Annotated in this window: 112 protein-coding genes (1 of these 112 only partly in view); 29 read left to right on the top strand and 83 right to left on the bottom strand. The window is 72.1% G+C overall.

All coding sequences use genetic code 11. The annotated features are described in order from the left end of the window. The 4 genes from AOM01_RS00005 to rimP form a co-directional block, all read right to left on the bottom strand. Positions 1-247, bottom strand: a 247-nt coding sequence (locus AOM01_RS00005; RefSeq protein WP_156155755.1) for a translation initiation factor IF-2 N-terminal domain-containing protein, incomplete at its 3' end; no start/stop codon positions are given. 128 nt (positions 248-375) lie between these two features. Next, positions 376-537 (bottom strand): DUF448 domain-containing protein, encoded by a 162-nt coding sequence (locus AOM01_RS14045; protein WP_267127722.1) that lies wholly within the window; start codon positions 535-537, stop codon positions 376-378. A 141-nt stretch (positions 538-678) separates the two neighbouring features. Continuing rightward, positions 679-1,686 (bottom strand): transcription termination factor NusA, encoded by a 1,008-nt coding sequence (nusA, locus tag AOM01_RS00010; RefSeq protein WP_062287183.1) that lies wholly within the window; start codon positions 1,684-1,686, stop codon positions 679-681. 6 nt (positions 1,687-1,692) lie between these two features. Continuing rightward, positions 1,693-2,157: a ribosome maturation factor RimP gene (gene rimP / locus AOM01_RS14530; RefSeq protein WP_062288502.1), complete on the bottom strand. Its 465-nt coding sequence runs from the start codon at positions 2,155-2,157 to the stop codon at positions 1,693-1,695. A gap of 94 nt (positions 2,158-2,251) precedes the next feature. Between rimP and AOM01_RS14280 the strand changes: the two genes are divergently transcribed. Then, on the top strand, positions 2,252-3,208 hold the full coding sequence (locus AOM01_RS14280) for a DUF4439 domain-containing protein (RefSeq protein WP_062287186.1): 957 nt from the start codon (positions 2,252-2,254) through the stop codon (positions 3,206-3,208). A 133-nt stretch (positions 3,209-3,341) separates the two neighbouring features. Here the strand turns inward: AOM01_RS14280 and AOM01_RS00025 are convergent, their stop codons facing one another. The 14 genes from AOM01_RS00025 to rpsB all read right to left on the bottom strand — a co-directional run bounded on the left by AOM01_RS00025 (position 3,342) and on the right by rpsB (position 22,717). Beyond that, positions 3,342-5,135, bottom strand: coding sequence for a proline--tRNA ligase (locus AOM01_RS00025; RefSeq protein WP_062288510.1), 1,794 nt, complete (start codon positions 5,133-5,135; stop codon positions 3,342-3,344). A gap of 130 nt (positions 5,136-5,265) precedes the next feature. Beyond that, positions 5,266-9,705: a carboxypeptidase regulatory-like domain-containing protein gene (locus AOM01_RS00030; protein ID WP_062287189.1), complete on the bottom strand. Its 4,440-nt coding sequence runs from the start codon at positions 9,703-9,705 to the stop codon at positions 5,266-5,268. 209 nt (positions 9,706-9,914) lie between these two features. Then, entirely contained in the window at positions 9,915-11,999 is a 2,085-nt protein-coding gene (locus AOM01_RS00035) for a hypothetical protein (RefSeq protein ID WP_062287192.1), read from the bottom strand. Between the two features lie 180 nt (positions 12,000-12,179). Beyond that, complete coding sequence (locus AOM01_RS00040; RefSeq protein WP_062287195.1) at positions 12,180-13,097, bottom strand: GNAT family N-acetyltransferase; 918 nt, start codon at positions 13,095-13,097, stop codon at positions 12,180-12,182. Next, positions 13,094-14,248, bottom strand: a complete 1,155-nt coding sequence (gene ispG / locus AOM01_RS00045; protein ID WP_228374160.1) for a flavodoxin-dependent (E)-4-hydroxy-3-methylbut-2-enyl-diphosphate synthase — start codon at positions 14,246-14,248, stop codon at positions 13,094-13,096. The genes AOM01_RS00040 and ispG overlap by 4 nt, the downstream gene beginning before the upstream one ends. Before the next feature lie 37 nt (positions 14,249-14,285). Further along, the gene (locus AOM01_RS00050; protein ID WP_062287202.1) at positions 14,286-15,599 is read right to left on the bottom strand and encodes a M50 family metallopeptidase; all 1,314 of its coding nucleotides are present in this window, start codon (positions 15,597-15,599) and stop codon (positions 14,286-14,288) included. A 5-nt stretch (positions 15,600-15,604) separates the two neighbouring features. After that, complete coding sequence (gene dxr, locus AOM01_RS00055) at positions 15,605-16,759, bottom strand: 1-deoxy-D-xylulose-5-phosphate reductoisomerase (protein ID WP_062287208.1); 1,155 nt, start codon at positions 16,757-16,759, stop codon at positions 15,605-15,607. Next, positions 16,756-17,319, bottom strand: coding sequence for a DivIVA domain-containing protein (locus AOM01_RS00060; RefSeq protein WP_062287211.1), 564 nt, complete (start codon positions 17,317-17,319; stop codon positions 16,756-16,758). Before AOM01_RS00060 ends, dxr begins: the two co-directional genes overlap by 4 nt. Continuing rightward, positions 17,319-18,428, bottom strand: coding sequence for a dual-specificity RNA methyltransferase RlmN (rlmN, locus tag AOM01_RS00065; protein WP_062287214.1), 1,110 nt, complete (start codon positions 18,426-18,428; stop codon positions 17,319-17,321). The genes AOM01_RS00060 and rlmN overlap by 1 nt, the downstream gene beginning before the upstream one ends. Continuing rightward, complete coding sequence (locus AOM01_RS00070; RefSeq protein WP_062287217.1) at positions 18,425-19,585, bottom strand: phosphatidate cytidylyltransferase; 1,161 nt, start codon at positions 19,583-19,585, stop codon at positions 18,425-18,427. The genes rlmN and AOM01_RS00070 overlap by 4 nt, the downstream gene beginning before the upstream one ends. Positions 19,586-19,616: 31 nt before the next feature. Next, on the bottom strand, positions 19,617-20,165 hold the full coding sequence (frr, locus tag AOM01_RS00075) for a ribosome recycling factor (RefSeq protein WP_439645088.1): 549 nt from the start codon (positions 20,163-20,165) through the stop codon (positions 19,617-19,619). Positions 20,166-20,197: 32 nt separating this feature from the next. Then, on the bottom strand, positions 20,198-20,944 hold the full coding sequence (gene pyrH / locus AOM01_RS00080) for a UMP kinase (RefSeq protein WP_062287223.1): 747 nt from the start codon (positions 20,942-20,944) through the stop codon (positions 20,198-20,200). A 64-nt stretch (positions 20,945-21,008) separates the two neighbouring features. Continuing rightward, on the bottom strand, positions 21,009-21,848 hold the full coding sequence (gene tsf, locus AOM01_RS00085) for a translation elongation factor Ts (protein ID WP_062287226.1): 840 nt from the start codon (positions 21,846-21,848) through the stop codon (positions 21,009-21,011). Between the two features lie 11 nt (positions 21,849-21,859). Next, a complete protein-coding gene (rpsB, locus tag AOM01_RS00090; RefSeq protein ID WP_062287229.1) occupies positions 21,860-22,717 on the bottom strand; it encodes a 30S ribosomal protein S2 in 858 nt (285 codons plus the stop codon). Positions 22,718-23,053: 336 nt separating this feature from the next. On the opposite strand from rpsB, the gene AOM01_RS14285 reads away from it, so the two are divergent. Beyond that, positions 23,054-23,557, top strand: coding sequence for a M23 family metallopeptidase (locus tag AOM01_RS14285; RefSeq protein WP_169746480.1), 504 nt, complete (start codon positions 23,054-23,056; stop codon positions 23,555-23,557). A gap of 18 nt (positions 23,558-23,575) precedes the next feature. Here the strand turns inward: AOM01_RS14285 and AOM01_RS00100 are convergent, their stop codons facing one another. The 13 genes from AOM01_RS00100 to rimM all read right to left on the bottom strand — a co-directional run bounded on the left by AOM01_RS00100 (position 23,576) and on the right by rimM (position 34,790). Further along, the gene (locus AOM01_RS00100) at positions 23,576-24,400 is read right to left on the bottom strand and encodes a FliA/WhiG family RNA polymerase sigma factor (protein WP_062287232.1); all 825 of its coding nucleotides are present in this window, start codon (positions 24,398-24,400) and stop codon (positions 23,576-23,578) included. A gap of 14 nt (positions 24,401-24,414) precedes the next feature. After that, complete coding sequence (locus AOM01_RS00105; RefSeq protein WP_062287235.1) at positions 24,415-25,344, bottom strand: tyrosine recombinase XerC; 930 nt, start codon at positions 25,342-25,344, stop codon at positions 24,415-24,417. Between the two features lie 105 nt (positions 25,345-25,449). Then, entirely contained in the window at positions 25,450-26,598 is a 1,149-nt protein-coding gene (dprA, locus tag AOM01_RS00110) for a DNA-processing protein DprA (protein ID WP_062287238.1), read from the bottom strand. Continuing rightward, complete coding sequence (locus AOM01_RS00115) at positions 26,595-28,103, bottom strand: YifB family Mg chelatase-like AAA ATPase (protein ID WP_062287241.1); 1,509 nt, start codon at positions 28,101-28,103, stop codon at positions 26,595-26,597. Before AOM01_RS00115 ends, dprA begins: the two co-directional genes overlap by 4 nt. After that, complete coding sequence (locus AOM01_RS00120; RefSeq protein ID WP_062287244.1) at positions 28,100-28,456, bottom strand: YraN family protein; 357 nt, start codon at positions 28,454-28,456, stop codon at positions 28,100-28,102. Before AOM01_RS00120 ends, AOM01_RS00115 begins: the two co-directional genes overlap by 4 nt. A 181-nt stretch (positions 28,457-28,637) precedes the next feature. Then, the gene (locus AOM01_RS00125; RefSeq protein WP_082109850.1) at positions 28,638-30,281 is read right to left on the bottom strand and encodes an MDR family MFS transporter; all 1,644 of its coding nucleotides are present in this window, start codon (positions 30,279-30,281) and stop codon (positions 28,638-28,640) included. Between the two features lie 38 nt (positions 30,282-30,319). Beyond that, a complete protein-coding gene (locus tag AOM01_RS00130) occupies positions 30,320-30,943 on the bottom strand; it encodes a TetR/AcrR family transcriptional regulator (protein ID WP_062287247.1) in 624 nt (207 codons plus the stop codon). A gap of 293 nt (positions 30,944-31,236) precedes the next feature. After that, positions 31,237-31,560, bottom strand: a complete 324-nt coding sequence (locus AOM01_RS00135; protein WP_042215380.1) for a DUF2469 domain-containing protein — start codon at positions 31,558-31,560, stop codon at positions 31,237-31,239. A gap of 49 nt (positions 31,561-31,609) precedes the next feature. Further along, on the bottom strand, positions 31,610-32,269 hold the full coding sequence (gene rnhB, locus AOM01_RS00140; RefSeq protein ID WP_228374161.1) for a ribonuclease HII: 660 nt from the start codon (positions 32,267-32,269) through the stop codon (positions 31,610-31,612). 1 nt (position 32,270) lies between these two features. Further along, entirely contained in the window at positions 32,271-32,963 is a 693-nt protein-coding gene (lepB, locus tag AOM01_RS00145; protein ID WP_169746481.1) for a signal peptidase I, read from the bottom strand. Between the two features lie 20 nt (positions 32,964-32,983). Next, positions 32,984-33,331, bottom strand: coding sequence for a 50S ribosomal protein L19 (gene rplS / locus AOM01_RS00150; RefSeq protein WP_062287256.1), 348 nt, complete (start codon positions 33,329-33,331; stop codon positions 32,984-32,986). Positions 33,332-33,531: 200 nt separating this feature from the next. Continuing rightward, complete coding sequence (gene trmD / locus AOM01_RS00155) at positions 33,532-34,254, bottom strand: tRNA (guanosine(37)-N1)-methyltransferase TrmD (RefSeq protein WP_062287258.1); 723 nt, start codon at positions 34,252-34,254, stop codon at positions 33,532-33,534. Positions 34,255-34,256: 2 nt separating this feature from the next. Beyond that, positions 34,257-34,790 (bottom strand): ribosome maturation factor RimM, encoded by a 534-nt coding sequence (gene rimM, locus AOM01_RS00160; protein WP_062287261.1) that lies wholly within the window; start codon positions 34,788-34,790, stop codon positions 34,257-34,259. An 86-nt stretch (positions 34,791-34,876) separates the two neighbouring features. Between rimM and AOM01_RS00165 the strand changes: the two genes are divergently transcribed. Together AOM01_RS00165 and AOM01_RS00170 are read left to right on the top strand one after the other, a co-directional pair. Further along, on the top strand, positions 34,877-35,284 hold the full coding sequence (locus AOM01_RS00165) for a hypothetical protein (protein WP_062287264.1): 408 nt from the start codon (positions 34,877-34,879) through the stop codon (positions 35,282-35,284). 37 nt (positions 35,285-35,321) lie between these two features. Next, entirely contained in the window at positions 35,322-35,729 is a 408-nt protein-coding gene (locus AOM01_RS00170) for a hypothetical protein (protein WP_062287267.1), read from the top strand. Between the two features lie 98 nt (positions 35,730-35,827). On the opposite strand, the gene AOM01_RS00175 is transcribed toward AOM01_RS00170, so the two are convergent. From AOM01_RS00175 to ndk, 17 genes are all read right to left on the bottom strand, one after another. Next, positions 35,828-36,058 carry a KH domain-containing protein gene (locus AOM01_RS00175; protein ID WP_062287270.1) on the bottom strand — a complete coding sequence of 77 codons (231 nt, stop codon included), beginning with the start codon at positions 36,056-36,058 and terminating at the stop codon, positions 35,828-35,830. Between the two features lie 2 nt (positions 36,059-36,060). Next, positions 36,061-36,516: a 30S ribosomal protein S16 gene (gene rpsP / locus AOM01_RS00180; RefSeq protein ID WP_062287274.1), complete on the bottom strand. Its 456-nt coding sequence runs from the start codon at positions 36,514-36,516 to the stop codon at positions 36,061-36,063. Between the two features lie 163 nt (positions 36,517-36,679). Beyond that, the gene (locus AOM01_RS00185) at positions 36,680-37,456 is read right to left on the bottom strand and encodes an FAD:protein FMN transferase (RefSeq protein WP_062287276.1); all 777 of its coding nucleotides are present in this window, start codon (positions 37,454-37,456) and stop codon (positions 36,680-36,682) included. Then, positions 37,453-38,097, bottom strand: a complete 645-nt coding sequence (locus AOM01_RS00190) for an FMN-binding protein (protein WP_062287278.1) — start codon at positions 38,095-38,097, stop codon at positions 37,453-37,455. Before AOM01_RS00190 ends, AOM01_RS00185 begins: the two co-directional genes overlap by 4 nt. A gap of 3 nt (positions 38,098-38,100) precedes the next feature. Beyond that, complete coding sequence (locus AOM01_RS00195; RefSeq protein WP_169746482.1) at positions 38,101-38,517, bottom strand: FMN-binding protein; 417 nt, start codon at positions 38,515-38,517, stop codon at positions 38,101-38,103. 10 nt (positions 38,518-38,527) lie between these two features. Beyond that, positions 38,528-39,871 (bottom strand): ferredoxin reductase family protein, encoded by a 1,344-nt coding sequence (locus AOM01_RS00200; RefSeq protein WP_062287282.1) that lies wholly within the window; start codon positions 39,869-39,871, stop codon positions 38,528-38,530. An 89-nt stretch (positions 39,872-39,960) separates the two neighbouring features. Next, entirely contained in the window at positions 39,961-41,370 is a 1,410-nt protein-coding gene (locus AOM01_RS00205) for a ferredoxin reductase family protein (RefSeq protein WP_062287284.1), read from the bottom strand. Continuing rightward, positions 41,367-41,927, bottom strand: coding sequence for an FMN-binding protein (locus tag AOM01_RS00210; protein ID WP_062287286.1), 561 nt, complete (start codon positions 41,925-41,927; stop codon positions 41,367-41,369). Before AOM01_RS00210 ends, AOM01_RS00205 begins: the two co-directional genes overlap by 4 nt. A 70-nt stretch (positions 41,928-41,997) precedes the next feature. After that, positions 41,998-43,071, bottom strand: a complete 1,074-nt coding sequence (locus AOM01_RS00215) for an amidohydrolase family protein (protein ID WP_062287290.1) — start codon at positions 43,069-43,071, stop codon at positions 41,998-42,000. Position 43,072: 1 nt separating this feature from the next. Beyond that, positions 43,073-44,668 carry a signal recognition particle protein gene (gene ffh / locus AOM01_RS00220; RefSeq protein WP_062287292.1) on the bottom strand — a complete coding sequence of 532 codons (1,596 nt, stop codon included), beginning with the start codon at positions 44,666-44,668 and terminating at the stop codon, positions 43,073-43,075. 29 nt (positions 44,669-44,697) lie between these two features. After that, positions 44,698-46,344 carry a [protein-PII] uridylyltransferase family protein gene (locus AOM01_RS00225; protein WP_228374162.1) on the bottom strand — a complete coding sequence of 549 codons (1,647 nt, stop codon included), beginning with the start codon at positions 46,342-46,344 and terminating at the stop codon, positions 44,698-44,700. Between the two features lie 152 nt (positions 46,345-46,496). Continuing rightward, on the bottom strand, positions 46,497-46,835 hold the full coding sequence (locus tag AOM01_RS00230; protein WP_042215355.1) for a P-II family nitrogen regulator: 339 nt from the start codon (positions 46,833-46,835) through the stop codon (positions 46,497-46,499). A 2-nt stretch (positions 46,836-46,837) separates the two neighbouring features. Further along, positions 46,838-48,118 carry an ammonium transporter gene (locus AOM01_RS00235; protein ID WP_062287298.1) on the bottom strand — a complete coding sequence of 427 codons (1,281 nt, stop codon included), beginning with the start codon at positions 48,116-48,118 and terminating at the stop codon, positions 46,838-46,840. 205 nt (positions 48,119-48,323) lie between these two features. Next, positions 48,324-49,490 carry a signal recognition particle-docking protein FtsY gene (gene ftsY / locus AOM01_RS00240; protein ID WP_228374163.1) on the bottom strand — a complete coding sequence of 389 codons (1,167 nt, stop codon included), beginning with the start codon at positions 49,488-49,490 and terminating at the stop codon, positions 48,324-48,326. 44 nt (positions 49,491-49,534) lie between these two features. Next, positions 49,535-49,807 carry a hypothetical protein gene (locus AOM01_RS00245; RefSeq protein ID WP_062287302.1) on the bottom strand — a complete coding sequence of 91 codons (273 nt, stop codon included), beginning with the start codon at positions 49,805-49,807 and terminating at the stop codon, positions 49,535-49,537. Between the two features lie 161 nt (positions 49,808-49,968). Further along, positions 49,969-53,559, bottom strand: coding sequence for a chromosome segregation protein SMC (gene smc, locus AOM01_RS00250; RefSeq protein WP_062287304.1), 3,591 nt, complete (start codon positions 53,557-53,559; stop codon positions 49,969-49,971). Positions 53,560-53,644: 85 nt separating this feature from the next. After that, entirely contained in the window at positions 53,645-54,064 is a 420-nt protein-coding gene (gene ndk, locus AOM01_RS00255) for a nucleoside-diphosphate kinase (protein WP_062287307.1), read from the bottom strand. A gap of 62 nt (positions 54,065-54,126) precedes the next feature. Here ndk and AOM01_RS00260 point away from each other — a divergent pair, with 62 nt between their 5' ends. Next, entirely contained in the window at positions 54,127-54,636 is a 510-nt protein-coding gene (locus AOM01_RS00260) for an adenine phosphoribosyltransferase (protein ID WP_062287310.1), read from the top strand. A gap of 28 nt (positions 54,637-54,664) precedes the next feature. Here the strand turns inward: AOM01_RS00260 and AOM01_RS00265 are convergent, their stop codons facing one another. The 4 genes from AOM01_RS00265 to AOM01_RS00280 form a co-directional block, all read right to left on the bottom strand. Next, on the bottom strand, positions 54,665-55,114 hold the full coding sequence (locus AOM01_RS00265) for a hypothetical protein (protein ID WP_062287313.1): 450 nt from the start codon (positions 55,112-55,114) through the stop codon (positions 54,665-54,667). Further along, on the bottom strand, positions 55,111-55,533 hold the full coding sequence (locus AOM01_RS00270; protein WP_062287316.1) for a DUF4233 domain-containing protein: 423 nt from the start codon (positions 55,531-55,533) through the stop codon (positions 55,111-55,113). Before AOM01_RS00270 ends, AOM01_RS00265 begins: the two co-directional genes overlap by 4 nt. Further along, positions 55,530-56,945, bottom strand: coding sequence for a bifunctional folylpolyglutamate synthase/dihydrofolate synthase (locus AOM01_RS00275; protein ID WP_062287320.1), 1,416 nt, complete (start codon positions 56,943-56,945; stop codon positions 55,530-55,532). Before AOM01_RS00275 ends, AOM01_RS00270 begins: the two co-directional genes overlap by 4 nt. A 70-nt stretch (positions 56,946-57,015) precedes the next feature. Then, positions 57,016-58,479, bottom strand: a complete 1,464-nt coding sequence (locus AOM01_RS00280; RefSeq protein ID WP_228374164.1) for a bifunctional folylpolyglutamate synthase/dihydrofolate synthase — start codon at positions 58,477-58,479, stop codon at positions 57,016-57,018. Positions 58,480-58,845: 366 nt separating this feature from the next. On the opposite strand from AOM01_RS00280, the gene AOM01_RS14535 reads away from it, so the two are divergent. After that, the gene (locus AOM01_RS14535; protein WP_062287323.1) at positions 58,846-59,508 is read left to right on the top strand and encodes a DUF2510 domain-containing protein; all 663 of its coding nucleotides are present in this window, start codon (positions 58,846-58,848) and stop codon (positions 59,506-59,508) included. On the opposite strand, the gene cysM is transcribed toward AOM01_RS14535, so the two are convergent. Further along, entirely contained in the window at positions 59,498-60,439 is a 942-nt protein-coding gene (gene cysM, locus AOM01_RS00290) for a cysteine synthase CysM (protein WP_062287325.1), read from the bottom strand. The genes AOM01_RS14535 and cysM overlap by 11 nt on opposite strands. A 68-nt stretch (positions 60,440-60,507) precedes the next feature. Between cysM and AOM01_RS00295 the strand changes: the two genes are divergently transcribed. Beyond that, a complete protein-coding gene (locus AOM01_RS00295) occupies positions 60,508-61,398 on the top strand; it encodes an aminotransferase class IV (protein ID WP_062287328.1) in 891 nt (296 codons plus the stop codon). 131 nt (positions 61,399-61,529) lie between these two features. Here the strand turns inward: AOM01_RS00295 and AOM01_RS00300 are convergent, their stop codons facing one another. Together AOM01_RS00300 and ileS are read right to left on the bottom strand one after the other, a co-directional pair. Then, positions 61,530-62,354, bottom strand: coding sequence for a sulfurtransferase (locus tag AOM01_RS00300; protein ID WP_062287331.1), 825 nt, complete (start codon positions 62,352-62,354; stop codon positions 61,530-61,532). Positions 62,355-62,478: 124 nt separating this feature from the next. Next, complete coding sequence (gene ileS / locus AOM01_RS00305; RefSeq protein ID WP_062287334.1) at positions 62,479-65,706, bottom strand: isoleucine--tRNA ligase; 3,228 nt, start codon at positions 65,704-65,706, stop codon at positions 62,479-62,481. Between the two features lie 353 nt (positions 65,707-66,059). On the opposite strand from ileS, the gene AOM01_RS00310 reads away from it, so the two are divergent. From AOM01_RS00310 to AOM01_RS00330, 5 genes are all read left to right on the top strand, one after another. Beyond that, positions 66,060-66,395, top strand: a complete 336-nt coding sequence (locus AOM01_RS00310) for a YciI family protein (RefSeq protein WP_062287337.1) — start codon at positions 66,060-66,062, stop codon at positions 66,393-66,395. A gap of 115 nt (positions 66,396-66,510) precedes the next feature. Next, complete coding sequence (locus tag AOM01_RS00315; RefSeq protein ID WP_062287342.1) at positions 66,511-66,885, top strand: VOC family protein; 375 nt, start codon at positions 66,511-66,513, stop codon at positions 66,883-66,885. Between the two features lie 18 nt (positions 66,886-66,903). Further along, a complete protein-coding gene (locus tag AOM01_RS00320; protein ID WP_062287346.1) occupies positions 66,904-67,305 on the top strand; it encodes a VOC family protein in 402 nt (133 codons plus the stop codon). 37 nt (positions 67,306-67,342) lie between these two features. Further along, positions 67,343-68,980 (top strand): DUF885 domain-containing protein, encoded by a 1,638-nt coding sequence (locus AOM01_RS00325; RefSeq protein WP_062287348.1) that lies wholly within the window; start codon positions 67,343-67,345, stop codon positions 68,978-68,980. Between the two features lie 106 nt (positions 68,981-69,086). Further along, positions 69,087-70,256 carry a PQQ-dependent sugar dehydrogenase gene (locus tag AOM01_RS00330; RefSeq protein WP_062287349.1) on the top strand — a complete coding sequence of 390 codons (1,170 nt, stop codon included), beginning with the start codon at positions 69,087-69,089 and terminating at the stop codon, positions 70,254-70,256. A gap of 383 nt (positions 70,257-70,639) precedes the next feature. On the opposite strand, the gene AOM01_RS00335 is transcribed toward AOM01_RS00330, so the two are convergent. The 6 genes from AOM01_RS00335 to AOM01_RS00360 all read right to left on the bottom strand — a co-directional run bounded on the left by AOM01_RS00335 (position 70,640) and on the right by AOM01_RS00360 (position 75,105). Then, positions 70,640-71,008 (bottom strand): DUF952 domain-containing protein, encoded by a 369-nt coding sequence (locus AOM01_RS00335; protein WP_062287350.1) that lies wholly within the window; start codon positions 71,006-71,008, stop codon positions 70,640-70,642. Between the two features lie 52 nt (positions 71,009-71,060). After that, positions 71,061-71,888 carry a hypothetical protein gene (locus tag AOM01_RS00340; RefSeq protein ID WP_156155759.1) on the bottom strand — a complete coding sequence of 276 codons (828 nt, stop codon included), beginning with the start codon at positions 71,886-71,888 and terminating at the stop codon, positions 71,061-71,063. After that, positions 71,885-72,517, bottom strand: a complete 633-nt coding sequence (locus tag AOM01_RS00345; protein WP_062287352.1) for a DUF6318 family protein — start codon at positions 72,515-72,517, stop codon at positions 71,885-71,887. Before AOM01_RS00345 ends, AOM01_RS00340 begins: the two co-directional genes overlap by 4 nt. A 102-nt stretch (positions 72,518-72,619) precedes the next feature. Continuing rightward, the gene (locus AOM01_RS00350) at positions 72,620-73,096 is read right to left on the bottom strand and encodes a methyltransferase family protein (protein ID WP_062287353.1); all 477 of its coding nucleotides are present in this window, start codon (positions 73,094-73,096) and stop codon (positions 72,620-72,622) included. A gap of 9 nt (positions 73,097-73,105) precedes the next feature. Further along, a complete protein-coding gene (locus AOM01_RS00355; protein WP_228374165.1) occupies positions 73,106-74,278 on the bottom strand; it encodes a 1-acyl-sn-glycerol-3-phosphate acyltransferase in 1,173 nt (390 codons plus the stop codon). After that, positions 74,275-75,105, bottom strand: coding sequence for a patatin-like phospholipase family protein (locus AOM01_RS00360; protein WP_062287354.1), 831 nt, complete (start codon positions 75,103-75,105; stop codon positions 74,275-74,277). Before AOM01_RS00360 ends, AOM01_RS00355 begins: the two co-directional genes overlap by 4 nt. Positions 75,106-75,186: 81 nt before the next feature. Here AOM01_RS00360 and AOM01_RS00365 point away from each other — a divergent pair, with 81 nt between their 5' ends. From AOM01_RS00365 to AOM01_RS00380, 4 genes are all read left to right on the top strand, one after another. Next, on the top strand, positions 75,187-76,887 hold the full coding sequence (locus AOM01_RS00365; RefSeq protein ID WP_062287356.1) for a cytochrome c biogenesis protein DipZ: 1,701 nt from the start codon (positions 75,187-75,189) through the stop codon (positions 76,885-76,887). 84 nt (positions 76,888-76,971) lie between these two features. Then, complete coding sequence (locus tag AOM01_RS00370; protein ID WP_156155760.1) at positions 76,972-77,253, top strand: hypothetical protein; 282 nt, start codon at positions 76,972-76,974, stop codon at positions 77,251-77,253. 7 nt (positions 77,254-77,260) lie between these two features. Next, entirely contained in the window at positions 77,261-77,920 is a 660-nt protein-coding gene (locus AOM01_RS00375; RefSeq protein ID WP_228374166.1) for a sigma-70 family RNA polymerase sigma factor, read from the top strand. Then, the gene (locus AOM01_RS00380; RefSeq protein ID WP_062287361.1) at positions 77,917-78,675 is read left to right on the top strand and encodes an anti-sigma factor; all 759 of its coding nucleotides are present in this window, start codon (positions 77,917-77,919) and stop codon (positions 78,673-78,675) included. The genes AOM01_RS00375 and AOM01_RS00380 overlap by 4 nt, the downstream gene beginning before the upstream one ends. Positions 78,676-78,679: 4 nt before the next feature. Here AOM01_RS00380 and AOM01_RS00385 read toward each other — a convergent pair whose 3' ends face one another. Continuing rightward, positions 78,680-80,374 carry a cation:proton antiporter gene (locus AOM01_RS00385; RefSeq protein ID WP_062287364.1) on the bottom strand — a complete coding sequence of 565 codons (1,695 nt, stop codon included), beginning with the start codon at positions 80,372-80,374 and terminating at the stop codon, positions 78,680-78,682. A gap of 122 nt (positions 80,375-80,496) precedes the next feature. Here AOM01_RS00385 and AOM01_RS00390 point away from each other — a divergent pair, with 122 nt between their 5' ends. Next, complete coding sequence (locus AOM01_RS00390; RefSeq protein WP_062287367.1) at positions 80,497-81,090, top strand: dienelactone hydrolase family protein; 594 nt, start codon at positions 80,497-80,499, stop codon at positions 81,088-81,090. A gap of 12 nt (positions 81,091-81,102) precedes the next feature. Here AOM01_RS00390 and AOM01_RS00395 read toward each other — a convergent pair whose 3' ends face one another. From AOM01_RS00395 to AOM01_RS00410, 4 genes are all read right to left on the bottom strand, one after another. Continuing rightward, complete coding sequence (locus AOM01_RS00395) at positions 81,103-81,876, bottom strand: DUF6226 family protein (protein WP_062287370.1); 774 nt, start codon at positions 81,874-81,876, stop codon at positions 81,103-81,105. A gap of 22 nt (positions 81,877-81,898) precedes the next feature. Continuing rightward, positions 81,899-82,414, bottom strand: a complete 516-nt coding sequence (locus tag AOM01_RS00400; protein WP_062287373.1) for an aminoacyl-tRNA deacylase — start codon at positions 82,412-82,414, stop codon at positions 81,899-81,901. After that, a complete protein-coding gene (locus tag AOM01_RS00405; RefSeq protein ID WP_062287376.1) occupies positions 82,414-82,875 on the bottom strand; it encodes a hypothetical protein in 462 nt (153 codons plus the stop codon). Before AOM01_RS00405 ends, AOM01_RS00400 begins: the two co-directional genes overlap by 1 nt. A gap of 64 nt (positions 82,876-82,939) precedes the next feature. Next, a complete protein-coding gene (locus tag AOM01_RS00410; protein WP_156155761.1) occupies positions 82,940-83,347 on the bottom strand; it encodes a hypothetical protein in 408 nt (135 codons plus the stop codon). Positions 83,348-83,581: 234 nt separating this feature from the next. On the opposite strand from AOM01_RS00410, the gene AOM01_RS00415 reads away from it, so the two are divergent. Beyond that, positions 83,582-84,166, top strand: coding sequence for an LbetaH domain-containing protein (locus AOM01_RS00415; RefSeq protein ID WP_062288526.1), 585 nt, complete (start codon positions 83,582-83,584; stop codon positions 84,164-84,166). A 4-nt stretch (positions 84,167-84,170) separates the two neighbouring features. Here the strand turns inward: AOM01_RS00415 and glpK are convergent, their stop codons facing one another. Beyond that, on the bottom strand, positions 84,171-85,688 hold the full coding sequence (gene glpK / locus AOM01_RS00420) for a glycerol kinase GlpK (protein ID WP_062287382.1): 1,518 nt from the start codon (positions 85,686-85,688) through the stop codon (positions 84,171-84,173). Positions 85,689-85,806: 118 nt separating this feature from the next. Between glpK and AOM01_RS00425 the strand changes: the two genes are divergently transcribed. Then, the gene (locus tag AOM01_RS00425) at positions 85,807-86,178 is read left to right on the top strand and encodes a VOC family protein (protein ID WP_062287384.1); all 372 of its coding nucleotides are present in this window, start codon (positions 85,807-85,809) and stop codon (positions 86,176-86,178) included. On the opposite strand, the gene AOM01_RS00430 is transcribed toward AOM01_RS00425, so the two are convergent. Both AOM01_RS00430 and AOM01_RS00435 read right to left on the bottom strand, forming a co-directional pair. Next, positions 86,145-87,935 (bottom strand): glycerol-3-phosphate dehydrogenase/oxidase, encoded by a 1,791-nt coding sequence (locus tag AOM01_RS00430; protein WP_062287388.1) that lies wholly within the window; start codon positions 87,933-87,935, stop codon positions 86,145-86,147. The two genes, AOM01_RS00425 and AOM01_RS00430, sit on opposite strands and share 34 nt — an antisense overlap. A 106-nt stretch (positions 87,936-88,041) precedes the next feature. After that, positions 88,042-88,251, bottom strand: a complete 210-nt coding sequence (locus AOM01_RS00435; protein WP_062287391.1) for a hypothetical protein — start codon at positions 88,249-88,251, stop codon at positions 88,042-88,044. A 154-nt stretch (positions 88,252-88,405) separates the two neighbouring features. Here AOM01_RS00435 and AOM01_RS00440 point away from each other — a divergent pair, with 154 nt between their 5' ends. From AOM01_RS00440 to AOM01_RS00450, 3 genes are all read left to right on the top strand, one after another. Continuing rightward, positions 88,406-88,882 (top strand): CoA-binding protein, encoded by a 477-nt coding sequence (locus AOM01_RS00440; RefSeq protein WP_062287393.1) that lies wholly within the window; start codon positions 88,406-88,408, stop codon positions 88,880-88,882. Then, on the top strand, positions 88,879-89,757 hold the full coding sequence (locus AOM01_RS00445) for an alpha/beta fold hydrolase (RefSeq protein ID WP_062287397.1): 879 nt from the start codon (positions 88,879-88,881) through the stop codon (positions 89,755-89,757). The genes AOM01_RS00440 and AOM01_RS00445 overlap by 4 nt, the downstream gene beginning before the upstream one ends. Before the next feature lie 77 nt (positions 89,758-89,834). Continuing rightward, the gene (locus AOM01_RS00450; RefSeq protein ID WP_062287401.1) at positions 89,835-90,119 is read left to right on the top strand and encodes a hypothetical protein; all 285 of its coding nucleotides are present in this window, start codon (positions 89,835-89,837) and stop codon (positions 90,117-90,119) included. 11 nt (positions 90,120-90,130) lie between these two features. Here the strand turns inward: AOM01_RS00450 and AOM01_RS00455 are convergent, their stop codons facing one another. After that, on the bottom strand, positions 90,131-90,325 hold the full coding sequence (locus AOM01_RS00455; RefSeq protein WP_062287404.1) for a hypothetical protein: 195 nt from the start codon (positions 90,323-90,325) through the stop codon (positions 90,131-90,133). A gap of 142 nt (positions 90,326-90,467) precedes the next feature. Between AOM01_RS00455 and AOM01_RS00460 the strand changes: the two genes are divergently transcribed. Beyond that, complete coding sequence (locus AOM01_RS00460) at positions 90,468-91,661, top strand: exonuclease SbcCD subunit D (protein ID WP_062287407.1); 1,194 nt, start codon at positions 90,468-90,470, stop codon at positions 91,659-91,661. After that, positions 91,658-94,609, top strand: a complete 2,952-nt coding sequence (locus AOM01_RS00465; protein ID WP_062287410.1) for an AAA family ATPase — start codon at positions 91,658-91,660, stop codon at positions 94,607-94,609. Before AOM01_RS00460 ends, AOM01_RS00465 begins: the two co-directional genes overlap by 4 nt. On the opposite strand, the gene AOM01_RS00470 is transcribed toward AOM01_RS00465, so the two are convergent. Beyond that, the gene (locus AOM01_RS00470) at positions 94,606-95,082 is read right to left on the bottom strand and encodes a GNAT family N-acetyltransferase (protein WP_062287413.1); all 477 of its coding nucleotides are present in this window, start codon (positions 95,080-95,082) and stop codon (positions 94,606-94,608) included. The two genes, AOM01_RS00465 and AOM01_RS00470, sit on opposite strands and share 4 nt — an antisense overlap. Before the next feature lie 105 nt (positions 95,083-95,187). Between AOM01_RS00470 and AOM01_RS00475 the strand changes: the two genes are divergently transcribed. Next, the gene (locus AOM01_RS00475) at positions 95,188-95,745 is read left to right on the top strand and encodes a hypothetical protein (RefSeq protein WP_062287416.1); all 558 of its coding nucleotides are present in this window, start codon (positions 95,188-95,190) and stop codon (positions 95,743-95,745) included. A 346-nt stretch (positions 95,746-96,091) separates the two neighbouring features. Here AOM01_RS00475 and AOM01_RS00480 read toward each other — a convergent pair whose 3' ends face one another. Genes AOM01_RS00480 through AOM01_RS00515 form a run of 8 tightly spaced genes read right to left on the bottom strand, consistent with a single transcriptional unit; the run spans position 96,092 to position 102,198 of the window. Continuing rightward, the gene (locus AOM01_RS00480) at positions 96,092-96,730 is read right to left on the bottom strand and encodes an energy-coupling factor ABC transporter permease (protein ID WP_062287418.1); all 639 of its coding nucleotides are present in this window, start codon (positions 96,728-96,730) and stop codon (positions 96,092-96,094) included. A gap of 12 nt (positions 96,731-96,742) precedes the next feature. Beyond that, positions 96,743-97,555 (bottom strand): DUF6390 family protein, encoded by an 813-nt coding sequence (locus AOM01_RS00485; RefSeq protein ID WP_062287421.1) that lies wholly within the window; start codon positions 97,553-97,555, stop codon positions 96,743-96,745. Further along, the gene (locus AOM01_RS00490; protein ID WP_062287424.1) at positions 97,552-98,463 is read right to left on the bottom strand and encodes a DMT family transporter; all 912 of its coding nucleotides are present in this window, start codon (positions 98,461-98,463) and stop codon (positions 97,552-97,554) included. Before AOM01_RS00490 ends, AOM01_RS00485 begins: the two co-directional genes overlap by 4 nt. After that, complete coding sequence (locus AOM01_RS00495) at positions 98,460-98,690, bottom strand: HypC/HybG/HupF family hydrogenase formation chaperone (protein ID WP_062287426.1); 231 nt, start codon at positions 98,688-98,690, stop codon at positions 98,460-98,462. The genes AOM01_RS00490 and AOM01_RS00495 overlap by 4 nt, the downstream gene beginning before the upstream one ends. After that, entirely contained in the window at positions 98,681-99,178 is a 498-nt protein-coding gene (locus AOM01_RS00500) for a hydrogenase maturation protease (RefSeq protein ID WP_062287430.1), read from the bottom strand. The genes AOM01_RS00495 and AOM01_RS00500 overlap by 10 nt, the downstream gene beginning before the upstream one ends. Next, positions 99,175-100,479: a Ni/Fe hydrogenase subunit alpha gene (locus tag AOM01_RS00505; RefSeq protein ID WP_062287432.1), complete on the bottom strand. Its 1,305-nt coding sequence runs from the start codon at positions 100,477-100,479 to the stop codon at positions 99,175-99,177. The genes AOM01_RS00500 and AOM01_RS00505 overlap by 4 nt, the downstream gene beginning before the upstream one ends. Continuing rightward, positions 100,476-101,279: an NADH-quinone oxidoreductase subunit B family protein gene (locus AOM01_RS00510; RefSeq protein ID WP_062287435.1), complete on the bottom strand. Its 804-nt coding sequence runs from the start codon at positions 101,277-101,279 to the stop codon at positions 100,476-100,478. The genes AOM01_RS00505 and AOM01_RS00510 overlap by 4 nt, the downstream gene beginning before the upstream one ends. 1 nt (position 101,280) lies before the next feature. Further along, positions 101,281-102,198: an FAD/NAD(P)-binding protein gene (locus tag AOM01_RS00515; protein WP_228374167.1), complete on the bottom strand. Its 918-nt coding sequence runs from the start codon at positions 102,196-102,198 to the stop codon at positions 101,281-101,283. Positions 102,199-102,367: 169 nt separating this feature from the next. Between AOM01_RS00515 and AOM01_RS00520 the strand changes: the two genes are divergently transcribed. After that, positions 102,368-103,621, top strand: coding sequence for a sensor histidine kinase (locus AOM01_RS00520; RefSeq protein WP_062287438.1), 1,254 nt, complete (start codon positions 102,368-102,370; stop codon positions 103,619-103,621). Beyond that, entirely contained in the window at positions 103,618-104,649 is a 1,032-nt protein-coding gene (locus AOM01_RS00525) for a DUF8320 family protein (protein WP_062287441.1), read from the top strand. Before AOM01_RS00520 ends, AOM01_RS00525 begins: the two co-directional genes overlap by 4 nt. 32 nt (positions 104,650-104,681) lie before the next feature. On the opposite strand, the gene AOM01_RS00530 is transcribed toward AOM01_RS00525, so the two are convergent. The 4 genes from AOM01_RS00530 to AOM01_RS00545 form a co-directional block, all read right to left on the bottom strand. Beyond that, complete coding sequence (locus AOM01_RS00530) at positions 104,682-105,803, bottom strand: hypothetical protein (RefSeq protein WP_156155762.1); 1,122 nt, start codon at positions 105,801-105,803, stop codon at positions 104,682-104,684. Positions 105,804-105,956: 153 nt separating this feature from the next. After that, a complete protein-coding gene (locus tag AOM01_RS00535; RefSeq protein ID WP_062287447.1) occupies positions 105,957-107,102 on the bottom strand; it encodes a 4Fe-4S dicluster domain-containing protein in 1,146 nt (381 codons plus the stop codon). 368 nt (positions 107,103-107,470) lie between these two features. Next, positions 107,471-108,577, bottom strand: coding sequence for a type II toxin-antitoxin system antitoxin DNA ADP-ribosyl glycohydrolase DarG (gene darG, locus AOM01_RS00540; RefSeq protein WP_062287450.1), 1,107 nt, complete (start codon positions 108,575-108,577; stop codon positions 107,471-107,473). Next, positions 108,570-109,208: a DUF4433 domain-containing protein gene (locus AOM01_RS00545; RefSeq protein WP_082109856.1), complete on the bottom strand. Its 639-nt coding sequence runs from the start codon at positions 109,206-109,208 to the stop codon at positions 108,570-108,572. Before AOM01_RS00545 ends, darG begins: the two co-directional genes overlap by 8 nt. A gap of 165 nt (positions 109,209-109,373) precedes the next feature. Between AOM01_RS00545 and AOM01_RS00550 the strand changes: the two genes are divergently transcribed. Next, positions 109,374-111,323, top strand: coding sequence for a type I restriction-modification system subunit M (locus tag AOM01_RS00550; RefSeq protein ID WP_369401479.1), 1,950 nt, complete (start codon positions 109,374-109,376; stop codon positions 111,321-111,323). Next, a protein-coding gene (locus AOM01_RS00555) for a restriction endonuclease subunit S (protein WP_062287459.1) crosses the window boundary here: on the top strand, positions 111,320-111,528 show its start. It continues 1,036 nt past the right edge of the window; 209 of the gene's 1,245 nt are visible here — the first part of the coding sequence; it begins with the start codon at positions 111,320-111,322; the stop codon falls past the right edge of the window. The genes AOM01_RS00550 and AOM01_RS00555 overlap by 4 nt, the downstream gene beginning before the upstream one ends.

The following is a 111,528-nucleotide window of genomic DNA, read 5'->3' on the forward strand; positions in this document are numbered from 1 at the left end:
GCTTGGGGCCGGGCTTGGGTGCGCCGGGCTTCGCCGCCGGCTTGGCGGCGGGCTTGCTCGGCGCCGCCGCGGCGGGGGCGCCGGAGGTCGCCGCGGGGAAGGCCTCACGGGCCTTCCGCACCACGGGGGCCTCCAGGGTGGAGGACGGACCCTTGACGTATTCGCCGAGCTCGTTGAGCTTGGTGATCAGGTCCTTGCTCGAGACTCCGAGCTCCTTCGCGATCTCGTGAACGCGGGGCTTTGCCACTTCTCTCCTGTCTCGGCTCGCCCAAGACAGGGTCGAGCCATCGTTACGGCTGGGTGCTCATCGTGAGATGCTCATCGCTGGGCCATGGGCTTTCATCCCGTCTGATTCGATGGTGGGCACGGTCCACGCTAGCCGACCGCGAGGCCGGAGACGTCCAGCTCCGCCACGCGCAGCGCGCGGGGCAGGGCCCTCCGTCTCAGCGCCTGCGCGAGGCACTCCGGACCGGGGTGCAACCAGGCTCCCCGTCCCGGCAGGCTGCGACGCTCGTCGACGACCGCACGGCCATCCACGCACGCCACCCGCACAAGGACCGACCGAGACGCCCGACCCCTGCATCCGACGCACGTCCGCACCGGTTCCTGAGGAGCGGTGGCGGGGGCGCCGACGTCACGAGACGGGTCTCTCGGCTCCACTAGTCTAGCGGATCCCCGTCAGCGCCCGGATCCGGCTCGCCCGGGCACGTCGGGCTGCTCGTCCGATCGGATGTCGATGCGCCACCCCGTGAGGCGGGCGGCGAGGCGGGCGTTCTGGCCCTCCTTGCCGATCGCGAGCGACAGGTGGAAGTCGGGCACGACGACGCGCGCGGCGCGCGCCTCCTCGTCGACGACGGCCACCGACACGACGCGCGAGGGCGACAGCGCGTTGCCCACGAACGTCGCCGGGTCGTCGTCCCAGTCGATGATGTCGATCTTCTCGCCGCGCAGTTCGCTCATGACGGCGCGCACGCGGGAGCCCATCGGGCCGATGCACGCGCCCTTGGCGTTCACGCCGGGCACGGTCGCGCGCACCGCGATCTTGGTGCGGTGGCCGGCCTCGCGCGCCAGGCTCATGATCTCGACGGTGCCGTCGGCGATCTCGGGCACCTCGAGCTCGAACAGCTTGCGGACCAGGCCGGGGTGGGTGCGCGACAGCGTGATGGACGGACCCTTCGCGCCGCGCGAGATGTCCAGCACGAAGCCCTTGAGGCGCTCCCCATGCACGTACACCTCGGTGGGGACCTGCTCGTGCGGCGGCAGGATCGCCTCGACGTCGCCGAGGTCGACATGCACGTTCTTAGGGTCGGAGGACTGCTGGATCACGCCCGACACCAGGTGGCCCTCGCGGCCGGCGTACTCGCCGAGCACGGCATCGTCCCCCGCCTGTCGCAGGCGCTGGAAGATCACCTGACGCGCGGTGGACGTCGCGATGCGACCGAAGTCCGCCGGGGTGTGGTCGAACTCGGGCAGGTCCGCGGGGTCCTGGCCCTCCTCGCCGTCCTCGCGGGCGAGGATGGTCACCTTGCCGGTGACCCGGTCGAGGTGGGCGCGGGCGTGACGGTACGCGCCCGGGGTCTTGTGATACGCCGAGACGAGCGCCTGCTCGATCGCGTCGACCAGCACGTCCAGACGGATGTCCTTCTCGCGCTCGAGGCCCCGCAGGGCCTGCATGTCGATGTCCATGTCCTACTACTCTCCCAGCCTCTTGAGCTCCACGACGATGCGACCGTCCGTCACCTGCGCGAGCGGGAGCCGGCGCTCCTCGCCGTCGACGTCGAGCACGAGCTCATCGTCGTCGAGGGCCGTGAGGCGTCCCGTGAGGGAGCCGTCCGCGAGCCGCAGGTCGACCAGCCTCGTGCGGGCGCGCATGAAGTGGCGGCGCTCCGTGAGGACACGGTCGGTTCCGGGGGTCGAGACCTCGAGGACGTACGGCGTGGAGGGCACGTTCGCCTCGTCGAGCGCGGCGCCGATCAGGCGGGAGGCCTCTGCGACGCGGTCGAGGTCGGCGCTGCCCACCTCGTCCTCGGGCAGGTCGACGGTGACGAGCACCCGCGAGCGCTTGCCCGCGGCCGTGACGTCCACCCCGTCGAGGACCAGCCCCGCGGCCTCCGCCGCCGGCGCGGCAAGCTCGATGATGCGGCTCGAGATGTCCATGGCATCGCCTCCCACGCGCGGCACGCGCTCCGTTTCTGAAGTTCGGTCGACCCATATTCTAGGACCCTCGCAGGGGCATGTCATGATGGCGCCCATGCCGTCCCGTCCCTCCCGCGCGCTCGGCCTCGCCATCACCGCAGGCATCCTGGCGGTCGCGGTCTCCGGATGCTCATGGAGGCTCGAGACGCCGCCGATCGAGCGGCGCACGCCCACGCCCACCGTGGTGCTGCGGGACGAGGCCGCGATCCGCGAGCAGACCGTCATCGACGTGGCCGACGCGTCGGAGTCTGGCGCGGTCGAGGCCGTGCTCGCCCCGGAGCGGCTCGAGGCGCTCGGCGGGGTGTACGTCGCGACCCCGTCCCCGACGCCCTCCGCCACCGTGTCCGTCGCCCCCGCGCCGACATTCGATGCCGCCGTCGCGGACGCGATCGACGGCGCGCTCGAGGCCGCCGACGCGGCCGCCGAGGACGACCCCTCCCTCGCCGCGCTCCTGCGGTCGATCGCGCTGTCGCACGCGCTCGTGTCCGACGCGCCCGCCGTCGCGGGCGAGGCCCCGGCCGAGCGCGCGATGCCCGCCGTACCCGCGAGCGGGGACGACGATGCGGGCACCTGGACGCCGGCGGAGTCGAGCGCGGTCGACCCCGCCGTGCTCGCCGCGCTCGCGGTCACGCATGACCGCGCCTCCTTCGCGTACGAGGTCGCCGCGGCGCGAGCGACCGGCGGCGAGCGGGAGCGCGCGCTGACCCGCTCGCGGTTGCATGAGGCGCGCGCGGCCGCGCTGGTCGCGCTGCCCGGAGTCGAGGACGACCGTGACGGCCTCTACGACGTGCCGCCGTCCGGCACGGCCACGCGGAACGCCCGCGCCGCGACCGAACGCGCCGTCGAGACCGAGATCGCGGAGACCTACGCCGCGCTGATCGACGGCGCGGACGCCGTCGACGTGCCGTGGATCCTCGACGGCGCGTACGACGCGTGGATGCAGGCGGCGTCGCTGCGAGGCTTCGACCTCGCGTCGCTCCCGGCACTGCCGGGCGTCACCGCCGCCTCCTGACCCACCGGCGGTCGCTGATCCACACGGGTCTGCCGCTCCTCCACACGAACCCTCCGATGTGACCGCAAACATGCACGGAGCCGGCCCCCGGGGGACCGGCTCCGTGTGGATCAGCGCTCGCGGCGTGGGGTGCTCAGCCGGCCAGCGCCTGCCGGACGCGGGCGATCACGGCGGCCGCCGCATCGTCCACCGGCAGCGCCTCGCTGGTGCCCGCCGCGCGGACCTTCAGCTCGACGGTGCCCTCGGCGAGGCCGCGCCCCACCACCAGGATGAACGGCGCGCCCAGCAGCTCGGCGTCCTTGAACTTGACGCCGGGCGAGACCTTGAAGCGGTCGTCGTAGCAGACCTCGATGCCGGCGGCCTCGAGCTCCCCCGCGAGCCTCGCGGACGCCTCGAACACCGCGTCGTCCTTGCCGGTCGCGACCACGTGCACGTGGTACGGCGCGACCTGGACGGGCCAGGACAGGCCCAGCTCGTCGTGGTTGTTCTCGGCGAGCAGCGCGACGGCGCGCGTGACGCCGATGCCGTAGGAGCCCATCGTGACCACCTGCTGCTTGCCGTTCTCGTCGAGCACGCGCAGGTCGAGCGCCTCGGCGTACTTGCGACCCAGCTGGAAGATGTGGCCGATCTCGACGCCGCGCGCGAGCTCGAGCGGGCCCGAGCCGTCGGGGGCGGGGTCGCCGGCGCGCACGCTCGCGGCCTCGATGGTGCCGTCGGCCGTGAAGTCGCGGCCCATGGTGAGCTCGAAGACGTGCTTGCCGTGGACGTCCGCGCCGGTGATCCAGCGGGTGCCGGGGACGATGCGCGGGTCGACCAGGTACGGGATCGCGGCGTCCTGCTCGTCGCCGCGGGCGACGCCCTCGGGGCGGGCCTGCGGGCCGAGCGCGCCGGGGCCGATGTATCCCTTGGTCAGCTGCGGGTGCTTGGCGAAGTCCTCCTCGTTGGCGGCCTCGACGCCGAACGGCGAGAGGGCGGCCTCGAGGCGCGTCATGTCCGCGTCGCGGTCGCCGGGCACGCCGACGACGAGCAGCGAGCGCTCCCCGGTGGGCGACGTGAGCGCGAGCACCACGTTCTTGAGGGTGTCCGCTGCGGTCCACTCGCGGTCGGCGCGCGGGTGCGCGGCGTTCGCGGCGGCCACCAGCGTGTCGATGGTCGGGGTGTCGGGGGTGTCCTCGACGTGGGCTGCGGGGGCCTCGTCCCAGGGCAGGGCGTCGGGCACGGGCGTGGTGACGGCCTCCACGTTGGCCGCGTAGCCGCCGGGCGACCGCACGAACGTGTCCTCCCCCACCTCGGTGGGCGAGAGGAACTCCTCGGACCGCGAGCCGCCCATGGCGCCGGACTGCGCCTGCACGATCACGTACTCGATCCCGAGCCGTTCGAAGATCCGCACGTAGGCCGCGCGCTGCGCCGCGTAGGACGCGTCGAGACCCTCGTCGGTGACGTCGAAGCTGTACGAGTCCTTCATGATGAACTCGCGGCCGCGCAGCAGGCCCGCACGGGGACGCGCCTCGTCGCGGTACTTGGTCTGGATCTGGTAGATGGTGAGCGGCAGGTCCTTGTAGCTGCTGTACAGGTCCTTCACCAGCAGCGTGAACATCTCCTCGTGCGTGGGCGCGAGCAGGTAGTCGCCGCCCTTGCGGTCCTGGAGGCGGAACAGGTTGGGGCCGTACTCGGTCCACCGGTGGGTGGCCTCGTAGGGCTCGCGCGGCAGCAGCGCCGGGAAGTGGACCTCCTGGCCGCCGGCGGCGTCCATCTCCTCGCGCACGATCGCCTCGACCTTCGCGAGCACCTTCAGCCCCAGCGGAAGCCAGGTGTAGATGCCGGGCGCGGCGCGCCGGATGTAGCCGGCACGGACGAGCAGCTTGTGCGACGCGACCTCGGCGTCGGCGGGGTCCTCGCGCAGGGTGCGCAGGAAGAGAGTGGACATGCGAAGCATGGGACCAAGGGTATCGGCCACGGACGGCGGACGATGCGCGGGTCGCCGGGCGCACGACCGGGCGGCCGCACGGGACGCGAGACTCGGCCGGGCATCGCCGGTGCCAGGGGCGCTCGGCGCGTCAGCCCCCGTACTCCCCCGCCCACTGCAGCAGGCACTGCGCCATGGTCGCGCGCGTGAGCGCGGCGCGCGGCTTGAAGGCGCTGCCCGCGGGTGCCGTGAGGATCCTCCTCGCCCTCGCCCAGGTGATCGCCGTGTACGCGCCGTGGATCGTGGAGACGTCGCTGTAGGGCGAGCGCGCGGGCGGGGCGAACCCCGGGGAGCCGGCGAGCCGATAGAGGAACGTGAGCGTGTCCGCCCGCGTCATCACGTCGTCTGCGCGGTACCGGCGGCCGCCGACGACGCCGGCCTGCCGCATCCACACGATCGCGCGGTAGCGCCGGTCCGTGACGCTCACGTCCGAGTACGGCGAGGCGGTCGGGAGGACCACGTCCGGGCTGCCTGCGAGGCGGTAGAGGTACTGCGCCATCGCGCCCCGGTTCACGGTGGCGGACGGTCGGAACGACCCGTCCCCGAACGGAGTGGCGATTCCCGCATCGGCGACCCACGAGATCGCCGACCACGCGGGATCGTGGAACGTCACGTCCGTGAAGAAGTAGACAGGAACGTAGAACGCCTTGCGCGAGGACGCCTCGAACACCGGGCTCGTCGCGTAGCTGGTCGCTCCACCGACCCACGCGGTGCGTCCCTTGAAGGCCTGCCACGCCGCGGACGTGGTGACGTAGCCGTCCGTCAGGACCATGCGCACGTCCACGAAGGCGTGGGTGGTCTCGAGGTCGAACGGCGAGCCGTGGGGGCCGCAGAAGGCGGACTCGACCGTCGAGGCCGACCTCAGCGCCACCGCGCACACCGTCGACCCCCGGAAGCTCTTCGGGACGTTCAGCGTGCCGCGGAACGCCGAGCCGTACTTCACCTGCGAGGAGGTGAATGCGCGGTTCGCGTCGGTCACCGCGCGCGAGCCGGTCGCGGTGGGCACCGTGATGACCCGAGGCGTGACCGCATCGCTCGGACGTACCCACCCGCCGAGCGCCGCGCCGAGCGCGATGCGGACGCGATAGGCACCGGACGCGACATGCGAGAACGCGTACCTGCCTGTCGAACCGACCGCTGTCTCAGCGACGAGATCCCCGGCGCGCGTGTAGAGCGAAGCCACGGCACCCTCGAGCTGGTAGCTCCCCGCTCCCGTGACGCGCCCCGCGATGGTCGACTCAGGTGTGAGGACGATGCGTGGTGCGGCGGTCGCGCCGGCCACCACCACGATCGGCGTCGCCGACGACACACCCGCCTCTCCAGGCGCCCAGCCATCCCCGAGCCCGTCGAAGCCCGTCGCGAGGATCAGGTACCTGCCCGGCGCCAGATCGTCGAAGGAGTACGCACCGTCGGTCGTCGCGCAGGATGCTGCGACGCGCTCGACCCGGGTGGTGTAGATCTCGACGCAGCCGCCTTCCCCTGGACCTCCACCTCCCTCCACGGTGACGCGCAACGCTCCGGCGGCGCGCATCCGCACGTCGGCGCGAGCCGTGCCGCCCGTGGCAACCGTGATCGGTGTCGCCCGTTCACGGGTCGGCGAGCCGGCGAACCATTCCGACGCCTGCGCCGTCACGCCGGTCACCAGCATCGTGTAGGTGCCCGCGGGCAGGCTGTCGATCGTGTAGGAGCCGTCGTCGCCCGCGTCGGTCGCCTGCGCGGCACGGCCATCGGCGTCGTACGCGATGACCCGCGCGCCAGCCGCGGGATCGCCGGACGACGCGGTGACCCGTCCCCTGATCGTCGCTTCGGGCTTCAGGGTCGCGTCCAGCTCGAAGGTTCCCCGGGTCGCCTGGATCGTGACCGCCTTCGACCTCAGGCCGGTGGTCTTCCCCCGGCCCGCGTACCACTGGTAGGCGGCGCCAGGTCCCTCGGAGTAGAACTGGACGCGATAGTGACCAGGGTCGACGCTGAGCTCGTACGACGAGCGTCCAGGTTCCACGCACTGGTGTGCCGCGGTCGTGCCGCCCTCGACCGCCATGGCGCAGACGGTGAGGTCATCCCTCCCGGCGGGCCTGGTGATCGTCCCGGTGATCGTGGGCCACGGGTCGACCAGGAACACCCCGACGTTCGCCGAGCCCGCCAGCACGTCCTGCGTCGCCGTCGTGCCATCGAGCACGCCAGGCGCGTCCCGAAGCGTGAGCCAGAGGCCGCGCGGCAGGTCGTGTCCGAACCGGAACCAGAAGACACCGTCCACGCTGGTGCACGTGGTCGCGAGGACCTCGTCCGACGCCGTCAGGTCGATGCAGCCCTCGGTCACTTGAATCCGGTCGAGCGTGCTCCGGGTGAACGCGGTGACCGCGATGGTCCCGCCGAACGCGAGGGGGGCGACCACCACGGCGTCGATGACCTGGACGCTCACAGGCGCCGGCCCGCCGAAGATCACCCCCGGCGAGTCGGGGTCGAAGCACCCGCCCGGCGCCGGCTCGGCCGCCACGCAGAGGCGGTAGGAGCCGGCGGCGAGCCCGGAGAGGTCGAAGGCGTCTCCGACGCCGCCGCAGTCGCGCGCGAGCTCGATCGGTGCCGTCTGGTCGAGCGCCATCACGCACGCCTCGTCGACGGGTAGCGTGTCGGGCACCGCGATGGTTCCCGTGATGCCGTACGCAGGCGCGACGACGATGTCGGCGCCGTCGATGACCTCGCCGTTGCCCGGTCCGAGCACGACCGTGCCGCGGCTGTACAGCGACCGCGCCTCCGGTGCGAGGCCAGGTGACGTGATCCACTGCGCTCCGTAGCCGGCGGCTCCGAGCACCCCGACCTTCGCGGCCGCCACCGGCGCGACGAACCGGTAGGTTCCGTCGGCTCCCGTCGTGGTCGACGACAGGATTCCGGACGAGTTCGCGCGCACCACGGTCGCGCCCTCGACGGGCGTCCCCCCGGCGTCGGTCACCGTGCCGGTCAGCGCCTGCGTCGTGGGGACCACCATCGCCAACTCATGGTGATCGCTGCCCGAGAGCACCACCGACGTCCCCTCGGCGCCGTTGACGGCGGCGGGATAGGCCACCACGTCGTACGAACCCGAGACGCCTCGCGCCTCGAACGTGTACCGTCCGGCAGGCAGACCGCGGAATGACGCCGCACCGTCCGCGCCGAGCGAGCAGTCGCTCGCCTTGTCGACCACGGCGGGGCCGTGAAGCACCGCGTAGACGCAGCCCTGGGTGATCGGGCGATCGTCTGCACGGGTGACCGATACCGTCACCGAGGAGGCGCCTCTCGCCGGCGCCACCATGGTGTAGGCGACCGTGGCTCCCGCGGCGACGCGGACCCGGCGCTCGATCGACATGTCCCCCGCGTTCCGTGCGCCGGTCAGCGAGAACGCCGCTCCGCGCGCGTCGATGTCGCGATCGACCCGGAACGTGAACACGCCGTCGGCCGCTGCGCAGTCGGTGGTCGCACCGCGCTTGGCGAGAGTCGAGGAGGCCAGGCAGCCCCCGTCGAGGGGCGCGCCGTTGTCGAGCGTGACCGCCATCTCCACGGTGCCACCCCATGCGAAGGTGACGCGAGTGGTCGCACCCGAGGCGACGTCGACGCGCTCGGGTTCATTCGTTCCCATGCTGAAGCTGCCGCCGTACCACCCTTCCTGGGAGGCTTCGCAGGGCCGGGATGCCGGCGCGGGCTTGACGCACAGCAGGTAGCCGCCGGCGCGCAGGTTTGCGAAACGGAACGTGCTGCCGGCGGTGCCGCAGCGAGCGGCGACGACAGACTGCTGGCCCGCGTAGTCGTACAGGAGCACGCACGCGTTGGCCCCGTCGGCCACCGTTCCTGGCGGCGGCTCGATCGTCCCCGCGATGGTCCCCGCGGCGGTCAGCGTGGCATCGGCGCGCATCACCGATGCCGTGGTGGTCCCGAGCCGCTGGCCCAGCGTGACGGGCTTGTCCGGCCACGAGATCGAGCCGAATCCGGCCTTGGCGAAGGTCAGCAGGTAGCTCCCCGAGGCCGGACGCTGGAGCACGTAGCGCCCGTCCGGGCCGGTCAGTACCGAGAGCGCCGCGGTGAGGAAGGTCCCCGATCTCAGCGAGACCTTCGCACCGGCGATAGGAGCGCCATCGGAGTCGCGCACCGTGCCGCTCACCGACCGCTTGGCCAGCAGCGCGTACTCCAGCGACGTGACGCCACCCCCGACGACCGCGACGGGGGAGGCGGCCGCAAGCGTCGACGCGCTGTCGTAGTACTGGGTCGGAGCCGTGCCGAAGCCGGTGAACTTGAGCCGATAGTCGCCGTCGATCAGCCCGCCGACGGTGTACCGACCGGCGGCGCCCACGCAGTCGGCCCCGACCGACGTGCCGGCGGAATCGAACGCCTCGACGCACCCCCCTGTCGCGACGGACCCGTCGGCCCAGGAGGTCAGCGAGGCCACGACGGACCCGGTCGGATCGGCGTCCTCGGCGTTCGCGGGCGTCACCGCGATCCCGGTGATCATCAGCGCTGCGCACGCCGCGCTGACCGCGCGCGCCAGCATCATCCGGCTGAGCATGGAACCCCCTCAGGCATCACGGGCGTCCACGCCCGTGCCCGCATGCTAGTGCACAAAGGTACGCCCGACCGGAAGCATCGTGCCTGCTCACCGCCGCGTCGTGAGGACCCGCGCGCCCTGGTGCCGCGGGCGGACGATGCGCCGGTCGCCTCGCCGCATGCGCGAGGGCCGCCGCCGGGTCACCCCGGCGACGGCCCTCGACCGTGCACCTATCCGATCCGTCGCGCCTGCGAGTAGACCGAGGACTTGAGGTAGCCGTCCTTCGAGGCGATGATCCGCACCTTGACCACGTGGCCGCTGTCGGCCTCGCGCAGCACGTAGGTCCTGGACTTCGCGCCGACGATGGGCCTGCCGTCACGCACCCACTGGTAGGCGATCTTGTCCGGCTTGGGCGACCACGCGGGCGTCGCCGTCCAGATCGTCCTGCCCACCACCATCGTGCCCTTCAGCGCCGGGCGGTCGGGGGTGGCCCAGACCTTCGGCACGTAGAGCGTGGCCGACTTGACGGTGCGGTCCGTGTAGGTGGCGCGCGACGCGGTCACCTCGACCCGCAGCTTCTTGCCGCGGTCCTGGGGCGTCACCGTGTACGTCCTGCCCGTCTCGCCCGCGATCGGCACGCCGTTCCGCAGCCACTGGTAGGCGAAGGACTCGGGCTCCGGCGCCCAGGCGCCCGTGACGGCGCGGAGCGTCTTGCCCGCCTGCGCCGAGCCCTTGATGACGGGTCGGGGCGCCGTGGTGAACGCCTGCACGCAGCCGTCGGTGGGACGAGGAGCGCCGAGCACCACGTTGTCCATCCGCAGGCCCGCGTACGAGTTGTTGATCAGCCACCCGTACCGGTTGCCCCCCACGAGCGTCGGGACGAGGTCCCCCGCGTTGCCGCCGAGCGTCCACGTCTTCAGCACGGTGCCCGAGTCGGACAGGACCGACAGGTCCGCATAGAGCAGCCCGCCCTGCGCGTACACCTTGTGCCGCAACGTGTACCAGCCGGACTCGTCGAGGTAGAGCGGGTTGGCGCCGTAGTTGCTGCGGTACGGCGACGACTGCGCTGCGGTCGTCCCCGTCCCGATTGTCCACGTCCCGGAACCGTCCGCACCCGCGTAGAACATGAAGCTCCGCTGCAGCGCCCCGTCGGTGCCGTTGACGCCATGCGCCCACGTGAACTGGCCGGGGGCCGCGTCCGCGTCGAGGTAGAAGTCGGCCGACGCGGTGTAGCCGCCCGACGGGAACTCCGTCGCGTAGCCGCCGTACGCCATGGTCACCGTGCCGGTGGTGTTGTGCGTGCCGTAGTTGGTGACGGGCGCCTCGGCGTACCAGCAGCCCGCGGAGGCGAGCGTCCCGTCGTTCACCCTGGTCACCAGCCCGAGCCCCGCCGACGTGCCCTGCTCGAAGCCGCCGACGAAGGTCGCGGGAAGCACGCGGGCGGTCTGCGGCGTCGCGGTGACGGTGATGAGCGGCGTCCGGTAGTAGTTGTTGTCCTGCTGCCAGCCGCTCGCGGCCTTGAGGACCCCGAGCTCGGGCTCCTCATCCGGCGACGGGAAGTTCATGTCGTCGCTCGAGTCGAAGTACATGATGCCCTGATCGACGTTGGTGCCCGTGGTGGGCGCCGCGTCAGCGAGCGACACGTCGAGGCTGTCGTACGGACCGCCGATCGCGAGGCCCGAGCCGAACCGGCTGGTGGGGAACTTCACGGTCGCGATCACCTGGTCGGGCAGCACCACGCCCTGGTTGTGGAGGTCGAAGGTGACCGTCTGCACGTAGTTCGCGACGCATCGTCCCCTGGCCGCGTCGTACCACCACGCGGACTCGATGAACACCTCGGTGTCGGGGTTGTCCACGCAGGTACCCGGCTGCGCGCTCGGGCGGTAACGGACGTTGACCTGGCGGGTGAGCGTGGCAAGCTTCGCGCCCACCGAGCCGCCCGCCGCGACCGCGTAGATGTTGACCGTGATCGGGTGGCTGAACGTCGCCCCGGAGGTGGTGGTGCAGTTCTCGTTGTTCCAGGTGCCGCTCTGGCACGCGAAGCTCTGGAGCGTCACCTGGACGGTGTCGAGCGTGCGGGCCTCGCCCGCGAGAGCGATGCGGTCGCCCATCTCCGCGATCGACCTGGTCTGCAGGTTGAGGTGTCCGCCCGGATCCGTGTACTGGTCGTCCGCGAACTCGTAGACGGTGTCCACGCGCGGGTCGTCCGTGGCGGCCCCTGCCGGCGCCGCGATCAGGCTGGTCGCGAGCATCACGGCCCCCGCCAGCGTCCCGATGGCGGCGCGAGAGCGCAGCCGGTTCCCCCTCTGATGCATTTCTGTTCCCCCAGTCATGCGACCCGCACATGGATCGGGAGCGCGGCCTCGACGCCGTGCTCCGGTGCGGATGATTGGGAACATACTCCGCTTCGCGCCGTTTGGCACGCTTTTTCCGATTTTTCTTGTATGCAGGCAATGCTATGGGGACGATGCGGCGGTCGCCCCTCCCCGCAGGTTTCAGAACATCACGGTCGCGAAGGTGCCCACCCGGCTGAAGCCGACCGCGTCGTACGCGCGGATGGCAACGGGGTTGAAGTCGTTGACGTAGAGGCTCACCGTGGGGGCGAGCTGCGACCGCGCGGCGTCGATCACCGCGCCCAGGCCGGCGCGAGCGAGGCCGCGACCACGCAGGTCGGGGTGGACCCAGACGCCCTGGAGCTGCGCCACTCCCCCGCCGAGCGCGCCGACCTCGGCCTTGAACACCACCTGCCGACGCCCGTCGACCGTGCCCATCTGCAGGTAGGAGCGGCCGGCGCGGACCAGGGAGCGAAGCCGCTCCTCGTAGCCCGCGCGGCCATGGCGCATGGGGTCGTAGCCGACCTCGCCGATGAACATGTGCACGCACGCGGGAAGCAGCAGGTCGTAGTCGTCGAGCGAGGACCGGCGCACCGCCTCGAGGTCGAGCCCGGCGCCGTCGACGCCGGGCACGCGGGTGGGCTCGTGGTCGATCGCCATGGACACCTGACGCGCGCGCACCTCGCGCGCGGGGCCCCACCACGGCTCGAGCCGGCCCCACAGGTCAAGGGTGACGCCGGCCGGACCCACCAGCGCGGCGGGTCGCGTGAGCCGCGCGGCGGCGGCGGCCACCTCGGCGCGGAGCGTCTCGGCATCCTCGACGTCGTCCTCGGGCAGCACCGCGGACAGGTTGGCGCCGTTCCACACGAGACCCACGAGAGCGGAGTGCAGGCCGACCCGCCTGCGCACGGCCCACAGCGAGCCGGGCATGACGCCCGACGCGCGGGCGGTCTCCAGGTGCATGATCGGCACCACGTGGGCGACCGGATCCGCCATCGCCAGCGCGAGGGCGGCGTCGAGGTCACGCCGCTGCAGGGGCGCCAGCGAGTGCTGGGCGCGCCTGAGCAGCGAGTCCGTCATGACGCCGCGATCACCTCGGGGCTCGCGCCCTCGACGGGCTCCATGGTCTCGGCGATCTTCATCGCCTCCTCGATCAGGGTCTCGACGATGTCGCGCTCGGGCACGGTCTTGATGACCTCGCCCTTGACGAAGATCTGGCCCTTGCCGTTGCCGGACGCCACGCCGAGGTCCGCCTCGCGCGCCTCGCCGGGGCCGTTGACGACGCAGCCCATGACGGCGACGCGCAGCGGCACCTCCATGCCCTCGAGTCCGGCGGTCACCTTCTCCGCGAGCTCGTAGACGTCCACCTGCGCTCGTCCGCAGGACGGGCACGAGACGATCTCGAGCTTGCGGGGACGCAGGTTGAGCGCCTGGAGGATCTGGATGCCCACCTTGACCTCCTCGACGGGAGGCGCGGACAGGGACACCCGGATGGTGTCGCCGATGCCCTGGCTGAGCAGCGCGCCGAACGCGGTGGCGGACTTGATGGTGCCCTGGAAGGCGGGGCCGGCCTCGGTGACGCCGAGGTGCAGCGGCCAGTCGCCGCGCTCGCTCAGCATCTCGTAGGCGCGCACCATGACCACCGGGTCGTTGTGCTTGACGGAGATCTTGAAGTCGTGGAACCCGTGCTCCTCGAACAGGCTCGCCTCCCACACGGCGGACTCGACGAGCGCCTCCGGGGTGGGCTTGCCGTACTTCTCGAGCAGGCGCTTGTCGAGCGAGCCCGCGTTCACGCCGATCCGGATCGACGTGCCGTGGTCCTTCGCGGCCTGCGCGATCTCCTTGACCTGGTCGTCGAACTTCTTGATGTTGCCCGGGTTGACGCGCACCGCGGCGCAACCGGCCTCGATCGCGGCGAACACGTACTTGGGCTGGAAGTGGATGTCCGCGATCACGGGGATGTTGGACTTCGTCGCGATCGCCGGCAGCGCGTCGGCGTCGTCCTGCGTGGGGCACGCGACGCGCACGATGTCGCAGCCCGCGGCCGTGAGCTCCGCGATCTGCTGGAGCGTGGCGTTGATGTCGTGCGTCTTGGTGGTGGTCATCGACTGCACGCTGACGGGTGCGTCGCCGCCCACGTAGAGGTCGCCCACCTTGATCTTGCGCGTCTTCCGGCGGGGCGAGATCACGGGTGCGGGCATCGCGGGCATGCCGAGTCCGATGGCTGTCACGTTGTCAGTATCTCCCAAGGTTGTTGCGGCCCGGCCGTCACACCACGCTGACGGGCGCGACGATGTCCGCGTAGATGAGGATGACGCCCATGACAAGAAGCAGGGCGAAGACGCCGTAGGCGAGGGGCATCATGCGGGCCACGTCCACGGGGGCGGGCCGGGGCAGTCCGCGCACGCGCGCCCACCCGTTCTTGATGCCCTGCCAGAAGGCGGAGGCGATGTGCCCGCCGTCGAGCGGGACCAGCGGGATCATGTTGAAGGCGAACAGCGCGAGGTTGAGGCTGCCGAGCAGCATCAGCATGTCGGCGACCTTGTCGCCCACGCCGTAGCCGTCGAGGTCCGCGCTCGAGATCTCGCCGGCGACGCGGCCCACGCCCACGAGCCCCATGACGGAATCCGTGGTGCGCTCCTCGAGCCCCACCGAGGCGCGGGCCACGTGGTACACGTTCTCGGGCAGGTGGATGATCACGCCGGCCGTGGCGTCGAGCACGTAGCCGGTGTACTCGAGTCCGGCGCCGATCCCCTGACGCTGCGTCTCGGTCGTGGGCGCGATGCCCATGTAGCCGACCTCCTCGGTGACGGGATCGCCGGCGGCGTCGGTCACGACCGCGCCGTCCTCGTCGTACACGGTGCGCTCGCGCAGCGCGGGTGTGAGCGCCACGTCGAGGGTCTCGCCCGCGCGGTCCACGGTGAGGACCACCTCCTCGCCCGGGCGGTCGGCGACGTAGTCGGTGAAGGTCTCCCAGTCGGTCATCGGGGTGCCGTCGACGGCCGTGACGGTGTCGCCCGCCTGCAGGCCCGACTCGGACGCGGGGGACGCCGGATCGCCCGCGGCGCAGTCGACCGCGCCCGCGGCGGGCACGCACGGCGTGACCTGGGCGACCGTGAGCGTCGCATGGCCGGGGGTGCCGACGAGGAAGAGGACGCCGGTGAAGATGAGGATCGCGAGCACCAGGTTGACCGCCGGCCCGCCGAACATCACGATCGCCTTGCGCCACCACGTGAGGTGGTAGAACGCCCGGTGGTCCTCGCCCGGCTGGATCTCCTCGACGGAGGCCTCGCGGGTGTCCGCGATGAGCCGGGCGATGCGTCCGGTGCCGCGCACGGGCTTGACCGCCTCCGCGGGCGGGATCATGCCGACGAGCTTGACGTAGCCGCCGAGCGGGATCGCCTTGACGCCGTACTCGGTCTCCTTGCCGCGGCGCGACCACAGCGTGGGCCCGAAGCCGACGAAGTACTCGCTCACCCGCACGCCGAAGCGCTTGGCGGGGATCATGTGCCCCAGCTCGTGCAGCGCGATCGAGACCAGCAGCCCGACGAGCAGCACGAGCCACCCGATCACCTCAGCCATGTCTCCTACCTTCTCACTTCCGCGATCGCGCCCCGCGCCCGGCCACGCGCCCACGTCTCCGCCCGGTCGACCTGCTCGAGGCTGACCTCGGCGGGGGCGCTGTACTCCGCGACAACGCGCCGGACGGTGTCGACGATCCCGAGGAACGGCAGCTCGCCGTCGACGAACGCCTGCACGCACTCCTCGTTGGCGGCGTTGAACACCGCCGGGTGCAGCGGCGAGGCCGCGACCGCGTCGCGCATGAGGCGGATCGCGGGGAACGCCTCCTCGTCGAGCGGCTCGAACGTCCACGACTGCGCGTGGGTCCAGTCGAGCCGCGGGGCGACGTCCGCGAGCCGGTCGGGCCAGCTCAGGCCGAGCGCGATCGGCAGCCGCATGTCCGGCGGGGAGGCCTGGGCGATGGTGGCGCCGTCGACGAACTCCACCATCGAGTGCACGATCGACTGCGGGTGCACCACCACGTCGATGCGGTCCATCGCGATGCCGAACAGCAGGTGCGCCTCGGCCACCTCGAGCGCCTTGTTGACCATCGACGCGGAGTTGATGGTGACCACGGGGCCCATCTCCCAGTTCGGGTGCGCGAGCGCGTCCGCGGGCGTGACGCGGGCGAGCGACGCGCGCGAGCGTCCGCGGAACGCGCCGCCCGAGGCGGTGACCACCAGGCGGCGCACCTCGCCGTGAGCGCCGGAACGCAGCGACTGGGCGAGTGCGGAGTGCTCGGAGTCGACGGGCACGATCTGGTCGTCACGCCGCTTCGCCGCGAGCACCAGGGCGCCGCCGGCGACCAACGACTCCTTGTTGGCGAGCGCGAGGGTCGAGCCGGACTCGAGGGCCGCGAGGGTGGGCCGCAGGCCCACCGAGCCCGTCATCCCGTTGAGCACCACGTCGGCGCCGATGCGTGCGGCCTCGACCACAGCATCGTCCCCTCCCCTGACCTCGATGCCCGGGAGGGCGTCGGCGATCTCGGCGGCGACGGACTCGCGTGCGACGGCCACGTAGCGCGGACGATGCGCGCGCGCCTGGGCGACGATCGCACCCGGGTCGGATCCTCCGGCGGCGAGCGCGACCACCTCGAGGCGGTCGGGGTGCCGCGCGACGACGTCGAGCGCCTGGGTGCCGATCGAACCGGTCGACCCCAGCAGGGAGACGGTGCGGGTCATCCCTCGGAGACGCCGAGCAGGATGTCGACCATGCGCGCGAGGAACGCGTCCACGGTGCCCTCGTCGTAGGCCCGGCCGCCGATCGCGGTGCGGAAGGTCGCGCCGCGGACCTCGTCGGCGGTGAGCGGTGCGCCGCGGTCGAAGAAGGCGGTGATGCGCGTGAGCAGGTCGTCGACGTCGGTCGCGCGGTAGCCGGTCCCGACGGCGGACGGGTGGGCGAAGCGCTCGCCCGCCGGCCGGCGCAGGCGCGGGTACAGGGTCTGCGCCCGCTGCGCGAGGTCGGCCATCCACGCGTCCTGGCCGTTGGTGCGCACGTAGGACTCGCGCTGCCGCCCGATGAACGCCGCCTCGAGCCGGTCGAGCGCCGCGTCGACGGCGCCCGTGTCGTACCCGCCGTGCTTGAGGTCGAACGCCGTGCGCCGCACGTCGTTCGACACGAGCGCGCCGTCGGGCTGGCCCGGGCGCTCGTACGCGGCACGCGCCTGGTCGAAGAACTCGTCGACCTGGGTCGGGTGGTAACCGAGCTTCAGCGAGCCCACCTTAGGGAACAGGGCAGTCATCACCTCTCCTTGATGGCCAGCTGGCCGCACGCGCCGTCGATATCGCTGCCACGAGTATCCCTGATGGTGGTGGGAATCCCGTGCATGCGGAGGATGCGCACGAACTCCTGCTCGACCTTCGGGTCCGAGGCCGTCCACTTCGAGCCCGGCGTCGGATTGAGCGGGATCGGGTTGACGTGGACCCAGCCGTCGCCGCGGGCGTTGAGCTTCTTCGCCAGCAGCTCGGCGCGGTGCGCGTGGTCGTTGATGTCGCGGATGAGCGCGTACTCGATCGACACGCGACGGCCGGTGGCGTCGAAGTAGCGGCGTGCCGCGTCGAGCGCCTCGTCGACCTTCCAGCGGGCGTTGATGGGCACCAGGGTGTCGCGCAGCTCGTCGTCCGGCGCGTGGAGGCTAAGCGCGAGGGTGACGGGGATGCCCTCCCCTGCCAGCCGGTCGATGCCGGTGACCAGCCCCACCGTCGAGACGGTGACATGGCGCGCGGACAGGCCGAAGCCCTCGGGCGGTGGGCTGGTGAGCGCGCGCACCGCGGTCATCACGGCGCCGTAGTTGGCGAGCGGCTCCCCCATGCCCATGAACACCACGTTCGACAGGCGCACCGGATCGCCGCCGAGCTCGCCGTCGCGCGCCTGCTTGGCGGCGAGGCGGACCTGCTCGATGATCTCGCCGGCGGACAGGTTGCGGGTGAGGCCCATCTGCCCGGTCGCGCAGAACGGGCACGCCATGCCGCAGCCGGCCTGGCTGGTGACGCACAGGGTCGCGCGCTCGGGGTACTTCATCAGCACCGACTCGACCTTGGCGTTGTCGATGAGGTTCCACAGCGTCTTGACGGTCGCGCCCTCGTCCGCGGACAGCTGGGTGACGTGTGTGAGCAGCGGCGGGAACAGCTCGGTGGTGAGGGTGTCGCGCGCGGTCGCGGGCAGGTCCGTCATGTCCTCGGGGTCCACCGTCAGGTGGTCGTAATAGTGCGTCGCGAGCTGCTTCGCACGGAACGCCGGCTGGCCCAGCTGCTTCAGGGCGTCGACGCGCTCCGCGGGGTCGAGGTCCGCGAAGTGACGCGGCGGCTTGCCCCGGCGGGGCGCGAGCATGGGCAGGGTCGGAAGCGTCATGAGGTCCCCAGGAGCAGAGCGAAGACGATGTAGGCGACCGCGGCCGCCGGGAGCATGGAGTCGAGGCGGTCGAGCACGCCGCCGTGACCCGGGATGGCGCTGGACATGTCCTTGACGGACAGGTCGCGCTTGAGGACGGACTCGGCGAGGTCGCCGAGCACCGCCGCGACGACCGCGGCGGCACCCACCGCGGCGCCGACCCACCACCGGCCGTCGAGCAGCACGAGCGCGAAGATCGCCGCACCCGCGATGCCGAACACGGCGCCGCCGATCGCGCCCTCCCACGTCTTCTTGGGGCTCACGCGCGGGGCGAGCGGGCGCCGTCCGAAGAGCATGCCGGTGAACAGGGCGAACGTGTCGTTGAGGACCACGGCGGCGATGACGATGAGGATCCGCTTCCAGCCGTCGTCCGCCATCTCCATGAGGAGCATGAAGGACGCGAGGAACGGGATCCAGGTGAGGGTGAGGATGCCGACGAGCGAGTCGGACAGGGTGTTCTCGACGCGGTCGTCGACGATGCGCCAGGCCGTGACGCCCGCGCTGGCGACGAGCAGCGCGACCACGAGGCCCTCCCGGCCGCCGAACCAGGTCGCGACGCCCATGCCCACGGTCGCCATGAGGACCGGGGTGAGCGAGACGTGCATGCCGTGGCGCGCCAGGGCGTTGCGCCACTCGACCACCGCGGCGGCGCAGAAGCCGTAGATCGCGACGGCGAACGCGAGCGGATGCCACCACGCGGCGACCAGCGCGCCCACGGCGAGGACGACGCCCACGGCGCTCGCGAGGCCCAGGTTGCGGCCTGCGCGCGAGGTGGGTGCCGGGACCACGTCCCCCAGGGGGACGCTGACGTCCACCGGGTCCACCGCATCGTCCTCCCCCGCGGTGTGGGGCACGGCGATCGACTCGGCCTCCGCGACCGCCCGTGCCACCTGCTCGGCGGCGTGAGGCTCCGGTGCCGTCGCGGGCCCGTGCTCGACCGCGGCGTCGGCGGGGCCGGGCAGCTCCTCCTCGCCCTCGGGCAGGCCGGGAGGCCAGGCCGAGGGCGCGTCCGGTCGGGCGGCGTCGCCGGGGTGCACGGGCGCGAAGACGCCGCGCCCCTGCGTGTCGGGGCGCTCCGAGGTGCCGGGGTCCGCCTGCTGGCGGCGCCCCCACCTCATGAGACGCCCTGTCGCGCGGTCGCGTCAGGCATCAGACCGCGAGCAGCTCGCTCTCCTTGTGCGAGAGGAGAGCATCGATGGCGTCGACGTGCTTCTTGGTGAGCGCGTCGAGCTCCTTCTCGGCACGCTGGCCCTCGTCCTCGCCGAAGTCGCCGTCCTTGACGCCCGCGTCGATCGCGTCCTTGGCCTTGCGGCGCATGTTGCGGATCGTGACGCGGGACTCCTCGGCCTTGGTCTTGGCGAGCTTGACGTAGTCGCGGCGGCGCTCCTCCGTGAGCTGCGGGAGCACCACCCGCAGCACGGTGCCGTCGTCGGAGGGGTTGACGCCCAGGTCCGAGTTCCGCAGCGCGGTCTCGATCTCCTTCTTCGCGCTGGCGTCGTACGGGGCGATCACCACGGTCCGGGCCTCGGTCACGTTGATGGACGCGAGCTGCTGCAGCGGCGTGGGCGCGCCGTAGTAGTCGACGGCGATGCTCGCGAACATCGCGGAGCTGGCCTGGCCGGTGCGGATCTTCGCGAAGTTGTCCTTCGCGACGTCCACCGCGTTGTCCATGTTCTCCTCGGCCTCGAGGAGGATCATCTCAGTCACGCTTGTCTCCTTACGGTGCGGCGTCAGGCCGTCACCAGGGTTCCGATTCTCTCACCGAGCAGGGCACGAGTCACATTTCCAGGCGTGTCGAGACCGAACACCTGCATGGGCATGCGGTTGTCCATCGCCAGCGAGAACGCGGCGGCGTCCATCACCGCGAGGCGCTTCTGCAGCGCCTCCGCGTAGGTGACGGACTCGAGGCGCTCGGCGTCGGGGTCCTTGCGCGGGTCCGCGGTGTAGACCGCGTCGACGCCGTTCTTGCCCATGAGCACCTCGGAGCAGCGGGTCTCGAGCGCGCGCTGGAGCGACACGGTGTCGGTCGAGAAGTATGGCATGCCGGCGCCGGCGCCGAAGATGACGACGCGGCCCTTCTCCATGTGACGGATCGCCCGCAGCGGCAGGTACGACTCCGCCACCTGGCCCATGGTGATCGCGGTCTGCACGCGGGTGGTGACGCCCGCCTGCTCGAGGAAGTCCTGAAGCGCGAGCGCGTTCATCACGGTGCCGAGCATGCCCATGTAGTCGGCGCGCGACCGCTCCATGCCACGCTCGGACAGCTCCGCGCCGCGGAAGAAGTTGCCACCGCCGACGACGACGGCGACCTGCACGCCCTGACGGACCGCATCGGCGATCTCGCGGGCGACGCGGCTCACGACGTCGGGATCGAGGCCGAGCTGGCCTCCGCCGAACATCTCACCGGAGAGCTTGAGAAGCACGCGGCGCGCCGCCGGGGCCTCCTTGCCTGGGATCAGATCGCTGGTCTCGGACAAGGAATGCCTCCTGACGGCGCGCCGCGCCTTGCTCGTTTATGGGGTGGTGCTGATGCCTCGAGGCTTAGGCTCCCACACGGAAGCGGGCGAAGGCGACCACGTCGCCACCCGTCTCCGCGACGACCTTGCCGACCGTGGTCTTGGGGTCCTTGGCGAAGGCCTGCTCGAGCAGGACGTTCTCCTTGAACCAGCCGTTGAGGCGGCCCTCGATGATCTTCGGCAGCGCGGCCTCCGGCTTGCCCTCGGCGCGCGAGACCTCCTCGGCGACGCGACGCTCGTTGGCGACGGTCTCCTCGGGGGCGTCCTCACGGGTGAGGTACGCGGGCGAGTAGGCGGCGGTGTGCATCGCGACGTCCTTGGCGACCGAGGCGGCCGAGGCGTCGGTGCCGACGAGGACGCCGACCTGAGCCGGGAGGTCCTTGTTGGTGCGGTGGAGGTACTCGGTCACGACCGGGGCCTCGACGCGCGCCACGCGACGCAGGACGATCTTCTCGCCGAGCACGCCGGCGTTGGCGTCGATGACGTCCTTGACCGACTCGCCGTCGAGGTCGGCCGCGAGGGCCTCCTCGGCGTTCGAGGCGCCTGCCGCAACGACCGCGCCCAGGACCTTCTCCGCGAGGGCGATGAACTTCTCGTTCTTCGCGACGAAGTCGGTCTCGGAGTTGAGCTCGAGCAGCGTGCCGACCTGGCCGCCGTCGACGTCCGTGATGGACGCGAGGACGAGGCCCTCGGAGGCCGAGCGGCCCTCACGCTTGGTGACGCCCTTGAGGCCCTTCACGCGAAGGATCTCGACGGCCTTGTCGACGTTGCCGTCAGCCTCGTCGAGCGCCTTCTTGACGTCGAGCATGCCGGCACCCGTGCGCTCGCGGAGCGCCTGGATGTCCGCAACGGTGTAGTTCGCCATGTGATGCGTCCTTACTTCTCGTCGGCCGCGGCCTCGGGGGCCTCGGCCACGGGGGTGGTCTCAGCGGCGGGGGCCTCCTCGGCCTTCTCCTCCGCCTTCGCGCCGTCGAGGAGCTCCTGCTCCCACTCGGCGAGCGGCTCCGCGTCGGCCTCGACGCCGGCACCGGCGTTGCCGCCGCCCGCACGCAGGCGCAGACCCTCGGCGACCGCGTCCGCGATCACGCGGGTGAGCAGGCCCACCGAGCGAATGGCGTCATCGTTGCCGGGGATGCCGTACGAGACCTGGTCGGGGTCGCAGTTGGAGTCGAGGATGCCGACGACGGGGACGCCGAGCTTCTTCGCCTCGTCGACCGCGAGGTGCTCCTTGTTGGTGTCGACGATCCACACGACCGAGGGGACCTTGCCCATGTCGCGGATGCCGCCGAGGGTCTTGTCGAGCTTCTCCTTCTCGCGACGGAGGTTGAGCAGCTCCTTCTTGGTGCGGCCCGAACCGGCGACGTCGTCGAAGTCGATCTCCTCGAGCTCCTTGAGGCGCGCGACGCGCTTGCTCACCGTCTGGAAGTTGGTGAGCATGCCGCCCAGCCAGCGCTCGTTGACGTAGGGCATGCCCACGCGCTTGGCCTGCTCGGCGATCTGCTCCTGCGCCTGGCGCTTGGTGCCGACGAAGAGCACGGTGCCGCCGTGCTGGACGGTGTCGCGCACGAACGAGTACGCGTCATCGATCTTCGACAGCGACTGCTGGAGGTCGATGATGTAGATGCCGTTGCGCTCGGTGAAGATGAAGCGCTTCATCTTGGGGTTCCAACGGCTGGTCTGGTGACCGAAGTGGACACCCGAGTCGAGCAGCTGGCGCATGGTCACGACGGCCATGGCACTTCCTTTCGCACGCGCGCGGCGCGTGCCTTCATTCGTGGCACCCTGGCGGGTGCCGGTTTCGGTTGACGATGCGGGCCGGACGGCTCACATCCCTGGCGTCACCGCGGTCGGGCACCGATTGCTCGGACCTCGCCCTTCCGGCGTCTCCCTGGCGGGAGCCGTGTGACGCGCGACGTCATCCGGGCATGCCGGATGCGGGGTCAATCGTACCGGAGGGAGGGGCCCCGCGCGAACCATTCCTGTGGTCCCCGGCCCCCGGCGTCAGCGAGACCGTCCACAGGCGGGGCCATGGGGCTCGCCGCCAAGGGCCGGCGGGCGCATCGTCGACCCATGACACGGTACCTGCGAGGCGCGGCGACGCTGGCGGCGGCGTGTGCGCTGATGGGAGCGGCCGGGGCGGCCGGCGCTTTGCCGGTGCTCGTCTCGCCCGTCGAGCCCATGCGCGCGGACGCGCTGTTCGTGGCGCCGCGCGCGCCGTGGGCGGCCGGTCATCGCGGCATCGACCTGCGTGCCGCCACGGGCCAGCCGGTGCTCTCACCCGGCGACGGCGTCATCGCCTTCTCGGGCCCCGTGGTGGACCGCGGGGTCGTCACGGTGGATCACGGCGGCGGCGTGGTGACCTCGCTGGAGCCGGTGGAGCACTCTCCCCCGGCCGGCACCGAGGTCCGGAGCGGCGAGGCCATCGCCGTGGTCGGCGAGGACGCGGGCCACTGCGCGCCCGTGACGTGCGTGCACTGGGGCGTGCGCGTGAACGGCGAGTACCGCGACCCGCTGGACCTGCTCGCGGGCTTCGGACCGGTGGTGCTGCTGCCGCTGCCGGACGGCGACGGGTGACGCGCTCCGGCGGCGGCGTCAGCTGAAGGCGCCTGTGCGCACCAGCGACTCGCGGAGCTTCTTCACCGCCGCGGAGTGGATCTGGGACACCCGGGACTCCGTCACCCCGAGGATCTCTCCGATCTGCGCGAGCGTGAGGTTCTCGTAGTAGTAGAGGCGCAGGACCTCCTGCTCGCGGTCGCGCACCCCCTGCACCGCGGCCGCGAGCAGGGCGGACGTCTCGCGCGCCTCGAGGCGCGTCGACGCGTGCATCATGGCGGGCGAGCCGAGCGTGGGGATCGGCTGCGTGTCGGGCTCGGCGGGCATGCCGTCGAGGGCGGCCACGTGCGAGAGGGCGACCTGGGCGCGCACGGTGCGCACCTCCGCCGTCGCCCACCCGAGATGCACGGCGACGCGCTCGTCGGTCACAGGGCCCAGGAGCTCCTGCTCGAGCTGGCGCGTGGCGTGCTCGAGGGCCCGAGCCTTCGAGCGCACGGAGCGCGGCACCCAGTCGGCTGCGCGGAGCTCGTCGATGATGGCGCCGCGGATCCGCGTCGACGCGTACGTCTCGAACTTGAACCCGCGGGCGGGTTCGAACCGCTCGACCGCGTCGATGAGGCCGAACATGCCGTAGGACACGAGGTCGGCGAGCTCGACGGTGTCGGGCAGCTTGGCGATGACGCGCGTCGCGACCTGGGTGACGAGCGGCGCGTAGTGGGTGATGAGCGCGTCGCGTGCGGCGGCGCGATCGGGGCCGTCGGCGGCGTACAGCTCCCACCAGGTGGCGGTGACGCCCGCGGTCTCCCGCACGGCGGCGGGGGCCTCGGGCTCGGTCTCGGCGAGCAGGGCGTTGAGCTCGGACATGATGGCGTCTCCCTCTAGGCGCGCGGATGTGCGAGGTGGTAGGCGGCGCGGAGCCGCTCGGCGGACACGTGGGTGTAGCGCTGGGTGGTGGCGAGGCTGGCGTGACCCAGGACCTCCTGGACGCTTCGCAGGTCGGACCCGCCGGTGAGCAGGTGCGTGGCGGCGGTGTGGCGGAGCGCGTGGGGCGCGACCTCGTCGACACCCGCGAGGCGGCACAGCTCGTGGACCGCCTCACGCACCTGGCGCTGGTCGACGCGCTGACCGCGGCGTCCGAGCAGCAGCGCCGCGTCGGTCCGGGGCGCCACGAGCACGGGCCGGCCGCGCTCGAGCCAGTCGGTCACGGCCCGCGCCGCGGGGACACCGAACGGCACCACGCGCTCCTTGTCGCCCTTGCCGACCACACGGATGAGGCGCTCGTCGAGGTCGACGTCGCGGAGGTCGACCCCCGCGAGCTCTCCCACGCGCATGCCCGTCGCGTAGAGCAGCTCGACGGCGGCCCAGTCACGCAGGTGGATGGCGTCGCCGTCGTCGGCGCGGGTGCGCGCCACGTCGAGCAGGGTCACGACGTCGGTCGCGGACAGCACGGTCGGCAGCACCGAGGCGGGCCGCGCCGAGGCGAGGCGGAGCGCCGGGTTGGGGACGATCCGCTCGGCGTCGACGGCCCACGCATAGAAGGCGCGCGCGGCGGCGCCGCGCCGCGCGAGCGTGGTCCGGCTCAGGCCGTCCCCATCCATCGCGGCGAGCCATGCGCGCAGGTCGGCGAGCGTCACGGCGCTCAGGGCCGGGTCGAGCTCCGAACCCCGGACGACGCCGAGGTGCATGCCGAGGTTGACCAGATCACCCAGGTACGCGCGCACCGTGTTGCCCGAGAGGCCGCGCTCATGGCGCAGGTGCCCCTCGAAGGCGGCGAGCAGCTCGCTCGCGGCGGCGTCCGTGCTGGTCATGGCGACACCATGGCACCGTCCCACACGTCAAATCAATACCTTCAGTCACATTTGTCACATCACCCACTTGCATCACGCCAGGTATGTACGGGAATGTCCGAATGATCAGGCGTTCGCGGCACCCTCGCTCCTGGCCCACAGGCCCCTCGACGCCCGCGCGAGCCCACGTCCCGCGAGGCTCGCGAGGGCCTGCTTCGCCTCCTTGTCCGTCAGGCCGGCGGCGATCGCGATGGCGGAGACCGGGGCTCCGCGGGTGGGGATCGCGCCGTACGCCTGGCGCTCCGCGCGCGACGCGAACTCCGGACCGTCGGGCTCCGGGATCTGCTCCTCGGGCGCCTCCCCGACCGGCGTCACCAGCTCGAGGGCGTCCGCGGCGGACACCACGATCTCCGCCTCGTGATCCCGGATCAGCCGCAGGCACCCCGCCGAGGATGCGGACGTCACCGGCCCGGGCACCGCACCCACCGTCCTCGCGAGCGCCCCCGCGTGCCGCGCGGTGCTCAGCGCGCCCGACCGATGCGCCGCCTCCACCACGATGGTCGCTCCCGCGGTCGCGATGAGGCGGTTGCGGCTGAGGAACCTCTGGCGGTGCGGGGCGAAGCCGGGCGGCTGCTCGCTCACCACGGCCCCGGTCGCGATCACCCTCGCGAGGAGCGCCGCGTTGCCGGCGGGATAGAGGTGGTCGACGCCTCCGGCCAGCACCGCGACGGTGATCCCACCGGCCGCGAGCGCCCCGCGGTGCGCGGCGACGTCGATCCCATACGCTCCACCGCTGACGACGGTGACGCCGCGGTCCGCGGCGACCGCCGCGATCTCGGTGGCGACGTGCTCGCCGTACGCGGTCGCGGCCCGCGCCCCCACGACGGCGACCGACCGCCGCCACACGAGGTCGAGGTCCGCCTCTCCCCTGACCCACAGGGCGTGGGGTGCCTCCGCGCCGAGGTCGTCGACGGCGGCGGGCCATCCCGGATCCCCGGCGGTGAGCACGCGGGCGCCCGCACGGGTGGCGAGCTCGACGAGCCGCTCGGGGGTCGCCGCCGCGAGACGCGGCGTCCAGCGGCCCAGGGCGGCGATCGCACGGTCGACGTCGCCCGGATGCGCCGCCAGCGCGACCGTCGCACCCACCGGGTCGCGCGCCGCCTCCCGTATCCACGCGAGGGCACCGGCGTGGCCGAGCAGCGCGACGAGCCAGCGCGCCTGGGCGTCGTCAGGCTCGGCGATCGCGCTCCACACCAGCGCGGCCCCCGCGGTCATGCGGCGAGCCCCTGTCGCAGCGCGAGCGCCTCGGCGACGTGCCCACCGCGCGGCGAGGTCGCCCCCTCGAGATCGGCGAGCGTCCAGGCGAGGCGGAGCGCACGGTCGAAGCCGCGCGCGGAGAGCACTCCCCTGTCCACCGCGGTCCACAGCCCGGCGCACGCGGCGCGAGACGTCACCGCACGCAGCCACGCGCCCGAGGCCTGCCCGGACACGGACCACCCGTGGGGCGCGAGGCGCTCCCGGGCGACGGCACGCGCCTGCGCGACGCGTGCGGCGACGAGCGCGCTCGCCTCGCCCGGGCGGTCCGACCGTGCGGCCGCGCCCACGTGGACCTGGATGTCGATGCGGTCGAGCAGCGGTCCCGAGAGCCTGCCGAGGTAGCGGCGGCGCGCGATCGACGTGCATGAGCACGCCTCCCCCGTGCCGGCGAACCGGCCGCAGGGGCACGGGTTGGCGGCGAGCACCAGCTGGAAGCGCGCCGGGTAGCGCGCGGCGCCGTGCGCGCGATGGAGGACGATCTCCCCGCGCTCGAGCGGCTGCCGGAGCGTGTCGAGCACCCGGGTGGGGAACTCCGGGGCCTCGTCGAGGAAGAGCACGCCGGCGTGGGCGCGCGACACCGCACCCGGCCGGGCGACGCCGGAGCCCCCGCCCACGATGGCGGCGGCGGAGGCCGTGTGGTGGGGCGCCTCGAAGGGCGGCTTCCGCACGAGCCCCTCGGAGGCGTCGAAGGTGCCCGCAAGGGAGTGGACGGCCGCCACCCGCACCGCCTCGTCGTCGTCGAGGTCGGGCAGGATGCCGGGCAGGCGCTCGGCGAGCATGGTCTTGCCCGCCCCGGGCGGCCCGACCATGAGCAGGTGGTGACCGCCGGCGGCGGCGACCTCGAGCGCGACGCGCGCCGCAGCCTGTCCCCGCACGTCCGCGAGGTCCGGCGGTTCGCCCTGCGTCACCCGCGCGACGGGCGCCCGCACCGCCTGGAGCGAGGCGGGGTGCGCGTCGGCGCCGAGCCGCTGGAGCACCGTGGCGAGCGCGACGGCTCCGTCGATGCGCGCCCGGCTCACGAGCCGCGCCTCGGCCGCGTTCCCCGCCGGCACCACCAGGTCGGGGCTCCCGGCCTCGACGGCGGCGGCGACCGCGGGCAGCACGCCGCGCACCGGCCGTACGCGTCCGTCGAGTCCCAGCTCGCCGAGGAACACCGTGTCGCGCACGCGCGCGGGCTCCACGGTCCGCGCGGCGGCGAGCACGGCGATGGCGATCGCGAGGTCGGTGGCGGGGCCGGACTTGGGCAGCGAGGCGGGCGACAGGTTCACCGTGATCCGCCACCGCGGCCATGCCACGCCAGACGAGGAGACCGCGGCGCGCACGCGGTCCTTCGCCTCGGCGAGCGACGCGTCGGGCAGCCCCACGATGGTGAACGCGGGCAGCCCCTGCGCCACGTGCGCCTCGACGTCGATGAGGTGCCCGGCAAGCCCCGTGAGGACCACCGACCGGCAGCGCCCGATCATCCGATGCCCCTCACATGCTCGAGCACCGCGGCGCCGGCGCGCGGGAGCGTCACCGCGACGACGTCGATGCGCGCGCCCGTCCACCCGCGTGGTTGCTCCGCGAGCCACTCCCCCGCGAGCAGACGCAACCGTCGCACCTTGCGCACCGTGACGGCCGCGAGCGCGCCGCCGAACGCGTCCGAGCGCCGCGTCTTCACCTCGACGAACACGACCTCGTCGCCCTCGCGGGCGACGATGTCGACCTCCCCGAGCGCGCACCTCCAGTTGCGCTCCAGCACCTCCCAGCCGTCCGCGACCAGCCGCCGTGCGACCAGCTCCTCGCCGTACCGGCCCACCTCGTCCTTGACCGCCATCGCCCCACCTCCACGAGCCACGGTGGACGATGCGCGCGTCGGCCGCCCCTGCCCGGCCGGCTTCTGTGGAGGGGAGGCGGGTACGGAGGTCTTGTGGGCATCGTCCCCGGGGACGACGAGGGGCGGGGAGGATGTCTCCTCCCCGCCCCTGATGCGGTCGAGCCCGCGGTCGTGCGAGCCGTCAGGCGCGCGCGGGCTCCTTGCGGTCGTCGGCGCCCTCGGCACCCTCGGCCTCCTCGGCGCGCGGCTCGAGGTAGGCGTGCGAGGCGCCGTCGATCTCGATCGACTCCGGCACGGCGTCCTTCTCGAGGGTGGTGCGCAGCGGCACCTCCTTGACGAACAGGAGCAGCACCAGCGCGATGAGGGCGAGCGGCACGATGTAGAGGAACACCGGCGTGAGAGCGTCGTTGTACGACCCGACGATGATGTCCTGCGCCTGCTGCGGCAGCTGGGTCACGGCCTCCGGCGTGAGCGAGTTCGCGTCGCCCAGCGAGGACGCGCCGCCGGGCACGCGCTCGCTCAGCAGCTCGATGAGGTTGTTGGTGAAGATCGAGCCGACCACGGCGGCACCCAGCGAGGCGCCGATCTGGCGGAAGTAGTTGTTCGCCGCGGTGGCCGTGCCGACCATCGTGAGCGGGAACGTGTTCTGGACGATCAGCACGAGGACCTGCATCTGCATGCCCAGACCCATGCCGAACACGGCGAGGTACGCGCAGGTCACCCAGATGGGCTGCGTCGCGCTCATGGTCGACAGCAGGAGCATCGCGACGGCGATGATGATCGCGCCCATGATCGGGTAGATCTTGTAGCGGCCACGGCTCGAGACCGCGCGGCCCACGATGATCGACGTGGGCAGCATCGCGCCCATCATCGGGATCATGAGCAGGCCCGCGGTGGTCGCGTCGACCTGCGCCACCATCTGCAGGTAGGTGGGCATGTACGCGAGCGTGCCGAACATCGCGATGCCCATGAGCAGGCCGGCCGCGGTGGTGAGGTTGAAGTTGCGGTGGCGGAACATCTCGAGCGGCATGATCGGCTCGGCGGCACGGCGCTCGACCAGGACGAACGCGACGGCGGAGATCACGGTCAGCGCAATGAGGCCGATGATGACGGGCGAGTTCCAGTCGTACTGGCCGCCGCCCCACGAGGTGAAGAGCACCAGCGACGCGGAGGCGATCGCGATGAGCGCCATGCCGGCGACGTCGAGGCGCGGCCGGGCGCGGTCCTGCGGCGCAGGGTGGAGGAAGATCGCGACGGAGGCCATGGCGATGAGGCCCAGCGGCACGTTGATCCACATGCACCACTGCCACCCGATGGACTCGGTGAACCAGCCGCCCAGCAGCGGGCCCACCACGGACGCGAGGGCGAACACGCCGCCCATGAGACCCATGTACTTGCCGCGCTCACGCGCGGGCACGATGTCCGCGATGACCGCCTGCGACAGGATCATGAGGCCTCCGCCTCCGAGACCCTGGATGGCGCGGCCCACGATCAGCTCGGTCATGCCGGTGGACAGCGCGCCCACCACGGAGCCGACCATGAACAGGCCGATCGCGATCATGAACAGCGGCTTGCGGCCGATGAGGTCGCCCAGCTTGCCGTAGACCGGCATCATGATGGTCGCCGCGAGGATGTACGCGGTGGTGACCCACAGCATGTGGTCGACGCCGTCGAGGTCGCCCACGATGGTGGGCAGCGCGGTGGAGAAGATGGTCTGGTCGAGGGCCGACAGCAGCATGGCCGTCATGAGGCCCACGAAGACCAGCAGGATGCCCCTGCGGTCGGTGGCGGGCGCCGCGGCGCGCGCCGACGTGGTGTCAGACATGGTCCTTCTTTCGAGCGGGGACGGACGCGGGTCGCGCGTCAGGGGGAGACGATGCGCCGGATGCGCGCGATCGCTTCGTGGATGTAGGCCTCTACCTCGGATTCATCGCCGGACTCCTCGATCCAGAGCCGGCTGACCACCGGGAACGCGCCCATGGCGACGCTCATGACGAGCTGCGCCTCGTCACGGGCCTCGGTCTCGGTCAGGTCGGGGAGCTGCTCGGCCATGCGGCGCATCACCAGCTCCACGGTCGCCTGGCGCTTGCCGACCATGCGCGTCATCTGCAGCGCCTGGAGCGCGGGCTCCCGCGCGTAAAGCGTGCGGCGCATCACGAAGATGTCGCGGTCGGGGGCGGTGGCGAGGAAGCTGCGGGCCATGAGCAGCATGAGGTCCTCCGCGAGCGGTCCCCGCGCATGCAGGAACTCCTCGATGAGGGACTCGTCCGGCACCGACGGGGCGGGCCCGATGAGCGCGCCCTCCTTGGTGCCGAAGTAGTTGAAGTAGGTGCGCGGCGAGATGTCGCTCGCCTCGCAGATCATGTCCACCGTCACGTGGTCCACGCCGTGCTCGAGCGCGAGCTCGAGGGCGGCACGCTCGACGCGGCGCGTGCGGCGCAGGCGGTTGCGCTCGCGGAGGCCGAGGACGGGCGTGGCGGTGGGCATGCGTCGATTATTGCAGTCTCTGCACTTTTGCGTCAAGTGCAGTTTTGCAGAGGGCGCAGACGAATGCGCGGCGGGCCGCGCGGGCGCGACGTCGCCGGGTGCGCCGCGTCGCCCGGCGCGACGGGACGATGCGGGGGTCGCCCGGCCGGCGCATCGTCCCCGCTCGCGGAGGTCGGGACGGCACGGCCGCCCTGTTGATACGGCAGAGCGGAAGAACGCGCGCGGATCAGCACCGGCCTATCAGCGAGGCGCCGCGAGCACGTCCCGCGTCGGCGCGCCCCGAAGCGACAGGCTCAGCGCCCGCGGAGCTGGCGGATGTCGGGGAGGTCGTCGTCGCGGGCGAGCTCCTCGATGTTGACATCCTTGAACGTCACGACGCGCACGTTCTTCACCAGGCGCGCGCTGCGGTAGACGTCCCAGACCCAGGCGTCGGCCATGGTGACCTCGAAATAGATGTCGCCGCCGGACGCCTTGACCTGGAGGTCCACCTTGTTGCAGAGATAGAAGCGGCGCTCGGTCTCCACGACGTACTGGAACAGCCCCACGACGTCGCGGTACTCGCGGTAGAGCGCGAGCTCGGCTTCGGTCTCGTAGTTCTCGAGGTCTTCGTGGCTCACCCGTCAATGATGGACCGGACGGGGTGTCGAACGCGAATGCCGCGCCGGATCACCCCGCGCGGAAGGGCAGCTTCCAGGACACGCGGTGAAGCGGCGAGGGCCCGTGGAGTCGCAACGCCTCGAGGTGCGCGTTCGCGCCGTAGCCCTTGTTGGACTCCCACCCGTACTCGGGGTGCTCGAGATGCGCGGCCGCCATCATCGCGTCGCGTTCGACCTTCGCGATCACGGACGCCGCGGCGATCGACGCGCACGCGCGGTCGCCCTTCACCACCATGGTGACGGGCGGGGCGTCCCAGTCCTCGGCCGGATCACCCGCGGAGAACAGGTCCGCCGGCGGCGGGGTGAGCCAGTCGTGGGTGCCGTCGAGCAGCACCGCGTCGACGGGCGCGTCGATCGCGTCGAGGGCCCGCCGCGCCGCGAGGCGCAGCGCCGCGACGATCCCCATCGCGTCGATCTCGGCGGACGAGGCATGGCCGACCTCGCGCGCGACGCCGAACGTCGCGAGCGGCTCGAGCATGGCCTCGCGGCGGGCGGCGCTCAGCAGCTTGGAGTCGGTGAGACCCTCGGGCCAGGTGTCGCAGCGGGTCACCACGGCGACGCCCACGGAGACGGGGCCGGCGAGCGCGCCGCGGCCCACCTCATCGATGCCCGCGACCGCGGCGAAGCCGGCGTCCCAGAGAGCGGCCTCGTGAACCAGGGAGACCGTCACATCACTCCTGCGCGGCGGCCTGGTCCTCGAACGGGTTGCCGACACCGCCGATGCGGTCGAGCGGCCACACCACGGCGAAGGTGGTGCCCACCACGTTCTCGACGGGGACGGTGCCGCCGCCGGGGTCGCCCATGTGGGCGCGGGAGTCCGCGGAGTCGTCGCGGTTGTCGCCCATGACCCAGAGGTAGCCCTCGGGGACCTCGACGCGGAACTCGGTGCCGCACGGGCGTGCGCCCTCGGCGATGAAGCCCTCGTCGAGCGCCTCGCCGTTGACCATGACCTCCGCGTCGGGGTCGGTGCATTCGACCACGTCGCCGGGCAGCCCGATGACGCGCTTGACGAGGTGCTCGCCCGCGTCCTCGGGCAGCAGGCCGGTCCAGGTGAGGACGTCCTTCACCACGAGCCTCAGCCCGCTGTCCTCCTGGTCCGCGTGGCCGAGCCAGTTGGCGGGGTCCTTGAAGACCACCACGTCCCCGCGACGCAGCGGGAGCGGGTCCGGACGCCACTTGGTGACGAGGATGCGGTCGCCCTCGATGAGCGTGGGCTCCATCGAGGGCGAGGGGATGTAGAACGACTGGAAGAAGAAGGTCTTGATGAGAAGCGAGAGCAGCAGCGCGCTCACCACGACGAGGACGAGCTCCTTCGCCCAGCCCCATGCCCGACGGCCGGCGGACGGTTTCCCGGCCGCCGGCACGTCAGCATCGGTCGCGATGGTCAGTTCTCGCGCTTCTCGCGGATGCGGGCCGCCTTGCCGCGGAGGCCGCGCAGGTAGTACAGCTTGGCGCGACGCACGTCTCCGCGACGCTCCAGCTCGATCTTCTCGATCGTGGGAGCGTGAAGCGGGAACACGCGCTCGACGCCCACGCCGAACGAGATCTTGCGGACCGTGAAGGTCTCGCCGACACCCTGGCCCTGGCGCGCGATGACGACGCCCTGGAACACCTGGACACGCGAGCGGTTGCCCTCGATGACCTTGACGTGGACCTTCACGATGTCGCCGGCGCGGAACGCCGGGATGTCGTCACGGAGCTGGTCCGCAACCACGTTGTCAAGCTTCTGCATGACTCTCTCTCCTCGCACATGCCACAGGTCACGTACGGTATCCGCCCGAGGGCGTTCGGTGATGATCAGCTGCGTCACGGACTGAGCCGGATCCCCTGTGGCAGATCCTGGCGCCGCGCGCACCGAGGATCTATTCTGCCACACCGTGCCCGGACGATGCGAGGGTCGGGTGGGCGAGGCGCGTCACCGCGCGGAGGGGGTCACCACGCCCCGGCGTCCTCCGGGGGCAGCAGGTCGGGCCGCCGGTCGCGCGTGCGGGACAGCTGCTGCTCGTGCCGCCACTCGGCGATGCGGGCGTGGTGGCCGCTGAGCAGCACGTCGGGCACGTCCAGCCCGCGCCACGAGGCGGGCCGCGTGTAGGACGGGTACTCGAGGAGCCCGTCGGAGTGGGACTCCTCGACGATCGAGTGGGCGTTTCCCATGAAGCCTGGGATGAGGCGCGTGACGGCCTCGATCATCGCGAACGTCGCGACCTCTCCCCCGTTGAGCACGTAGTCGCCGAGGCTCACCTCGAGGACGCGGTACCCGGCGTCCGCGTAGTGCTGGGCGACGCGCGCGTCGATGCCCTCGTAGCGCCCGCACGCGAACACCAGCTGCGGCGAGGTCGACAGCTCCTGCGCGAGCGCCTGCGTGAACGGCACCCCCGCGGGCGAAGGGATGACGAGCACGCCGGTGGGCTTGAGCACGTCGTCGAGGGCCTTGCCCCACACGTCGGGCTTCATCACCATGCCGGCGCCGCCGCCGAACGGCGCGTCGTCGACCGTGCGGTGGACGTCCGGGGTGCCGTCCGACTTGAAGGCCGCGTAGTCGCGGAGGTCGTGCACGTGCGTCTCGACCAGCTCCGCCTGGCGGGCCTTGCCCAGCAGCGACACGTCGAGCACGCCGAAGAACTCCGGGAAGATCGTCACCACGTCGATGCGCATCCTCATGCGGACGTCTCCCCCGTGACCTCGGGCTCCTCGCCCGCGAGCAGACCGTACGGCGGCGTGAGGACCACGCGTCCGCCCTCGAGGTCGACCTCGGGCACGAACTCCTCGACGAACGGGATCATCGCGCGGTGACCGCCCGGCTGCTTCACCACCAGCAGGTCCTGAGCAGGCATGCTCACCAGGTCGACCACCTCGCCCAGCGGGGAGCCGTCGGGACGCACTGCCGCGAGGCCCACGAGCTGGTGGACGAACCAGGCGTCCTCCTCGTCCGACTCGGCTCCGTCGATCGTGAGCTCGACGCCGCGCGCGGCCTCCGCGTCCTCGCGCGTCCGCAGCTCCTCGAACTGCACGTACCAGCGTCCCGACTGCACGCGCACGCGCGCCACGGTGAGGGGTCCGGCGGCGGCGGGCTCCGTGGCGAACACCTCGCCAGGGACCAGGCGGTCCTCGGGGATGTCGGTGCGCAGCTCGACCGACACCTCCCCCTTGAGCCCGTGGGCGCGGCCGATGCGGGCGACGGTCAATCTCATGACACCAGGGTACTTTCCGCGGGATGACGTCCCGCCCGCGCTAGCGTGGACCCGTCGTCGACAGGGTGTCGACGGGGGGAGGGCCGATGGCCGCGAGCGCGGGACGCCCGCCGGGCGTGACGTTCGGCGTGATCCTCACGTGGGCCGCCGCGCTCGGCGACCTGGTGACGGGCGCCGCGCTCGTGTGGCTGAGCCTCCACATGGCCGGGGTGGATCTCGCGCTCACGGAGAGCGAGCTGCGCACCTATGCCTTCGCGCTGCTCGGCGTGGGCCTGGTGACCGCGGCGCTCGCGCTCGGCATCTCGGCCGGCTCGCAGCTGTCGCGCGTGCTCGTCATGCTCGTGATGGCGGGCCGCATCGCGGGCGGCGTCTACTCCTTCGCCGTGCTGGGCGAGCTGGTGAAGTGGCAGGCGTTCGGCCAGGTCATCGGGTCGACCCTGATCATCCTGGCCCTCGCCACGCCGCGCGCTTTCGCCTACTTCCGAGCATCCTGAGAGGGAGCGCGTCCCGCGCCTCGATCGAGGAGGGCCCATGGCCAGCGACCGTCCCGGCTCCGTCACCCTGGTGTCCGCCCTCACCTGGATCGTCGCGATCCTCGACCTCGTCGGCGGCGCCGCGATGCTGTGGCTCTACTACAACCCGGACTCCGTCAGCGGCGACATCGAATCGGGCGACCTGCTCTGGTACGGGCTCACCACCCTCGTGGTCGGCGCCCTGACCGCCGCGGTCGCGGCGGGCCTCGCGATGGGGTCGCAGGGCGCCCGCGTGCTCGTCATCATCGTGATGGTGGTGCGCATCGCGGCCGCGGCGTACGCGCTCGGGCAGGTCGGCGGCGCGGTGGTGTGGCAGGCCGCCTTCGAGGTCATACTCGCGTTCCTCGTGATCGCGCTGCTGTCCACCAGGCGAGCCTCGGCCTGGTTCCGCGGCACGCGCGTCTGAATCCGCGCATCGTCCCCCGGAGACGAAGGCGCCCGGACATGCGTCAGGCCCCCGCCCTCCCGAGGGGAGCGGGGGCCTGACGTGCGCTGAGCCTGAGGCTAGGCGACGTCCACGATGTTGACGCGGACGTCGTCCCGCGCGATCGCCTCGACGACCGTCCGGATCGCCGTCGCGGTGCGACCGCGGCGGCCGATGACCCGGGGGAGGTCGTCGGGGTGCACCACCACGTTGAGGGTGGTGCCGCGACGCCCGGAGCGCTCGGTCACGCGCACGTCGTCCGGGTTGCGGACGATGCTGCGGACCAGGAACTCGAGAGCGTCGACGACCATCGTCAGTTCTCCTCGGCGGGGGCCTCGACGGCCTCGGCGGCGGCCTCGGCGTCGGCGGCCGGAGCCTCCTCAGCCTTCGCGGCCTCCTTCTTGGCGGCGGCGTCGGCCTTCGCCTTCTCGGCGGCGTCCGCGTGCGCCTTGATGGCGTCGGCGGCGTCGGCCTTGGCGGCGGCGCCCTTCACGGTGTTCGTGGCGCCCTTCTCACCCTTGAAGGTGCCCCAGTCGCCGGTGAGCTTGAGCAGCGCGGTGACCTGCTCGGTGGGCTGCGCGCCCACGGAGAGCCAGTACTGCGCGCGCTCCGAGTCGATCTCGATGACCGAGGGCTCCTCGGTGGGGTGGTACTTGCCGATCTCCTCGATCGCACGGCCGTCGCGCTTGGTGCGCGAGTCCATGACGACGACGCGGTAGAACGGGGCGCGCTTCTTGCCGAAGCGCTTGAGGCGGATCTTCACAGCCATGGCTGTCTCCTTCTGAATTCGGTGTGAGCCGGATCTTGTCCGCCGGGGAATCACGGCGGGGTCGACCTGACAAGACGAATCGGCGTGCCCGGGTAGAGGGCCGGGCGCGCCAGCGACCTATTGTGCCAGACGGGACGATGCGCGACCAACCTCGCGCCTCGCGTCACCTGACGCTGGGCCAGCCGGGAGACGTCTGGGCATCGTACGCGCCGTCGAAGCGCCCTCCGGAGACCAGCAGCACCTCGAGCCCGCGCTCGAGCGCCGCGGCGACCACGCGCGGCCCTCCCCCGCAGATCGCGGTCGCCCACGCGTCGCATGCGGTGAGGTCGCGCCCGGCGACGGAGACCTGCATGTAGTGACGCGCGACCTCTCCCGTGACGGGGTCCCAGATGTGGTCCACCACCTGCGCGCCGCCGGACGTCGCCAGCGCGGTGAACGTCCCTCCGAGCTCCACCACGTCGATCACCGGCGTGCCCGTCGGGTCGCCCTTCACGCGCGGGTCGGCGATCCCCACGCGGCGGGCGCGACCGCCCGCGACCAGCACGTCTCCCGACGCGCCGATCATCCAGTCGGAGGCGCGGGCCGCGCGCAGGTGGCGGCTCGCGCGGGCCACCGCCCAGCCCTTGACCAGGCCGGTCGGGTCGAGCACGCCGTCCTTGCGGCGCGCGTCGAAGCCGCCGAGGGTCGCCTCGCGATACCACTCGCAGGCCTCGAGCACCTCGCGCAGCTCGCGCGGCGCCTCGTCGAGCGTGAGGTCGCCCCGCAGGTAGCCGCTCAGGTAGGAGTCGTCGCGCCACAGCGAGAACACCTCGTCGGCCCGCACCAGCTCCGCGTGGAACGTCGCGACCGCGCCGTCGACCTCGATCGGGTCGGGCGCGTCCAGCTCGATCGCGAACGGCATGGCCATCGCGTGCACCGTGGTGCGGAACGTCCCCGTCACAGGCCGGCCTCCTCGAAGGCGCCGCGCAGCGACTCGGTGAACGCCGGCGACGTGAACGACGCGCCGCTGACGGCCTCGACGTCCCACGTCTGCGCGGCGAGCACCTTGTCGCGCAGCTCGGGGATGGCGCGCGCATTGATCTGCACGGACTGCGCGTCCTGCGTGCCCGCGACGATCGCCTGGACGTCCGTCACCTCGCCGCCGACCACCGTGATGCGGGCCTGGTAGTCGCCGCGCGCGTTGGTCACCACCGGGCCGTCGTGGGTGGACGATGCGGGCGCCGGGTCCGCGGCCGCCGTCGCCGTGGGCGCCGGGTCCGGCGCGGCGGCGGTGTCGGACGCCACCGGTGCGGGGGTCACGGTCGCGCAGTCGTCGTCCTCCGCGAAGTCCTTGTCGTCGTCCTCGTCGTCGCCGCTGTCGTCGGGCTCGCACGTGATCGACGGCGTGGGAGCGGGCGCGGGAGCGGGCGCGACGGTCGCCGAGGCCGTGGGGCTCGCGGAGGCGCTCGCGGTGGGAGACGCGTCGGGGCTCGCGGGCGCGACCAGGTCGAGCGTGGGCAGCTCCTTGGGTGCGACCGCCCAGCCCGCGCCAAGGATCGCGGCGCAGCCGCCGGCGACCACCACGGCCCGGGAGGTGCGCATGGCCTACTCCGCCGCCGCCGCGGCGTCGTCGAGCGCGCCCTGGATCGACTCGGTGAACGCGGGCGAGGTGTAGGAGGAGCCGGAGACGGCCTCCACGTCGGCGCTCTGCGCCTCGATGACCTTGTCCCGCAGCTCGGGGATCGCCCGGGCGTTGATCGACACGGACTCCGCGTCCTGGGTGCCCGCCTCGATGGCCTGGACGTCGGTGATGACGCCGTCCTCGATGGTGACCTGGGCCTGGTAGCCGCCGCGGATGTTCGTGACGCGGGGGCCGTCGTAGACGCCGTCCGCGTACAGCGGGTCCACCGTGGTCGTCGCCGCCGCGGGCTCGGCCGCCTCCGCTCCCCCGCACGCGCTCAGCGCGGTCGCGGCGGCAGCGGCGCACGCCAGTCCGCCCGCGGTCCTCGTCATGGTCCTCATAGGCCCTCCCCTACCAGCCGAAGCGTTCACGATGGATGGCGGCTCCCGGCACGCCGGCGGCGCGTGCGTCGAGGACCACCGCATCGGCCCACGGGACGGGGCCGCACACGTACACGTCGCGCGCGGCGACGTCGGGCACGAGGGCGCCCAGGCTCTCGCCGGCGGCCGTGCCCCAGCCCGACCCGCGCGGCCCGGCGACCAGGATCACGTCCGCGCCCCGCCGCGCGGCGAGCTCCTCGACCTCCGCGAGCAGGGGCGCCTCGTCGCGCGAGCGGACGCGCAGCACCACGGTGCACGGCTGCTGCGCCTCGTCGAGCAGCGCGCGGATGGGGGTGACGCCGATCCCCGAGGCCACCAGCACCGTGCCGGGCGCCACGCGGCTCGCCTCGGTGAAGATCCCCAGGGGTCCCTCGGCCAGGACGCGGGTGCCCACGCGCACGTGGGCGAGCCGCGCGGACGCGTCGCCCGAGGGCTTGACGGTGATGCGCAGGGAGTCCGGTCGCGGCGCACGCGAGAGCGACCAGGGGTGCGCCTGCGTCCACCGGTCCTTGTCGAGGAAGCGCCACAGCAGGAACTGGCCGGGGCGCGCGCCCAGCCGGTCGAGGTCGCGGCCGCTCATGACCACCGACACGGAGCCGTCCGGCTCGGGCTCGACGGCGGCGACGCGAAGGTCGTGTCGAGCGAGCAGGACGAGCGGGCGGACCAGGCGGAAGGCCAGGAAGGAGCCGACGGCCAGCACGTACAGCACCAGCCAGAACCACCAGGCCGCTCCCCCGTCGCGGAACGTCGAGCCCTCGAGGAACTGGTGCGGCACCACCGCCGCGATCGCGAGGTAGACCAGCAGGTGGACGGCGTGCCAGCGTTCGTAGCGCCACCGGCTCCGGATGGCGACCAGCGACGTCGCGACCACGATGGTGAACAGCCCGAGCCCCACCTGCGCGGCGACCATGAACCAGCCGAGATCCCACAGCGCGACGGCCTCGGTGAGCACGTTCCGCCCGTCGTAGCGGGCGTTCATCACGAGGATGAGCCCCACGTGCACGAGCATGAGGATGAACGCGACCTTGCCGAGGCGCGTGTGGGTGACGGCGGCGCGGTCGTGACCGATCGCGCGCTCGACGTAGGGTGCCCGTGAGATGAGCGTGATCTGCGCGAGCACCAGCACGGCGGCGACGATCCCCGCGACGCGGCCGAGCCCGTACAGGTGGTCGATCGGCGCCGTCACCAGCAGGCCGCCGGACGCGACGAACAGCGCGACGCCCACGGCCGCGACCAGGTAGACCGCCGCCTCGAGCCCGTCCCGCCACCACTCCCGGCGCGCGGATCGCCGCGCATACGCCTCGAGGGTGCTCACGGGACCTCCGGGGGTTCGGGGACGGGCCTGACGGGGCAACGCGCGCGGACCGCGGACGGTTCCGACGCGTACCCGCATCGTACGGGGTCCTACCAGGCGAACTCCTCCGCGTGGCGGCGGTGCTCCGGCACCCCGGCGACCACCGCATCGTCCATCACGGCCGTCACCCAGCGGTCGGGGCCGCACGCGTAGACGTCCGCTCCCGCGATCGCGGGGACCAGCCGGGAGAGCGTCGCGGGGGACGATGCGGGGGCCCAGCCGTCCCCGCGGCGCCCGGTGAGCACGTGGAGGGTCGCGCCGCGCGCCGCCGCGAGCTCGCGGAACTCCTCGAGGTGCGGGATCTCCGCCTCGCTCCGGGCACGCACGATGACGGTGCAGCCCCCGGGCCGGAACGTGGCGTCCTCGAGCAGCGCGAGGATCGGGGTGATGCCGACGCCGGCGCCGGCGAGCACCAGGTGGTCTCCCGAGCGCGAGTCGTCGGTGAAGACTCCCAGCGGGCCCTCCACCATGACGCGGGTGCCCGGGCGCAGGGTGCGCAGGGCGGCGGAGCCGTCGCCGAGCGGCTTCACGGTGATGCGCATCCACCCGTCGCGGACCGTGCGCGACAGCGAGTACGGGTGCGCCTGTCCCCACATGTCGTGCTGGAGGAACCGGAACAGCATGAACTGCCCGCCCTTGGCCCCCAGCCGGGTGAGGCGGCGGCCGTGCATCGCGATGACGGTCGACCCGTCGGGGAGCGTGCCCACCGCGGCGACGCGGATGCTGTGGCGCCAGAAGCGTGCGAGCGGACGCACCACGCGGTACGCGAGCAGGCCGCCCACGGCGACGGTCCACAGGATCACCCAGTACCACCAGGCCGGGCCCATGGTCATGAAGCTCTGGCCGTCCGTGAGCTGATGAGGGATCGAGAGGCCCACGGCGAGGTAGCTGAACAGGTGGACCGCGTGCCAGTTCTCGTAGCGCCAGCGGCTGCGCACGATCGCGTAGGACGTCACCACGACGGCGACGAGCACCAGGAAGCCCACGCTCGCCATGAACATGGGGCCGCCGTAGCTCACCACGAACGCCCACGTCTGCGCGAGCAGCCCGGTCTGCGTGGGCAGCGCGTAGCCGGCGACCAGCAGCACGATGTGCGCGATGATCACCACGAAGCCGAGCCGTCCCAGCCGGGCGTGCAGGCGGGCGCCGCGGTCGTGGCCGATCGCCTGCTCGACGAGCGGGATCCGGGCGATGAGGATGAGCTGCGCCATGATCATGGTCGAGGCGACGATCCCCGCGATCCTGCCGAGCGTGGTCAGCAGGCCGGCGAGCGTGGTGACGTCCACGGTGCCGGAGGACAGCATGAAGGCGAGGCCGCCGACGCCCGCGAGCCACGCGGCCGCCTCGATCGTGTCGCGGCGGCGGCTGCGGCGCGCGGCGCGCGCGCGGCGCTCGGCGGTCGCGGGATCGAGGGCCGCGCGGCTCGGGGCCACGTCGCGGCGGGGCTGCACGGCGGTCATGCGAGCCCCGCCACCTGCATCGCGCTGTACACGGCCTGCTCGACGGCGTCCGAGGTGAAGCTCGCGCCGGAGACGTAGCCGACGTTGGTGTCCTGCGCCTGGAGGATCGCGTCCTCGAGCACGGGCATCGCGTACGAGTTGATCTGCTGGGAGTGCGGGTCGCTCTCCCCCGCCTGGACCCAGTCGATCGCGGTCATCTGACCGTTCTCGACGGTGATCTCCGCCTGGAACGTGCCGTAGCGGCTCGAGACGGCCTCGCCGTCGTAGGTGGCCGTGCCCGAGGTGTCCGGGGTGGTGTCCGTGGCGGTCGCATCAGGGCTGGTAGTCCCGGTGTCCGCCGAGCCCGACGCACCGGAGGACGTCGAGGAGTCCGTGGTGCTCGAGGAGTCTGTGGCGCTCGACGAGGACGACGACCCGCCCGCGGTCGCCTGCTGGGACTCGGCGACGTTCTGCGTGCTCGTCGTGTCGGGCGACAGGAACCCGCTGCCGAGGACGGCGCCGGTGGACAGCAGCGTGGCGGAGAGGCCGGTGACGATGATGCCGGAGGAGCGCTTCATGGTCCCCATCACACGCGCGCGGCCTGAGATGCCCCCCTGGGGATGCTGGGAGTTCGCTGGGAACGACGCCTCAGACGAGGGCCCCGCGCAGCACCACGTGGCGCGGGGAGGCGAGGGCGCGGATGCCGTCGCGAGGGTCCTCCGCATAGACGACCAGGTCCGCGGGTGCGCCCTCCTCGAGGGCGGGCGCGCCGAGGAACGCGCGTGCGCGCCAGGACGCCATCGCGACCACGTCAGCGTCCGGGATCCCGGCGGCGACCATGAGCGCGGCCTCGCCGGGAAGCCCTCCGTGGCCGAGCGTGCCGCCGGCGTCGGTGCCCACGAGCAGGGGGACGCCGGCCTCGTGCAGCGCGCGGACGTGGGCGAAGCGACGCTCGTGCATGGCCCGCATGCGCGTCGCGTAGGCGGGGAACCGCGCCTCCGCCTGCGCCGCGAAGCCCTCGAAGTTGGCGACCTGCATCATGGTCGGCACCACCGGCAGGCCCCGGCGCGCCGCCTCCGCCATGTGGTCGGCCGTCATTCCGGTGCCGTGCTCGATGCAGTCGACGCCGGCGTCGAGCAGTCCGTCGATGGTCTCCGTCGCGAACGTGTGCGCGGTGACCCTCGCCCCGGCCTCGTGGGCCGCCGCGATGCCCTCGGCCAGGGCATCATCCGGCCACAGCGGCGTGAGGTCGCCGCGGTCCCTGTCGATCCAGTCCGCGATGAGCTTGACCCAGCCGTCGCCCTTGCGGGCCTCCTCCGCCATCACGGTCGGGAGGTCGGCCACCTCGATCTCGCGCGCGTAGTGGCGCAGGTAGCGCTTGGGACGCGCGATGAAGCGGCCCGCGCGGATCAACCGCGGCGCGGTGGTGACGCCGTCGAGGAAGCGGGTGTCGGACGGCGAGCCTGCGTCCCTGATGAGCAGGGTGCCGGCGTCGCGGTCGACCAGCGCCTGCTTGAGCGCGAGGTCGGCGTCGACCGCTCCCCCGCTGTCGAGGCCCACGTGGCAGTGCACGTCGACCAGCCCGGGCAGGACCCAGCCGTCGAGCGCGTGCCGCGAGGCGGCCGCGGGCCGTTCGTACGTGACGCACCCGTCCACCACCCAGGCCTCCGCGCGGACGTCGTCATCGCCGACGACCACGGGGCCCGTGAGGTGGAGCGCCACGTCAGCGTCCCAGGTACTTCGACAGGTCCGCGCTCAGCGCGTCCCTGTCGACCTCCTGCGGCTGCTGCCCGATCCCGAACGCGGAGCCCTGCGCGGCGGGCGCCGAGGCGCCGCGGGTGCGGGCCTCCGCCTCCTGCTGGGCGCGCTTCGCGGGGTTGCCCGACTTGCCCTTGACCTTGCGCTGCGGCGCCTGCTTGCCCTTGGACTTCTTGCCGCCGGGCAGGCCCCCGAACGCTCCGGGCCCGCCGCCCATGCCGGGCATCTGCGGCATGCCGCCGCCGCGCGACATCGCCCGCATCATCTGCTGCGCCTGCTCGAATCGCTTGATGAGCGAGTTGATCTGCGCGACGGACGTGCCCGAGCCGGCGGCGATGCGGGAACGGCGCGAGCCGTTGAGGACCTTGGGGTTCTCGCGCTCCAGGGGCGTCATCGACTGGATGATCGCCTCCGTGCGCACCAGCTCGCGCTCGTCGAAGTTCTCGATCTGGTCGCGGACCTGACCCATGCCGGGAAGCATGGTCAGCATCTTCTTCATCGAGCCCATGTTCTTGAGCTGCTGCATCTGGCTGAGGAAGTCCGCGAGGGTGAAGTCCTCGCCCTTCGAGACCTTCTGCGCCATGCGCTCGGCCTCGGCCTGGTCGAACGTGCGCTCGGCCTGCTCGATGAGGGTGAGGATGTCGCCCATGTCGAGGATGCGCGACGCCATGCGGTCGGGGTGGAACACCTCGAAGTCGTCGAGCTTCTCGCCGGTGGACGCGAACATGATCGGGCGGCCGGTGATCTCCGCGACCGAGAGCGCGGCACCACCGCGGGCGTCGCCGTCGAGCTTCGTGAGGACCACGCCGGTGAAGTCGACGCCCTCCTGGAACGCGGTCGCGGTGGCGACGGCGTCCTGACCGATCATCGCGTCGATGACGAAGAGGACCTCGTCGGGCTCCAGCGCCTCGCGGATGTCCGCGGCCTGGCGCATGAGCTCCTGGTCGATGCCGAGGCGACCGGCGGTGTCGACGATCACCACGCTGTGCTGGCGCTGCTGCGCCTCCGCGAGACCGCGCCGCGCGACCTCGACGGGGTTGCCGCGCGGGACCTCGTCCTCGCGGGTGACGCCCGGCTCGGGTGCGAACACGGGCACGCCGGCGCGCTCGCCGACGACGGTCAGCTGGGTGACCGCGTTGGGGCGCTGCAGGTCGGCCGCGACCAGCAGCGGGGTCTGGCCCTGCTGCTTGAGGTGGTGTGCGAGCTTGCCCGCGAGGGTGGTCTTGCCGGCGCCCTGGAGGCCCGCCAGCATGATGATGGTGGGCCCGCTCTTCGCGAGGCGGAGCGCGCGGGTCTGCCCGCCGAGGATCGCGATGAGCTCCTCGTTGACGATCTTGACGACCTGCTGGCCCGGGTTGAGCGCGCCCGACACCTCGGCGCCGAGCGCGCGCTCGCGGATGTTCGACGTGAAGGTGCGGACCACGGGCACCGCGACATCGGCGTCGAGGAGGGCCCGACGGATCTCGCGGATGGTGCCGTCGATGTCCGCCTCGGTGAGGCGGCCCTTGCCCCGCAGGTTGCGGAACGTCTCTGTCAGGCGATCGGAGAGGTTGGCGAACACACTTATCCCTTCACAACGTGCCCACCAGACTACCGCCCGGCGGCGCCCTCCTCGGCGGCCAGCGCCGCGCGGGCGCGCTCCGTCAGCGTGTCGACCAGCTGCGCACGCCACGCGGTCCACACCTTCGGGCCCGCGGCCTTCGAGTCCGCCTCGGTGAGGGCCCGCAGCACGTCGAGCAGGTCCGCACGGTGCTCGACGGCGTCGAGCAGGCGCGCGATGGTCGCCGGGTCCTCCGGGTCGCGCGTGGTGGCGAGGATCGACAGCGTGAGGTGCTCGCGCACCAGCAGCTCGAGGTCGTGCGCGGTCTCCGTGGAGAGCCCCATGCGCGCCGCGATCGCGGGGATGAGCGCCGCGCCGTCGACGGAGTGGTCCGTGGCGCCGGCGCGCTTGCCGATGTCGTGCAGCAGCGCCGTGAGGTGCAGCAGGTCCGATCGGTGGGTGCCGCGGCGATGCTTGGAGGCGATGGTGACCGCCTCGAGCATGTGCCGGTCCACGGTGAACACGTGGATCGGGCTGCGCTGCGGCCGGTTGCGGACACCCTCCCACTCGGGGATCCACCGCACCACCAGCCCGTGCACGTCGACCGCCTCCCAGACGGGGATGAGGTGCGCGCTGGCGCGCAGCAGGTCGCGCAGGTGGGTGCGCGCCTCCTCAGGCCACGGCTCCGGCAGGTCGGGGGTGCGCTGCATCGAGTCGAGCAGGGTCGGCGTGAACGTGAGGCCCGTGGTGGCGGCGGTCGCGGCGGCGCGCAGCGGCAGCAGCGCGTCGGTGGTCGCGTCGTAGCCGGGCGCGAGGGCGAGCTCGCCGTCGACGTCGATGAGACCCTCGGCGACCTTGACATGCCGAGGCGCGGAGGCGCGGCGGCGCGCGAGGAAGGCGCGCGAGCCCACGCCGGAGCGCTCGAGCGCGCGCCGCGCGCCGCGCTCGGTGGTGTCGAGCGCGAACGCGACCGTGCGGCCGGCGTCCGCGATCGCGGCGAGCAGCTCGTCGGGGTCGCCGTATCCGAGCCGCTGCGCGACCTCGGGCGCGACGTGGCGGCCGAGCACGTTGATGCCGCGCCCCGTCTCGAGCTGGAGCGCGTCGCGCACGTCGAGGAGCAGCTGCCCCGCGGCGTCGACGGCGCCGTGGGGACGGTCGGTGAGCCAGGTGGCGGACAGCGCGGTGAGGCTCACGTAGTCGCGCAGGCCGCCGCGCGCCTCCTTGAGGTGGGGCTCGATGAGGTAGGCGAGCTCGCCGTGCCGCTCCGCGCGGGCGCGGGAGGCGCTCAGGAGGTCGGGCAGGCGCTTGCGGGCGGCGGCGCGCCAGTCCTGGTAGATGTGGGTGCGGGCCTGCAGTAGCAGCTGCTCGTCGCCCGCGATGAGGTGGAGGTCGAGCAGCCCTGCGGCCGCGGCGAGGTCCTTCGAGGCGACCTGCCGGCACTCCGTGAGGGTGCGCGTCGAGTGGTCGAGCTCGAGGCCCGCGTCCCAGATCGGGTACCAGAGGCTCTGCGACAGCTCCGCGATCGCCTCCTTCTTGTACGTCGACCCGTCGTGCAGGATCACCAGGTCCAGGTCGGACGCGGGTCCCGCATCCCCCCGGCCCACCGATCCGACCGCGCCGAACGCGATGCCGTCGCGCATGCCGTCGGCGTGGTCGTCCCAGTGCTCCTTGAGGTGCGCGAACACCAGGTCGGACATCGCCTGTCGACGCTCTCGGCCCCCCAGGCCGCTGACCGCGAGCTCCTCGGCCCGCTCTCTCCTCAGACGCTTGAGGTCCCGCACCCCACGGGGGTGCGGGACCTCAGCGCGGGAGCCTTCACGGCTCTCCATGTGTCTGGCGGTCTCCCTGCTTAGAGGGCGTCCGCGCCGTGCTCGCCGGTGCGGACACGGGCCACGTCGTCGACGGGGACGACCCAGACCTTGCCGTCACCGATCTTGCCGGTCTGCGCGGCCGAGACGATCGCCTCGGTCACGGTCGCGGCGTCGGCGTCGTCCACGAGGACCTCGAGACGCGTCTTCGGAACCAGGTCGACCGTGTACTCCGCACCGCGGTAGACCTCGGTGTGGCCCTTCTGGCGGCCGTAGCCGGCGGCCTCGGACACGGTCACGCCCTTGACGCCCGCGGCCTCGAGGGCCGCACGGACCTCGTCGACGCGGTGGGGCTGGATGATCGCAGTGACCAGCTTCATTGCTACTTCGCCTCCTCGTAAGCGGTCTCGCCGTGCTCGGCGAGGTCGATACCCGACACCTCGACATCCTCGCTGACACGCAGGCCCACGGTCGCCTTGATGGCGAGACCGATGAGGTACGTCATCACGAACGAGAACACCACGGCGATGAGGGCGACGATGGTCTGCGTGACCAGCTGGGTCACACCACCACCGTAGAACAGGCCGTTCATCGGCGAGAGCTCATCGCCCGCGCCGGCCCACGTGGTGCCCTCGTCGAGGTTCGCGAAGAAGCCGATGAGGATGGTGCCGACGAGGCCGCCGACCAGGTGGACGCCCACGACGTCGAGCGAGTCGTCGTAGCCGAACTTGTACTTGAGGCCCACGGCGAGCGCGCAGAGCACACCGGCGATGAAGCCGATCGCGATGGCGCCCCAGGTGTCGACCGACGCGGCGGCCGGCGTGATGGCGACCAGACCGGCGACGATGCCGGACGCGGCACCGAGCGAGGTGGGCTTGCCGTCGCGGATCTTCTCCACGAGCAGCCAGCCGAGGATCGCGACGGCCGGGGCCACCACGGTGTTGAGGAACGCACGACCGGCGGTCGCGTCGGCCGCGAACTCCGAACCGGCGTTGAAGCCGAACCAGCCGAACCACAGGACGGCGGCGCCCAGCATGACGAACGGGAGGTTGTGGGGCTTGAAGGGCTCCTTGCCGAAGCCCTTGCGGGTGCCCAGCAGGAGGGCGAGCGCCAGGCCGGCAGCACCAGCGTTGATGTGGACCACGGTTCCACCGGCGAAGTCGATCGGCGACGATGCGGTGATCGGGTTGTCCCAACCGAGGAAGCCGCCACCCCAGACCGCGTGAGCGACCGGGAAGTAGACGAGGGTGACCCACACGGCCACGAAGATGCTCCACGCGAGGAACTTCATGCGGTCGGCGACCGAGCCCGAGATCAGGGCGACGGTGATGATGGCGAAGGTGGCCTGGAAGCCAGCCATCACGAGGAACGGCACACCGGAGCCAGCGGCGAGCGACGAGTCGTCACCCACGCCGTTGAGGCCGAAGAACCCGGACGGGTTGCCGATGAGGTCGCCGCTACCGAAGGTGAGGCCGTAGCCGTAGATCACCCAGATGAAGCCGACGATGGCGATGCTGATGAAGCTCATCATCATCATGTTGAGCACGGACTTCGCGCGAACCATGCCTCCGTAGAAGAACGCCAGAGCGGGCGTCATCAGGAGGACAAGAGCGGTCGCAACGATCATCCACGCGGTATTGCCGGAGTCCAGCGTGAATTCCATTGTTTCTCTCCCTCCGCTGACCCCTTGGCCAGCGATGGGCCCAATCTTCCGGACGTCTGTTACCCCTGAACGACCCCCATGTTTCGGGACGGTTACATCGGGCGCGCGTAGGTAAAAGGTAAGTTGCACAGACGCACGAAACGGAACGATGCGGGCGCACCGCGCGTACGCGATGCACGCATCGCGCGTGCCGAGCAGGTTCCCGTCAGTCGCCCAGCAGCGAGTCGACGAAGCCCTCCGGGTCGAACGGCGCGAGGTCGTCAGCGCCCTCGCCGAGCCCCACGAACTTCACGGGCACGCCCAGCTCGCGCTGGACCGCGAGCACGATGCCGCCCTTGGCGGTGCCGTCGAGCTTGGTGAGCACGATGCCCGTGAGGGGCGCGACCTGTCCGAACACGCGCGCCTGCGTGAGTCCGTTCTGGCCGGTGGTGGCGTCGAGCACCAGCAGCACCTCCTTGGGCGCGCTGACCTTGGAGACGACGCGGACGATCTTGCCGAGCTCGTCCATCAGGCCCTGCTTGTTCTGCAGGCGGCCGGCCGTGTCCACGAGCAGCACCTCGGCGGCCTCGGTCCGCGCGCGGTCGGCGGCCTCGAACGCGACGGAGGCGGGGTCCGCGCCGTCCACGTGGCTGCGCACCACCGGCACGCCCACGCGGGACCCCCAGGTCTCGAGCTGGTCGGCGGCCGCGGCGCGGAACGTGTCCGCGGCGCCGAGCACCACGGTGCGGTCCTCGGCGACGAGCACGCGCGCGAGCTTGCCGACCGTGGTGGTCTTGCCCACCCCGTTGACGCCGACCACGATCGCGGAGTGCAGCTCGCCGTCTCCCGCCGCTCCCAGCGCGAGGGACCGGTCGAGCGACGGGTCGACCACGTCGAGCAGCGCCGCGCGCAGGAGCGCGCGCGGCTCGGCGTCCGGGTCGGCCTTGACGCGCGCCTTGAGGTCCTCGAGCAGCGCGTCCGTGGCACCCGCGCCCACGTCCGCCATGAGGAGGGTCTCCTCGAGCTCGTCCCAGTCGTCCACGGACAGCGCGCCGCGACGGAAGATCGCGAGAAGCGACTGCCCGAAGCCGGTGCCCACGCGGCGGCGCAGCCGTCCGAACCGGTGGTCGACCGCCTCGGGCGTCTCGACGGACGGCGCGGCCTCCTCGACCGTGGCCGGCGCCTCGGGCGCCTCCGTCACCGCCTGCGCCGCGGCCTCCTCGACGGGTGCGGGGGGCGCGACCGGGGCATCGTCCCGTCGCGGGGGCGCCTCCCGCGGGGGCGCCTGCCGCGCCTTGCCCAGCACGGCGGCGCCCACACCGCCGAGCACCACGAGCCCCGCGACGATCGCCACGAGGAGGTCACTGTCACCTGGGATCCATGCAACGTCCACGGGCACAGTCTGTCAGGTCGGGGCGCGCCTCGCGGCGCGCGGGGTCACGCGCGGTGGCGGACGGGGACCGGGGCCACCTTGGGGCCCACGGTCGGCAGCGACGCGGTCTCGCGACCGAGCTCCCCCACGACGTCGAGGGTCGCGTCGGGGCGGTCGATCTCGTCGAACAGGTGCTCGCGGACGGGGCGGCGCTCCTCGACGCCGAGCGCCAGCCGCACCAGGCGGCGCCCGCGACCCTCGCTCGCGAAGGCCGCGACGAAGACGATCGCGGCGATCACGCCGCCGACCACCAGGGTCTGCATCATGTAGCTGAACATCCACCGCTCCCCACGCCGAGGCCTCGACGGCCTCGCGCATCCTCACCCGGCATCACGAACCGGGCAAGCCCCGACATCTGGGGGCAAACGCCCCGCAGGGAGAACGTGCGGCGCCGCGGGATGTTCCCGTGCCGCCGGGGATCGGCGGTCTGCCAGGCGCCTCAGGCGGCGTCGTCGTCGCGCAGGCGCTGGCTGATCACGGTGGTGACGCCGTCGCCGCGCATGGTGACGCCGTAGAGGGCGTCGGCGATCTCCATGGTGCGCTTCTGGTGCGTGATCACGATCAGCTGCGAGTCCTCCTGGAGCTCGCGGAAGATCTCGAGCAGGCGGCCCAGGTTGACGTCGTCGAGGGCGGCCTCGACCTCGTCCATCACGTAGAACGGGCTGGGGCGCGCCTTGAAGATCGACACCAGCAGCGCGACCGCGGTGAGGGAGCGCTCGCCGCCGGACAGCAGCGAGAGGCGCTTGACCTTCTTGCCCGCGGGCCGCGCCTCGACCTCGATTCCGGTGGTGAGCATGTGCTCCGGGTCGGTGAGGACCAGGCGGCCCTCTCCCCCGGGGAACAGCCGCGGGAACACGCGATCGAACTGCGCCGCGGTGTCCGCGAACGCCTCGGCGAAGATCACCTCGACCCGCTCGTCGATCTCCTTGACGATGGTGAGGAGGTCCTCGCGCGAACGCTTGATGTCCGCGAGCTGGTCGGTGAGGAACTTGTGGCGCTCCTCCAGCGCCGCGAACTCCTCGAGCGCGAGCGGGTTGACGCGTCCCAGCTGGTTCATCGCGCGCTCCGCCTTGCGCAGGCGTGCCTCCTGCTGCTCGCGGACGTAGGGCACCGTGGCGGGCTCGGGCGCCTCGGCAACTCCGCCCTCGCCGGCGTCCGCGGGCTCCGGCGCCGCATCGCCCACCACGGGCACGCCCAGGTGGGGCCCGTACTCCTCGACCAGCCGGTCGGGATCCATGCCCAGGTCGTCGACCGCGCGCTGGCGCAGCTGCTCGAGACGCACGTTCTGCTCGGCGCGGGCGACCTCGTCGCGGTGCGCGTCGTCGGTGAGGCGGGCGTGCTCGGTCGACAGCTCGTCGACGCTGCGGCGCACCTCCGCGAGCCGGCCCGTGCGCTCGGCGCGCTCGGCCTCCACGGCGGCCCGTGCATCGTCCGCCTGCTGGACCGACACGTCGATGAGGGCGATCGCGTCGCGGCTGCCCGCGATGACCTCGCGCGCGGCCTGGGCCTGACGCTCGCGGCGCGCGGCGGCGGCCTCGGCACGGACGCGGGCCTCGCGCTCGGCGACGGCGGCGCGCTCGAGGCTCTCGGCGCGGGCGGCCAGGGCGCGGGCGCGCTCCTCGGAGGTGCGCAGCGCGAGCCGCGCCTCCGTCTCCTTGGCGCGGGCGGCGCGGGCGCTCGCCTCGTCCTCGTCGCGCCGTTCCTGGGCCGCGCGGGTGTCGGCCTCGAACTGCTCGGGCTCGGCCTGCGCCGCGGCGAGGCGGTCGGTGAGGCTTGCGAGCTCGTCCTCGTCCGTCTTCATGCGGCCGTGCGCCTGGTCGAGCTGCTCCGTGAAGCGTTCCGCCTCGGCCTTGGCGCCGCGGGCCTGCGCGCCCAGGCGTCCGAGCTTCTCCGCGGCGGCGGCCATGCGGGCGTCCGCCTCCGTCAGGCGCGCGAGGGTGCGCTCGTGGTGGCCGCGCGTCTCCGACTCGGCCTCCTCCGCGGCGCGCAGGCGCCGCTCGGTGTCCTCGACGCGGGTCGCGGCGGCGTCGCGCTTCTCGCGGGCGTCGTCGAACGCGGCCTGCACGTGCAGCACGCTCGGGGCGTCGCCCGCGCCGCCGGAGGCGTTGCGGCTGCCCAGCAGGTCGCCCCGCCGGGTGACGGCGACCACGTCGCGGTGGGCGGCGACCAGGGAACGTGCGGCGGCGAGGTCCTCGACCACGGCGACACCCGACACGAACGCGCGGACGGTGTCGACGAGCCCGGCGGGGCCGGACACCAGGCTCGAGGCCCACGCGGCACCCTCGGGGAGCGCGACCTCGGGGTTCTCGGGGGACGCGCCCGCGTCCGCGACCATGAACCACGAGCGGCCCGCGTCCTCGTCGCGCAGCCAGCGGATCGCGTCCACGGCGTCCTCGACTGTGCCGACGGCCAGGGCGTCGGCGAGACCCCCGAGCGCGGCGGCGATCGCGTCCTCCGCGCCGGCCTCGATCTCGATCAGCGACGCGACCGAGCCGGTGACGGCGCGCGACCCGCTCGCGAGCAGCGCGCCGGCGCCGTCCTTGCGCACCAGCGACAGCTCGAGGGCCTCGCCGCGCGCGGCCCACGTGTCGCGCTCCCTCATCGCGGCGTGCAGCGCGTCCTTGAGCTCGGACACGGCGGCCTTGGCCGCCTCCCACGCCGCGGTCGCGGATTCGTGCTGGACGTCGAGGTCCTCCTCGCCCGGGTCCACCGTGGCGACCGAGGTCTCGACGTGCTGGAACTCGACGTTCGCCTCGTGCGCGCGCTTCTCCGCGGCGGCGAGCTGCTCCTGCAGGCGGCCGATCTCGGCCTCCGCGGACTCGACGCGCGACCGCTTCGCGGCCACCTGGCCGGCGAGGCGCGCCACGCCCTCGCGGCGGTCGGCGACGGAGCGCAGCAGGTTGGCGTGGTGGCGGTCGGACTGGAAGGCCGCCTCCTCGGCGTCCTTGCGTGCCTCGATCGCGGCCTCGAGCTCCTCGGCGGCCGCGGCGACCTCGGCCTCGAGCTCCTGGCGGGCGGCCTGCGCGCGCTCGACCTGCTCGTCGAGGTCCACCAGGTCGGTGGGCGGGGTGTCGCTGTGCGCGGTGCCGAGCATCCGCACCCGCTCCTCGGCGAGCGTGGACAGGTTGCGCAGCCGCTCGCGGATCGCGCTCAGCCGGTAGTACGTGTCGTTCGCCTTGGTGAGCGCGGGCGCCGCCTCCGCGGACGCGCGCTCGAGGTCGGCGAGCAGCGCGCGCGCCTCCGCGAGGGCCTTGTCGACGGCGTCGCGGCGCTCGAGCAGCGCGGATTCGTCCGCCTTGTCCTGGGACATCGACTCGGTGAGCGTCGCGATGTCGTCCGCGAGCAGGCGCGAGCGGGCGTCGCGCACGTCCACCTGGATACGCTGCGCCTGGCGCGCGACCTCGGCCTGCTTGCCCAGCGGGCCCAGCTGGCGGCGGATCTCCGCGGTGAGGTCCTGCACGCGCGTGAGGTTCGCCTGCATCGAGTCGAGCTTGCGCAGCGCCTTGTCCTTGCGGCGGCGGTGCTTGAGGATGCCGGCGGCCTCCTCGATGAAGTGACGGCGATCCTCGGGCGTCGCGCGGAGCACCGCGTCGAGCTGGCCCTGGCCCACGATCACGTGCATCTCGCGACCCAGGCCCGAGTCGGACAGCAGGTCCTGGATGTCGAGCAGGCGGCACGCGGAGCCGTTGATCGCGTACTCGGATCCTCCGCTGCGGAACAGCGTGCGGCTGATCGTCACCTCGGTGTAGTCGATCGGCAGCGCGCCGTCGGTGTTGTCGATGGTGAGCGACACCTCGGCACGGCCCAGCGGCGCGCGCCCGGACGTGCCGGCGAAGATGACGTCCGCCATCTGCCCGCCGCGCAGCGTCTTGGCACCCTGCTCGCCCATGACCCACGCGAGCGCGTCCACCACGTTGGACTTGCCCGAGCCGTTCGGCCCGACCACGCAGGTGACGCCGGGCTCGAACTCGAGGGTGGTCGCCGACGCGAAGGACTTGAAGCCTCGCAGCGTCAGCGTCTTGAGATGCATGGCTGGCAGTGTAGGGGAACCCCTCGCCCGCCCGACGGAGGCGCGAGCCCGGCCCGCGCATCGTCCCCGGACACCCGACCCGGGGCTACAGACCGGGGAACCAGATCCCGATCTCGCGCTCGGCGGACTCCGGGGAGTCCGAGCCGTGCACGATGTTGTGGATCACCGGCAGGTCCCACTGGCGAGCGAGGTCGCCGCGGATCGAACCGGGCGCCGCGGTGGTGGGGTCGGTGGGGCCCGCGAGCGTGCGGAAGCCCTCGATGACGCGCTCGCCCTGGGCGACCACCGCGAGGACGGGACCCGACAGCATGAACTCCACCAGGGGGTCGTAGAACGGCTTGCCGACGTGCTCGGCGTAGTGGTCGGCGAGCAGTTCGGGGGTGGCCTTGCGCAGCTCGACGCCGGCGAGCGTGTAGCCCTTGGCCTCGACGCGGCGCAGGACCTCGCCCGCGAGGCCGCGCTTCACGCCGTCGGGCTTGACCAGGATGAGGGTGCGTTCACTCATGGTGGGGAGCCTAGCGGGCCGCGGGCGCGGGCACCCCGCGCCGGCCGTGCCAGGATGGTGCCGTGATCACGATCGACGACTTCGACACGTATCCCGACTTCCCCATCGAGGGGATCCTCTTCTACGACATCGCGCCGATCCTCGCGAGCCCCGAGCGCTTCCGCGAGGCCTGCATCCAGCTCATGCCCCCGACCGGTGCGACGGTCGACGTGGTCGCGGGCGTGGACGCGCGCGGCTTCATCTTCGCGCCCGTGGTGGCGCAGACCCTCGACGTGGGCATGACGATGGTGCGCAAGAAGGGCAAGATGCCCGGCGTCGACCTGCTCGAGTCCTCCGCGGAGATCGAGTACGGCGCGCGCGACCTCGCGGTCAGCGCCGGGTCGGTCGAGGGCAGGCACGTCCTGGTGATCGACGACGTCCTCGCCACCGGCGGCACCGCGCGCGCGGTCGCGGAGATGCTCGAGCGCGGCGGCGCGGCGTCGGTGCGCTTCAGCTTCCTCATCGAGATCGGCGAGCTGCCCGGTCGCGAGGCGCTCGAGGGCTACGACGTCACCTCCGTGGTGGTCGTCTAGCAGGGACGATGCCGCGGCCGGGGGCCGCTCAGCGGTTGCGGTAGCCGGCGGACCAGCGCACCGCGAGCAGCACCAGCGGCACCAGCACGAGGCCCGCGAAGGACACCTCGAACGCGACGAAGCCCTGGCTGATGGTCATGGGCAGCGGGTCGAGCGAGCGCAGGTAGCCGGCGTGCACGGCGATGCCGGTCACCAGGACCGCGCCCGCGACCACGATGAGCGACACGAGGAACCACGGCGGCAGCTGGCGCGTCTCGGGGTGCTCATGGAGGAACCTGCCCCACCGGTTGAGGGCGTAGAACACGGCCACGTTCACGAGCAGCAGCCCGGCGAACAGCAGCGCGTAGACCGCGGGCGACGGCCGTCCGAGGCCGGCGAACGCGTACAGCGACGCGTGCTCGAGCTGCCAGAACACGAGCGTGAGCCCGAGCATGCCGAGCGCCGCGGCGCCGCCCATGCGCCAGAGGAAGGCCTTCACGCGGTCTCGCCGCCGGCGGCGGCCTCGCCCGTGGCGGCCGCCGCCTCCGCAGCGGCGTCCCGCTCCGCCCGCTCGCGGTCGATGCGCGTGCCGAGCCGCACGCCCACGATCCACGTGAGCAGGAAGCACGCACCGATGATCGCGATGGTGGGCTCGATGAACCCGGCGACCAGCATGGGCACCTGGAGCGCCCAGCCCAGCCAGCGGCCCCACGGCTTGGCCTGCTGCCCGGCCGCGTAGCCGAACAGGACCACGAGCCCGAGCCCGCCTCCCCACAGCAGCCACCCGGACAGCGACACCTCGCCGGCCCGGTCCAGACCCCACAGCACCAGCACCGCGAAGATCCCGGCGAGCGCCTGGAGCGCGAGCACGGCCTGGCAGAAGATCAGCGCGGCGGAGCGCTGCGGACGCGCGCTCATCGGGCGCGCCCCTGGCCCTTGCGGCGGTCCGCGCCGGTGAGGATGCGGGTCTCGGCGACCAGCGTGATGGAACCCACCACGAGGACGCCCGCGCCCAGGTCGTTGTCGCGCTCGGCGCGCTGGACGGCGGCGTCGATCGCGTCCGGCACCGAGTCGGTGGCGGTGACGCGGTCCTCGCCGAACACCTCGATCGCGAGCCTCTCGAGCTCCTCGACCGGGATCGCGCGCGGCGACGGCGAGGCGGTCACCACCACGTGGGCGAGCGCGGGCTCGAGCGCCGCGAGGATGCCCTCGGCGTCCTTGTCGCTGAGGATGCCCACCACGCCGACGAGCGTCTCGAACGCGAACGACTCCTCGAGCGCGTCGACCATCGCGTCGATGCCATGCGGGTTGTGCGCCGCGTCGACCAGGATGAGCGGCGAGGTGCGCACCGCCTCGAGGCGGCCGGGAGAGCTCACCTGCGCGAAGCCGGCCTCCACCGCCTCCGCGGTGAGGGCGACGGGCTCGCCGCCGGACGCGAGCAGCAGCTCGACCGCGGTGAGCGCGAGCAGCGCGTTGTGGGCCTGGTGCGCGCCGTACAGGGGCACGAAGATCTCGGCGTACGTCGCGGCGGGCGTGCGCAGGGTGACCAGCTGGCCGCCCACGCCGGGCTGGCGGTCGAGCACCTCGAGCTGCGCGCCCTCCTCGCCCTCCTCGGCCTCCCAGTAGCCGCGCGCGCCCCGCTCGGCGAGCGCGCCCTCGAGCACCGGCACCACGGCGTCGGACTGGAGCGCGATCACGGTCGCGGCGCCGTCCTTGATGATCCCGGACTTCTCCGCCGCGATGTCGACCACGGAGTCGCCGAGCCACTGCTGGTGGTCCAGGCCGATCGGCGTGATGACGGACACCTCGCCGTCGACCACGTTGGTGGCGTCCCACACGCCGCCCATGCCCACCTCGACGATCGCGACGTCCACCGGCGCGTCCGCGAACGCGGCGAGCGCGAGCACGGTGAGCACCTCGAAGAAGCTCATGCGGGGTCCGCCCGCCTCGAGCGAGCGCGCGTCGACCATGTGGATGATGGGTGCGACGTCGAGCCAGAGTCGCACGAAGTCCTCGGGGCCGATGGGCTCGCCGTCGATCTGGATGCGCTCGCGCACGCTGGTGAGGTGCGGCGACGTGAACAAGCCGGTGCGCAGGCCCAGCTCGCGCACCAGCGACTCGGTCATGCGCGCGGTCGACGTCTTGCCGTTGGTGCCGGTGAGGTGCACCACGCGGTAGGCGTGCTGGGGGCTGCCCAGCAGGTCGCACGCGTCGCGGACGCGGTCGATCGTGGGCTCGAAGTCGTGCTCGGGGTTGCGGGAGACGATGTGCGCGTAGATCTCGCGCTCGGCCTCCTCGAGGCTCATGCCACCGAGGTCAAGGTCGGTCATGCGTCAAGTCTGTCACGACGGCGGCGAGGGACGATGCGGCGGCGACCGCCGCATCGTCCCACCGGACCGGTCAGGCCGGGACGGCGCCCTGGTCCCCCGCGTCCTCGGCGGGGCGAGGGGCCTCCTCGGCGGCGGCGACGACGGTGCGGGCGTCGACGGTGACGGGCATGTGGGTGGCCTGGAGGTGGCGGCGCGCCTCCGCGACGAGGGTGATGGAGCCGGCGACCAGCACGCCGGCCTCGCCCTGGGCCTCGGTCGCGAGGGCGGTCGCCATCTGGACCGCGTCAGGGACGGAGGCGGCGACGCGGACGCGGTCGGAGCCGAAGATGAGGCGGGCGCGCTCGGCGAGCACCTCCGCGTCGGCGGCACGGTGCGACCGGGTCTGGGTGATGACCACCTCGTCGATGAGCGGCGCGAGGCCGGTCAGGATGCCCTCCGCGTCCTTGTCGGCGAGCACCGCGACCACGCCGATGAGGCGGTCGAACGCGAACGTCTCCCGGAGCGTGTCGGCGAGCGCGGCGATGCCGTGCGGGTTGTGCGCGGCGTCGACGATGACGGTGGGCTCCGCGGAGACCACCTCCATGCGGCCGGGCGAGGTCGCGCCGGCGAAGCCGCGGGCGACGGCGGGCAGGCTGAGCGCGCGGGGCACGCCGGAGCCCATGAACGCCTCGCACGCGGCGAGCGCGATGAGGGCGTTCTGCGCCTGGAACTCGCCGTGCAGCGGCACGAACACGTCGACGTAGTTGCGGGCCGCGGTGCGCAGGGTGACCACCTGGCCGCCGGGGACCACGCGTCGGGTCGCGACGGACATGTGCGCGCCCTCCCAGAACACGGAGGCCTGGCGCTGCGCGGCCGCGGCGACGATGATCTGCGCCGCCTCGTCCTTCTGGAGCGCGCTCACCACGGTGGCGCCCGGCTTGATGATGCCGGACTTCTCGTGCGCGACGCCGGGCAGGCCGCCCACGAAGTACTTGTCGTGGTCGCGGGCCATGGGGGTGAGGACGGCGACGCGACCGTCGGCGACGTTCGTCGCGTCGCGCAGGCCGCCGATTCCGACCTCGAGGACGAGGGCGTCGACGCCGGCGTCGGCGTACGCGACGAATCCGAGGACGGTGAGGACCTCGAAGAAGCTCATGCGGGGACCGCCGCGCTGGATCGACGCCTGGTCGACCGCGTGGATCGCGGGCGACACCTGCTGCCACAGGCGCACCAGCGCGTCCTGGGCGAGCGGCGCGCCGTCGATCATGATGCGCTCGCGCAGCGTGGTGAGGTGCGGCGAGGTGAACAGCCCGGTGCTGAGGCCGTGGGCGCGCAGCAGCGACTCGATCATGCGGCTGGTCGAGGTCTTCCCGTTGGTGCCCGTCACATGGATGATGTCGAGCGAGCGGTGGGGGTCGCCCAGCAGCGACAGCGCCTGCGTGACGCGCAGGAGCTTGGCCTCATGGTCGGCCTCAGGGGTGCGGGCGAAGATGTGCGCGTCGATCTCGCGCTCGGCCTCGGAGAGGCTCAATTCGGGGAAGACATCCGTTGTCACGAGGGTCAATTGTGCGGCACGTTTCGGGGTGCTCGTGACACCCGGGTCCCGACTCGGTTCGGAAGCGCTCGAAACGCACATTTACCAGGCACTTCGCTATCTGAGCGGGCCCCGCACCGGGAGGCGCGCGACACGCCCGGAGGCGACACGCCGCACACCCCGCGGGAGCGCTCTCCGCGGACGGCGACGCGCCGCCGTCGCGCCGCCCCGGGCGCGGGCCGCGACCCGCCCGTTCCCCACCAATCGCACATTTCTGCACCTACCAGGCGACACGCACTTTCGGGACGTGTGAGAAATCCCCGTGACAGGCATCGTCCCCCGCTGTATCTTGTCCCGACGGTTGCCGCACATGCTGAGGGGGATTGCGTGACCGAGTCGATGGAGCCTGCGCGCGTCCAGCCGGTCGCCGGTTGGTACGTCGACCCGTTGGATGCGGGGGTGATGCGCTACTGGGACGGGTCGGGCTGGACCGCGCACGCGCGGCCGGTCGAGCCGGAGCCCGAGCCTGCGCCCGTCCAGCGTCACCGCGTCGGCATGGCGGCGGTGCTCGGCATCATCGCGTCCACGCTGCTGCTGGGCATCGCGCTCGTCACCATCGCGGCCATCGCGCAGCGGGAACGCATGGCCGAGCCGACCGCGCCCGACCCGGGCGCGGTGGCCTCGCCGTCCACGCAGGCCGCCACCGACGACGCCGACGACGCGAAGGCGCTGATGCGTCGGGCGCGCGTGGACCTCGACGAGCTGGGCGTCACCATCGTCGCGGCCCTCCTCGAGGACCCCGAGGCTCAGGTCCAGGTCGCGGAGATCGCGGGCGACTACCTGGTGCTCACGGACGGCACCCCCTACGCGACCATCGACGCGTCGAACGGCGTGGAGCTCGGCGGATTCGTCCCGGGCGGGGCCGACGCGTTCTGCGTCTGGGTGGAGATGCCCGCCACGGACCGCGCCGCGCATTGGTCGCCGCTGGACGCGACCCTGGCCTCCGGCACGCTCAAGCGGGCGGGCGACTGCGCCGCGGTCACCGGCTGACCGGCTCGCCCCTCTCGACGCCCTGCTCCGCGCTCTCGAACAGAGTGGTCGACAGGTAGCGGTCGCCGCGGTCGCACGCGATGAACACCACGGTCGCGGTCGGCTCCTCGGCGGCGATCTCGAGCGCGACGGCCGCGGCGCCCCCGCTGCTCATGCCCACCAGCAGGCCCTCGCGGCGCGCGAGCGCACGCGTGGTCTCGACCGCGGCCTCCTGGGTGACGGTGCGGACCTCGGCGATGTGCGTGGGGTCGAACACCGCGGGCAGGTATTCGGGCGACCACGCACGGATGCCGGGGATCGCGGCGCCGGGCGCGGGCTGCACGCCGATCACCTTGACGTGCGGCGCGAGCGTGTGGAGCCCGCGCGACAGTCCCGTGACGGTGCCGGTGGTGCCCATCGAGGACACGACGTGCGTCACGGTGCCGTGGGTCTGCTCCCAGATCTCGGGCGCGGTGCCGTGCTCGTGCGCGACGGGGTTGGCGGGGTTCGCGAACTGGTCCAGGCGGATGGCCCCGGTGTCGCGCGCGATCCGCTCGGCGACGTCGCGGGCGTGCTCCATGCCGCCCTCGCGGTCGGTCTCGACCACCTCCGCGCCGTACGCCGTCATCGACAGCGCACGCTCGCGCGAGGATCCCGCCGGCATGACCAGGATCATCCGGTAGCCCTTGACGGCCGCCGCCGCGGCGAGCGCGATGCCGGTGTTGCCGCTGGTGGCCTCGACCAGCGTCGAGCCGGGGGCGATGCGCCCGTCGCGCTCCGCGGCGTCGATCATGGAGAACGCCGGGCGATCCTTCACCGAGCCGGCCGGGTTGTCACCCTCGAGCTTCGCGAGCACCAGCCCGGAGCCGGGCGCGGGCAGTCGCTGGAGGCGCACCACCGGGGTGCGCCCCACGAGGTCGGCGATGGTCGGGGGCGTGTAGCGCGCGGTCATGACCCCATGATGCCCATCTCCCCCGGCTCCGGCCCAGTTCCCGCGCTACGGTGACGGAGGAGGTGCTCATGCCCGCTCTCGTCCTGTGCGGCGGACCGGCCGCCGGCCAGCCCGGTTCCGCGGCCCGCCTGCTCGACCCCGCCACGCCCATCGTCCTGGCCACGGACGGGGGCCTCCAGCGCGGCGACGGCGTCTTCGAGACCGTGGGCGTGCACCACGGTCGCATGCACGACCTCGAGCCGCACCTCGAGCGCCTCGCGCAGTCCGCGGCCATGCTCGACCTGCCCGCGCCCGACCTGGGCGAGCTGCGAGACGCGATCGCGCTGGCCGTGCGGACCATGCTCGCCGGCGAGCCGTCGACGCCGCCCACCGCGCTCGCGAAGGTGATCTACACGCGGGGACCCGAGCACGGCGCGGGCGCGGGCCGTCCCACCGGCTTCGTCTACGCGGACGTCTTCCCGGACGTGACGCGCCAGCGCACCGAGGGCGTGAGCGTGATGACGCTGTCGCGCGGGTACGCGCGCGGCGTCGGCGAGTCCGCGCCGTGGCTGCTGGCGGGCGCGAAGACGCTGTCCTACGCCGTGAACATGGCCGCCGAGCGCCACGCCAAGGCGCGCGGCTACGAGGATGCGATCCTCACCTCCACCGACGGCTACGTGCTGGAGGCGCCGCGCGCGAGCGTGCTGGTCCGGGTGGACGATGCGGTGGTCACCCCCGCCGCCGAGGGCGGGCTGCTCCACGGCACGGCGCAGCGCGCGGCGTTCGCGTCGCTCGAGGCGCGCGGGTTCGCCTGCGAGTACCGGGACGTCACCGTGGCGGAGCTCGACGCGGCGGAGCAGGTGTGGCTCACCGACTCCGTGCAGCTGCTGCGGCCGGTGCGCGAGATCGACGGGCGCATGCTCGTGGTGGACCGCGCGCTCACCGACGGGGTGAACGAGGACCTCCTCGCGGCCCCTTAGCGCTCCCGAGCGCCTCTCCACACACATCTGGCGCTGATCCACCAGGACCCCGCGATGTGAACGCACACCTGCACGCCGCGGCGCGGTTTCAGAGTGCCTCGTGTGGATCAGCACCCGCCAGCCGACAACGGTCAGGCGCCGGTCGCGACCTCGCGGCCCTGGTGCGCCCACTCCGACCACGAGCCCGGGTACAGCGCGGCCCGCACGCCCGCGATCTCGAGCGCGGCGATCTGATGCGCCGCGGTCACGCCGGAGCCGCAGTACACGGCCACCTCGGTGGCGGGATCCACACCCAGCCCGGCGAAGCGCTCCTCGAGTTCGGCGCCGGACAGGAACAGGCCCGAGGCCGCCACGTTCTCGCTGGTAGGTGCGTTGATCGCGCCGGGAATGTGCCCCGCGACGGGGTCCATCGGCTCGACCTCGCCGCGGAACCTCTCCCCCGCCCGCGCGTCGAGAAGGAGGCCGCGCGCGGGCCAGGCCGCGGCATCGTCCGCCTCGATCGCCGGCATCCCGTCCCAGCCGAGCGTCACCCTGCCCGGCGCGGGCGCCACCTCGCCGGTCTCGACCGGCAGGGCCGCGAGCACCCACGCCGCGAACCCGCCGTCGAGGATCCGCACGTCCACTCCGGCATGCCGCAGCAGCCACCACGCGCGCGCGGCGCCGAAGCCGTGGCCCGCGTCGTAGACCACCACGGCGTCGCCGTCCTCGAGGCCCCACCGGCGCGCGGCCGCCTCGAGCGCGTCTCGCGGCGGCAGCGGGTGGCGGCCGCGCCTCGGGTCGCCGATGTCCGCGAGCTCGGTGTCGAGGTCCACGTACACGGCGCCAGGGAGGTGCCCGGCGGCGTGGTCGGCGAGGCCGTTCGGCTGCGCGAGCGACCAGCGCACGTCGAGCAGTCGAGGTGGGGCGGACGATGCGAGGGCCGCGTCCAGCTCGGATGCGGAGATCAGCACGGTCATGGTTTCCTCCTCGGCGCGCTTCGCTCAGCACGGTATCGAATCCGACACCCCGACGGATCGAGGCCGGAGCCTGCGATCGCCGGGGTGTCGCGCGCGAAACCGTGCGGAGCGAACTGGCGGACGGTCAGGCCTTGGCCACCCGGACGGACTGGTCGCCCTCGGACACGTGAACCTCCACCGCGAGCACCTCGCCCGCGATGAGCTCCTGGTGGGTCGCGACGGCCTCCGCGCGCTCCGCCGGCACCGTCAGCGTGAGCACGATCCTGTCGGACACGTTGAGACCCGCGGACTTGCGCTCGTCCTGGATGGCGCGGATGAGGTCGCGCGCGAAGCCCTCGGCCTCGAGCTCGGGCGTGATATCGGTGTGCAGCAGCACGAACCCGCCGCTCGGCAGCACCGCCGCCGTGACGTCCGCGGACCCGATCACGGTCTCGAGCTCGTACTCGCCCTCGACCAGAGCGATGCCTCCGGACACCACCTGACCCGACGCGTCCGACCAGTCGCCGGTCTTCGAGCCCTTGATGGCCGCCTGGACGTCCTTGCCGATGCGCGGGCCGGCCGCGCGGGCGTTGACGGTGAGGCGACGCTCGACGGGGTTCGCGTCGGTGAACGCGGACACGGTGACCAGCGACACGGCCTTGACGTTGAGCTCCGACGCGATGAGGCCCGCGTAGTCCTCCAGCGCCTCCGGAGCGGACACCGCCACCTCGAGCGCGGTGAGGGGCTGCCGCACGCGGATCTGACGTGCCTTGCGCAGCGCGTGCGCCGAGGACACCACCTCGCGCACCTGGTCCATCACCTCGCCCAGCGAGTCGTCGGCCCACGCGGCGGGCGCGACCGGGTAGTCGGTGAGGTGAACCGACCGCTCTCCGGTCAGGCCCCGGTAGATCTCCTCGGAGATCAGCGGCAGCAGCGGCGCCGCGAGACGCGTCAGGGTCACGAGCACCGTGTACAGCGTGTCGAACGCGTCCTGGTCCTCGTCCCAGAAGCGGTCGCGCTGCGTGCGGACGTACCAGTTGGTGAGCAGGTCCATGTAGACGCGCAGCGACTCCGACGCGCCCGGCACGTCGAACGCCTCCATCTGCGCGGTGACCTCGGTCACCAGGTCCGCGGTCTTGGCCAGCACGTACCGGTCCATCACGGGCAGCGCGGCGACCCGTGCATCGTCCACCTCCACGCCCAGGACCCCCTCGCCCGACCGGGCGGCACCCGCGTAGAGCGTGAAGAAGTAGTACGTGGACCACAGCGGCAGCAGCACCTGGCGGACGCCCTCGCGGATGCCCTCCTCGGTGACGATGAGGTTGCCGCCGCGCAGGATCGGCGAGGACATGAGGAACCAGCGCATCGCGTCGGAGCCGTCGCGGTGGAACACCTCGTTGACGTCCGGGTAGTTGCGCAGCGACTTGGACATCTTGCGGCCGTCGGAGCCGAGCACGATGCCGTGCGACACGCACGTCTTGAACGCCGGGCGGTCGAACAGCGCGGTCGCGAGGACGTGCATGACGTAGAACCAGCCGCGCGTCTGCCCGATGTACTCGACGATGAAGTCGGCCGGGTTGTGCCCGTCGAACCAGTCGCGGTTCTCGAACGGGTAGTGCACCTGCGCGAACGGCATCGAGCCCGAGTCGAACCACACGTCGAACACGTCGGGGATGCGGCGCATGGTCGCCTTGCCGGACGGGTCATCCGGGTGGGGCCGGGTGAGGTCGTCGATGAAGGGACGATGCAGGTTCGGCTCTCCCTTGTCGTCCAGCGGGACGCGGCCGAAGTCCCGCTCGAGCTCCTCGAGCGAGCCGTACACGTCGGTGCGCGGGAAGGCCGGGTCGTCAGAGACCCACACCGGGATGGGCGTGCCGAAGTACCGGTTGCGCGAGATCGACCAGTCACGGGCGCCCTCGAGCCACTTGCCGAACTGGCCGTGCTTGATGTGCTCGGGCACCCACGTGATGTCCTCGTTGAGCTCGACCATGCGGTCGCGGAACTGCGTCACGCCGATGAACCACGAGCCCACGGCGCGGTAGATCAAGGGGTTGCGGCAGCGCCAGCAGTGCGGGTAGCTGTGGTCGTACGTCTCGTGACGCAGGACGATGCCCGCCTCCTTGAGGTCCGCGATCACCTGCGGGTTCGCGTCGAAGACCTGCTGGCCCTCGTACTGCGGGAACTCCGACGTGAAGCGGCCCTTGGAGTCGATCGGGATGACGGGCTCGATGCCGGCCTCCTGGCAGGCGATCATGTCGTCCTCACCGAAGGCGGGCGCGAGGTGGACGATGCCGGTGCCGTCCTCGGTCGACACGTAGTCGGCCGTGAGGACCTGGTGGACGTTGTCGCGGTCCGCGTACGTGGAGAACGGCGCCCGGTAGCGGCGGCCGGTGAGGTCGCGGCCCAGCACGGTGCCGACGATCTGGGCGTGCTCGGGAGCGGGGACCTCACCCTCGGGCGCGAGCGCGCCCAGCTCACGGGCGTACGCGCCCACGCGGGCCTTGGCGAGAACGATGCGCGAGCCCGCGAACGCGGACTCCGAGCCCGGCTCGACCACGGCGTACTCGATCTCCGGGCCCACCGCGGCGGCGAGGTTGCTGGGCAGGGTCCACGGCGTGGTGGTCCACACGATGAGGCTCTCGCCCGACGGGCGGCCGAACTCGTCGAGCAGCGGGAACAGCACGGTGAGGGCGGGGTCCTGGCGCATCGCGTAGACGTCGTCGTCCATGCGCAGCTCGTGGTTGGACAGCGGGGTCTCGTCGCGCCAGCAGTACGGCAGCACGCGGAAGCCCTCGTACGCGAGGCCCTTGTCGTACAGCGACTTGAAGGCCCAGATGACGGACTCCATGAAGGTCACGTCGAGCGTCTTGTAGTCGTTCTCGAAGTCCACCCAGCGCGCCTGGCGGGTGACGTACTGCTCCCACTCCTTGGTGTACTTCAGCACCGACTGCTGGCACGCGTCGTTGAACGCCGCGATGCCCATCTCCTCGATCTGCGACTTGTCGGTGATGCCGAGCACGCGCTCCGCCTCGAGCTCCGCGGGCAGGCCGTGCGTGTCCCAGCCGAACCGACGCTCGACGCGCTTGCCGCGCATGGTCTCGAAGCGCGGCACCACGTCCTTGGCGTAGCCGGTGAGCAGGTGGCCGTAGTGCGGCAGGCCGTTGGCGAACGGCGGTCCGTCGTAGAACACGAACTCGTTGTTGCCGTCCTCGGTCTGCGCGGGACGGTTGTCGATCGACGCCTGGAACGTCTTGTCCGCCTCCCAGTACGCGAGCACGTCCGTCTCGATGGACGGGAGGTGCGGCGACGGCGGCACCTCGGCGCGCGTGTCACGGTCGGGGGTGCGGTGAAGGGGATAGCGCGCGGCGGTCATGCGGTCCTCTGCGGTGGTCCAGTGTCTCGACTGCGAGGACGCCCCGCCCCGAGGGACGATGCGCGGTACCACCCCGCTTGCCGCTCACCCGGGTGGGTGGACGACCGCTCGTAGTCGCTGTGACGGGCTGCCCGTGCGGTTCTACTGGGGCCGAGGCCCGTTCTTCCGCAAGCTCACCGGTGATGGCCGGGTCGACGCTGCTGCGAGGAAGTCTACCCGTGCGCTCCCAGGACCGTCACCCCGCGGCAGCCAGTCGCCCACCGCAACCCGACCGCCCGACCTGCGCGGCGCATCGTCCCGTCGCAGACTGGAACGGAACCCGACGACGGCGCCGGGCGGAGAGGGAGCGGACCATGCCCAAGTACGTGTTCATCTATCACGCACCCCCGATGCCGGCGGATGCCGAGCCACCCGCGCCCGAGCAGGTCCAGGAGATGATGGACGCCTGGTACGGCTGGGCGCGGAGCGTGGGAGACGGCCTGATCGACCTCGGCACGCCGCTGTCCGGCGGCGTCCGCGTCACCCCCGACGGCGTCGCCATGTCGGACCTGCAGGTCGCCGGCTACTCGATCCTCGAGGCGGACAACCGGGACGCGGCGGTCGCGCTCGCGCAGTCGCATCCGCACCTCGGCATGGCCGACGGCTGCGTGATCGAGGTCCACGAGGCGGAGCCGCTCCCGGGCAGCTGACGCCGCCCGCCCCGCCGCCCAGCGAACACGCACGCCCGGGCGCACACTGAATGAAGTGCGGCGTTGCGCTGCGCGCCCGACGCCGCGCGTCCCCGCAGGCGCGCCGGAGGCCACCATGCTCAAGGACAACGTCGCGACCGCGTGCTTCTCGACGGACTCGATCGCGAAGACCAAGGAGTTCTACGTCGACACGCTCGGCATCCCGCTCTTCATGGAGCAGGAGGACACCGTGGTGCTTCAGTTCGCCGACGGGACCCGTGCGCTCATCTATCTCAAGGAGGACCACGTCCCCGCCGCCCACACGGTGCTCGTGCTGTCGGGCAAGGACGTCGCCGCGGAGGTCGCGGACCTCAAGGCCAAGGGCGTCACGTTCGCCGACCTCCCGTACACGGACGAGGACGGGATCGCGCGCGACGAGAACATGCCGCCGACTGCGTGGTTCCAGGACCCGGCCGGCAACTGGATCGCCGTCGGCGAGATGCCGGCCTGACCCCGCGAGGAGACGCACATGCTCAACCAAGGGACCGCCTTCGGTAGCTTCTCGACGGACTCGGTCGAGAAGGCGCGCGACTTCTACGGCAGCACGCTGGGCCTCGACGTGAGGTACTACAACGACGAGGGCATGGGGCCCATGCTCCGCCTCATGCACCCCGGCGGCGGCACCACGCTCGTGTACGAGAAGGCGGACCACACGCCCGCCTCGCACACGGTCCTCAACTTCGCGGTCGACGACTTCGAGTCCGCGGTCGAGCAGCTCAAGGGCAAGGGCATCACGTTCGAGAAGCTCGAATGGACCGACGAGGACGGCATCGCGCGCGACCCCGAGGGCCGCATGCCCGCCACCGCGTGGTTCCGCGACCCGGCCGAGAACTGGATCTGCCTCATGGAGGCCGACGGCATCGACGAGTGACGACGCACCAGGGACGATGCGCGGGTAGCGTGCTCGCATGACCGACCTGACCGCGCTCGCCGACGAGTACTACGCCTACGCGATGTCCCTCAGCCCGCTCGACCTCATGTGGGACGGGCGGCTCGAGCATCTCGCGGAGTGGAACGACGTGTCCGTCGAGGGACGCGCCGCCGCGCACGAGCGGCTCATGGCGTTCGCGCGTGCCGCCGAGGCGATCGACGTGGGCGCCGACCTGCAGGCGCTCGCGCTGCGCGACTCGGTGGCGTCGCACGCCCGCTCCTCCGCGCTGCACCTCGGGTGGGAGCCCGAGCTGCTCCACCTCAACCCGACCATGGGCGCGTGGGAGAACGTGCTGTCCTTCATCGACGCGTTCCCCCTGCGCTCCGCGGAACACGGCGAGGACTACCTCACCAAGCTGCGCCACCTCCCCCGCTTCCTCGACGACCTCATGGACGTCGCCGAGGACGCCGCGGCGGAGGGCCGGGTCGCGCTCGAGCGGCACCTCCTCGACACGGCACGCTCGGCGGAGGGATACCTGCGCGACGCGCACGCGGGCGACGACCGCCTGCTCGCGCAGGCACCGCCGAGCGAGGTGGACGATGCGGCGGCGGCCGCGTGGGTCGCGGAGCGTGACCGCGTGGTCGCCGAGGTGGTCCACCCGGGCGTGGCCCGCTTCGCGGACAGGCTGCGGTCGCTCGCCGATCGCGGGCTGCCGGACTCCACACCGGGGCTGGTGCACCTCGCGGGCGGCGCCGCGGTGTACCGCGACCGCATGTGGTCGCACCTGCAGCTCGACGTGACCCCTGAGGAGGTCCACCGGCTGGGGCTCGACACCGTGGCGCGGCTCGAGGACGAGTACCGGCAGATCGCGGGCCCGCTGCTCGGGACCACGGACATCACCGAGATCTACGCGCGCCTGCGCGACGACGAGTCGCTCCGGTACACGCGGGCCGAGGACGTCATCCGTGACGCGGAGGCGGCGCTGGCCCGTGCCGAGGAGGCCGCGCCGGCGTGGTTCGCGCGGCTCCCCCGGTCGCGGTGCGTGGGTCACGCGACGGACTTCGGAGCGATGGCGTACTACTCGGCGCCCGTGCCGGAGACGGGCAAGGAGGGCGACTTCTTCTTCAAGACCTCCGACCCGCACGCATGGGCGACCTACGAGCTCGAGGCGATCGCGTATCACGAGGCCGTTCCCGGCCATCACCTGCAGTGCGCGCTTCACGCGGAGGACGAGTCGCTTCACCGGGTCCAGCGCGAGTTCGGGTCCACCGCGTACGGCGAGGGCTGGGGCCTCTACACCGAGCGCCTCGCCGACGAGATGGGCCTGTACACCTCGGACCTGTCCCGCGTGGGCATGCTGAGCGCGGACTCCCTGCGCGCGTGCCGCCTGGTGGTCGACACCGGCATCCACGCGGTCGGCTGGAGCCGCGATCAGGCGATCGATTACTGCCTCGCGCACTCGCCGCTGGACCGCCACCACGTCGAGCAGGAGGTCGACCGCTACATCGGGCTGCCGGGCCAGGCGCTCGCGTACATGGTCGGACGGCTCGAGATCCTCGCGATCCGTGCGGAGGCGGAGCGCCGGCCCGGCTTCGACATCCGCGCGTTCCACGACGCGGTGCTCGGCTACGGGGCGGTGCCCCTCGCGACCCTGCGGCGGCTCGTGCTCGGGTGACCCGAGCATCGTTCCCCTGGGCGGGCGGTACCCCCCGGGGTAGGCACATTGTTATGAGAGTGTCAATTTTTACAACCTGGTGAGGCGTGCCTACCCTGGTGCGGTTATGTCGCTCCGCCCTCGCATCGCCGCGCTCGCCTGCCTGATCCCGCTCACGCTGTCCGCGTGCTCGTCCAGCTCGGACGGCGAGCCGACTCCCAGCGCGTCCCGGATCATCTCCGGCACCACGCCGACCGCGTCCGAGGCGCCCGCGGCACCGACCGAGATCGGCGGCGCGGCCACCGCGACCGTGACCGCGCAGGACGTGGTCGCGACCGGCCTCGACGCGCCGTGGGCGGTCGAGCCGATGGCGGACGGCTCGCTCCTGGTGACCGAGCGCGACACCGCCTCGATCAAGCGCGTGCGCGCGGGCGTAGCGACCACCCTGAACGGACCCGGCGCGGAGGCGCTCCGCGGCATCGTGGCCAAGAAGGGCGAGGGCGGGCTGCTCGGCCTCGCGGTGCTGTCCGGCGACACCACCTACGTGTACGCGTACGTCACGCGCGCGAAGGACAACGCGGTGGTCCGCATGCAGCTCACGGGCGACCTGCTGGGCCAGCCCACCGCGATCGTGGAGGGCATCCCGGCCGCGAAGAACCACGACGGCGGCCGCATCGAGTTCGGCCCCGACGGCTACCTGTACATCGCGACCGGCGACGCGTCGCAGCCGCAGACGGCGCGCGACACCGGTTCGCTCGCCGGCAAGATCCTGCGCGTGGTCGCCAAGGGCGGTCCGAAGGACGGGCGCGCCGCTCCGGAGAATCCGTGGGCCAACCGTGTGTGGTCGATCGGCCACCGCAACGTCGAGGGCCTCGCGTTCGTGGCGGACGGGCGCCTCTATGCGAGCGAGCTCGGCCAGGACGCGTGGGACGAGCTCAACCTGGTCGTGGGCGGCTGCGACTACGGCTGGCCGGACTCCGAGGGTGAGGACGGGCTCCCCCTCGATGGCGTGACCGGGCCGGTCGAGACGTGGTCCCCCGACGACGCCTCGCCGTCGGGCCTCGCCGCGACCCACGAGGCGCTCTACATGGCGTCGCTCAAGGGCGAGCGCCTGTGGCGCATCCCGCTCACCGCTGACGGCACCGGCGAGCCCGAGGTGATCCTCGACGGGGTCGGGCGCATCCGCGACGTCGCGGTCGGCATCGACGGCAACCTCTACGTCGCGACGAACAACACCGACGGGCGCGGCGAGCCGCGCGAGGGCGACGACCGGATCCTGCGGCTCACCGTCGAGTAGGGCGGAGCTCGCGTCGGTTGGCGGGCGCCGATGCCTGACATCCCACCTCTGGCCTGCGACGGAGTGCCGGGTTTCGGCGCGAACGGGTCTGGCGTGACTCGGGTCGGCGCCGTGCTCCGAGCCCGTGGCACACCGGGTCCTGGCGAGGGTTCGCCTCGCACCACGCGGTGCTCGCATCGCACCCTGGGCGTTTTCATGCACATTGGGCACGGCGAAAGCTCCGCGCGCTCACGTGGGCCCTCGCATCGCGTGCGATGTACGCGCGAAGTGCCTAGTACAAGTCCGTCACGATCGAGGATCGACCGCTCACGGCCCCACGCCCCTGCGCAACGTGCATGAAAACGCCGAGCGTGGAGACACGTGCGCGCCCCGCGCGACGCGGGTCAGATCGGGTCCGGCAGGAGCCCCGAGAAGTCGTGCCGGCCGTCGGAACCGAACGGCACCGGTGTGGCGCTGACGATCGCGTCTCGCGGGATCGGACCGTAGAGGTGCGGGAACGCGTCCCCCGCCTCCGGCACCTCCTCGAATTCGACGCGGGCACCCACCTTGGCCGGGTCGATGCGCAGGATCACGACGTTGCGTCCCGCGTAGAAGGCGTCCGCGACGCCCTGGACCTGTCGGGCGAGGCTGAGATGGATGAAACCCTCGTCCTCGAGCGTGCGGCCGATGGTCGACTCCGTGTACGGCTCCGTTGCCGTCGGGTCCCATTGCTCGGCGAGGGCGAGGTGGTAGACGTGGGGGATCTCGAGCATGCCCCCAGCGTGGCACTGGTCGCACCCGGATGCTGGGCGGCGCTCGGCGAGTTCAGCCGAGCGGACCGTCCACCAGCACCGCGCGCGGGTGCAGCACCTCGAGCGCCACGCCCGGCGAGGTGGTCGCGATGGTCGTGTCGAACGGGCTCCAGGTCCCGCCGCCCGCGCGCCACTCCCCCGACCACGTGGTGGTCAGCGTGACCGTCGCCGCATCGAGAGAGCGCCCATACGCGTGCGTGACGGTGGCGTTCGGATACGGAGCTCCAGGGTCATCCGTGGTGGTCTCCTCGCCATCGCCCCAGGTCCACGTGTAGTTCGCCGGCGTGGCGCGGATCTCGACTTCGGCTCCCAGGAGGATCGCGTTGTGGAAGCGCTGCGAGTCATCGGCGATGGCGATCGTGGGTACCGTCGCGTAGACGACGCCGGTGCCGGGCTGCAGGCTCATCTCGCTGGGCTCGGGTCGCAGCTCGGTCCACTCGCGCTCGATCAGCGCGAACAGGTCCTGTTCGTTCGGGCAGGTGTACCAGGTCGCCACCTGCCATCCGGTCCAGACGCCGTCGATGAGCTCGCGCCACCACGTCGGCAGGAGCGGCGTCATGCCGGCCTCGCACTCGGGCAGCTCTCCGGCCGCGAGGGGCGAGCAGTTCTCGTTGTCGGCGGTCTGTGGGGTTCTCCCGGCGCACGCGGGTGTGCGCAGCCACTCGATGGTGCGGCCGCTGGATGTCGAGGTCACTCCGCCGTTGCCCTCATCGACTTCTTCGAGCGCAGCGTTGACCTCGAATTCGCGCTCGCCCGCGCGAGCATCCAGATCTCCCAGTTCCTCCGGCATTTCGACGGTCAGCAACGCCGCGAACACGGCGGCGAATATAGCGGCCGTCATGAGTCTTCGCTCGCTACGCCACCGATCAACCATTGGTCGGCGACGAGCACTAGGCGAACGCCATATGTGACGCCACCGGGGCGGCCCACGCGAGTAGTGGTGCCGTCCGATTGAGTAACTTCGGCCTTGCTCAAGCGCGTTTCCAGTAGGACCGTCGCGGTGTCGTCACCAGTCATCGACCCTTGCGTCTGCCGATCCTCGACGACGATCTCGCCGCCTTCGTAGAGCCAACCTTCGTCCCGCACGCGCTCGGCGTTCTCGATCCCCTTCGCGCAGTACTCACACCCCTCGGCCGACAACGCCTCCCACACCCGCGTGTCCCCGGTCTGAAACATGGGCGCGTACTGCTCGAGGAAGAACGTCGCCGTCATCATCGCGCCGTACACGTCCGACCGCTCCGCGCCCTCGGGCATCATCGCGAGCAGCTCATCATTCGTGAGCGCGGTCGCGGACGGAGACGGCGACGGCGACGCGGAAGGCGAGGGCGACTCAACGGCCACCACCGTCGGCGACTCGGTCACGATGGGCTCGGCATCGGCCGTGCAGCCCGCGAGCGCGGCACACAGGCCGGCGGTCACAGCCGCCGCGAGCGCTCCGCGCGCCACCCGCCCCCCGTGGATGCCCCCCATGAACCGAAGATAACGGACGAAACACCCTGGCAGAAGGGCTGGCGCGACGGCGGTGGAAAAGCGCCCGCATCGGCGGGCGCCGAGCCCCCGACCAGAATCGCCCTAGGAGGCCCGCCGCTTGCCGAGCCCGGGAAGGAACTTCCCGGTGCGCGCCGCGTACTCGGCATACCCGGGGTACGTGGACACCAGGAACCGCTCCTCGACCCGGGTCTTCGCATCGAAGAATGCCGCGAGCACCACGCACAGCACCAGCGTCCACAGCTTCCCGGACCCCACGGCGAGGCCGAGCGCGACCACGACGATCGCCGCGTACATGGGGTGGCGGACGTATCCGTAGATCCCGCCCGCGGCGAGGCCCGCCCCGTTGGGCGTCGGCATCGGAGTGAGCGCGCGGCCCAGGTCCTTGCCGGACCAGAACATCCCCAGCAGGCCCAGCAGCACCAGCGTGCTCCCGAGCCACAGCGAGCCGTCGACGCCCGGCCCCGGCAGCAGCGCGGTCAGCCCGACGGCGAGGAACAGGAGCCCCTGCAGCCCGACGAGTGTGAGGCCCAGGAGGCGCCCGCGTGCAGGTGACGACATCGTGCCAGGCTACCCGGCGCGTCGACGCGTCCCGGACGCCTCGCGCGCGACCGCCGCATCCGACACGGTCGGCTGGTGCGAGTCGATCCACGCGTCGACCGTCTCCCACCACGAGTACAGCCACTCCTCGCGCGCGTCACGATCGTCCGGCACGGCGGCATCCGTCGCGGTCCAGCCCTTGAGGACGATGCGCTTGTCGACGGGGAGCTCCCGCCACACGTCAGCGACGGTCGAGAGCCTCTCCAGGCCCGTGTGCCCCACGATGACCACGGCCGCGTCCGGCCGCGCCTCCATCGCGGCGAGCACGCCGCCGGGATGCGGCGGCATCACGTGAGGCATCGCCTCGGCACGCGCGGCGAGGTCCGGGTGCCCCTGGTCCCGCAGCGCCTGGATGCGGCGTTCGCGCCGCTTAGGTGTCGCGTTCGCGCCCTCGGGGAAGATCAGCAGCGCGCCGTCGTCGCCCAGCTCGCCCGCGAGCGCCGCGATCGCCTCGGTCCCGCCTGGCGCCCCGACCGCACGGTGCCGGCGCGGGGTGAGGAACTGCGCCGGGATGCGATGCAGCAGGATGTCGATCGCCGGGTCCCACTGGAGCGTGTCCTTGAGCACGATCGCGGGCGCCCGCCCGAACTCGTTGAGCAGCGCGTCGACGATGATGAACGAGTCCCCGGGACCCGCGTGCCGGCACACCACGATGAGCGGCCGTCCCGGCGCGATCGCGTCCAGGTCGGCGTCCTCGAGGTCGATCTCGAGCCTCAACGTCCACTTGACCTGGGAGAACAGGAGGCTCAGCATCGTCCGCGCAAGCGCGAGATGGTTCCGCCGCGACCGCTCCCCCATGACCCGCGTCCCGAACCCGTGCCACACCCACAGGCCGCCCAGCGCGAGCACGCACGCCGCGTCCCACAGCAGGTAGAAGCCGGCGAGCCACACCACGCGCGTGAGCCGCAGCTTGCCCGGCAGCGCGAAGCTGACCACCGCCGCGACGAACACCAGGAACCACACCGCGATCGGCAGCCACACGAACGCCACCAGCACGATCGCGGGCGCAAGCACCACGCGTCGCACCCAGCGCGGCGGCAGCCGCCACCAGTGGGTGCGCCGGCGCGGCGCACCGCCGCCCGGGGGAGGACCGGACGAGGACGTGCCGGAGGACGATGCGCCGGTCGCCGGACCGCCGTTCACGCGCCTGTCCGGTGGCCGGCGAGGTAGTCGGCGGTCGCGGCCCGCGCGGCCTCGATGCGCGCATGGGTGCGGTCCAGACGCCGGTAGGCGCCCAGGCGTTCGTCGCCGGGCTGCTGCCCGCCGTACGGCAGCACGTGCAACTGGACGTGCGCCGGCACTGCGGCGCGTTCGCGCTGGAAGCGGTGGCGGCGGGAGATCTCGAACGCGATCCGGGCCACGTCCGCGGGCTTGCGGGGCGGGCCCAGCGGCTCCTCGATGCGCCCCACCTGCAGCACGTAGACGGTGGTCGCACCACGCGCGACCGCCTCCCCCACCGGGATCGAGTTGACGATCCCGCCGTCCACGAAGTGCTCGCCGTCGATCACCGTGGGCGGGAGCGCGGCCGGCACGGATGCGGAGGCCATCACCGCGTCCACCACCGAACCCGTGTCGAACCAGTGCTCCGAGGCCCGCTCGATGGAGGCGGCGCACACGGCGAGCGGCACCGCGAGGTCCTCGAAGCGGGTGTCCGCACCGATCACGCCGGCCACCAGCCCGCGCAGCGCCTCCGGGTTGTTGAGGTGGGTCTTGTGCTTCGCGAGCCGCCGCAGCTGGCGGTACAGCGACTCGCCGTAGATGGCGCCCGCGGTGGGCGACGCCCACGTCTGCTCGAGCCGGTCGACGACGTCCAGGTGCGGGTCCTGCGCGACCGCGGCGCCGTTGATCGCACCGATCGACGTCCCCACCACCAGCTGCGGGGTGATGCCGGCCTCGAGGAGCGCACGCAGCATCCCCACCTCGGTGGCGCCCCGGACGCCCCCACCTCCGAGCACGAATGCGACGGTCATGTTCCCAGGTTAGGCGGCACATACCGCCCCGGGCGCGGCAGCGCGCCCCATCCCCGCGCATCGTCGCTCCGAACGCCGGGCATGATCACGCTCATCGTCGTCGGACTGGTCTCCGGCATCATCACCGCCATCAGCCCGTGCGTGCTCCCGGTGCTGCCCGCGATCCTCAGCTCGTCGATCCAGGACGGCGCGACCAACCGGCGGCGGCCGCTGGTGGTGGTCGCCGGCCTGGTGACCAGCTTCGCGGTGTTCACCCTGCTGGGCGGCATCCTGCTGGCGAGCCTGGGCCTGCCCGACGACCTGCTGCGCTGGACCGGGATCGTGGTGCTCGCCGTCGTGGGCCTCGGGCTGATGATCCCGCGCCTGGGCGAGCTGCTCCAGCGGCCGTTCGAGCGGGTCAGGCCGGCGAGGATGGACCGCGACGGGAACGGCTTCGTCATGGGGCTCGCGCTGGGCCTGGTGTTCGTGCCGTGCGCCGGGCCGATCCTCGCGTCCATCACCGTGCTCGCCGCGACCAACGGCGTGAGCTGGGGGCTGGTGGCGCTGACGCTCGCGTTCAGCGCGGGCATCGCGATCCCGCTGCTGGTGTTCGGCTTCGCGGGGCAGGCGATCTTCGGGCGCATCAAGGCCGTCCGCGAGCGCCTGCAGCTGATCCGCGCGATCTCGGGCGGGGTCCTGCTCGCGACGGCCCTGGTGATCGCGACCAACGTCGCAGAGCCGCTGCAGCGCGCGGTGCCCGGCTTCCTCGCCGGCATCCAGAGCTCCATCGAGGACAACTCGTCGGTTCGCGACGAGCTCGACACGCTCGCGGGACGGCAGGGGGACGATGCCGCGGTCGCCTCGGGCGACCGCCTCACCTTCGACGAGTGCGCCGACGCCCCCGGCGAGCTCCACGACTGCGGCCCGGCCCGCGACCTGCCCGGCATCCAGGCGTGGCTGCAGACCGACGGCGGGAAGGCGCTGTCGCTCGAGGAGCTGCGCGGCCACGTGGTGCTGATCGACTTCTGGACCTACAGCTGCATCAACTGCCAGCGCACCTTCCCCTACCTGACCGCGTGGGACGAGCGGTACCGCGACGACGGCCTCACGATCATCGGCGTCCACACGCCCGAGTTCGCGTTCGAGAAGGTCGAGGCGAACGTCGCGGACGCCGCGGAGCGGTACGGCATCGAGTACCCGATCGCGATCGACAACGACTACGAGACGTGGCGCGAGTGGGACCAGCGCTTCTGGCCCGCGCACTACCTCATCGACCAGCAGGGCGAGGTCCGGCAGGTCCACTACGGCGAGGGCGCGTACGCGGAGACCGAGCAGCTGATCCAGCAGCTGCTCGACGCGCCGCCGCAGGCCGTGGTCGAGGCGGATCCCGGGAACCACACGTCGGGCCGGACGCCCGAGACGTACCTGGGCTACGGGCGTGGCTACGCGAAGGCCAACGGCGACTACCCGCGCGACGAGGCCCACGACTTCGGGACGGGTCCCGAGCCCTCCGCGGACGGGGAGGTGTCGCTGTCGGGCACCTGGACCGTGGGTGACGAGGCCGCGAGCGCGGGTCCCGGCGCGGCGCTGACGATCCCGTTCTACGCGGCTGACGTGCACCTGGTGCTCGCGGGCTCCGGGACGGTCACCGTGACCCTCGAGGGCGATCCGGGCTACCGCGAGGTGGTCGAGGTGTCGGGGACGCCGGACCTCTACGACCTCTACGCGGGCGAGCCGGTCTCCGACGTCATGCACCTCGAGCTGTCCGAGGGCGTGGAGGCGTACGCGTTCACCTTCGGGTGAGCGCGGTGCCCACCCATCCGGCGCCCGCACCGCGCCGAACACCAGCCGTCGGGCAACCCCAACCGCCCGGCACAGGGAGGAATCATGTACCGAATGCGCACGCTCGCCGTTCCGGGTCTCATCCTGCTCGCCGGCACCGCGCTGGCGGCCTGCGGCGACACCGAGCCCGCCTCGACGTCCTCGGACGACACGATGATGGAGGAGTCCATGGAGCCCACGCCCATGGAGTCCGAGTCGATGATGTCCGACGACGAGATGATGGAGGACGAGGACGACTCGATGCACGACGACGAGATGATGAGCGAGTCCCCGTCGCCGGACACGATGATGTCGGAGGACGACGAGATGATGGAGGACGAGGGCTGATCCCCTCGTGACGGACGATGCGGAGGGCCAGGTGAGCGCGGAACGCCGGCTGGGCGCGGTGCCGGGGGGCGACCCCGACGGGCACCCCGAGACCCGGCGCGACGCCGACCCGCTCGGGGAGCTGCTGGTCCGCACGGGCCGGGGCGACCAGGCCGCGTTCGAACAGGTCTACGACGCCCTGGCCGGACCGGTGCACGGCCTGGCCCTGCGCATCGTCCGCGATCCCCAGCTGGCGGAGGACGTCGCCCAGGAGGCGCTCGTCGAGGTGTGGCGGGTCGCGGCACGGTTCCGCCCGGAGCAGGGATCGGCGCGGTCGTTCGTGCTCACCATCGCCCACCGCCGCGCCGTGGACCGCGTCCGCTCCGAGCAGTCCCACGCGGACCGGCTCCTCACGCACGGCCCACGTCAGGCCACGACCACCACCGAGCAGGCCGACCATCCCGAGCAGGTGGTCGACGCGATCGACGCCCAGTGGCGCGCGGCGCGTGTCCGCAAGGGTCTCGCCGCGCTCACCCCGCTCCAGCGCGAGGCGCTCGAGCTCACCTACTACAAGGGCTACACCAATCGGCAGCTCGCGGAGTCCCTCGGGATCCCGCTGGGCACCGCCAAGGCCCGGATCCGCGACGCGATGATCCGTCTCCGCGACACCTGGGAGGGGACGCGATGAACGACAACGTGCACTCCCTCATCGGCGCCTACGCCGTCGACGCGGTCACGCCCGATGAGCGCACCGACTTCGAGTCGCACCTCGCCGCCTGCGAGGACTGCACCGCCGAGCTCGCGGGCCTGCGCGAGGCGGCCGCCACGCTCGCCGCGGCAGAGTCCGTTGCTCCCCCGGCCGCGCTGCGCGCGCGGGTCCTCGACCAGATCGGCCGGACCGCGCAGCTCCCGCCGCCCACCGGGGACGATGCCCCGGTGGCGCCGCGCGCGGACGTCGCCCCCGCATCGTCCCGCCGCGAACGGCACGCCTGGCCCCGCCTGGCCGTCGCCGCGGCGGTGGCCGCGGTGCTCGCCGTGGGCGGGCTGGCGGGATCCGCGCTGCTGGGACAGCGCGGCCAGACCGGCGAGGACCAGCTCGCGCTCGAGAAGGACGTGATGATGGTCACCAGCGCGCCGGATGCGCACGCGATGGACCTGGGGCTGGGCTCCGCTCACCTGGTGATGAGCGACAAGATGGGCTCCGTGGTCGCGATGGGCGAGGACTGCCCCGAGCCCACCGCCGGCATGGAGTACCAGCTGTGGGTGGTGATGGAGGACGGCTCCAAGCACGCCGGCCCCACGTTCGCGCCCGATTCCGACGGCACCTTCATGACCCTCATGGACATGGACATGGATGGCGTCGCGGCGTTCGCGGTGACGCAGGAGCCCATGGGCGGTTCGGAGCAGCCCACCACGGACGTGGTCGCGGAGGTGGGGCTGTAGGGGTTCAGTCGTCGCCGTCGGGGTGCTCGGCGCGCAGCTGGAGGGAGATCTGCTCGGCGTCGAGGATCCGCATCGCGTCGCCGAGCGCCTCGGAGCCGTAGGTCCCCATGCCCCGCACCTCGAGGATCCGCTCGCGCTGCGCCTCGATGATCGCGAGCCTCAGCTCGAGGAACTGGGCGCCGTGGCCGACCGTCTCCTCGTCCTCGGCGCGGGCGTGGACCACGGCGCGGCGCACGGCGTCGAGGACGTCCGGGGAATATTCGTCGCCGGCACGTGAGCGCAGCTCGCCGTCCGCGAGGTAGGTGTCCGCGACGCCGGCGAGGAGCGCGCGCAGTTCGGTGCGCTCGCGCTCGTCGTGCACCGACTCCCCCGCGATGCCCAGCCGCTGGGTGATCCACGGCAGCGTCGACCCCTGCGCCATGAGCGACCCGACCGCGACCACGAACGCGATGAGCACCAGCGTGGAGCGCAGCGGCGTGTCGGCGGGAAGCGACTGGGCGGCGGCGACGGTGATCGCGCCGCGCATGCCCGCCCACACCAGGACGCCGCCCTCGCGCCAGCCGAGCGGCCGGTTCTCGAGGTAGTCGGCGTAGGCGGAGTGCTGCTCGACGCGGCGCGCGACCGCCTCGCGGCGCGCGGGATCGGGGTGCGTCTCCGCACGCTCCGCCATGCCCTCGACGCGGTCGTGGCGCGCGCGCACCCGGCGTGCGCGCCGCGCGGCGGTCATCACCACCGGGGCGACGTACGCGATGCGGATCAGCAGCACCAGGCCCAGCGCCGCGAGCCCCAGGCCCAGCGCGAACCACACCGAGCCGTGCGTCTCCTGGACGTCCGTCACCAGGGTGGTCACCTCGAGGCCCAGCAGCAGGAAGACGACGCCCTCGAGCAGCAGCTCCGCGGTGCGCCAGTTCGCGCGCTCGGAGATGCGGTCCGCGGGACGCAGGTACAGCGGCGCGCGATACCCGGTCACCAGGCCGGCGACCACGGCCGCGACCAGGCCGGACGCTCCCAGCAGCTCGGCGGGCACCGCGGCGGCGAAGGGGGCGACGAAGGAGATGGCGGTGGAGTTCGCCGCGCCCGGCACCAGGCGGCGCAGGCGCACGCTCGCCTCGCCCATCACCAGGCCCACGATCACGGCGATCACCACCGCTGACGCGAAGTCCCACGTGGCCTCGCCGAGGGTCATGGTCGCGCCGGCCGCCGCGACGGCGGTGCGCATGGTGACCAGCGCGGTCGCGTCGTTGAACATCGATTCGGCCTCGAGCACCGTCACGATCCGGGGCGAGACGCCCATCTTCCTGATGATCTGCACGGCGACCGCGTCGGTGGGGCTCACCACCGCGCCGAGCGCGACGCCCATCGCGAAGCCGATCCCGGGGATCACGGCGGAGAAGAACAGTCCCATGAGGAGCGCGCTTAGCAGCACCAGCACGATCGACAGCCCGCTGATCGCCCGGAAGTCGCGCCGGAACTCCGTGGCGGGCAGCGCGACGGCGGCGGAGTACAGCAGCGGCGGGATGACGCCCAGCAGGATGAACTCGGACTCGATCTCGATCTCCGGCACGCCGGGGATGAAGCTCACACCCACGCCGAGCAGGACCAGCAGCAGCGGGGCCGCGACACCGACGCGGGGCGCGATCGAATGGACCGCGACGATGGCGACGACGGCCACCACGCCGATGAGCAGCACCTGGTCCATGCGCAACCTCCCTGGCATCCGGCCCGAGGCCGTGCCCCCAGCCAACCACCTGGAGGCGTCCGCGCGCGACAGGCCGGACCGGCTCGGGTCGCGCTCACGCCCTCCGGGCGAGAGACTGAGGCATGGCCGAGATTCTCCTCTTCCACCACGCACTGGGGCTCACCGAAGGGCTCCTCGCCTTCGCCGAGCGCCTGCGCGCGGACGGCCACACGGTCCACTGCCCCGACTGCTACGCGGGCACCACGTTCGACGACGTGGACGAGGGCGTGCGGTTCGCGCAGGGCATCGGGCACGATGCCCTGGAGGAGGCCGCGCACAGCGCGGCGAGGCGCCACCGCGGGGCGGACGTGGTGATCGGCTACTCGTTGGGGGCCATGCAGGCGCAGCTGCTGGCGCAGGACCGCCGCCGCTTCCGCGCATGCCTGCTGGTGGGCGGGGCGATGCCGCCGTCCGCGCTCGGCGGGGTGTGGCGGCACGAGGTCGCCCTGCAGATCCACGTGGCCGACCCCGACGAGTGGGTCGAGCCCGACGAGATCGACACGCTGCTCTATCACGCGCCCCACGCCCGGATCTTCCGTTACGCCGGCAAGGGCCACCTGTTCATGGACCCCTCCGCGATCGAGTACGACGCGGACGCCGCGGACAAGTTCGAGGAGCGCACCACCGCGTGGCTCGCCGAGCTCGACGAGCACCAGCGCTCCCGCCAGCTGGCGTGACGCGGGCGCGGGCTACGCGCTGCGCAGCCTCCGCCTGATGCGCTCGAGCGCCGCCTCGATCGCGGCCTCGCGCTCCTGCCTGGTCCACAGGCGCAGGGGCTCGGCCTCGGCCTCCCAGGCGCCCTCCGCATCGTCCCGACGCGGCGGCCACGGCAGCCAGCGCTCGCCGTGTCGCTCGCGCTGGCTCTGCTTGAGCGCGTCGACGCGCTCCTTGTCGGCGGCGTGACGCGGCTCGCGGCTGTAGGTCGCGGCGGTGCCGCCGCCGATGGTGATCTCGATGCCCTCCGTCCAGGAGTAGCGCTCCTGGAAGCGCCCCTCCACCACGGACAGGACGATGCGCTCGAGCAGCTCCGCGCTGTCCTCGAGGGACTCGTCGCACGCGTCGCAGCCGCATGCAGGGGAACGGGCCTCGCCGGCGGCGCCCATCGCGACCACGATGGACGGGAACGTGGTCTCGGCGATGACGAGCGGCGCGCAGCCGTCGTGGCGCGGCAGCAGGGTCGCCGCGCGGGCGATGCGGACCTGGCCCTGCTCGGCGCTGCGCACGGTGTCCGGTGCGTCCTCGGGAAGGCCCTCGGTGTAGCGCACGTCCACGTCGTAGGTGCGCTCGAGGTGGTCGATCAGCGCGTCCGCGACCTCGATGAGCGGCGCGAACCGCTCGGGGTGGCGCGTGCGCGAGTAGGTGCGCTCGGGCGGCCCGTCGACGCCCCAGCGGTGGCCGTACGGGATCGCGTTGCCGTCGGGGTCGGTGAAGACCAGCTCCGGCAGCTCGGGCCTCTGATACACGTGCGCCAGAGTACCCGGCGGGTCAGCCGCGGGGCGTCAGCGGCTCGGTGACGTCCGCGATCCGGGCATCGAGTATCTCGACGAGCTGCTGCGTGTCGAGCGTCGCGGCGACGCCGTGCGCGCCCGCGCCGATCGACACGGGCCCCTCGCGGGACACGATGAGCGCGTCCGCGATCACCGGCCAGGGACGTCCCGACGCGGGGTCGGGGTGGGCGCCGAACGGCGTGATGGTGCCGCGCTCGTAGCCGGTGACGTCGCGGGCGACGTCCTTGTCGGGCATCGACAGGCGGTTGACGCCCAGCAGGGTGCGCAGCTTGGGCCAGCTGATCTCGCGGTCGCCGGGCACCAGGACGTAGAGGTACTCGCCCTCGGCGCGGCGCACCACCAGCGTCTTGAGGATCTGGCGCGGGTCGAGGCCGCGGGCCTCGGCGGCCTCCTCGAGCGAGCGGACCGGGCCGTGGACGGTCACCTGGTACTCGATGCCGGTGTCCGCGAGCGCGCGGATCGCGGGGGTGTCGGGGGTCTCGGGCGCTGTCATCACTCCCCCAGGTACCGGGTGCCGGTGGCGTCGGGTCCGTGCGGGGAGACGAACGCGAGGCGTGCGATGCCGCGCACCGCGGCGATGAACCACTCCGCGATCATCTCGTCGGCCTCGCCCTCGACGCCGGAGAACGCCGCGACCATGCCGTGGCGCACCACGCCGCCGGGATAGACGATGTCGCCCGCGGTGTAGAGGTGCGGCTGGTCCATCCGCACGCGGGAGGTGTCGAGCCCGGTGCGCTCGGCGACCTTCGCCTTGGCGACGGCATACCCGTAGGTCTTGTCCTCGGTGTCCCCGATCGACCCGGTCCACAGGATGGCGCCGGGACGGGCGGGGTCCATCACCACCAGGTCGCCCACGGCGTCACGGATCACTCCGGCCGCGGCGGCGCGCTCGACGGCGGGTGTGACGATCTCCCATGCCTGGGCGCAGATCTCGGGGGTCAGTCCGGTGAACATCGGCAGTCCTTCCTCGCGTGGTCTCACGCTAGCGCCGATGCGGGCCTCGGATCCCCCGGCCGCCTCACCTGCCGAACTGCGCCTCGAAGGCGAGGGCGGAGGGGGCGTTCCAGGTGAGACCGGTGGGCACCTCGGGGTGCGGGGCGAAGAAGCCCTCCTCGAACTGGTCGCCGGCGACCACCGGAGCGCCGCCGATCGCGAAGGACGGCACCACGTCACCCACGTACCACTGGGTGAAGGCCTCGACGCCCTGGTGGAACACGCCCACGGCGACCACCCAGTAGATGCCGAACGCGAGGGCCGCCACGAGCACCAGCTGGACGGCGACGTCGATCCACGCGATCCCGGTGGCCCCGACGGCGCGGGGCGACGCGACGGCGTTCGCGCGAGCGGAACGCGAGGGGCGCAGGACGCGCACCTCCCGCGTGATGCGCGGACCCCACGAGGCGACCGAAATGTGTGGAACTGTCATGATTTACCCCCACGTCCATCTGACCTTGTCTGCCTGGTTCGCGCAACCGGAAAGCGGTGACGAATATTCCAACCACGGGTAAAGACGCGGAAAACTGACCCGGCGTTGGGTCAAGGATGGTTAAGGTCCGGTAACGATGCCGGGGCCGGCGGGTTTCGAGCCCCGGGCCCGGGGCGGCATGATGCAGGGGTGGACGCGTCCGACGGGCGCGCGCAGGCGACTGAGGGGGCGGCCGTGAGCGATCAGGACGAGCAGGTTCCGGTGATCCCGCTGCGCGAGGCACCCGGCGAGCGCGCCGCGTGGGGCCGCGGGCCGGCGTGGGTGATCGCGTGGATGCTGGTCGAGTGGCTGCTGGTCACCAACGCGCTCCAGCCGTCCTCGCGGATCCGCGTGGCCGCGCTGCGGGCGTTCGGCGCGCGGATCGGCGACGGCGTGATCTTCCGCCAGCGCACGCGCGTGAAGTTCCCGTGGAACCTCGAGATCGGCGAGGACTGCTGGATCGGCGAGGGGGTCTGGTTCCACAACCAGGACCGCGTGGTGATCGGCCACGACGTGGTGATCTCGCAGGAGAGCTTCATCACCACCGGCAGCCACGCGCACCGGCGCGACATGGCCCTCATCACCCGTCCCGTGGTGATCGAGCCGGGCGTGTGGGTGACGTCACGGTGCATCGTCACCGGCGGCGTCACGCTCGGGCGCTCGTGCCTGGTCTCCCCCGCCGCCGTGGTGATGAAGGACGTCCCCGCGGGACGCATCGTCTCCGGGAACCCGGCGCAGGACGCCGGCGCGCGCTTCCAGCCGCAGCCCAGGCGCGGCTGAGCCGCTAGCCCTCGGCGTCCTCGTCCAGCCAGTCGAGCGAGCGCGCCACCGCCTTCTTCCAGTTGCGGTAGAGGCGGTCCGCCTCCGCACGCGGCATGGTCGGGTGCCAGCGACGGTCCTCGTGCCAGTTGTCGCGCAGCTCGTCGAGGTCGCGCCAGTAGCCCACGGCGAGACCCGCGGCATAGGCGGCACCGAGCGCGGTGGTCTCCACCACCTCCGGCCGCACCACGTCCGCTCCCAGGATGTCGGCGAGGAACTGCATGAGGAGCTCGTTGGAGGTCATGCCGCCGTCGACGTTGAGGGCCGTCAGCGGGATGCCGGCGTCCGCCTCCCCCGCCTCGACCACGTCGCGCGTCTGATAGCCGCAGGCCTCGAGGACCGCGCGCGCCAGGTGCGCCTTGGTGACGTACTGGGTGAGGCCCAGCACCGCGCCGCGCGCGTCGGGACGCCAGTGCGGCGCGAAGAGCCCGGAGAACGCCGGGACGAAGTAGGCGCCGCCGTTGTCGGGCACGCTCGCGGCGAGCGGCTCGATCTCGCGGGCGTCCTTGATGGTGCCGAAGTTGTCCCGCAGCCACTGGACCAGCGCGCCGGTGATCGCGATCGACCCCTCGAGCGCGTACCGCGGCGCGTCGCCGCCCAGCTGGTACGCGACGGTCGTGATGAGGCCGTGGCTGCTCATGATCGCCTCGGTGCCGGTGTTGACCAGGAGGAACGTGCCGGTGCCGTAGGTGCCCTTGCTCTCGCCCTCGTGGAAGGCCGCCTGACCGAACGTGGCCGCCTGCTGGTCCCCCAGGATGCCCGCGATCGGGACCTCACGCAGCAGCGACCGCCCACCCACGTGGCCGTAGACCTCGGAGGAGCTGCGGATCTCGGGCAGCAGCGCGCGTGGGATGGCGAAGGTCTCGAGCAGCTCCTCCGACCAGTCGAGCGTCGCGAGGTCCATGAGCAGCGTGCGGGACGCGTTGGTGACGTCGGTGACGTGGATGCCGCCGTGGATGCCGCCCGTGAGGTTCCACACGAGCCACGTGTCGGGTGTGCCGAACGCGAGCTCGCCGGCCTCGGCGGCGTCGCGGGCGCCGGGCACGTGGTCGAGCAGCCAGGCGATCTTGGTCGCGCTGAAGTAGGTCGCGAGCGGGAGCCCGGTGATGTCGCGGAAGCGGTCGATGCCGCCCTCGGCCGCGAGCGCGTCGATCTCATGCTGCGTGCGGGTGTCCTGCCACACGATGGCCGGGTGGATGGGCTCGCCGGTCGCGCGGTCCCAGATGATGACGGTCTCGCGCTGGTTGGTGATGCCGAGCGCCTCGATGTCGAGCCGCGTGATGTCGGCCTTCGCGAGCGCCTGGCCGATCACCAGGCGGGTGTTGTCCCAGATCTCCTTCGGGTCATGCTCGACCCAGCCGGCGCGCGGCAGGTGCTGGCGGTGCTCGAGCTGGGCCTGCGCCACGATCCGTCCGGGGTGGTCGAACACGATCGCGCGCGTGGAGGTGGTGCCCTGGTCGATCGCCATCACATAGCCAGCCATGGCCTCACGCTAGCCCCTCGCCCCGCCCGGCTACCTGCGCGATCCCGGTTGCGACCCACCCCGCCCGGGGCGAGACTCGTTGAGGTCGACACCCGACCCCCACCCCGGAGGGACCGCCATGGCGCACGGAGACATCACCCACATCGACATCCCGGTCAGCGACCTCGACGCCGCGAAGGCCTTCTACGGGACGCTGTTCGGCTGGCAGATCGCCGCCCCGCCCGGCTTCGAGGACTACCCGATGTGGCAGGCCCCGAACCAGGTCAGCGGCGGCGGGCTCGCGCCCCGCTCGGAGGACTTCAGCCAGCCGCGCTCGTACGTGGAGGTCGACTCGATCGACGCCACGATCGCGCTCGCGCTGGAGAACGGCGCCACGGTCCTCATGGCCAAGATGGAGATCACACCCACCAGCTGGTGGGCCGTCATCTCCGACCCGGACGGCAACTCGATCGGGCTCTACGAGGGCGTCACGGAGGTCGGCGAGGCCTGACCGGAACGCCCGGTCAGCGCGACGTCGCCTGCCCTCGCCGCGCGCGCCTGCTCCAGCACCAGCTCCACCTCCGCGGCCCGCCGCTTGCGGCTCCACCCCAGCTCACGCCCCACCACCTTGGCGAGCTCCTCGAGCAGGGGCACCGTGACCTCGCCGCGGAACGTCAGCTGCGTGCGCCGCTGCACCAGGTCGGCGAGGCGCGCGACCCGCTCGGTGCGGGCGATCCACTGGATCTCGGCGCGCGTGTAGCCGGGCGCGTGGCGCAGCGTGCGCGCCTCGTCGAACCACGCGAACGTCCGCGTCTCCAGCGCGGCGACCTCCGCCCCGCGCGTCCCGTACCTGTCGAGGAGCACCCCGGCCCGGGCATCGTCCCCGGGCATGTGCGCGGCGATCCATTCGGGGCGGTCGTCTGGGCGCGGGTAGTCGCGCCCGCCGCCCACCGGCACGCCGCGCGTGGACGTGCGGCGCGCGCGCCCGAGCAGCTCCAGCACCTGGTCCGCGATCTTCTCGCCGAGCGCGCGGTGCGTGGTCCACTTGCCGCCCACCAGGCTCACCAGCGGCACGCCGCCGGGCAGCTCCGAGGTGACCAGGCGGTAGTCGCGCGGGATCTCGCCGGGGCTCGCCGCGTCCGCGGCCGGGAGCGGCCTGATCCCGGCGAAGCGGTGCACGATCTGCTCGCGCGTGACCGGGATACCGGGGAACACGCGCGCGGCGAGGTCGATGAAGTAGTCGATCTCCTCCGCGGTGCACACGGCGGGCTCGCGCGGGTCCGCGGGGATGTCGGACGTGCCGAGGATCACGCGACCGTGCTGCGGGTGGATGAGGACGATGCGCCCGTCCTCGTTCTCGAAGAAGATCTCGCGGCCCCGGCACGCCTCGTGCAGCGCGGGGTTGTCGACCACGATGTGGCTGCCCTTGGTGCCGCCCATGAACGCGGTCGCCTCGCCCAGCGCGGCGTTCGTGAGATCCGTCCACGGGCCGGACGCGTTGACCACCAGCCGCGGCCGGAGGGTCACGGTGTCGCCGGTGAGGACGTCCCGCACCTCCACGCCGGCAGACGATGCGCCGGTCGCCTCCACGTACGTCGCCAGGCGGGCGCCCGGATGGGTGGCGAGCGCGTCGAGGGCCATCTCGAGCGCGAGGCGCTCGGGGGCGCGCACGGCGGCGTCGTAGTACGTCGCGGTGCAGATGATCGACGGGTCGAGGTCGGGCAGGTCCTCGAGGGACTGCACGCGACCGGTGAAGCTGTGGCGAGGGACTCCGGTGCCGTCGGGGGCGAGGCCGGCGTGCGAGTACTCGTCGTAGAGGGTGAGGCCGGCCTTGATGAGGACGGCGCCGCGCGCGGCGTGACGGGACGAGCCGTGGCCGGTGAGGAAGCGACGCGGCGCGCTCCCCAGGCCCGACCAGACCTGGTGGATCGGGATGGTGGTGGGCAGCGGCGTGACGCAATGGGGCGCGGTGGCGAGGAGGCCGTTGCGCTCGGCGACCGCCTCCTTGACCAGGCGGAACTCGCCGTTCTCGAGGTAGCGCAGGCCGCCGTGGATCATGCGGCTGCTCGCGGCCGAGGTCGCGGCGGCGATGTCGCCGCGGTCGATCAGGGTGACGTCGACGCCCTGCAGCGCGAGGTCGCGGAACGTCGCGACGCCGTTGATTCCGCCGCCGATGATGAGGACCGTGCAGTCGGGGCGCTCGCGCAGCGCGGCGACGGCCGGGCGCGCGTCCCGCCCCCCGGGGGTGGTGGTGCGTCGCGGGGTCATGAGGACATCGTGCGTGGAAGTCGCAGACCAGCGCAATCCCTGGTTCCGCACGCCGTGCGGGGTCCTGATTGTCGCTTTCCGCAGGTGCGCGACCCCTGCGGGGAGCTCAGCGACGCTTGGTGCGCTCGTCGTGCTTCGCGCGCGCCGCGCCCACCACCCACAGGGGCAGGATCACGCCGAGCGCGAGCAGGAACGGCGGGAAGCCGAGGCTCGCGTGCGGGAGGTCGCGGAACAGCCACGAGAACCACCCGACCACCGCGATCGCGAGGATCGCGTATCCGTTGACCGCCGCAACCGTGGCACGCCCGTGATTCATCGCCAGCTCCCCCGTGGATTCACCCACCACCCTTCCGCGCCGGCCGGCCGCGTCCAAGCCACCACTTGTGGGGGCAGCGCTGCGGTTGCCGCGGCCCGTGAGCCGCGTGACCATGGAAGGAAGGTCCCCACCCCAACCCCCCAGGGAGCGGATCATGACTGCCATCAAGGACGCTGCAGAGGCCTTCCTCGCGCACAAGCGCATCGCCGTGACCGGGGTGTCGCGCACGCCGGGCACCCACGGCTCGAACAACGTCTACCAGCGACTTCGCGAACGCGGCTACGAGGCCTTCGCCATCAACCCGAACGCCGAGACCATCGAGGACGCGCCGGCGTACCCGTCGCTCGCCGCCGTCCCGGGCGGCGTGGAGGCCGTGGTGATCGGGACACGGCCCGACCGCGCGCTCGACACCATGAAGGAGGCCTACGAGCTGGGCATCAAGGACGTCTGGATGCACCGCGGTCCCGGGCAGGGCAGCGTGGACGATGCGGCGGCCGCCTGGGGCCGCGAGCACGGCATGGCGGTGATCGACGGGGGATGCCCCTGCATGTTCGGCCCCACGGCCGACGGCGGCCACAAGTTCATGTGCTCGTTCATGAAGCTCACGGGCAACGTGCCGCGCCAGGTGTGAGCGAGGTCGAGGATCCCGGACGCTGGCGCTCGATCGACGTCGGCGGGACCGGTCTCGACGTGTGGGAGGCGGGCGTCGCGGCACCCGGCGCTGCGCCGCCCGGAGCTCCGGCGTCCGGCGAGGACCCCGTGGTCGTGGTCGGCACCGCCCTCACCGCGGACGAGCTCCTCCCCGTCGCCCGGCGGCTCGCCGCGGAACCCGGCCGGCGCATCGTCGCGTATCGACGACGCGGGTACGGCTCCGGCGGGACCACGACGGGCGCGGGGTCGATCCGGCTCGACGCGGCCGACCTGGTCGCGCTGCTCGACGCGCTCGGGATCGCGCGAGCGACTCTCATCGGCGTCTCGTACTCGGCGGCGGTGGTGCTGCAGGCCGCGGCGGACCGCCCCGACAGGGCCGCGCGCGTCGCGGCGATCGAGCCTCCGCCCATCCAGGCCCGCTCCGCGGCGGCGTTCCGGGTGGCGTGCACGCGGCTCGCCGGCGAGTTCGACGCGCTCGGCGGACGGCGGACCGCGGACCGGTTCCTGTCGCGGCTCATGGACCCGCACTGGCGGCTCGACCTCGAGCGGCTGCTGCCGGGCTCGGTCGCGCAGGTCGAGGAGGACGCGTCGACGTTCTTCCTCGCGGACATCCCCGCGCTGCTCGCGTGGGAGTACAGCGCGCGGGACGCGGCACGGGTGACGGCCCCCGTGCTGCTGGTGAGCGGCACCGCCAGCGCGCACTGGTTCGCGGACGAGATCGAGGCCATCCGCGGCTGGTTCCGGAACGTCGCCCACGTGAGCGTCGCCAACGCGGACCACTCGATGGCGCTCACGCACCCCGACACCATCGCGCAGATCCTCGAGATGTTCCTGAACGAGCCCGTCTCGGACTGAACATCCCTGCTATCGATCGCAGGTGCCCCCATAAGTGGGGGCATGTGCACCGCGTGCCGCTTCACTAGGTTCGGAGCATGCAGGCGCTGAAGGACGACGTCACCCTGGACCTCGGCGACGAGGACGCGTGGATGTGGATCTGGTTCGCCGGGTGGACCGTCGCCGCCGGAGTGATCGCCGGAAGCCTGTACCCCGACGCGACGGGCGCGTTCGGCTGGCAGGCCTTCTTCATCGGCGCCGTGATCGGCGCGTTCTCGACCATCCCCGCGATGGTGATCTTCCGCCTGCTCGCCCGCGCGCTGGTGAGCCTGGGGCTGCTGGCGCCCCGCGCATCGTCCGCCGGGGACGTCCAGGTCGACTGACGCCCGCCCGCTCAGGCGAGGCGGCGGGGACCGCGACCGCGCGGGCCGCGAGCCATCACGACGGCGACGGCGGGGATCCCTGCCGCCCCGAGCGCGACGAGGACCACGGACGGTCCGCTGAGGAAGAACGCGCCGGCCGCCGCGGCGAGGATGGTGACCGCGAAGAGAGCGATGACGGCGAGCACGCCGCGAAGCACTTCGAACATGACGACTCCTGAGGGGGGAGGAACTTCCCCCACGGTCGCCCCGCGCGCCCCGACCGGCAAGCCACCATTTGTGGGGGCGGCTCCCCGCCGCCGGCGCGGGCCGCCGCGCGCCGCTGTCGGACCCCGCCGCTAGTCTCCAGGCATGCGCCTGCTGCACACCTCCGACTGGCACATCGGACGGACGTTCCACGGCCACTCGACCGACGACCACCTCGCCCAGGTCCTGGCCGCGCTCGCCGCCGCCGTCGCGGAGAACGCTGTGGACGTGGTGGTGGTCGCCGGGGACGTCTTCGACTCCTCCACCCCCAAGGGCGAGGCGTTCACCCTGCTCAACGGCGCCGTCGCCGCGATCCGCGCGGCCGGCGCGACGGTGGTGCTCACGTCCGGCAACCACGACGGTCCCGCGCGCCTGGGCCACATGGCGCGGTTCGCGGCGTTCGGCGGCGTGCACGTGCTCGCGGATCTGGGCGCGCTCGCCACACCCGTGGCGGTCCCGGACTCCCACGGCGAGGTGCTGGTCTACGGCATCCCCTACCCGCACCCCGAGTTCCTCCGCGCCGCGTTCCCCGGCTTCACCGGCACCACGCAGGAGGCCGCCCACGCCTTCGCGATGGACCTGATCAGGGACGATGCCCTGGCTCGGGGCGGCGCCGAGGCTCGCTTCGTCGTGGCAGCCCACACGTTCGTGTCGGGCGAGGCGGGCGGGGTCGCCTCCACGGTCGAGGACGGGGGGCGCGCCGAGGAGCGCGACATCACCCGCGGCGGGCTGGACATCGTGCCGCCGTCGGCGTTCGACGGGGCCGCGTATGTGGCGCTCGGGCACATCCACTCGCGGGTCACGCTGTCCCCCTCCGTCAGGTACTCGGGCGCGCCGCTGCGGTTCTCGTTCGGGGAGATCTCGAGCGGGAAGGGCGCCTGGCTGGTCGACATCGGCGACGCGGGGACGGCACCGGAGGTGACGTGGCTCGAGCTCCCCACGCCCCGCGCGGTGGTGCGGCTCGTGGGCACGCTCGAGGAGCTGCTGGCGGACGGTGCCCACCCCGAGGCCGTCGACGCCTGGGTGGACGTCATCCTCACCGACGACCTCCGCCCCCGCGACGCCATGCGCCGCATCCAGGAACGCTATCCGCACGCCGTCACGCTCACGCACCGGCCCGCGAACGTCGCCGACCACGGCGCCGCCACATACGCGGAGCGCACGCGTGGAAAGTCGGACACCGAGCTCATCGCGTCGTTCCTGGAGTTCACCCGCAACGGTCACGGCGTGAGCGAGGCCGAGGACCAGCTCATCGCGGAGGCGCTCGGCGCGCTCGACGCGACGGAGGCGACGCGATGAGGGCGATCAGCCTCACCCTCGAGGGCTTCGGGCCGTACCTCGCGCGCCAGGAGGTCGACTTCACGGCCTTCGACGCCGACCGGCTGTTCGTCATCACGGGCAAGACGGGCGCCGGCAAGTCCACCATCCTCGACGCGATCACGTTCGCGCTCTACGGCGACGTCCCCCGCTACGACGGCACCAGGTCCACCGCGCGAAGCCACTTCTGCACGCCCGCGGACCCCACCGAGGTGACGCTCGTGTTCGAGGTCGGGACCGCGCGGTACCGCGTCACCCGGTCGCCCGAGTTCGAGCGGCCGGCGAAGCGCGGCGGCGGCACCACCACCGAGAAGCCCGCCGCGAAGCTGTGGCGCTGGGACGGCGGCGACTGGGAGCCCCTCGCGATGGCGCCCCGCGAGGTGGGCCACGAGGTCGGCGCCATCATGCAGCTGACCTCCGACCAGTTCCTCCAGGTGATCCTCCTGGCACAGGGCCGGTTCGCGGAGTTCCTCCAGTCGGGGACGGACTCGCGGCTCAAGCTGCTGAGGTCTCTGTTCGGCACGCAGCGCTTCGAGGACCTCACCGCGTCCCTCCGCGACCTCGCGCGGCGCCGGTTCCGCGCCATCGAGGCGGCCGACGCCGAGCTCGAGGTCATCGCCGGCAACGCCGCGACGGTCGCGGGGATCGAGCCGCCGTCCGGCGACCGCGACGCCTGGCTGGCGACGGTGGACGATGCGCTGGTCGCCGCCGCTGCCGAGCTCGCCGAGGCATCGGCGAAGGCGGGCACCGCGGCGGGTGCCGCACGCGAGGCGCTTGCGGAGGCGCGTCGGGTGGAGGCGGAGCGCGCGCGGCTCGCCACCGCGCGGGCTCGGGTGGCCGAGCTCGAGGCGGGGTCCGCGGCTCACGCCGAGTCCGTCGCGCGGCGCGACCTCGCGCGACGCGCGGTCCCGGTGGCGGGGCCGCTCGCCTCTGCTGCGCGCTCCGCCACGGCGCTTGCCGCTGCAGGTGAGTCGCGGGACGCGGCCTTGGCCCACACCCCCGCCCTCGCCACCCTCACCCTCGCCGGCCTGCGGGCGCGCGCCGCCGAGCTGGCCACCGAGCGCGGGTCGCTGACCGCGGCGCTCGAGGCCGAGGTGTCCCTGCCCGAGCTTGAGTCCGCGGCCGTCGCTGCGCGCTCCGCGCTCGACGCTGCCGTTGCCGCCCGCGATGCGGGCCAGGCGGCGCTCGACGCGCTGCCCGAGCGCGAGCGGGAGTTGAGGGAACGGCGTGAGCCGCTCGCCGCGGCGGCCGCCCGCACCGAGGATCTCGAGGCCGCGGTCGTGCGCGCCGAGAGTGTCGTCGCCGCACACACGCGCTTGGCGTCGCTCGAGACCGCGCTCGAGACCGCCGCACTGCGCGAGGCGGAGGCTTCAGGCGTACGCGCCGCCGCGGTGCGCGCGCACGACTCCCTGGTGCAGCGGCGGCTCCGCTCGCAGGCCGCGCACCTCGCCACGAAGCTGGTCGACGGGGAGCCCTGCGCGGTGTGCGGAGCGACTTCCCACCCCGCGCCCGCGACCCCGACCGACGAGCACGTCACCGACGAGGAGGTCGACGCCGCCGACGCCGCCGCCAAGTCCGCCTCCGCCGCGTTCGAGCGCGCGCAGGTGGTCGCCTCTGACGCACGCACCGCCGCCCAGGTGGCCCGAAGCGAGGCCGGCGACGGCACCCCCGAAGAGGCGGGCGAGGCGCTCGAAGCCGCGCGCACCGCGGCCGCGGCCGCGACGGCAGCCACCTCCGAGCTCGCCGCGATCGACGCGGAGCTTGCCGCACTCGACGGCGAGGCCGTGTCGTTGCGGGAGTCGCTCGCCGCGCGGGCGACCGCGCTGGAGACCGCCCAGTCCACCGCGACGCAGGCGGACGCGGCTCTTGAGGCGGCCCGCGCATCGTCCCTCGTGGGGCGAGGCTCGCACGACTCCGTCGCCGAGCGCGCCGCGGCGCTGGACGCCGAACGTGTCGCCGTCGACGTGCTCGCACGCGCCACCGAGGCGGTCGAGGAGGCGCGGCGCGCGGATGCCGACGCGCGCGACGCGGTCGCGAAAGCGCTGGCAGAGGCGGAGTTCGATGACGCAGACTCGGCGATCGCCGCCGCGCTTCCCGCGGCCGAGCTCGCCGCGCTCGAGGCGCGCATCACCGGCTACGAGGCGGACCTCGCGGGTGCGCGCGCGGTGGTGGCGGAGCTCGCCGCCGCCGACCTCCCCGAGGAGTCCGCGGACCTGACGGCACTCGAGGCGTCGTCCACCGAGGCGGAGGGCGCCGCGAAGGAGGCCGCCCGCGCGCATGCGGACGCGGCGAGCCGCGCGACGCAGTTCGCGGCGCTGGCGGGGCGCTATCGCGAGAAGGCGTCTTCGACGGTGGAGGCGCGCGACCGGCACGCCGTGGTCGAGACCCTCGCCGCGACGCTCGAGGGCAACCCGCCCAACGAGCGCCGGATGCGCCTGGAGTCGTTCGTGCTGGCGGCGCGGCTCGAGGAGATCGTGGCGGCGGCGAACGCGCGGCTGGGCGTGATGTCGAACGGCCAGTACCTGCTGGAGTACGACGACTCCGCGCAGTACCGCAACAAGCAGACCGGGCTCGAGCTGCGCGTCGCGGACGCGCACACAGGGATATCGAGGTCGACGCGGTCACTCTCAGGCGGCGAGACCTTCCTCGCGTCGCTCGCGCTCGCCCTCGGGCTGGCGGAGACGGTGACCGCCGCGGCGGGCGGGATCCAGCTCGACACGATCTTCATCGACGAGGGCTTCGGCTCGCTCGACGGCGACACCCTCGAGATCGCGATGTCGACGCTCGACGACCTCCGCGACTCCGGCCGCACCGTGGGCCTCATCTCCCATGTGGAGACCATGAAGGAGGCGATCCCCGCGAAGCTCGAGGTCACCAAGGCGGCCGACGGCTCGAGCCGCGTCGCGGTGCGGGTGGGGTCGGAGTCCTAGATCTCGCCGAACGGGTACCGCACGGTCGCGAACGGCCAGTCGCGGTCGAGCCACGCGGGCACGAAGGCGTGGACCGCGTCCGCGAGCCCGGCGGGCGCGTCGGCGACCACCCACCAGGAGACGTCTGCGGCGGGCCGTTCCAGCGCATCGTCCCCCGCCTCGACCGGGTCGAGGTAGATGCAGCCCAGCAGGCGGTCCTCGTCGGTGGGCAGGATCGCGTAGTTGAAGGATTCGTGGGTGAGCATCTCGCGGGCGTGGCGGGCGAGGTCCTCGCGGTCGGCCTCGACGCTCATGTCGACGGGCGGCCAGCCCCACTCCTCGCCGTACTTCGCCCAGAGCATCGCCTGGTTGCCCATGACCGCGGGCATGTCGATGTCGAGGTCGTCGGCGCTGATGGGGCGGACGTGGACGTCCGCGGTCACCGCTTCACGCAGCGGGTGGACGTAGTCGGCGGGCAGCCAGGACGCGGTCATGCGGTCTCCTCGGGTCGACCGTCAGCATGGCCGCGGCGACCGCGCCAGTCAATCGGTGCCGTCCCGGCGCGAACCTGCGAGACTCGAGATGACGAGGGAGTCAGCGTGGACAGGCATCTCTTCAGCGATGAGTCGAAGGTCGACGGGTTCCGTTTCGCGGGCGCCGTGATCGACGGCGACGACCTGCACCGCGTGCGCCGCGAGGTACTCGACTGGCGGGTGGGCGAGTCGCGCCGCTGGCACACGTCGAAGGAGCGGCCCGAGGCGCGCGAGCGAGCGCTGCGGAGGCTGATCCGGCTGGCGGGGCCGGTCGAGATCGTGATCGTCGAGCACGCGAAGACCCACCCCGAGTTCCTCGCACGCGAGGCGTGCGTGGACGCGCTCGCGCGGTGGGCATCGGACGCCGGCGTGACGCGATGGGTGCTCGAGCAGGACGGCCCCGTGCAGTTCCGCGACCGCCAGACCATCGCGATGCTCATGCACACCGGCCAGATCCGCCGCATGACGTACCGGCACGAGGCGCCCCTCGCGGAACCGCTGCTGTGGATCGCGGACTTCGCCGCATGGCTGTGGACCAAGGGCGGCGACTACCGCGCGGCGATCGAGCCGCTGGTGGTGCACCACGAGGTGGTGGTCGAGCCGGACATCGCGCACGCGGCCTGAGCCCGCGCGCCGCTGCCCGGACAGCGTGAAGCCCGGCTGGCCAACCATCCGGGAGGCTGCCGGGCTCACTGCGCCGGGCTACTGCCCTTTGCTACTTTCATTGTCTCACTGCGACCGTTACGCCGGGGAGTCGAGCGATCTGTGCGCACACGCTCGCCGTTTTCATGCACTTTCGCGGCCCGATACACCGCCGCCAGCGCGTCGAGTTGGCGCATGCGGTGGATTGGCGCCCCTAGACGGGGTCCAGCGACCCCTGAGCACGCCTCGAGCACGACAAAGCCGCGTGAGAGTGCATGAAAACGGCGAGCGGGGCGCGGCGACCCTCGCCGCTCCGGTAGGGCGCGGCTCAGGGTTGGTCGATGACGGTGCTTTCGCGTGGGACGGCGACGGCGCGCGAGGCGGGACGATGCGCGGCCCACCCGAGCGCGACGGCCAGCACAGCGGTGGTCACCGCCGCTTCGAGTGCTGCCCACGCGAGGTAGTGCGGCAGCGCCTCGGCCGGTGAGCCGACGCCGTAGAACCCGACCAGCACCAGGGCGGACGCGACCACGGACGCGAACGCCGCGAGCCCGGCCCCGGGCACCGCCCACCGCTTCCCGAGGCGCGCGACGCCCTGGTACACCGCCCAGCCGACCAGCACCCCGACCACGGCCATCACCATCACGTTGACGCCGAGCGCGGCGGCCCCGCCGTCCCCGAACGCCAGCGCCTCGAGCGCGAGCACGCCCGTCATGGTCACCACGGCAAGCCACGGTCCCAGCGCGACGGCGAGCAACGTCCCGCCGACCGCGTGACCCGTGAGCCCGGCACCGAGCGGCACGTCGAGCAGGTGAGCGATCAGCACTCCCCCGGCGCCCGCGAGCGCGAGCCCGAGGCGCGGCCGCGAGCGCCGCAGCGCGACCCCCGCGTAGGCGACGGCGCCCACGGCGGCCGCGCCCGACACCACCAGCGCGCCGGGGTTCAGCACCCCATCCTGGATGTGCATGACGGTCTCCTCTCAGGAGAGCACCGCGGCAGGTGCGGAGTACGTGCAGGCGTTGACGGCCGCGAGCTCCTGCGCGGTGGCCTGGCGTAGCCGCGCGAGCCGCGTGGACCCGATCCAGTCGCACACCCAGTCCCAGTGCAACGTGACGAAGTCGCCCGGTCGGACCTCCGGCGCGAGCGACAGCCCGTCGCGCCGCAGCCGCACGGTCTCCGCGGTGGGCGGTGCGAGCGAGAGCATGTGCCCGTCCCACTGGAGGTGGCGGCTCTCCACCACCGCGTGGTCGCCCTCGACCACGAGCACCTGGGCGCCGCGGATGCGGCACTTGTCGAGCACCGTGAGCGGGCCGTCGACGTGGCCGTGGCGCAGCAGCCCCACCCACGGGTAGACGGCGAACACGTGGAAGTTGTGGTGCGGGGTCCCGCCGTTGGCGACGGCGGCGACCAGTCGCTCGAACTCGAGCCGGGTGAGGCGCGGCCGGAACCGCTCCTCCAGCGACCGGGCGAACGCAGCGCCGCCGCAATGGTCGAGCACGGGCCCGCCGAGCCAGTACGCCTCCACCACCACGGGGTCGAGCGGCGCGCGGCCCAGGCACTCGCCGATCAGCTCGAGGTACGGCCACGCGCCCTCGAAGGCGCGCGCCACCTCCTCGAGTCCGGGTCCGGACGCGCCGGCGCTCACTCTCTCGAGGAGCTCGCCGGCGCGGTCCGGACCGCAGTAGCCCAGGTCGTTGGGTGGGAACGCATAGCGTCCGAAGATGAGCGCTCCGGCCTCGGGCGGCAGGGCCTCGGGGTGCGCGGACGGGAGACGGTGAACGGTGTCGGTCATGTGACGGCCCTCCCGGGCAGTCGGGGGGCGAGCCACACGAGCGCGCCGCCCAGGGCGAGGATGAGCAGCCAGGGCGCCCGCGCCGCGAGGGGTGCGGCGTCGATCGCTCCGGCGAGGATGGCGGTCACCAGCGCACCGAGCACCAGCACCGCGGTGACGTCGACCGCTTGAGCGCGGGCGAGCGCCTGATGCCACGTGAGCACGTAGCCGGCGAGCAGCACTCCGGTGAGCGCCACCCACGCCCACTGGTCGGCGGTGCTCGGGATCACGCTCCCGAGCCTCCCCGTCACGGCGGACCAGACGAGCAGCGCGACGGAACCGCCGACCATGCGGGTGAGGGACAGCGTCCACGGCGTGAGATCGCTGAGGAGCCGCTTGGATACGACCACCTCGACGGCCCACAGGAGGGTCGCCCCGGCGATCAGGAGGGTGCCGGGGTCCGCGACCAGCGCGACGTCGCCCGCGAGCCCCCACTGGGCGATCATCAGCAGCGCGATCGCGCCCAGGTGCCACCACGTGAGCCGCTCCTTCAACGCGACCACGGCGATGAGCGCGACCCACACCACCAGCGTCTTGTGCAGGAACGCCGCTTGGGACGATGCAGTGGTCGCCAGGCCCTGGAAGAACAGCACGAACGGCACGGCGCCGCCCAGCACGGCGACGCACAGGAGGCCCCACCGGTGGCCGGGGCGGGTGGGCCGCGTGAACGCGACCGACCCTGCCCCGGCAGACCGGCGTGCGACCACGAACACGAGCGCGATCACGCACGCCGCGGCGGCGTTCTTCGCGGTCGTGTACGCGGTGGCGTCGCCGTACGCGGCGACGCCGAAGCCGTTGACGTAGACGGCCACGCCGGAGATCAGCGCGGTCACGCCGGCGAGCGCGATGCCCCGGGAGCGGGTGGTCATGTCGGCTGCCCTCCCGTCGATTCGCGGATGCGGAGCGCCTCGCGCGCCTCGGACTCGGTGAGCCGCTCGAGCGCGAAGCCCGACTGGACCACCACCCAGTCGCCCACGGTGATGTCGTCGTCGGAGACGGTCATCTCCAGCACCAGCTGTCGCTTGCCGTGGTCCTCCACGACGGCGCGGCCGTCCTTGTGGACCTCGACAACCTGGGCGATGGTTCCTAGGCACATGACTGGACTTCCTCTCTCAGCGCGATGAGCTCGGCCGCCGCGGTGGCCACCGCGGCGTCGAGACCCTCCTGGATCTCCGGGGACATCGGGCCGAAGTCGAAGGTCCTGGCCTCGACCCCGACCACGGTCACGTGCGTGGGCAGCGTGCCCAGCGTGCGGGCGAGCTCGACGGCGCCGGCCAGCCCGAAGGCATGGCTTCCGCCGCGGCCCGCGGCCGCGAACGCGCTGGTGGGGAGCGGCTCGCCGCTGTCGCCCACCTCGCGGATGTGCAGCGTGCCCGGCGGGCGTCCGGACATCACCGCGTCGATCACCAGCGCCGCGCCGTGGCCCTCCCACAGCTGCACCAGCTGGGTCGGGTCCTCGCGGGTGAGCACGTCGACGCCGTCCAGGCCGAAGTCCGCGAGACGCTCGGCGACGGCGGCGCCCACCGCATCGTCCCCCCGGTCGGGGCTGCCCAGCCCGACCACCAGCACCCTGTCGCCGCTCATGATCGCTTCACCCGCAGGTCGAGGAAGTGGGTGGCGCAGGAGATGCAGGGGTCGTAGTTGCGGATGGCCTCCTCGCAGCGATGGGTGAGCATGTGGTCGTCGAGGTCGGTCCACTGCTCGGCGGCCTTGCGGAGGTCTGCCTCGATGGAGGCCTGGTTCTGGGAGGTGGGCGGGACGATCTGGGCGTCGGTGATGATGCCGTCCGCGTCGATGACGTAGCGATGCCAGATGAGCCCGCGTGGCGCCTCGGACGCGCCGATGCCCTCCCCAGGCCGGGGCGCCACGGGCACGGACGGCGCGTGGCCCTCGTGCCACCCGTCGATGATGCGCAGCGCCTCCTCGAAGGCGTACGCGAGCTCGACGGTGCGGACGATGATCGACTTGAACGGGTTGCGGCACGTCTCCGTGAGGCCCGCGCGGAGGGCCGCCTCCTGGGTGGTGGGGCTGAGCTGGTCGAAGTTGAGGGTGTAGCGCGCGAGGGGGCCCACGAAGTAGGGGCCGCCGTCGAAGCGCGCGTGGAGCGCGTTCGAGTGGGCGACGTGGAACTCCTCGATGTGGCGGGGCAGCTCGGCGATCGGGAAGCGCATGCCGTTGGTCGCGACCACCTCGGCGCCCCGCTCGAGCGGGTAGCGGTCGCCGCGCAGCGCGACGTACGTGTAGTCCTGCTCGAAGTCCGGGAAGTCGAAGCCGGCGACCAGGTCGACGGCGGCCAGCGCATCGTCCCTTCCGCGCTCGAGGGCGGGGCGGAGCGCCGCCAGCTCGGCGACCGTGGGCATCCGGTAGAAGCCGCCCACCTTGACGTTGACCGGGTGGATGGCGCGTCCGCCGACGGCGGTCATGAGGTCGTTGCCGGCCTTCTTGAGGCGCAGCGCCATCTGGACCACGTCGGGGAGGTCCTTGGCCATCTCGAGGACGGATTCGTAGCCGAGGAAGTCGGGCGCGTGGAGCATGAAGATGTGGAGGGCGTGGGACTCGATCCACTCGCCGCAGTACAGCAGGCGGCGCATCTCCTGGATCTCGGGCGTGGTGGTGACCCCGCAGATGGTCTCCATCGCCTCGGTGGACGCGGACTGGTACGCGACCGGGCAGATGCCGCAGATACGTGCGGTGATGTCGGGAGGCTCGGTGAACTTGCGGCCGCGCAGGAAGCCCTCGTAGAAGCGGGGCGGCTCGAAGATGTTGAGGTGGACGGTCTCGACCTTCCCGTCCTTGAACTCGATGTGCATGCCACCCTCGCCCTCGACGCGCGCGAGCATGCCGACGTGCATCACCTGCCCGCCGTCCTTGAGCTGGTGGGTCATGGCGCGCCTCCGGGGGACGATGCGGCGGCCACCTTGTCCCCCGCCGCCGCGAATTCTGGGGCGCCGGCGTTGAAGGTGCGGTAGACGCGGACGATGTCGGCGTTGGACATGCCGAGCTGCGCGAGCTGGCGGGTCATGGCCTCGGTGTTCGGGGAGTCCTGGGGGCCGAAGCAGCCGTAGCAGCCGCGGCCGTACGACGGGCAGAGGGCGCCGCATCCGGCCTGCGTGACGGGGCCGAGGCAGGGGGTGCCGGTGGCGACGGGGACGCAGACGTTGCCCTTGAGCTTGCACTCGACGCACACCGAGTACGTGGGGATGCGGGGCTTGCGGCCGTTGAGGAAGGCGGCGAGGACCTCGACCAGCTGGGTCTTGTCGACGGGGCAGCCGCGGAGCTCGTAGTCGACGTCGACGTGGCTCGCGATCGGCGTGGAGGTGTCGAGCGTCTTGAGGTACTCGGGGTGGGCGTAGACGATCGACCGGAACTCGTCGACGTCGGCCCAGTTGCGGAGCGCCTGGATGCCGCCGGCGGTCGCGCAGGCGCCGATGGTGACGAGCGTGCCCGACTGGGCGCGGATCTCGTGGATCCGCTTCACGTCCTCGGGGGTGGTGATCGAGCCCTCGACCAGGGAGAGCTCGTAGGGGCCCTCGACGATCGCGCGGGTGGCCTCGGGGAAGTACGCGATGTGGATGTTCTCGGCGATCTGGAGGAGCTCGTCCTCGCAGTTGAGGATGCTCAGCTGGCAGCCGTCGCAGGACGCGAACTTCCACACCGCGAGCTTGGGGCGCTTCTGGGGTTCCATGTCAGAGCTCCCTCACGTTCATGAGCGGCTCGAGTTGGCTGTACGGCAGGACGGGGCCGTCGACGCAGACGAACAGCTCGCGCAGCTGGCAGTGGCCGCACAGGCCGACGCCGCACTTCATGCTGCGCTCCATCGAGAGGCGGATCTTGTCCTTCGCGACGCCGCGGGAGGCGAGGGAGTTGGCCGCGGACCGCATCATCACCTCGGGCCCGCACACGAAGGCGAACCCATTGCGGGGGTCGAAGCCGGCGCGTGCCACCAGTTCCGTCACGAACCCGACCTTGCCCTTGTAGCCGTACGGCGCGTTGTCGACGGTCATCTGCACGTTGACGTCGTTAAGGTCCGCCCACCGGTGCATCTCGTGGCCGTAGAGGATGTCATCGGGGGTGCGCGAACCGTAGAGGAGCAGCACCTTGCCGTACGCGTCGCGGTTGCCGAGCACGTCGAGGATCGCAGGGCGCAGCGGGGCCAGCCCGATGCCGCCGGTGACGAAGACGACGTCGTGGCCGGTCGCATCGTCCACCGCCCACGAGGTCCCGAAGGGGCCGCGGACGCCGATCTCGGTGCCGGGCGCGGCCTCGACGAGGGCGCGGGTGACGGCGCCGACATTGCGGATGGTGTGCTCGAGCGGGGCGGGGTGCGAGGGGTCGCCGCTGATGGAGATGGGGACCTCGCCGACGCCGAACGCGTGGAGCATGGTGAACTGCCCGGCCTTGAAGTCCAGCGGGGGCTCGCAGTCCGCGGGGTCGAGCAGGAGCGTGAAGGTGTCGCGGGTGTCCTGGCGGACGCGGGTGACGACGTAGCGGCGCGGGACCATGGGGTCGACGTCGAGCAGGGCCATGGGCGCGGAGGCCGCGGTCGAGCCTGGCGCGACCGTCGCGTCGGGGGCGGCCGGCTCGGGAATGCGGATGTCGTCCATGACATGCCTCCTCTAGCGACGCTAGGCCGCTGAGAGGAAGGCGCGAGGGACCTTGGTCCGGGTGACGATGCGCGGGTACCGCAACCGCCCTGCTTCCAGGCGCCTTGGCCGTCGAGCGGCTGGGATAACGGCGTCCTAGGATGGCTTCACAACCTGCGGGAGGGCATGGATGGAGACGAGCGCGCGCCCCCGAGCGCTCTCGGAATCGGACGACGACGCACGTGGTGACGCGCTCGCCGTCGCCCCGCGCAGCGCGCGCGAACGCATGCAGCGCACCACATACTTCGCCACCGGCGTCGCGACCGCGCTCTTCGTGATCCTGCTCGCAAACGGCCCCAACGGCTTCCTCGCGCAGATGGACCAGCTCCGGGCGCCGTTCGGCGCGTTCAGCGTGCTGGTGGGCGCCGCGATGCCGGCGAGCTACGCGATCCTGGCGTGGTTCGCGCCCATGCGGGTGCTGCGCACCCTGGTGACCGCCGGCGCGCTCGGCTTCGTGCTCGCGCAGCTCCTGTGGGTGCCGATGATGACCGGCGACGCACTCGCCGACGGCGCCGCGCCGTGGCTGCAGGGCTACGGCGCGATCCACGCGACGCTGCTCGCGGTGGCGTGGAACCGCCCGCCGGTGTGGCTGTTCGCGGTCGCGCAGGGTCCGCTGGTGGCGATCGTCGAGTACCTCGCGAGCGGCGGCGACCTCGAGCAGTCGTTGCTCGACGGCATCGGCGCCCTGGTGACGTCGCTCATCCTCACCGGCGCGGGTGCGGGTGTGGTCACCGCGGCCGCTCGCCAGGACCAAGAGGCGGAACGCGCCCGCGCGGAGGCCGCCCGCGAGGCCGCCGAGCGCACCGGCGAACGCGAGCAGGCCCGCATCAACGCCGTGGTGCACGACGAGATCATCTCCGTCCTCCTCGCCGCCGTCCGCCAGCCGGTCAACGAGACCGTGCCGGAACGAGCTCAGCGCGCGCTCGGCTACGTCGCCGCGATCCGCGGCGCACGCACGGGCGACGCGGCGTATCCCCCGACGCAGGTGGTCGCGGCCCTCCGCGCCACGGCGAGCGCGATCAGCGACGACATCATCGTGCAGGCGACGGTGACCGCGACGGAGGAGGTCCCCGCGCCCGCGGTGACCGCGCTCGCGGAGGCCGCGGGCGAGGCGATGCGCAACAGCGTGATCCACGCGGGCGAGCCGGGCGAACGCGTTTCTCGCGTGCTTACCGTCACCGTCGCGGACGGGGACGTGCGCGTGACTGTGCGCGACGACGGCCGCGGGTTCGTGCCGAAGTCCGTGTCGGCGCGGCGGCTCGGGCTGCAGGTGAGCATCCGCGGGCGCATGGAGGCGCTCGCCGGGGGCGGCTCGCGGATCTCGTCGAAGCCGGGCAGGGGCACCACGGTCGAGCTGTGGTGGCGGGCGGAGGACGCCCGATGATCGCGGAGGAGACCCTTCCGGAGGGGCGCGGCACCGACATCAGCCGGCTGCTCGGGCTGCGCTCGCGCGGCGCGCAGCTGATCCTCGCGGTCTACGTGGTCTCGAACGTCATGTTCGTGGCGAGCACGGCCGATCTTCTCGACCACGTGTGGGCGTCCTACGTCGCGGTGGCGCTGGTGACGGTCGGAGGGTTCGTGGTGACCCGGCCGCACCCGGACCCGTTCGCGCACAACCTGACCTTCGTGACGCTCGGGATCGTCGTGGCGTCGTCCGCGTTGGTCCTCTATGCGCTGCCCGACGAGGGCGACTTGGGGCGGTCGACCTGGTACCTGGGCGCCAACACGTGGCTGCTGTGGTTCCTCATCCTTCGCCGGCGGATCCTGCTGGCGTGGACCGGAGGCCTGGCCATGCTGGTGGAGACGATGGTCTGGGCGGAGCTGTCGGGGCGGGGCGTGGTCTCCGGGTTGCTGCTGGCGAGCCCGCAGGTGCTGCTGCTGCTCATCGCAACGCTGTTCGGAAGCGCGCTCCGCCGCGCGACGTGGCGCATCAACGCGCTGGCTCGCAGGTCCGTGGAGGCCGCGGCCGCCGCGAGCGCCGTCGAGGCCGCGCGTCGCGTGCAGGACGAGCGCGCGGACGAGCTGGGCGAGATCGTGGGGCCCGTGCTCACCGTGATCGCGTCGGGACAGCCGCTCACCGACGAGATGCGCGAGGAGATCATCCGCGTCGAGGCGCAGTTGCGCGACTCGGTGCGCGGACACGGGTTGTCGCTGCCGCCGATCGTGGCCGCCGCGACGCGGGCGCGCTCGCGCGGGGTCAACGTCACGCTGCTGGACGACCTGGGGGTGCCGCTGTCCTCCGCCGAGACCGAGGCCGTGGTGGGCGCGGTGGCGGGCGCGCTCGACGGGGCTTCTGATGGCACCGTGACGGTGCGGCTGCTGCCGGCGGGGCGCGAGGAGCTGCTCACGATCGTGTCGCAGGACGCGCTCGACATCAGGCGGGTCGCGCTGCCCCGGGGGGTTGCGGCGTAGGTGCGACCGCGACTGCCGGCGCGAACCCCTGCTCAGCCCTCCGGTGCCTCCACGCCGTCGCGCTTGCCACGCCTGAGCGCGCCGGACAGCGAGCCCTTCGCGCCGCTTGCGAACGATCCGAGGGACTTCGCCGCACCGCCCGCAGCGGCGCCCACCGCTTTCGCAGCATCGCCCGTGGCCGCTCCCACGGCCGTGGAAGCACCCTTGAGGGCGGTGAGGGCACGCGCCTCGTCGGGCACGCCGTCGCCGTCGAGGTCGACACTGCGGAATACGTCCGTGGCGTCGTACAGCTTGCTCCAGGCGCCTTCGCCCAGTTCCTTCGCGGAGTCGGCGGCCGCGCGCATCGCGAGGACGGCTCGCGAAGGCTCGGGCTCATCAGAGCCATCGCTGTACGTGAGTTCGAGCCACTCGGGCCAGGTGTCCGCCGGCGCGGAGAAGCCTTCGCGACAGCCCTTCACCACGGAGTTGCCGAAGAAGAGGCTCGTCGCGCCGCCTGCGACGGCGCCGACCAGCGGCAGCGGGATCGCCTTCGACCCGATCTTCACGGCCGCCTTCGAGCCCTCCTTGACGAAGAACTCGCGCGCCAGGACCATGGCCACAGGCACGAGCGCCGAGTCGGGCAGCTGCTGGGCCAGGAGATCGCCCCACTTGGGGTTGGCACCGGCGGCGACCTTACCGGCGGCGTCGCGCGCGCCGGCGATGGTCGCGCCAGCGGGCAGGGCCGAGAGCACGATGCCCGTGACCGGGCTGTTGCGCTTCTCCCCGAGCAGCGCACCGAGGACCACGGCCTTCGCGCGCTGCGGGTCGTCGATCGGAATCGCGCGGAGTTCGGCGGTGCACAGCGCGAACAAGGCGGTCGTCTCGTAGAAGAACACCAGGTCCGCGACGCCGAGCCCGACGGCGATGCCGATGCCGACGGCGGGAATGGTCGAGGTGGCGCCGGCCGCGGCGCTCGCCGTGGTGATAGTCGCGAGGTACTGAGACTCGATCTTCTTCATCACCTCTGCGGGCGATGCAGACGGGTCTTTGCGACGGATCTCCTTGATGAAGGCGATCACCGCGGGCCGCTGAACGGCGATCGCCTTGAACACGCGGTCCTGGAAGTCCCCTGGCAGCGCGAGTGCAGTGGTTGGCGCGGTCGTGGTGTCGCTCATGGGTGCCCCTCAGTCACGGTGAGTCGTCGTCGCGCGCGCCCGGCGACCCTGCAGGACGGCGCGTCGGTTCACCGTACCGGCGCGCACCGACACCGCCCGCCCATATGGGTCCCGGCGTGGCGCATCTCACGCACCGCGCGCATCGTCCCTTCCTTAGGACGATCCGGCGGTGGCCATGCGGCCGAGCGCGGCGGCCTCCTCGGTGATGTCGATGCCGACGGGGCACCAGGCGATGCAGCGGCCGCAGCCGACGCAGCCGAGCATGCCGAACTGGTCCTCCCAGCTGGAGAGCTTGTGGGTGATCCATTGGCGGTAGCGGGCCTTGACGTCGCCGCGGAGGGGCCCGCCGTGGATGTAGCTGAAGTTCTCGGAGAAACAGGAGTCCCAGACGCGGTGGCGCTCGGCGTTGTCGCCGGCGAGGTCGCTGGTGTCCTGGATGGTGGTGCAGAAGCAGGTGGGGCACACGAGGGTGCAGTTGGTGCAGGCGAGGCATCTGCTCGCCACGTCGTCCCATCGCGGGGACTCCGCGGAGGCCTGGAGGACGTCGTGGATGGTGTCGGTGTTGATGCTTCTTGCCTGTCGTGCTGCTGCGGCCTCGGTGACCGCGATGGCGTCCTGTTGTGCCTCGGGGCCGGCCGGAGTGGTGTCGATGGAGTCGGCCACCTCCCTGCCGCGGTCGGTGCCGACCTCGAGGACGAAGAGGTGTTCGGGCTCCATCACTTCCGTGAGGAGGAGGTCGTAGGCGGGCTCTCCTGTCTGAGGATTCGTGGCGGCCGGGCGCGGACCGGTGCCCATCGAAGCGCAGAAGCAGGTGGCGGCGGGCTCCACGCAGGCGACCGCGACCGTGAAGGTGCCGTCGCGGCGGGCGACGTAGTGGGCGTCGTGGAAGGGCCGGTCGGCGAGGACGGCGTCGTGGATCTGGACGGCGCGGAGGTCGCAGCTTCTTACGCCGAGGAGCGCTACTGGCTGGTTCTCCGGAGTGTCGCGCTCGACGCTGAAGTGGCCCTCTTCTCGACGGCCGCGCCAGACGACCTCCTCGGCCGGGAAGAACACCGGCTTGGTGGACTGGGCGGGGTCGGCGAAGCCGAAGTAGGCGTCGTCGTCGCGTTGTCGCGTGCGGTACCTGCCGGGTTCCTGCTCGTCGCCGATGCCTTGCGGGAGGTCGGAAGCCGAGGAGAGGTCGCCCGTGACGATCGCGTCGCCCCGCGGGGTCGGCCCGACGACGCGGTAGCCGCGACGGCGCAACTCGGCGATGAGAGCGTCGAGTCCCTGGGGCTCGAGGATCCGGATGTCGTCCATGACACGCCTCCTCTTGCGACGGTAGGCGTGTTTGTACGCGGCGCGAGGGACCTTGGTCCGGGGACACCTTGCTGCTACCTAGCCCGCTGCACGGGCGCCAGATCGCCAGGTTGAAGCGAGCAGCCCGAGCCTAGGCGACCGGGGGAGCGTCTTCAACTATTCGCAGTGTCAGGCGAAACCGAATGGTCGACTGGCCCGTGTTCCGCGCAATCACGCACTACCTGGGCGCAGATGTCAAGCTATCGCCCAGGGATCATTGCCGTGACCGAGCCTCCATTTCGAAAGGCGATGTGGGCGGTACCGGAATCCGCGATGGGCCTCGAGCGGTCATCGCGGCATGGGCCCCGATCGTTGGCGTCCATAGCGATCTAGTCTCCGGCGCGCGCCTCAACAAGGCGTGAAGCTCGTTCATCGACGACGATGCGGCTCCATCTCTGCGTGCACAACAGCAGCGTGGCATCTGCGATCTCGTAGTCGGAAAAGCGGCCCGGTTTCCACTCCTCGACCTTGCTCGCAACGGCCGAGAACGTTGGCGGTTGACCACCAGACCGCTCGGCTTCCGCCGCCACAAAATGCACCGTGGCGGCCACCTCGGCACTGCGTAGATTCATGCGATGCATCAGATCGACGGTACGCATCACTTGTTCGCGGAAGGGCTCCAGCTCATGCCTCACGCTCTCGACCGCATCACGGTAGGTCGGACCAACCAGGACCTCAAACATCTTCCCCGTTTGGGACTCAATCGCGAGGCCGTTGTTCTGCAGTTGGGCGATGCGACGCTTGAGTTCACCACTAAAAGGACCGTAGGAACCGGCTTCAAAATGGAGACCGGTCTCAATCCCTGCTTGCGTGGCGAAGTAGACCAACTTCTGGAAGAACACCCGCCCGACTGGCCAATGTAGGGGCGTGCGCTGGAGGCGGTCCAAGACGGCAACCACCGCAATCCACTCCGCGGGAACCTTCCTCTTACGCTCTAGACGAGCATCATCAAACAAGGCATCGACCCCACTCTCAGCAGCAATCCCCGCCGGGACATAGAGTTCGACAGGTATGTCCATACGCGAGAGGTAGCGCACTAAAGTTGGCCCGACGACGTCCCACTCAAGTTGCCCATTGCCGCAACCGAGGGGTGGCACGGCGATCGACGAAACGCCCCAATCCTTGTAATGCGCCAGCAAGTACTCGAGTCCGGCGACGATGTCGTCTAGTTTCGAAACCGACCGCCAATGCGCCTTTGTCGGGAAATTGACTATCTTGCGCTGACCGACCCCATAGACGTAGGGCTCCCCGAGCAGCACTTCGTTTCGCTCGCAACGTCGCCTGTAGTCGTCGTACATTGCCGGGTAGCGCTGCTTGAACGCCAACGCAATACCCTTGCCCATGACACCAACTGTGTTGACGGTGTTCACCAAGGTCTGGGAAGTCGATAGGAGCAAGTCGCCCGACCGAAGTACCACGTTGCTCGAGCTAGTCATCGAAGTAGACACGGCGATTCACCTCCACAATCAAGTCTCCCGCAACTGTCTGACACCGCGCCAGGTCGAACCTGTTCCGGACGTACGCTCCGGTGATGTACGTCGCGGGCACGACGTCAGGAACGAGAACCTCCGCTTGCCGCTGACGCTTGCGCTCACACTTCTCCCAGTAGTCATCGGAGTTCCAAGAGTGGGCGTACACCCGATCCGGATCGAGCAGATCCAAGCCAGATCCCGCTGGCTCGAACTTGGTGGCGGCGTTGGCAGCGTTGCCGTCCGTCACGACGACCCCTGGCAGGTCGAGAACTTGAGCCGATACGCGAAGGACGATCGGGTGTTGATCCCGGATCGCGAACATCATCGCATTCCGCGCATCGAAGTAAAGGTTTACATACTCGTGAAGGGGACGCCCCGGCGGGACGGCCTTCGTTGCGCGAAGTCGCTGGACGTCTTCGTTCGCCACAGACAGATGCGGAATCGCACCGCTACGCGCATGACTCAAGATCCCAACCTCGAGGATCGACGTGATGTTGTCTACGGGGACCATGTAGTGCAACTCCGTGACGCGCGATCGCTCCAAGCCTTGACCTCTCTTGCTACTCGCCGAATAGTACCGGGTGCTCGCTTCCATGCACCTACGGCTGAGGGAAATGGCTATCCGAGCATCGGTGCTCGCCGAAGCCCGACCGACACCACCGCGCGGCAGACGCCCTGAGTCTTGATTTGCGCCAGGATGGTGGTCTGCGCGTATCCGATGCGCGATCCCGTCCCGAGCTACACGCAGGAGTGCCTACCCGTGGTCAATCACGTCTCGTTCATCTGGAACATCGCCGAGTCTCTGCGGGGCCCGTTCAAGCCCTCCGAGTACGGCTCAGTCGTGCTGCCGTTCACGGTGCTGCGTCGTCTCGACGCGGTCCTCGCCGAGACCAAGGCCGCGGTCCTCGAGACCGCCCCGACCGTGACCGCCTTGCCGGAGGTGCTGCAGCACATGAAGCTCACCGAAGCGTCGGGCCACGAGTTCTACAACACGTCGCCGTTCGACTTCGCCAAGCTCGTCGCCGACCCGAATGATCTGCGTCAGAACATCGCCGCCTACGTCGCAGGCTTCTCTCCGAACGTTCGGGATATCTTCGACCGCTTCGAGTTTGACAAGACGCTGAACAAGCTCGCTGAGAAGAACAAGCTCTTCGCAGTCGTGGAGAAGTTCGCCCAGGCCGACTTCCACCCCAACACCGTCTCGAACATTCAGATGGGCCTCGTGTTCGAGGAGCTGATCCGGTGGGCGAACGAGCGCTCCAACGAGACCGCCGGCGACCACTACACCCCCCGCGAGGTCATCTCGCTGATGGTGCAGCTGCTGTTCGCCACCGACGACGACGCCCTGTCCAAGCCCGGCGTCGTGCGCAGCATTTATGACCCCACCGCCGGCACCGGCGGCATGCTCTCCGTCGCCGACGAACGCCTGCGGGCAATGAACCCCGACATCCAGCTGTCGCTGTACGGCCAGGACTACAACGACGCCTCCTACGCGATCTGCAAGGCCGACATGGTCATCAAGGGCCAGGACGTCGACAACATCCGCCTCGGCGACACCCTCACCGAGGACCACTTCGAAGACAAGAAGTTCGACTACGCCCTGTCCAACCCGCCCTTCGGCGTCGACTGGAAGGACCAGCGCGACTTCGTCGACGACGAGCACAAGCGACTCGGGTTCGTGGGCCGCTTCGGCCCGGGCACCCCCGCAGTGTCCGACGGCGCGATGCTGTTCCTGCTCCACCTCGTGTCCAAGATGCGCAAGGTCGAGGACGGCGGCTCCCGCGTGGCCATCGTCCTCAACGGCAGCCCGCTGTTCTCCGGCGGTGCGGGCGGAGGCGAGTCCAACATCCGCAAGTACCTGCTCGACAACGACCTCGTCGAGGCGATCATCGGACTGCCGAAGGACATGTTCTACAACACCGGCATCTCCACCTACATCTGGATCCTCACCAACCGCAAGACCGACGAGCGGCGCGGCAAGATCCAGCTCATCGACGCCCGCGAGCTCTACGTCAAGCTCCGCAAGGGGCTCGGGAGCAAGCGCAACGAACTCTCCGCCGACAACGTCGCCGATATCGTCAAGCTCTACGCCGAGTTCGAGGACACCGAGCAGTCCAAGATCTTCACCAACGAGGACTTCCTCTACCGCACCATCACCGTCGAGCGCCCCCTCAAGCTCCGCTGGCAGGCCACGCCAGAGGGCATCGACGCCGTCTTCAACGGGAAGCCCCTGGCCAAGGTCAGCCAGGACGAGGCGGCAGCCTTGCGGGCGGCGCTTGCATCGCTCGGGGACGATGCGGTGTTCACCAACCGTGACACCTTCCACAAGGCCGTCAAGACCGCCGCCGCTCGGCAGGGTCTCAAGCTAGCCGCACCTATCCTCAAGGCAGTCACCGCCGCCCTCGGCGAGCAGGACGACACCGCCGACGTCTGCACCGACACCAAGGGCAACCCCGAACCCGACAGCAGTCTGCGCGACACCGAGAACGTCCCCTGGACCGAGAACTTCGACGACTACCTCACCCGTGAAGTCCTGCCCTACGCGCCGGAAGCCTGGATCGACCCGTCGAAGACCAAGGAGGGTGCGGAGATCCCCTTCACCCGCCACTTCTACAAGTACATCCCGCCCCGACCCCTCGACGAGATCGACAACGACCTCGAGCGAGTCATGGCCGACCTCCGCGAGATGCTTGATGAGGTCGAAGGATGACGCGTTTCGGAGCGCTCGTCGAGCGAGTGGACCTGAAGCGGCCGGGTGCTGATCTCCCGCTACTTTCGGTGTCGCAAACGCGCGGCGTCCTTCGAAGGAGCGAGCTAACGGACACCCCGGCGCGTGCGGAGTCGCTGGATCACTACAAGACCTGCCAGGAGGGCGACATCGTCTTCAACAAGATGAGCGTGCGTGCAGGTGCAAT

Origin of the sequence: Demequina phytophila, assembly GCF_000971135.1 — a bacterium.
GTDB classification, from domain to species: Bacteria; Actinomycetota; Actinomycetes; order Actinomycetales; family Demequinaceae; genus Demequina; species Demequina phytophila.

What these genes read in the sequence shown, in the direction of transcription:
- ileS (WP_062287334.1), bottom strand. Translation starts at nt 65,706, where the DNA reads ATGACCGCCGCGCGCTATCCCCTTCACCGCACCCCCGACCGTGACACG.
- AOM01_RS00315 (WP_062287342.1), top strand. Translation starts at nt 66,511, where the DNA reads ATGCTCAAGGACAACGTCGCGACCGCGTGCTTCTCGACGGACTCGATC.
- AOM01_RS00520 (WP_062287438.1), top strand. Translation starts at nt 102,368, where the DNA reads ATGGAGACGAGCGCGCGCCCCCGAGCGCTCTCGGAATCGGACGACGAC.
- AOM01_RS00405 (WP_062287376.1), bottom strand. Translation starts at nt 82,875, where the DNA reads ATGTTCACCGGACTGACCCCCGAGATCTGCGCCCAGGCATGGGAGATC.
- AOM01_RS00310 (WP_062287337.1), top strand. Translation starts at nt 66,060, where the DNA reads ATGCCCAAGTACGTGTTCATCTATCACGCACCCCCGATGCCGGCGGAT.
- AOM01_RS00390 (WP_062287367.1), top strand. Translation starts at nt 80,497, where the DNA reads ATGGCCGAGATTCTCCTCTTCCACCACGCACTGGGGCTCACCGAAGGG.
- AOM01_RS00370 (WP_156155760.1), top strand. Translation starts at nt 76,972, where the DNA reads ATGTACCGAATGCGCACGCTCGCCGTTCCGGGTCTCATCCTGCTCGCC.
- AOM01_RS00125 (WP_082109850.1), bottom strand. Translation starts at nt 30,281, where the DNA reads ATGTCTGACACCACGTCGGCGCGCGCCGCGGCGCCCGCCACCGACCGC.
- AOM01_RS00350 (WP_062287353.1), bottom strand. Translation starts at nt 73,096, where the DNA reads ATGTCGTCACCTGCACGCGGGCGCCTCCTGGGCCTCACACTCGTCGGG.
- darG (WP_062287450.1), bottom strand. Translation starts at nt 108,577, where the DNA reads ATGACTAGCTCGAGCAACGTGGTACTTCGGTCGGGCGACTTGCTCCTA.
- AOM01_RS00060 (WP_062287211.1), bottom strand. Translation starts at nt 17,319, where the DNA reads ATGACTGCCCTGTTCCCTAAGGTGGGCTCGCTGAAGCTCGGTTACCAC.
- rimM (WP_062287261.1), bottom strand. Translation starts at nt 34,790, where the DNA reads ATGAGATTGACCGTCGCCCGCATCGGCCGCGCCCACGGGCTCAAGGGG.
- rpsB (WP_062287229.1), bottom strand. Translation starts at nt 22,717, where the DNA reads ATGGCCGTCGTGACCATGCGCCAGCTGCTCGACTCGGGTGTCCACTTC.
- AOM01_RS00040 (WP_062287195.1), bottom strand. Translation starts at nt 13,097, where the DNA reads ATGACGGACTCGCTGCTCAGGCGCGCCCAGCACTCGCTGGCGCCCCTG.
- AOM01_RS00480 (WP_062287418.1), bottom strand. Translation starts at nt 96,730, where the DNA reads ATGCACATCCAGGATGGGGTGCTGAACCCCGGCGCGCTGGTGGTGTCG.
- AOM01_RS00275 (WP_062287320.1), bottom strand. Translation starts at nt 56,945, where the DNA reads ATGACCGACCTTGACCTCGGTGGCATGAGCCTCGAGGAGGCCGAGCGC.
- AOM01_RS00530 (WP_156155762.1), bottom strand. Translation starts at nt 105,803, where the DNA reads ATGAGCGACACCACGACCGCGCCAACCACTGCACTCGCGCTGCCAGGG.
- AOM01_RS00335 (WP_062287350.1), bottom strand. Translation starts at nt 71,008, where the DNA reads ATGCTCGAGATCCCCCACGTCTACCACCTCGCCCTCGCCGAGCAATGG.
- AOM01_RS00455 (WP_062287404.1), bottom strand. Translation starts at nt 90,325, where the DNA reads ATGTTCGAAGTGCTTCGCGGCGTGCTCGCCGTCATCGCTCTCTTCGCG.
- AOM01_RS00105 (WP_062287235.1), bottom strand. Translation starts at nt 25,344, where the DNA reads ATGACCAGCACGGACGCCGCCGCGAGCGAGCTGCTCGCCGCCTTCGAG.
- AOM01_RS00345 (WP_062287352.1), bottom strand. Translation starts at nt 72,517, where the DNA reads ATGGGGGGCATCCACGGGGGGCGGGTGGCGCGCGGAGCGCTCGCGGCG.
- rplS (WP_062287256.1), bottom strand. Translation starts at nt 33,331, where the DNA reads ATGCAGAAGCTTGACAACGTGGTTGCGGACCAGCTCCGTGACGACATC.
- AOM01_RS00505 (WP_062287432.1), bottom strand. Translation starts at nt 100,479, where the DNA reads ATGACCCACCAGCTCAAGGACGGCGGGCAGGTGATGCACGTCGGCATG.
- AOM01_RS00115 (WP_062287241.1), bottom strand. Translation starts at nt 28,103, where the DNA reads ATGATCGGGCGCTGCCGGTCGGTGGTCCTCACGGGGCTTGCCGGGCAC.
- AOM01_RS00330 (WP_062287349.1), top strand. Translation starts at nt 69,087, where the DNA reads ATGTCGCTCCGCCCTCGCATCGCCGCGCTCGCCTGCCTGATCCCGCTC.
- AOM01_RS00050 (WP_062287202.1), bottom strand. Translation starts at nt 15,599, where the DNA reads ATGGCTGAGGTGATCGGGTGGCTCGTGCTGCTCGTCGGGCTGCTGGTC.
- AOM01_RS00515 (WP_228374167.1), bottom strand. Translation starts at nt 102,198, where the DNA reads ATGGACGACATCCGCATTCCCGAGCCGGCCGCCCCCGACGCGACGGTC.
- AOM01_RS00525 (WP_062287441.1), top strand. Translation starts at nt 103,618, where the DNA reads ATGATCGCGGAGGAGACCCTTCCGGAGGGGCGCGGCACCGACATCAGC.
- AOM01_RS00500 (WP_062287430.1), bottom strand. Translation starts at nt 99,178, where the DNA reads ATGAGCGGCGACAGGGTGCTGGTGGTCGGGCTGGGCAGCCCCGACCGG.
- AOM01_RS00385 (WP_062287364.1), bottom strand. Translation starts at nt 80,374, where the DNA reads ATGGACCAGGTGCTGCTCATCGGCGTGGTGGCCGTCGTCGCCATCGTC.
- AOM01_RS00410 (WP_156155761.1), bottom strand. Translation starts at nt 83,347, where the DNA reads ATGACAGTTCCACACATTTCGGTCGCCTCGTGGGGTCCGCGCATCACG.
- AOM01_RS00535 (WP_062287447.1), bottom strand. Translation starts at nt 107,102, where the DNA reads ATGGACGACATCCGGATCCTCGAGCCCCAGGGACTCGACGCTCTCATC.
- rpsP (WP_062287274.1), bottom strand. Translation starts at nt 36,516, where the DNA reads ATGGCTGTGAAGATCCGCCTCAAGCGCTTCGGCAAGAAGCGCGCCCCG.
- smc (WP_062287304.1), bottom strand. Translation starts at nt 53,559, where the DNA reads ATGCATCTCAAGACGCTGACGCTGCGAGGCTTCAAGTCCTTCGCGTCG.
- AOM01_RS00190 (WP_062287278.1), bottom strand. Translation starts at nt 38,097, where the DNA reads ATGCGCACCTCCCGGGCCGTGGTGGTCGCCGGCGGCTGCGCCGCGATC.
- glpK (WP_062287382.1), bottom strand. Translation starts at nt 85,688, where the DNA reads ATGGCTGGCTATGTGATGGCGATCGACCAGGGCACCACCTCCACGCGC.
- AOM01_RS00340 (WP_156155759.1), bottom strand. Translation starts at nt 71,888, where the DNA reads ATGACGGCCGCTATATTCGCCGCCGTGTTCGCGGCGTTGCTGACCGTC.
- AOM01_RS00425 (WP_062287384.1), top strand. Translation starts at nt 85,807, where the DNA reads ATGGCGCACGGAGACATCACCCACATCGACATCCCGGTCAGCGACCTC.
- nusA (WP_062287183.1), bottom strand. Translation starts at nt 1,686, where the DNA reads ATGGACATCGACATGCAGGCCCTGCGGGGCCTCGAGCGCGAGAAGGAC.
- AOM01_RS00465 (WP_062287410.1), top strand. Translation starts at nt 91,658, where the DNA reads ATGAGGGCGATCAGCCTCACCCTCGAGGGCTTCGGGCCGTACCTCGCG.
- AOM01_RS00365 (WP_062287356.1), top strand. Translation starts at nt 75,187, where the DNA reads ATGATCACGCTCATCGTCGTCGGACTGGTCTCCGGCATCATCACCGCC.
- AOM01_RS00400 (WP_062287373.1), bottom strand. Translation starts at nt 82,414, where the DNA reads ATGACAGCGCCCGAGACCCCCGACACCCCCGCGATCCGCGCGCTCGCG.
- AOM01_RS00435 (WP_062287391.1), bottom strand. Translation starts at nt 88,251, where the DNA reads ATGAATCACGGGCGTGCCACGGTTGCGGCGGTCAACGGATACGCGATC.
- AOM01_RS00295 (WP_062287328.1), top strand. Translation starts at nt 60,508, where the DNA reads ATGCCCGCTCTCGTCCTGTGCGGCGGACCGGCCGCCGGCCAGCCCGGT.
- AOM01_RS14285 (WP_169746480.1), top strand. Translation starts at nt 23,054, where the DNA reads ATGACACGGTACCTGCGAGGCGCGGCGACGCTGGCGGCGGCGTGTGCG.
- AOM01_RS00120 (WP_062287244.1), bottom strand. Translation starts at nt 28,456, where the DNA reads ATGGCGGTCAAGGACGAGGTGGGCCGGTACGGCGAGGAGCTGGTCGCA.
- AOM01_RS00470 (WP_062287413.1), bottom strand. Translation starts at nt 95,082, where the DNA reads ATGACCGCGTCCTGGCTGCCCGCCGACTACGTCCACCCGCTGCGTGAA.
- dprA (WP_062287238.1), bottom strand. Translation starts at nt 26,598, where the DNA reads ATGACCGCGGGGGCCGCGCTGGTGTGGAGCGCGATCGCCGAGCCTGAC.
- AOM01_RS00380 (WP_062287361.1), top strand. Translation starts at nt 77,917, where the DNA reads ATGAACGACAACGTGCACTCCCTCATCGGCGCCTACGCCGTCGACGCG.
- AOM01_RS00195 (WP_169746482.1), bottom strand. Translation starts at nt 38,517, where the DNA reads ATGAGGACCATGACGAGGACCGCGGGCGGACTGGCGTGCGCCGCTGCC.
- AOM01_RS00300 (WP_062287331.1), bottom strand. Translation starts at nt 62,354, where the DNA reads ATGACCGTGCTGATCTCCGCATCCGAGCTGGACGCGGCCCTCGCATCG.
- AOM01_RS14280 (WP_062287186.1), top strand. Translation starts at nt 2,252, where the DNA reads ATGCCGTCCCGTCCCTCCCGCGCGCTCGGCCTCGCCATCACCGCAGGC.
- AOM01_RS00025 (WP_062288510.1), bottom strand. Translation starts at nt 5,135, where the DNA reads ATGTCCACTCTCTTCCTGCGCACCCTGCGCGAGGACCCCGCCGACGCC.
- AOM01_RS00230 (WP_042215355.1), bottom strand. Translation starts at nt 46,835, where the DNA reads ATGAAGCTGGTCACTGCGATCATCCAGCCCCACCGCGTCGACGAGGTC.
- AOM01_RS00430 (WP_062287388.1), bottom strand. Translation starts at nt 87,935, where the DNA reads ATGACCCCGCGACGCACCACCACCCCCGGGGGGCGGGACGCGCGCCCG.
- AOM01_RS00130 (WP_062287247.1), bottom strand. Translation starts at nt 30,943, where the DNA reads ATGCCCACCGCCACGCCCGTCCTCGGCCTCCGCGAGCGCAACCGCCTG.
- AOM01_RS00545 (WP_082109856.1), bottom strand. Translation starts at nt 109,208, where the DNA reads ATGGAAGCGAGCACCCGGTACTATTCGGCGAGTAGCAAGAGAGGTCAA.
- AOM01_RS00485 (WP_062287421.1), bottom strand. Translation starts at nt 97,555, where the DNA reads ATGACCGACACCGTTCACCGTCTCCCGTCCGCGCACCCCGAGGCCCTG.
- AOM01_RS00510 (WP_062287435.1), bottom strand. Translation starts at nt 101,279, where the DNA reads ATGGAACCCCAGAAGCGCCCCAAGCTCGCGGTGTGGAAGTTCGCGTCC.
- frr (WP_439645088.1), bottom strand. Translation starts at nt 20,165, where the DNA reads ATGATCCTCCTCGAGGCCGAGGAGAACATGGACAACGCGGTGGACGTC.
- AOM01_RS00175 (WP_062287270.1), bottom strand. Translation starts at nt 36,058, where the DNA reads ATGGTCGTCGACGCTCTCGAGTTCCTGGTCCGCAGCATCGTCCGCAAC.
- dxr (WP_062287208.1), bottom strand. Translation starts at nt 16,759, where the DNA reads ATGACCCGCACCGTCTCCCTGCTGGGGTCGACCGGTTCGATCGGCACC.
- AOM01_RS00165 (WP_062287264.1), top strand. Translation starts at nt 34,877, where the DNA reads ATGGCCGCGAGCGCGGGACGCCCGCCGGGCGTGACGTTCGGCGTGATC.
- AOM01_RS00170 (WP_062287267.1), top strand. Translation starts at nt 35,322, where the DNA reads ATGGCCAGCGACCGTCCCGGCTCCGTCACCCTGGTGTCCGCCCTCACC.
- ndk (WP_062287307.1), bottom strand. Translation starts at nt 54,064, where the DNA reads ATGAGTGAACGCACCCTCATCCTGGTCAAGCCCGACGGCGTGAAGCGC.
- trmD (WP_062287258.1), bottom strand. Translation starts at nt 34,254, where the DNA reads ATGCGCATCGACGTGGTGACGATCTTCCCGGAGTTCTTCGGCGTGCTC.
- AOM01_RS00440 (WP_062287393.1), top strand. Translation starts at nt 88,406, where the DNA reads ATGACTGCCATCAAGGACGCTGCAGAGGCCTTCCTCGCGCACAAGCGC.
- AOM01_RS00270 (WP_062287316.1), bottom strand. Translation starts at nt 55,533, where the DNA reads ATGAGCGCGCGTCCGCAGCGCTCCGCCGCGCTGATCTTCTGCCAGGCC.
- cysM (WP_062287325.1), bottom strand. Translation starts at nt 60,439, where the DNA reads ATGACCGCGCGCTACACGCCCCCGACCATCGCCGACCTCGTGGGGCGC.
- rlmN (WP_062287214.1), bottom strand. Translation starts at nt 18,428, where the DNA reads ATGACGCTTCCGACCCTGCCCATGCTCGCGCCCCGCCGGGGCAAGCCG.
- AOM01_RS00490 (WP_062287424.1), bottom strand. Translation starts at nt 98,463, where the DNA reads ATGACCACCCGCTCCCGGGGCATCGCGCTCGCCGGCGTGACCGCGCTG.
- AOM01_RS00210 (WP_062287286.1), bottom strand. Translation starts at nt 41,927, where the DNA reads ATGAAGCGCTCCTCCGGCATCATCGTCACCGGCCTCTCCGCCACGCTG.
- AOM01_RS00325 (WP_062287348.1), top strand. Translation starts at nt 67,343, where the DNA reads ATGACCGACCTGACCGCGCTCGCCGACGAGTACTACGCCTACGCGATG.
- AOM01_RS00450 (WP_062287401.1), top strand. Translation starts at nt 89,835, where the DNA reads ATGCAGGCGCTGAAGGACGACGTCACCCTGGACCTCGGCGACGAGGAC.
- AOM01_RS00205 (WP_062287284.1), bottom strand. Translation starts at nt 41,370, where the DNA reads ATGACCGCCGTGCAGCCCCGCCGCGACGTGGCCCCGAGCCGCGCGGCC.
- AOM01_RS00035 (WP_062287192.1), bottom strand. Translation starts at nt 11,999, where the DNA reads ATGCATCAGAGGGGGAACCGGCTGCGCTCTCGCGCCGCCATCGGGACG.
- AOM01_RS00460 (WP_062287407.1), top strand. Translation starts at nt 90,468, where the DNA reads ATGCGCCTGCTGCACACCTCCGACTGGCACATCGGACGGACGTTCCAC.
- AOM01_RS00245 (WP_062287302.1), bottom strand. Translation starts at nt 49,807, where the DNA reads ATGTTCAGCTACATGATGCAGACCCTGGTGGTCGGCGGCGTGATCGCC.
- AOM01_RS00320 (WP_062287346.1), top strand. Translation starts at nt 66,904, where the DNA reads ATGCTCAACCAAGGGACCGCCTTCGGTAGCTTCTCGACGGACTCGGTC.
- tsf (WP_062287226.1), bottom strand. Translation starts at nt 21,848, where the DNA reads ATGGCGAACTACACCGTTGCGGACATCCAGGCGCTCCGCGAGCGCACG.
- rimP (WP_062288502.1), bottom strand. Translation starts at nt 2,157, where the DNA reads ATGGACATCTCGAGCCGCATCATCGAGCTTGCCGCGCCGGCGGCGGAG.
- AOM01_RS00070 (WP_062287217.1), bottom strand. Translation starts at nt 19,585, where the DNA reads ATGAGGTGGGGGCGCCGCCAGCAGGCGGACCCCGGCACCTCGGAGCGC.
- AOM01_RS00360 (WP_062287354.1), bottom strand. Translation starts at nt 75,105, where the DNA reads ATGACCGTCGCATTCGTGCTCGGAGGTGGGGGCGTCCGGGGCGCCACC.
- AOM01_RS00495 (WP_062287426.1), bottom strand. Translation starts at nt 98,690, where the DNA reads ATGTGCCTAGGAACCATCGCCCAGGTTGTCGAGGTCCACAAGGACGGC.
- AOM01_RS00100 (WP_062287232.1), bottom strand. Translation starts at nt 24,400, where the DNA reads ATGTCCGAGCTCAACGCCCTGCTCGCCGAGACCGAGCCCGAGGCCCCC.
- AOM01_RS00235 (WP_062287298.1), bottom strand. Translation starts at nt 48,118, where the DNA reads ATGGAATTCACGCTGGACTCCGGCAATACCGCGTGGATGATCGTTGCG.
- AOM01_RS00225 (WP_228374162.1), bottom strand. Translation starts at nt 46,344, where the DNA reads ATGTCCGACCTGGTGTTCGCGCACCTCAAGGAGCACTGGGACGACCAC.
- AOM01_RS00030 (WP_062287189.1), bottom strand. Translation starts at nt 9,705, where the DNA reads ATGCTCAGCCGGATGATGCTGGCGCGCGCGGTCAGCGCGGCGTGCGCA.